Origin of the sequence: Streptomyces clavifer, from assembly GCF_036345975.1 — a bacterium.
Taxonomy (GTDB): domain Bacteria; phylum Actinomycetota; class Actinomycetes; order Streptomycetales; family Streptomycetaceae; genus Streptomyces; species Streptomyces clavifer.
On the sequence record NZ_CP107793.1, the window covers coordinates 6,413,176 to 6,527,471 of the forward strand.

Annotated in this window: 104 protein-coding genes, 1 tRNA gene and 2 pseudogenes (2 of these 107 only partly in view); 59 read left to right on the forward strand and 48 right to left on the reverse strand. The window is 71.3% G+C overall.

Annotation, left to right across the window (positions count from 1 at the left end; genetic code table 11):
• The 4 genes from OG927_RS27845 to OG927_RS27860 all read left to right on the forward strand — a co-directional run.
• On the forward strand, nt 1–269 hold the end of the coding sequence (locus OG927_RS27845) for a S9 family peptidase (RefSeq protein WP_056792229.1). Its footprint begins 1,741 nt before the window's first position; 269 of the gene's 2,010 nt are visible here — the last part of the coding sequence; its start codon lies beyond the left edge, outside the window; the stop codon is at nt 267–269.
• Nucleotides 266–1,219 (forward strand): S66 peptidase family protein, encoded by a 954-nt coding sequence (locus OG927_RS27850; RefSeq protein WP_319102166.1) that lies wholly within the window; start codon nt 266–268, stop codon nt 1,217–1,219. The genes OG927_RS27845 and OG927_RS27850 overlap by 4 nt, the downstream gene beginning before the upstream one ends.
• 138 nt (nt 1,220–1,357) lie before the next feature.
• Nucleotides 1,358–3,133: a CocE/NonD family hydrolase gene (locus tag OG927_RS27855; RefSeq protein WP_330320967.1), complete on the forward strand. Its 1,776-nt coding sequence runs from the start codon at nt 1,358–1,360 to the stop codon at nt 3,131–3,133.
• A 112-nt stretch (nt 3,134–3,245) separates the two neighbouring features.
• A complete protein-coding gene (locus tag OG927_RS27860) occupies nt 3,246–3,479 on the forward strand; it encodes a LapA family protein (RefSeq protein WP_056792232.1) in 234 nt (77 codons plus the stop codon).
• Between the two features lie 166 nt (nt 3,480–3,645).
• On the opposite strand, the gene OG927_RS27865 is transcribed toward OG927_RS27860, so the two are convergent.
• From OG927_RS27865 to OG927_RS27880, 4 genes are all read right to left on the reverse strand, one after another.
• Entirely contained in the window at nt 3,646–3,999 is a 354-nt protein-coding gene (locus tag OG927_RS27865; protein ID WP_330320968.1) for a DUF6204 family protein, read from the reverse strand.
• A 220-nt stretch (nt 4,000–4,219) separates the two neighbouring features.
• The gene (locus tag OG927_RS27870) at nt 4,220–4,573 is read right to left on the reverse strand and encodes a VOC family protein (protein WP_056792234.1); all 354 of its coding nucleotides are present in this window, start codon (nt 4,571–4,573) and stop codon (nt 4,220–4,222) included.
• Nucleotides 4,574–4,634: 61 nt separating this feature from the next.
• On the reverse strand, nt 4,635–5,441 hold the full coding sequence (locus tag OG927_RS27875) for a class I SAM-dependent methyltransferase (protein WP_056792235.1): 807 nt from the start codon (nt 5,439–5,441) through the stop codon (nt 4,635–4,637).
• Nucleotides 5,442–5,553: 112 nt separating this feature from the next.
• Nucleotides 5,554–7,050 (reverse strand): bifunctional phosphatase PAP2/diacylglycerol kinase family protein, encoded by a 1,497-nt coding sequence (locus OG927_RS27880; protein ID WP_056792236.1) that lies wholly within the window; start codon nt 7,048–7,050, stop codon nt 5,554–5,556.
• A 232-nt stretch (nt 7,051–7,282) separates the two neighbouring features.
• On the opposite strand from OG927_RS27880, the gene OG927_RS27885 reads away from it, so the two are divergent.
• From OG927_RS27885 to OG927_RS27900, 4 genes are all read left to right on the forward strand, one after another.
• Nucleotides 7,283–8,056, forward strand: coding sequence for an IclR family transcriptional regulator (locus OG927_RS27885; protein ID WP_056792237.1), 774 nt, complete (start codon nt 7,283–7,285; stop codon nt 8,054–8,056).
• Complete coding sequence (locus OG927_RS27890) at nt 8,053–8,901, forward strand: SMP-30/gluconolactonase/LRE family protein (RefSeq protein ID WP_056792238.1); 849 nt, start codon at nt 8,053–8,055, stop codon at nt 8,899–8,901. The genes OG927_RS27885 and OG927_RS27890 overlap by 4 nt, the downstream gene beginning before the upstream one ends.
• A 153-nt stretch (nt 8,902–9,054) precedes the next feature.
• Nucleotides 9,055–10,281: an aminotransferase class I/II-fold pyridoxal phosphate-dependent enzyme gene (locus OG927_RS27895; protein WP_056792239.1), complete on the forward strand. Its 1,227-nt coding sequence runs from the start codon at nt 9,055–9,057 to the stop codon at nt 10,279–10,281.
• Nucleotides 10,282–10,294: 13 nt separating this feature from the next.
• On the forward strand, nt 10,295–11,308 hold the full coding sequence (locus tag OG927_RS27900; protein WP_056792240.1) for an MBL fold metallo-hydrolase: 1,014 nt from the start codon (nt 10,295–10,297) through the stop codon (nt 11,306–11,308).
• Here the strand turns inward: OG927_RS27900 and OG927_RS27905 are convergent.
• Nucleotides 11,288–11,929, reverse strand: coding sequence for a DedA family protein (locus tag OG927_RS27905; protein ID WP_056792241.1), 642 nt, complete (start codon nt 11,927–11,929; stop codon nt 11,288–11,290). The genes OG927_RS27900 and OG927_RS27905 overlap by 21 nt on opposite strands.
• Complete coding sequence (locus tag OG927_RS27910; RefSeq protein ID WP_079099274.1) at nt 11,926–12,702, reverse strand: MBL fold metallo-hydrolase; 777 nt, start codon at nt 12,700–12,702, stop codon at nt 11,926–11,928. The genes OG927_RS27905 and OG927_RS27910 overlap by 4 nt, the downstream gene beginning before the upstream one ends.
• Nucleotides 12,703–12,890: 188 nt before the next feature.
• Between OG927_RS27910 and OG927_RS27915 the strand changes: the two genes are divergently transcribed.
• Both OG927_RS27915 and OG927_RS27920 read left to right on the forward strand, forming a co-directional pair.
• Nucleotides 12,891–13,307 carry a hypothetical protein gene (locus OG927_RS27915; RefSeq protein ID WP_056792243.1) on the forward strand — a complete coding sequence of 139 codons (417 nt, stop codon included), beginning with the start codon at nt 12,891–12,893 and terminating at the stop codon, nt 13,305–13,307.
• Nucleotides 13,308–13,390: 83 nt separating this feature from the next.
• Nucleotides 13,391–15,577, forward strand: coding sequence for a phage holin family protein (locus OG927_RS27920; RefSeq protein ID WP_056792244.1), 2,187 nt, complete (start codon nt 13,391–13,393; stop codon nt 15,575–15,577).
• Nucleotides 15,578–15,615: 38 nt separating this feature from the next.
• Here OG927_RS27920 and OG927_RS27925 read toward each other — a convergent pair whose 3' ends face one another.
• Nucleotides 15,616–16,668 carry a LacI family DNA-binding transcriptional regulator gene (locus tag OG927_RS27925; protein WP_124280618.1) on the reverse strand — a complete coding sequence of 351 codons (1,053 nt, stop codon included), beginning with the start codon at nt 16,666–16,668 and terminating at the stop codon, nt 15,616–15,618.
• A 318-nt stretch (nt 16,669–16,986) separates the two neighbouring features.
• Here OG927_RS27925 and ligA point away from each other — a divergent pair, with 318 nt between their 5' ends.
• The 5 genes from ligA to OG927_RS27950 all read left to right on the forward strand — a co-directional run bounded on the left by ligA (nt 16,987) and on the right by OG927_RS27950 (nt 24,064).
• Complete coding sequence (ligA, locus tag OG927_RS27930; protein ID WP_206431721.1) at nt 16,987–19,086, forward strand: NAD-dependent DNA ligase LigA; 2,100 nt, start codon at nt 16,987–16,989, stop codon at nt 19,084–19,086.
• A gap of 149 nt (nt 19,087–19,235) precedes the next feature.
• The gene (locus OG927_RS27935; RefSeq protein WP_124280617.1) at nt 19,236–20,075 is read left to right on the forward strand and encodes an acetate and sugar kinases/Hsc70/actin family protein; all 840 of its coding nucleotides are present in this window, start codon (nt 19,236–19,238) and stop codon (nt 20,073–20,075) included.
• Entirely contained in the window at nt 20,072–20,827 is a 756-nt protein-coding gene (locus tag OG927_RS27940; RefSeq protein ID WP_330320969.1) for a hypothetical protein, read from the forward strand. Before OG927_RS27935 ends, OG927_RS27940 begins: the two co-directional genes overlap by 4 nt.
• A 36-nt stretch (nt 20,828–20,863) precedes the next feature.
• Complete coding sequence (gene secD / locus OG927_RS27945) at nt 20,864–23,185, forward strand: protein translocase subunit SecD (protein WP_330320970.1); 2,322 nt, start codon at nt 20,864–20,866, stop codon at nt 23,183–23,185.
• A gap of 135 nt (nt 23,186–23,320) precedes the next feature.
• Nucleotides 23,321–24,064, forward strand: a complete 744-nt coding sequence (locus OG927_RS27950; RefSeq protein ID WP_056792250.1) for a YoaK family protein — start codon at nt 23,321–23,323, stop codon at nt 24,062–24,064.
• On the opposite strand, the gene OG927_RS27955 is transcribed toward OG927_RS27950, so the two are convergent.
• Entirely contained in the window at nt 24,054–24,869 is an 816-nt protein-coding gene (locus OG927_RS27955; RefSeq protein ID WP_330320971.1) for a helix-turn-helix domain-containing protein, read from the reverse strand. The genes OG927_RS27950 and OG927_RS27955 overlap by 11 nt on opposite strands.
• A 58-nt stretch (nt 24,870–24,927) precedes the next feature.
• Between OG927_RS27955 and OG927_RS27960 the strand changes: the two genes are divergently transcribed.
• A complete protein-coding gene (locus OG927_RS27960; protein WP_056792252.1) occupies nt 24,928–25,233 on the forward strand; it encodes a 4a-hydroxytetrahydrobiopterin dehydratase in 306 nt (101 codons plus the stop codon).
• Between the two features lie 160 nt (nt 25,234–25,393).
• On the opposite strand, the gene OG927_RS27965 is transcribed toward OG927_RS27960, so the two are convergent.
• The 4 genes from OG927_RS27965 to OG927_RS27980 all read right to left on the reverse strand — a co-directional run bounded on the left by OG927_RS27965 (nt 25,394) and on the right by OG927_RS27980 (nt 29,948).
• Nucleotides 25,394–25,867 (reverse strand): RICIN domain-containing protein, encoded by a 474-nt coding sequence (locus OG927_RS27965; protein ID WP_209469356.1) that lies wholly within the window; start codon nt 25,865–25,867, stop codon nt 25,394–25,396.
• Nucleotides 25,868–25,899: 32 nt separating this feature from the next.
• Complete coding sequence (locus tag OG927_RS27970; RefSeq protein ID WP_209469355.1) at nt 25,900–26,733, reverse strand: aldo/keto reductase; 834 nt, start codon at nt 26,731–26,733, stop codon at nt 25,900–25,902.
• Between the two features lie 293 nt (nt 26,734–27,026).
• Nucleotides 27,027–28,826 carry an AMP-dependent synthetase/ligase gene (locus OG927_RS27975; protein WP_056792255.1) on the reverse strand — a complete coding sequence of 600 codons (1,800 nt, stop codon included), beginning with the start codon at nt 28,824–28,826 and terminating at the stop codon, nt 27,027–27,029.
• Nucleotides 28,827–29,054: 228 nt separating this feature from the next.
• A complete protein-coding gene (locus tag OG927_RS27980) occupies nt 29,055–29,948 on the reverse strand; it encodes a LysR substrate-binding domain-containing protein (protein WP_124280616.1) in 894 nt (297 codons plus the stop codon).
• Between the two features lie 115 nt (nt 29,949–30,063).
• Here OG927_RS27980 and OG927_RS27985 point away from each other — a divergent pair, with 115 nt between their 5' ends.
• From OG927_RS27985 to OG927_RS28000, 4 genes are all read left to right on the forward strand, one after another.
• Entirely contained in the window at nt 30,064–31,098 is a 1,035-nt protein-coding gene (locus OG927_RS27985; protein WP_209469354.1) for a bile acid:sodium symporter family protein, read from the forward strand.
• A 322-nt stretch (nt 31,099–31,420) separates the two neighbouring features.
• Nucleotides 31,421–31,906 carry an SseB family protein gene (locus OG927_RS27990; RefSeq protein ID WP_199862713.1) on the forward strand — a complete coding sequence of 162 codons (486 nt, stop codon included), beginning with the start codon at nt 31,421–31,423 and terminating at the stop codon, nt 31,904–31,906.
• Nucleotides 31,903–32,550 (forward strand): hypothetical protein, encoded by a 648-nt coding sequence (locus tag OG927_RS27995; protein WP_056792258.1) that lies wholly within the window; start codon nt 31,903–31,905, stop codon nt 32,548–32,550. Before OG927_RS27990 ends, OG927_RS27995 begins: the two co-directional genes overlap by 4 nt.
• A complete protein-coding gene (locus tag OG927_RS28000) occupies nt 32,550–37,271 on the forward strand; it encodes a putative T7SS-secreted protein (RefSeq protein ID WP_330320972.1) in 4,722 nt (1,573 codons plus the stop codon). The genes OG927_RS27995 and OG927_RS28000 overlap by 1 nt, the downstream gene beginning before the upstream one ends.
• A gap of 1,262 nt (nt 37,272–38,533) precedes the next feature.
• On the opposite strand, the gene OG927_RS28005 is transcribed toward OG927_RS28000, so the two are convergent.
• Together OG927_RS28005 and OG927_RS28010 are read right to left on the reverse strand one after the other, a co-directional pair.
• The gene (locus tag OG927_RS28005) at nt 38,534–38,728 is read right to left on the reverse strand and encodes a hypothetical protein (protein WP_241191795.1); all 195 of its coding nucleotides are present in this window, start codon (nt 38,726–38,728) and stop codon (nt 38,534–38,536) included.
• Nucleotides 38,729–38,796: 68 nt separating this feature from the next.
• Nucleotides 38,797–39,105 (reverse strand): hypothetical protein, encoded by a 309-nt coding sequence (locus OG927_RS28010; protein WP_330320973.1) that lies wholly within the window; start codon nt 39,103–39,105, stop codon nt 38,797–38,799.
• Nucleotides 39,106–39,279: 174 nt separating this feature from the next.
• On the opposite strand from OG927_RS28010, the gene OG927_RS28015 reads away from it, so the two are divergent.
• Nucleotides 39,280–40,122 carry a helix-turn-helix domain-containing protein gene (locus OG927_RS28015; RefSeq protein ID WP_330320974.1) on the forward strand — a complete coding sequence of 281 codons (843 nt, stop codon included), beginning with the start codon at nt 39,280–39,282 and terminating at the stop codon, nt 40,120–40,122.
• On the forward strand, nt 40,104–40,313 hold the full coding sequence (locus OG927_RS28020) for a DUF397 domain-containing protein (protein ID WP_330320975.1): 210 nt from the start codon (nt 40,104–40,106) through the stop codon (nt 40,311–40,313). The genes OG927_RS28015 and OG927_RS28020 overlap by 19 nt, the downstream gene beginning before the upstream one ends.
• 84 nt (nt 40,314–40,397) lie before the next feature.
• Here OG927_RS28020 and fdhD read toward each other — a convergent pair whose 3' ends face one another.
• On the reverse strand, nt 40,398–41,246 hold the full coding sequence (gene fdhD / locus OG927_RS28025; RefSeq protein ID WP_330320976.1) for a formate dehydrogenase accessory sulfurtransferase FdhD: 849 nt from the start codon (nt 41,244–41,246) through the stop codon (nt 40,398–40,400).
• A gap of 5 nt (nt 41,247–41,251) precedes the next feature.
• Nucleotides 41,252–41,362: pseudogene (locus OG927_RS28030) on the reverse strand (2Fe-2S iron-sulfur cluster-binding protein); the annotation flags it as partial.
• 367 nt (nt 41,363–41,729) lie between these two features.
• On the opposite strand from OG927_RS28030, the gene OG927_RS28035 reads away from it, so the two are divergent.
• The 17 genes from OG927_RS28035 to OG927_RS28115 all read left to right on the forward strand — a co-directional run bounded on the left by OG927_RS28035 (nt 41,730) and on the right by OG927_RS28115 (nt 63,379).
• Nucleotides 41,730–42,680, forward strand: coding sequence for a beta-ketoacyl-ACP synthase III (locus OG927_RS28035; RefSeq protein ID WP_056792265.1), 951 nt, complete (start codon nt 41,730–41,732; stop codon nt 42,678–42,680).
• Between the two features lie 88 nt (nt 42,681–42,768).
• Nucleotides 42,769–43,446 carry a GntR family transcriptional regulator gene (locus OG927_RS28040; protein WP_124280606.1) on the forward strand — a complete coding sequence of 226 codons (678 nt, stop codon included), beginning with the start codon at nt 42,769–42,771 and terminating at the stop codon, nt 43,444–43,446.
• Nucleotides 43,447–43,658: 212 nt separating this feature from the next.
• Entirely contained in the window at nt 43,659–44,840 is a 1,182-nt protein-coding gene (locus tag OG927_RS28045) for an ROK family transcriptional regulator (RefSeq protein WP_056792267.1), read from the forward strand.
• A gap of 235 nt (nt 44,841–45,075) precedes the next feature.
• On the forward strand, nt 45,076–46,602 hold the full coding sequence (locus tag OG927_RS28050) for a sugar ABC transporter ATP-binding protein (RefSeq protein WP_330320977.1): 1,527 nt from the start codon (nt 45,076–45,078) through the stop codon (nt 46,600–46,602).
• Entirely contained in the window at nt 46,599–47,642 is a 1,044-nt protein-coding gene (locus OG927_RS28055; protein WP_056792269.1) for an ABC transporter permease, read from the forward strand. The genes OG927_RS28050 and OG927_RS28055 overlap by 4 nt, the downstream gene beginning before the upstream one ends.
• 69 nt (nt 47,643–47,711) lie before the next feature.
• Nucleotides 47,712–48,749 (forward strand): substrate-binding domain-containing protein, encoded by a 1,038-nt coding sequence (locus OG927_RS28060; RefSeq protein ID WP_056792270.1) that lies wholly within the window; start codon nt 47,712–47,714, stop codon nt 48,747–48,749.
• Nucleotides 48,750–48,796: 47 nt separating this feature from the next.
• Nucleotides 48,797–50,029, forward strand: coding sequence for a Gfo/Idh/MocA family protein (locus OG927_RS28065; RefSeq protein ID WP_330320978.1), 1,233 nt, complete (start codon nt 48,797–48,799; stop codon nt 50,027–50,029).
• A gap of 12 nt (nt 50,030–50,041) precedes the next feature.
• Entirely contained in the window at nt 50,042–51,046 is a 1,005-nt protein-coding gene (locus OG927_RS28070; RefSeq protein ID WP_056792272.1) for a sugar phosphate isomerase/epimerase family protein, read from the forward strand.
• A 295-nt stretch (nt 51,047–51,341) separates the two neighbouring features.
• Nucleotides 51,342–55,049, forward strand: coding sequence for a ThuA domain-containing protein (locus tag OG927_RS28075; protein WP_330320979.1), 3,708 nt, complete (start codon nt 51,342–51,344; stop codon nt 55,047–55,049).
• Between the two features lie 91 nt (nt 55,050–55,140).
• The gene (locus OG927_RS28080; protein WP_209469347.1) at nt 55,141–56,259 is read left to right on the forward strand and encodes an inositol-3-phosphate synthase; all 1,119 of its coding nucleotides are present in this window, start codon (nt 55,141–55,143) and stop codon (nt 56,257–56,259) included.
• Entirely contained in the window at nt 56,256–57,377 is a 1,122-nt protein-coding gene (locus OG927_RS28085; RefSeq protein WP_330320980.1) for an SCO3242 family prenyltransferase, read from the forward strand. Before OG927_RS28080 ends, OG927_RS28085 begins: the two co-directional genes overlap by 4 nt.
• Nucleotides 57,374–58,243, forward strand: a complete 870-nt coding sequence (locus tag OG927_RS28090; protein WP_330320981.1) for a sugar phosphate isomerase/epimerase family protein — start codon at nt 57,374–57,376, stop codon at nt 58,241–58,243. Before OG927_RS28085 ends, OG927_RS28090 begins: the two co-directional genes overlap by 4 nt.
• Nucleotides 58,237–58,860, forward strand: coding sequence for an EboA domain-containing protein (locus OG927_RS28095; protein ID WP_209469344.1), 624 nt, complete (start codon nt 58,237–58,239; stop codon nt 58,858–58,860). The genes OG927_RS28090 and OG927_RS28095 overlap by 7 nt, the downstream gene beginning before the upstream one ends.
• Nucleotides 58,860–59,708, forward strand: a complete 849-nt coding sequence (locus OG927_RS28100; protein ID WP_330320982.1) for a TatD family hydrolase — start codon at nt 58,860–58,862, stop codon at nt 59,706–59,708. The genes OG927_RS28095 and OG927_RS28100 overlap by 1 nt, the downstream gene beginning before the upstream one ends.
• A 4-nt stretch (nt 59,709–59,712) precedes the next feature.
• Nucleotides 59,713–60,888, forward strand: coding sequence for a metabolite traffic protein EboE (gene eboE / locus OG927_RS28105; RefSeq protein WP_056792279.1), 1,176 nt, complete (start codon nt 59,713–59,715; stop codon nt 60,886–60,888).
• A complete protein-coding gene (locus OG927_RS28110) occupies nt 60,885–62,270 on the forward strand; it encodes a nucleotide pyrophosphatase/phosphodiesterase family protein (RefSeq protein WP_209469341.1) in 1,386 nt (461 codons plus the stop codon). Before eboE ends, OG927_RS28110 begins: the two co-directional genes overlap by 4 nt.
• A 41-nt stretch (nt 62,271–62,311) precedes the next feature.
• Nucleotides 62,312–63,379: a sugar phosphate isomerase/epimerase family protein gene (locus OG927_RS28115; protein WP_124280599.1), complete on the forward strand. Its 1,068-nt coding sequence runs from the start codon at nt 62,312–62,314 to the stop codon at nt 63,377–63,379.
• Nucleotides 63,380–63,538: 159 nt separating this feature from the next.
• On the opposite strand, the gene OG927_RS28120 is transcribed toward OG927_RS28115, so the two are convergent.
• Entirely contained in the window at nt 63,539–64,897 is a 1,359-nt protein-coding gene (locus OG927_RS28120) for a DUF2254 domain-containing protein (protein ID WP_330320983.1), read from the reverse strand.
• Between the two features lie 202 nt (nt 64,898–65,099).
• On the opposite strand from OG927_RS28120, the gene OG927_RS28125 reads away from it, so the two are divergent.
• Nucleotides 65,100–65,187: transfer RNA gene (locus OG927_RS28125), tRNA-Leu, on the forward strand.
• A 113-nt stretch (nt 65,188–65,300) separates the two neighbouring features.
• Here the strand turns inward: OG927_RS28125 and OG927_RS28130 are convergent.
• The 3 genes from OG927_RS28130 to OG927_RS28140 form a co-directional block, all read right to left on the reverse strand.
• Nucleotides 65,301–66,800, reverse strand: a complete 1,500-nt coding sequence (locus OG927_RS28130; RefSeq protein ID WP_330320984.1) for a SulP family inorganic anion transporter — start codon at nt 66,798–66,800, stop codon at nt 65,301–65,303.
• The gene (locus OG927_RS28135; RefSeq protein ID WP_056792283.1) at nt 66,797–67,387 is read right to left on the reverse strand and encodes a carbonic anhydrase; all 591 of its coding nucleotides are present in this window, start codon (nt 67,385–67,387) and stop codon (nt 66,797–66,799) included. Before OG927_RS28135 ends, OG927_RS28130 begins: the two co-directional genes overlap by 4 nt.
• A gap of 150 nt (nt 67,388–67,537) precedes the next feature.
• Entirely contained in the window at nt 67,538–67,957 is a 420-nt protein-coding gene (locus tag OG927_RS28140; protein WP_056792284.1) for a hypothetical protein, read from the reverse strand.
• A gap of 1,016 nt (nt 67,958–68,973) precedes the next feature.
• Here OG927_RS28140 and OG927_RS28145 point away from each other — a divergent pair.
• Genes OG927_RS28145 through rbsD form a run of 5 tightly spaced genes read left to right on the forward strand, consistent with a single transcriptional unit; the run spans nt 68,974 to nt 74,888 of the window.
• A complete protein-coding gene (locus tag OG927_RS28145) occupies nt 68,974–70,011 on the forward strand; it encodes a LacI family DNA-binding transcriptional regulator (RefSeq protein ID WP_330320985.1) in 1,038 nt (345 codons plus the stop codon).
• A complete protein-coding gene (locus OG927_RS28150; protein WP_056792286.1) occupies nt 70,008–71,582 on the forward strand; it encodes a sugar ABC transporter ATP-binding protein in 1,575 nt (524 codons plus the stop codon). Before OG927_RS28145 ends, OG927_RS28150 begins: the two co-directional genes overlap by 4 nt.
• The gene (locus OG927_RS28155) at nt 71,572–73,539 is read left to right on the forward strand and encodes an ABC transporter permease/substrate-binding protein (RefSeq protein WP_330320986.1); all 1,968 of its coding nucleotides are present in this window, start codon (nt 71,572–71,574) and stop codon (nt 73,537–73,539) included. Before OG927_RS28150 ends, OG927_RS28155 begins: the two co-directional genes overlap by 11 nt.
• 30 nt (nt 73,540–73,569) lie before the next feature.
• Nucleotides 73,570–74,502, forward strand: a complete 933-nt coding sequence (locus OG927_RS28160) for a ribokinase (protein WP_124280595.1) — start codon at nt 73,570–73,572, stop codon at nt 74,500–74,502.
• Entirely contained in the window at nt 74,499–74,888 is a 390-nt protein-coding gene (gene rbsD, locus OG927_RS28165) for a D-ribose pyranase (protein WP_056792289.1), read from the forward strand. Before OG927_RS28160 ends, rbsD begins: the two co-directional genes overlap by 4 nt.
• A gap of 73 nt (nt 74,889–74,961) precedes the next feature.
• Here rbsD and OG927_RS28170 read toward each other — a convergent pair whose 3' ends face one another.
• Together OG927_RS28170 and OG927_RS28175 are read right to left on the reverse strand one after the other, a co-directional pair.
• A complete protein-coding gene (locus OG927_RS28170) occupies nt 74,962–75,606 on the reverse strand; it encodes a PASTA domain-containing protein (RefSeq protein WP_274922814.1) in 645 nt (214 codons plus the stop codon).
• A gap of 302 nt (nt 75,607–75,908) precedes the next feature.
• The gene (locus OG927_RS28175; RefSeq protein WP_330320987.1) at nt 75,909–76,235 is read right to left on the reverse strand and encodes a hypothetical protein; all 327 of its coding nucleotides are present in this window, start codon (nt 76,233–76,235) and stop codon (nt 75,909–75,911) included.
• A gap of 252 nt (nt 76,236–76,487) precedes the next feature.
• On the opposite strand from OG927_RS28175, the gene OG927_RS28180 reads away from it, so the two are divergent.
• The 3 genes from OG927_RS28180 (at nt 76,488) to OG927_RS28190 (ending at nt 80,466) form a co-directional block, all read left to right on the forward strand.
• Nucleotides 76,488–77,882, forward strand: a complete 1,395-nt coding sequence (locus OG927_RS28180) for a hypothetical protein (RefSeq protein WP_330320988.1) — start codon at nt 76,488–76,490, stop codon at nt 77,880–77,882.
• Between the two features lie 74 nt (nt 77,883–77,956).
• The gene (locus OG927_RS28185) at nt 77,957–79,231 is read left to right on the forward strand and encodes an AAA family ATPase (protein ID WP_330320989.1); all 1,275 of its coding nucleotides are present in this window, start codon (nt 77,957–77,959) and stop codon (nt 79,229–79,231) included.
• Nucleotides 79,228–80,466, forward strand: a complete 1,239-nt coding sequence (locus OG927_RS28190) for a vWA domain-containing protein (protein WP_330320990.1) — start codon at nt 79,228–79,230, stop codon at nt 80,464–80,466. Before OG927_RS28185 ends, OG927_RS28190 begins: the two co-directional genes overlap by 4 nt.
• Here OG927_RS28190 and OG927_RS28195 read toward each other — a convergent pair.
• The 4 genes from OG927_RS28195 to OG927_RS28210 all read right to left on the reverse strand — a co-directional run bounded on the left by OG927_RS28195 (nt 80,415) and on the right by OG927_RS28210 (nt 83,322).
• Entirely contained in the window at nt 80,415–81,023 is a 609-nt protein-coding gene (locus OG927_RS28195) for a hypothetical protein (protein ID WP_241191683.1), read from the reverse strand. The two genes, OG927_RS28190 and OG927_RS28195, sit on opposite strands and share 52 nt — an antisense overlap.
• Nucleotides 81,020–81,565: a hypothetical protein gene (locus tag OG927_RS28200; RefSeq protein WP_056792293.1), complete on the reverse strand. Its 546-nt coding sequence runs from the start codon at nt 81,563–81,565 to the stop codon at nt 81,020–81,022. The genes OG927_RS28195 and OG927_RS28200 overlap by 4 nt, the downstream gene beginning before the upstream one ends.
• 122 nt (nt 81,566–81,687) lie before the next feature.
• On the reverse strand, nt 81,688–82,686 hold the full coding sequence (locus OG927_RS28205; protein ID WP_056792294.1) for a class I SAM-dependent methyltransferase: 999 nt from the start codon (nt 82,684–82,686) through the stop codon (nt 81,688–81,690).
• Between the two features lie 162 nt (nt 82,687–82,848).
• Complete coding sequence (locus OG927_RS28210; RefSeq protein WP_124280590.1) at nt 82,849–83,322, reverse strand: ATP-binding protein; 474 nt, start codon at nt 83,320–83,322, stop codon at nt 82,849–82,851.
• Between the two features lie 111 nt (nt 83,323–83,433).
• Here OG927_RS28210 and OG927_RS28215 point away from each other — a divergent pair, with 111 nt between their 5' ends.
• Together OG927_RS28215 and OG927_RS28220 are read left to right on the forward strand one after the other, a co-directional pair.
• Nucleotides 83,434–84,297 (forward strand): helix-turn-helix domain-containing protein, encoded by an 864-nt coding sequence (locus tag OG927_RS28215; RefSeq protein WP_330320991.1) that lies wholly within the window; start codon nt 83,434–83,436, stop codon nt 84,295–84,297.
• Nucleotides 84,294–84,491 carry a DUF397 domain-containing protein gene (locus tag OG927_RS28220; RefSeq protein WP_330320992.1) on the forward strand — a complete coding sequence of 66 codons (198 nt, stop codon included), beginning with the start codon at nt 84,294–84,296 and terminating at the stop codon, nt 84,489–84,491. The genes OG927_RS28215 and OG927_RS28220 overlap by 4 nt, the downstream gene beginning before the upstream one ends.
• Nucleotides 84,492–84,569: 78 nt before the next feature.
• On the opposite strand, the gene argG is transcribed toward OG927_RS28220, so the two are convergent.
• The 6 genes from argG to OG927_RS28250 form a co-directional block, all read right to left on the reverse strand.
• Nucleotides 84,570–86,018, reverse strand: coding sequence for an argininosuccinate synthase (gene argG / locus OG927_RS28225; RefSeq protein ID WP_124280588.1), 1,449 nt, complete (start codon nt 86,016–86,018; stop codon nt 84,570–84,572).
• Nucleotides 86,019–86,130: 112 nt separating this feature from the next.
• The gene (locus tag OG927_RS28230) at nt 86,131–86,844 is read right to left on the reverse strand and encodes a LuxR C-terminal-related transcriptional regulator (protein ID WP_124280587.1); all 714 of its coding nucleotides are present in this window, start codon (nt 86,842–86,844) and stop codon (nt 86,131–86,133) included.
• Between the two features lie 81 nt (nt 86,845–86,925).
• Nucleotides 86,926–87,594, reverse strand: coding sequence for a response regulator (locus OG927_RS28235; protein ID WP_124280586.1), 669 nt, complete (start codon nt 87,592–87,594; stop codon nt 86,926–86,928).
• 20 nt (nt 87,595–87,614) lie between these two features.
• Nucleotides 87,615–88,961, reverse strand: a complete 1,347-nt coding sequence (locus tag OG927_RS28240) for a sensor histidine kinase (RefSeq protein WP_124280585.1) — start codon at nt 88,959–88,961, stop codon at nt 87,615–87,617.
• Nucleotides 88,962–88,987: 26 nt separating this feature from the next.
• Nucleotides 88,988–89,827, reverse strand: a complete 840-nt coding sequence (locus tag OG927_RS28245) for an ABC transporter permease (RefSeq protein WP_124280584.1) — start codon at nt 89,825–89,827, stop codon at nt 88,988–88,990.
• The gene (locus tag OG927_RS28250; RefSeq protein ID WP_056792301.1) at nt 89,827–90,756 is read right to left on the reverse strand and encodes an ABC transporter ATP-binding protein; all 930 of its coding nucleotides are present in this window, start codon (nt 90,754–90,756) and stop codon (nt 89,827–89,829) included. Before OG927_RS28250 ends, OG927_RS28245 begins: the two co-directional genes overlap by 1 nt.
• Nucleotides 90,757–91,174: 418 nt before the next feature.
• Here OG927_RS28250 and OG927_RS28255 point away from each other — a divergent pair, with 418 nt between their 5' ends.
• On the forward strand, nt 91,175–91,591 hold the full coding sequence (locus tag OG927_RS28255; protein ID WP_056792302.1) for a VOC family protein: 417 nt from the start codon (nt 91,175–91,177) through the stop codon (nt 91,589–91,591).
• 93 nt (nt 91,592–91,684) lie between these two features.
• On the opposite strand, the gene OG927_RS28260 is transcribed toward OG927_RS28255, so the two are convergent.
• The 9 genes from OG927_RS28260 to OG927_RS28300 all read right to left on the reverse strand — a co-directional run bounded on the left by OG927_RS28260 (nt 91,685) and on the right by OG927_RS28300 (nt 99,235).
• Nucleotides 91,685–92,122 carry a DUF6086 family protein gene (locus tag OG927_RS28260; RefSeq protein WP_330320993.1) on the reverse strand — a complete coding sequence of 146 codons (438 nt, stop codon included), beginning with the start codon at nt 92,120–92,122 and terminating at the stop codon, nt 91,685–91,687.
• A gap of 269 nt (nt 92,123–92,391) precedes the next feature.
• The gene (locus OG927_RS28265; protein ID WP_056792304.1) at nt 92,392–93,009 is read right to left on the reverse strand and encodes a class F sortase; all 618 of its coding nucleotides are present in this window, start codon (nt 93,007–93,009) and stop codon (nt 92,392–92,394) included.
• 111 nt (nt 93,010–93,120) lie between these two features.
• Nucleotides 93,121–93,489: an LPXTG cell wall anchor domain-containing protein gene (locus OG927_RS28270; protein ID WP_124280581.1), complete on the reverse strand. Its 369-nt coding sequence runs from the start codon at nt 93,487–93,489 to the stop codon at nt 93,121–93,123.
• 208 nt (nt 93,490–93,697) lie between these two features.
• On the reverse strand, nt 93,698–95,692 hold the full coding sequence (locus OG927_RS28275) for a sensor histidine kinase (RefSeq protein WP_330320994.1): 1,995 nt from the start codon (nt 95,690–95,692) through the stop codon (nt 93,698–93,700).
• Entirely contained in the window at nt 95,676–96,413 is a 738-nt protein-coding gene (locus OG927_RS28280; protein WP_209469328.1) for a response regulator transcription factor, read from the reverse strand. Before OG927_RS28280 ends, OG927_RS28275 begins: the two co-directional genes overlap by 17 nt.
• Before the next feature lie 40 nt (nt 96,414–96,453).
• The gene (locus OG927_RS28285) at nt 96,454–96,660 is read right to left on the reverse strand and encodes a hypothetical protein (protein WP_319102026.1); all 207 of its coding nucleotides are present in this window, start codon (nt 96,658–96,660) and stop codon (nt 96,454–96,456) included.
• 95 nt (nt 96,661–96,755) lie between these two features.
• Entirely contained in the window at nt 96,756–97,094 is a 339-nt protein-coding gene (locus tag OG927_RS28290) for a YciI family protein (protein ID WP_124280579.1), read from the reverse strand.
• 184 nt (nt 97,095–97,278) lie between these two features.
• Nucleotides 97,279–97,761, reverse strand: a complete 483-nt coding sequence (locus tag OG927_RS28295) for a GtrA family protein (RefSeq protein ID WP_330320995.1) — start codon at nt 97,759–97,761, stop codon at nt 97,279–97,281.
• Between the two features lie 370 nt (nt 97,762–98,131).
• Nucleotides 98,132–99,235, reverse strand: coding sequence for an ATP-grasp domain-containing protein (locus OG927_RS28300; protein WP_056792309.1), 1,104 nt, complete (start codon nt 99,233–99,235; stop codon nt 98,132–98,134).
• A gap of 311 nt (nt 99,236–99,546) precedes the next feature.
• Between OG927_RS28300 and OG927_RS28305 the strand changes: the two genes are divergently transcribed.
• Nucleotides 99,547–100,560, forward strand: a complete 1,014-nt coding sequence (locus tag OG927_RS28305; protein ID WP_241191682.1) for an alpha/beta fold hydrolase — start codon at nt 99,547–99,549, stop codon at nt 100,558–100,560.
• A 161-nt stretch (nt 100,561–100,721) separates the two neighbouring features.
• Here OG927_RS28305 and OG927_RS28310 read toward each other — a convergent pair whose 3' ends face one another.
• A complete protein-coding gene (locus OG927_RS28310; RefSeq protein ID WP_056792310.1) occupies nt 100,722–101,597 on the reverse strand; it encodes a septum formation family protein in 876 nt (291 codons plus the stop codon).
• Nucleotides 101,598–101,758: 161 nt separating this feature from the next.
• Entirely contained in the window at nt 101,759–102,271 is a 513-nt protein-coding gene (locus OG927_RS28315; protein WP_330320996.1) for a hypothetical protein, read from the reverse strand.
• Between the two features lie 305 nt (nt 102,272–102,576).
• Between OG927_RS28315 and OG927_RS28320 the strand changes: the two genes are divergently transcribed.
• A complete protein-coding gene (locus OG927_RS28320; RefSeq protein ID WP_330320997.1) occupies nt 102,577–103,131 on the forward strand; it encodes a DUF6234 family protein in 555 nt (184 codons plus the stop codon).
• An 85-nt stretch (nt 103,132–103,216) separates the two neighbouring features.
• Here OG927_RS28320 and OG927_RS28325 read toward each other — a convergent pair whose 3' ends face one another.
• Together OG927_RS28325 and OG927_RS28330 are read right to left on the reverse strand one after the other, a co-directional pair.
• Complete coding sequence (locus OG927_RS28325; protein WP_330320998.1) at nt 103,217–105,352, reverse strand: UvrD-helicase domain-containing protein; 2,136 nt, start codon at nt 105,350–105,352, stop codon at nt 103,217–103,219.
• Nucleotides 105,353–105,398: 46 nt separating this feature from the next.
• Nucleotides 105,399–106,928: a serine/threonine-protein kinase gene (locus OG927_RS28330; RefSeq protein ID WP_408058132.1), complete on the reverse strand. Its 1,530-nt coding sequence runs from the start codon at nt 106,926–106,928 to the stop codon at nt 105,399–105,401.
• Between the two features lie 261 nt (nt 106,929–107,189).
• On the opposite strand from OG927_RS28330, the pseudogene OG927_RS28335 reads away from it, so the two are divergent.
• A pseudogene (locus OG927_RS28335) lies at nt 107,190–107,713 on the forward strand (hypothetical protein); the annotation flags it as partial.
• An 83-nt stretch (nt 107,714–107,796) separates the two neighbouring features.
• Here the strand turns inward: OG927_RS28335 and OG927_RS28340 are convergent.
• Nucleotides 107,797–108,207 (reverse strand): VOC family protein, encoded by a 411-nt coding sequence (locus tag OG927_RS28340; protein WP_209469323.1) that lies wholly within the window; start codon nt 108,205–108,207, stop codon nt 107,797–107,799.
• Between the two features lie 87 nt (nt 108,208–108,294).
• Nucleotides 108,295–108,687, reverse strand: coding sequence for a helix-turn-helix domain-containing protein (locus tag OG927_RS28345; RefSeq protein WP_199862707.1), 393 nt, complete (start codon nt 108,685–108,687; stop codon nt 108,295–108,297).
• 373 nt (nt 108,688–109,060) lie between these two features.
• On the opposite strand from OG927_RS28345, the gene OG927_RS28350 reads away from it, so the two are divergent.
• From OG927_RS28350 to OG927_RS28360, 3 genes are all read left to right on the forward strand, one after another.
• Nucleotides 109,061–109,420: a hypothetical protein gene (locus tag OG927_RS28350; protein WP_124280571.1), complete on the forward strand. Its 360-nt coding sequence runs from the start codon at nt 109,061–109,063 to the stop codon at nt 109,418–109,420.
• Between the two features lie 129 nt (nt 109,421–109,549).
• Nucleotides 109,550–110,725, forward strand: coding sequence for a radical SAM protein (locus tag OG927_RS28355; RefSeq protein WP_330321000.1), 1,176 nt, complete (start codon nt 109,550–109,552; stop codon nt 110,723–110,725).
• A 5-nt stretch (nt 110,726–110,730) separates the two neighbouring features.
• The gene (locus OG927_RS28360; protein WP_330321001.1) at nt 110,731–111,342 is read left to right on the forward strand and encodes a hypothetical protein; all 612 of its coding nucleotides are present in this window, start codon (nt 110,731–110,733) and stop codon (nt 111,340–111,342) included.
• 586 nt (nt 111,343–111,928) lie between these two features.
• Here OG927_RS28360 and OG927_RS28365 read toward each other — a convergent pair.
• Nucleotides 111,929–112,540, reverse strand: coding sequence for a TetR/AcrR family transcriptional regulator (locus OG927_RS28365; protein ID WP_330321002.1), 612 nt, complete (start codon nt 112,538–112,540; stop codon nt 111,929–111,931).
• 540 nt (nt 112,541–113,080) lie between these two features.
• Between OG927_RS28365 and OG927_RS28370 the strand changes: the two genes are divergently transcribed.
• Nucleotides 113,081–113,956 carry an NmrA family NAD(P)-binding protein gene (locus OG927_RS28370; protein WP_330321003.1) on the forward strand — a complete coding sequence of 292 codons (876 nt, stop codon included), beginning with the start codon at nt 113,081–113,083 and terminating at the stop codon, nt 113,954–113,956.
• Nucleotides 113,957–114,112: 156 nt separating this feature from the next.
• Nucleotides 114,113–114,296, forward strand: the 5' end (the start) of a protein-coding gene (locus tag OG927_RS28375) for a proteophosphoglycan 5 (protein ID WP_330321004.1). 377 nt of this gene lie beyond the right edge of the window; 184 of the gene's 561 nt are visible here — the first part of the coding sequence; its start codon is at nt 114,113–114,115; the stop codon falls past the right edge of the window.

The following is a 114,296-nucleotide window of genomic DNA, read 5'->3' on the forward strand; positions in this document are numbered from 1 at the left end:
CCATCAACCGCACCGACCGGCTCACCGCACCGTTCGTGCTGCTCCAGGGACTCGACGACCCGATCTGCCCGCCGATCCAGTGCGAGCGGTTCCTGGCAGCGATCGAGGGCCGCGGCGTCCCGCACGCCTACCTCGCCTTCGAGGGGGAGAGCCACGGATTCCGCCGCGCGGAGACCGTGATCCGCGCCCTGGAGGCCGAACTCTCCCTCTACGCGCAGACCTTCGGTATCGACCGCGCCGACGTACCGCGCCTGGAGCTGAAGAAGTGACCGGGAGGACCCTCCAGCCGCTCGCCCGGGCGGCGCGGCTGCGCCCCGGCGCCCGGGTCGCGGTGGTCGCACCCAGCGGGCCCGTGCCCGCCGACCGCCTCGAAAGAGGTCTCGACCTGCTGCGCGGGTGGGACCTGGAGCCGGTGGTCGCTCCCCACGTCCTCGACACGCACCCCGGGCTGGACCACCTCGCCGGCACCGACGAGGACCGCGCCCGGGATCTCCAAGAAGCCTGGTGCGACCCCTCCGTGGACGCCGTGCTGTGCGCCCGCGGCGGATACGGCGCACACCGCATGGTCGACCTCCTGGACTGGCCGGCGCTGCGGGCCGCCGGCCCGAAGGTGTTCGTCGGGTACAGCGACATCACCGTGCTGCACGAGGCGTTCGCGCTGAGGGCCGGATTCTCGACCCTGCACGGACCGATGGTCGCCACCGAGGTGTTCCTCAAGGACGCGGCGACCCAGGAGGCGCTGCGCTCCACCCTGTTCGCACCCGAGTCGGTGCGCACGCTCGGCCTGGACACGGCGGCGGCGCTGGTCCCCGGCCGGTCACGGGGGATCACCTACGGCGGCTGCGTGAGCCTGCTCGCCGCCGACGCCGGCACCCCGCACGCCCGGACCTCCGCCCGGGGCGGGCTGCTGGTGATCGAGGACATCACGGAGGACCCGCACCGGCTCGACGGCATCCTCACCCGGCTGCTGCGCATCGGGGCCCTCGACGGCGTCGCGGGGGTGGCGTGCGGTTCCTGGCAGGACTGCGGGCCGTACGAGCGGGTGCGCGCCGTGCTCGCCGACCGGCTCGGCGGCCTCGGCGTACCGGTCGTCGAGGAGCTGGGCTTCGGCCACGGCCCCACGGCTCTGACGATTCCGCTCGGCGTACCCGCTGTGCTGGACGCCCCGGCGGACGGCGGTCGCTGCACCCTCACCGCCGAGGTACCCGCGCTGCTCTGAAGCACGGACGGCGCCCGGGAAGTGAACAACCGTCGGGGAAACTCCGCCGCGTACGTTGACATCATGTGACCTGTGTCACAGCATGGGCCCGGCTCGGTACTTACCACTCGGTAGGGCGCCCTCGGTGCGGAGGTCCATGTGTCGCGTGCTGTCCCCAGGTCCCGCAGTCCCCTCACCTTCCTCGCCGGGGCGGCCCTCATCGCCCCGCTCGCCCTGCTCGGCGCCGGGCCCGTGTCGGCCGCCTCCGAGTTCACGGTGACCCCACTGGAGTTCACCGTGCGGGCGGGTGACCGGTCCTGCACCGTGGACGCCGACCTCTACCGGCCCGCCGGTGTCGACGCCGGGCACCCCGCCCCCGCCGTCCTCGCGACCAACGGGTTCGGCGGCAGCAAGTCCGACGGCTCCACCGACGCCATCGGCAGGGCCTTCGCCGCACGGGGCTACGTGGGCCTCGTCTACTCCGGCCTCGGCTTCGGCAAGTCCGGCTGCCTCATCACGCTCGACGACCCCGCGATCGACGGCAGGGCGGCCTCCGGCCTCGTCGACTTCCTCGCCGGGACACGGGCCGCCGACGACGGCACCCGGGCCGACTTCGTCACGGGGGACGGACCGGGCGACCCGCGCGTCGGCATGATCGGCGGCTCGTACGGCGGAGCCGTCCAGCTGGCCACCGCCTCCGTCGACCACCGGGTCGACGCCCTCGTCCCGCTCATCACCTGGAACGACCTGGCGTACGCGCTCTCGCCCAACACGACAGGGGCGGCCCGGGGCGTCTCCTCCGACACCCCCGGTGTCTTCAAGTGGCAGTGGACCAACGGGTTCTACCTGCTGGGCGAGGGGCAGCCACTGCTGGTCCCCAGCATCGACCCGTCCCGCTTCGGCAGCCCCGCGTGCCTGCACTTCGCCCCGCGGGCCTGCGACACCATCCGTCTCCTGAACTCCGGCCGCTACCCGGCCGACCGCACGGACGCGATGCTCGCCTACGCCCGCAGCGTCTCACCGGCCTCCTACCTCCCCGGGGTCACCGCGCCCACGCTGCTCGTCCAGGGCCAGGCCGACAGCCTCTTCAACCTCAACGAGGCCACCGCGACGTACCGGACGCTCCGGGCGCAGGGCACCACCACGAAGATGATCTGGCAGGCCTGGGGCCACAGCGGCGGCCAGGTACCCGGCGAACTCGACCTCGCCACGGGCAATCTGGAGACCAGTTACGTCGGGCAGCGGATCCTCGCCTGGTTCGACCGCTACCTCCACCAACGGCAGGACACCGACACCGGGCCCGCGTTCGCCTACTACCGGGACTGGACGAGTGGCTACGGCACCGCCCCCGCCGTGCCCGCCCCCTCCCGGACCCTCTACCTCTCCGGGGACGGCACCCTGGTGGACAGCCGTTCGAAGGTCACCCGCGGCAGCCGCCAGTACACCAACGCGCTCCTGCCGACCAGCCACTCCGAAAGCTCCCTGGCCGGACTCATCGGCCTGAAGGACCCGGCACCGTACGACACCAGGGGCACCCACCTGGGCTGGACCAGTGCCCCGCTGACCGCACCGGTGGACGTCGTCGGCGCGCCGAAGGCGACGCTCGAGGTGAAGTCGCCCACCGCGGAACGGGTCCAGAACAGCGGGGACGCGTCGGACCGGCTGGTCCTGTTCGCGAAGGTGTACGACGTGGCCCCCGACGGAACCCAGCACCTGGTGAACCGCCTGGTCGCACCGGTACGCGTGCCCGACGTCACGCGTCCGTTCACCGTGGAGCTGCCGGGCATCGTGCACCGGTACGAGGCCGGGCACCGGCTGCGGTTCGTGATCGCCGCGAGTGACACGGCGTACTTCGGGAACCGGGGCATCAAACCGGTCACGGTCGTCAGCGCCCCGCAGGACACCGGTGTCCTGGAGCTCCCCGTGGTCGGCTGACCGCCACCCGAACGGCCGCGCTCCACTGCCCCCGGGCCAGGGAGGGAGAGATCCTGGGGTCCGGGGACGGCCGTTCCTGGTCCAGGAGCCAGGACCCAGCGGAGAGGGTCACATGAGCCCGAAGGACGTATCCAGCGGCGCCACGGGCGCCTTCAGTCCCGGCCGCATCGCCGTCACCCTGCTGGCGGTCCTCGCGATCGTCTTCATCTGCGTGAACACCGACGAGGTCACCATCCGCGTCATCATCCCGAAGGTCACCATGCCGCTCTGGGCGGCGCTGCTGGGGGTGTTCGTGGCGGGTCTGCTCTGCGGCGGCTACGTGATGCACCGCCGCCGGGCCAGGTAGCCGCCGAGGTCCTCGAGCGCCCGTTGCGACGTGGTCCGGGCACCGCTTCCGGCACAGGAGGGTCCTCGGCCGCCTGCTGCCGCACGGCACGGGCCGCGTACACGCACGGTTCCGGCCGTCGTCGTCGCGGGGGACGCCACGGCCGTACCTCCCGCAGCGGTCGTCGTCACGCGGCCCCGGGCCCCCGCCGTCCCTTGTAGTTGATCTTCATGGTGTCCATGTCCGTCACGGAGCAGCGCAGTTCGCCGTGGCCGAGGCCCCGTGCGGCGAGGGCGGTCTCCGCGCGGTCCTGGGCGATCGCCGCCGCCATCTCGTCGCCGTCCGCCGGGTCCGAGACCACCACGTACCGGAAGCTGAAGTGCTTCAGCACGGTGTCGTAGGTGAGCGTCCCCTCCTCGGTGAACTGCATGGCCGCCAGGCCGTGCTGCTCCACCTCGGCCAGCAGCCGGTCCCTGCCCTCGTCCGTCAGCCCTTCCCAGGTGCCCCGCACGATCACCCGGTACGTGTGCTGCGTGCCCATCGTCCTGCCCGTCCTCTGCTCTGCCGGCGTGGAGAGGGAAGGCTACGACGACGAGGACGGATGGCGCGCGGGAATTTCCGCGGCCCGAGCGCCGTCCGTCCGCACGCCGTCCCGGCGCCGGTCGGCCGATGACGTCGTGACGAGATCACCGGCCGCGCGTCCACGGGCCGCGGGCGTGCACGGGCCGCGGGCGTGCACGGGCCGTCCGCCGGACACGCGGTCAGGCGGAGGCCCTCCGGTCGACGTACTCGAAGACCGAGCCATCGGGGTGGAGGGCGATCAGATTGCGGCCGGCCGGAGTGGGCACCGGGCCGGCGATGACCTTGGCCCCGGCCCGGGTCAGCGCCGCGTTCGCCTCCTCGACGTCCTTGACCGCGATCGTCGCCGACACCTTGCGCAGCACCTCCAGCTCCGACTCGGGGCCGCTCATCAGCAGAAAGCAGCCGATCGCGGCGACCGAGACCCCGCCGCGCTCGAAGCGCAGCGCCGGAGTGCCGGTCAGGCCCTCGTAGAAGGCCACCGAGGCCTCCAGGTCGTCGACGCAGATACGTAGCGTGGTTCCCAGGATCTCCATGCCACGAGGGTAGTTGGCGACCCGGAGGTGTGTGATCGGTTCCGGTCCGCGGACCGGCCGGTCACACCTGGCAGATCAGCTCGCCGTGCGGGACCAGGAACCACGCGTCGGGCTCCTCGCCCCAGGCGCGCCAGGCCTCCGCGATCGCCGTCAGCTGCTCCGGACGCGCGTGTCCGCCGTCCACCGCCAGCTGCGCGTACACCGACGCGGTCGTACGGTCCGCCCACAGGCCGCTCCACCAGGCGCGGTCCTCCCCGGCGAAGCACCAGGCGCCCGCAGTCGGGGTGATGCGGGTGAAGCCGGCCTGCCGGGCCCAGGACAGCAGCCGGCGTCCGGCGTCCGGTTCACCGCCGTTGGCGCGGGCCACGCGCCCGTACAGCTCCTGCCACTCCGTCATCCCCGCCACGTCCGGGTACCAGGCCATCGCCGCGTAGTCGCTGTCGCGTACGGCGACGATGCCGCCCGGTCGGCACACCCGTCGCATCTCGCGCAGCGCCTGGACCGGATCACCCACGTGCTGGAGCACCTGATGCGCGTGGACGACGTCGAAGGAGTCGTCGGCGAAGTCCAGGGCGTGCACATCTGCGGTGGCGAACTCCACGTTGCCCAGGCCGCGTTCGGCTGCGACACCGGCCGCCTGGTCGAGGATCTCCCGGCCGGTGTCGACCGCCGTCACCCGGCCCGGCGCGACCAGTGCGGCGAGGTCCGCCGTGATGGTGCCCGGGCCGCAGCCGACGTCCAGCACCCGCTGTCCGGGGGCGAGCCGGCCGATCAGGTACGCCGCCGAGTTGGCGGCGGTCCGCCACCGGTGCGAGCGCAGCACCGACTCGTGGTGACCATGGGTGTATGTCGCTGTTTCCTTCGGCATGGCCGTACGTCCTCCCCGGACTTCGCACAGCTCGCGGCTTCGCCCGCGGGCGCTGCGGCCACGGTACGCCGCGATGTCGCATCCTGAGATTCACGTCTCACCATGCGGTCGATTAGAACCGCATCGGGCAGTAGACGGTCAGGGCCTCCGGCAGCTTGTCGATCAGCAACTCAGCTCCGGAGTGCGCCACTTCGCCGTCGTACGCGTACGGGGTGCCGGGTGCGAGGCCGGAGATCCGCACCTGGCGGCGGCGGACCGCCGCGTGGACGGGCGACCGGCTCAGCGGTCCGGCCACCGCCGCCGCGAGGAGGCGCAGCCCCGGGGTGCGACCGCCGTGCACGACCCGTACGTCCAGCAGCCCGTCGGCCAGATTGTGCCGGCGGCCGGGCGCGGGCCCTACCCGCCGGAACATTCCGTTGCCGACGAAGAGCAGCCACAACGGCCTCTTGCGTCCCTGCAGTTCGGCAGTCAGCGGGCGCTCGCCGCGCAGCGCCTCGAAGGCCGCGAGCACACCCGCGGGCCAGCCCCCGATCCTGGGCGCCCAGCGCTCCCGGGTGCGCACGAGCTCCGGGTAGACCCCGAGGCTGAACGCGTTGATGAAGTAGCCGTGCGCACCGCCCGGTCCCTGTGGACCGGGTCGGAAGCGGCCCAGGTCGACCCGGACCGCGTCGCCCGAGGCGAGGGCCGTGACCGTGTCGTGCACCGTCTCGATGCCGAGGTCGTAGGCGAAGTGGTTGAGCGTCCCGCCGGGGAAGACGGCGAGCGGAAGGCTGTGGGTCGCCGCCACGGCTGCGGCCATGTTGACCGTGCCGTCGCCCCCGCACACGCCCAGGGCCCTGCCCCGCCGGGCCGCGTTCTCCAGCGCGCCCGACAGGTCGGCGGGCGCGCACTCCAGCACCTCGGCGAGCGGCAGCGCGTCGCGGATCAGGCCGGCCGTCGCGGTCGCGGAGCCGGACCGCCGGTTCACGATGACCACCAGGTCCTGCCCTGCGGGCAGGGCCGGGGCCGAGGCCGGCGGTCTGCCCGGCGCGGGCAGCTGCCCACGGGTGGGTACGACACCCCGCAGTGCGAAGGCGGCCCCTATGCCGAGTGCCGCACCGGCGAGGACATCGCTCGGATAGTGGACACCGGTGTAGACGCGGGACGCGGCCACGGCGACCGCGACCGGGGCCACCACGGCACCCCAGCCCTTGGACTCCAGGGCGACGCCCGTCGCGAACGCCGCGGCGGACGCCGCGTGCCCGGACGGGAAGGACGTGGTGAACGGCTGCCGCTTGAGCTGTCGCATCACCGGGACCATGTCCAGTATCGGCCGCTCCCTGCGGACCGCGCCCTTGCCGACGGTGTTGATGGCGGCCGAGGCGACGGCGAGGGAGGCGATGCCGCGCAGTGCGGCCCGGCGCGACCGGGCACTGGTGCCCAGTGCGGCCATTCCCGCCGCGGCCCCGAACCACAGCAGCCCGTGGTTGGCGCTGCGGCTCAGCCGGGGCAGGACGGGCTCGGCGCCCGGCCAGTGCCTCTCGGCCACGCTCTGGAACGCGGCAAGATCGCGCCGACGGAACCAGCTCCGCCAGCGGTCGGAGGGGGGTGGACCGCTCGATGTGGACATGGGACAGCGACTACCCTGCCGGTGGCCGGTGAACCAGGAGGCGCGCCCATCACACCCGGCCGGACCTCCACGCTCCGCGGGAAATCGGCGGAAGCGGTAAGGAAACGGTCGATTTCCCCCGGGGTCGGCCGCCCCGCCCCCTCCCGGGCGTTGCCCGGACAAGTTCCCTGACGTTAGCCTGCGTTCGTGATTCCGGTCATTGACCGGAGTGTCGAACGATGGGTGGGCGATCATGGGACGACTCGTCCCTGCGGTGACCAGGGCACTGGATGTACTCGAGCTGTTCCTTCAGGGGGAGGGAACGCTCTCCGCACCCGAGGTCACCCGCAAGCTTCAACTGCCACGGACCACCGTCCACGAACTGCTCACCACCCTTGCCGCACGCTCCTACCTGGTCACGGTCCCGGGGCAGCCGGGCCGGTACCGGCTCGGCGTGCGGACGTACCAGCTCGGCAGCCGGTACGCCGAGAAGCTCGATCTGGCGGCCGAGGGCCAGCAGGTGGCCCGCGAGGTCGCCGAGACCTGTGGCGAGACCGTCCACGTCGCGATCCTGGAGGACACCGAGGTCATCTACATCGCCAAGGTGGACTCCACGCACGCGGTCCGCATGGTCTCCGCCGCCGGCCGCAAGCTGCCCGCCCACTGCACCTCCGTCGGCAAGCTGCTCCTCGCGGCCCTGCCGGAGGCGGAGCTCGACGCCCGGCTCGACGGACGCGAACTCGTCGCGATGACCGACAACAGCCTCACCGACGCCACGGAGCTGCGGGAGGCGCTGGCCGTCGTGCGCAAGCGGGGCATCGCGGTCGAGCACCGGGAGTCGAACCCGGACGTGAGCTGCGTGGCCGCGCCGGTCCGGGACCGCTCCGGCCGGGTCGTCGCCGCGCTCTCCATCTCCGTGCCGATGATCCGCTGGAGCGAGGAGCGCGAGGCGGAGCTCGGGCAGCTCGCCGCGGGCGGCGCGGACGCGCTGTCCGGCCGGCTCGGGCACCACCGGAGCCAGGCGTGAGGCCGGGCCCGGAGGTCGCCGTACGGGAGCGGGCCGAGCTGGGGGAGGGGCCGACCTGGGACGCGGCGGCCGGACGGCTGATCTGGGTCGACGTCCTCTCCTCCCGCGTGCACACGTACGACCCGGCCGACGGCCGGCGCACGGTCACGACGACCGAGCAGCACGTCGGCGCCGCGAAGCCGCGCGCGGGCGGCGGACTCGTGGTCAACCTGCGGGACGGCATAGGCCTGTACGACGCCGACGGCACCTTCTCGTGGCTGGCCCGCGAACCCGTGTCCGGCCGGCGGGGCAACGACGCGGCGGTGTCACCGGACGGAGCCCTGTGGGCGGGCACCATGCGGTACGACGAGGCCGAGGGGGGCGGAAACCTCTCCCGGTTCGCACCGGACGGCACGGCGACGGGCGTACTGGACGCGGTGACGGTCAGCAACGGCACCGGGTGGAGTCCGGACGGCCGGCTCATGTACTACATAGACACCCCCACCCTGCGCATCGACGTCTTCGACGTGGACGGTGAACGCGTGCTCGGCCGCAGGCCGTTCGCCGTCGTCGAGCCCGGATCCGGGTGGCCCGACGGGCTGACGGTGGACGCCGACGGCTGTGTGTGGGTCGCCTTCTGGGACGGTGCCGCGGTGCGGCGCTACGCCCCGGACGGCCGGGTGGACCGGATCGTGCACTTGCCGGTCCGGCGGCCCACGGCGTGCGTGTTCGGCGGGGCCGGTCTGCGTGACCTGTACATCTCCACGGCCCGGACGGGCCTGGACGCCCCGCATCCGCTGTCGGGTTCCCTGCTGGTCCTGCCGGACGCGGGGCGAGGGCTGCCGGGGGTGCCGTTCGCCGGGTGACCCGTGGGGCCTCCACCGGGGCGGCGGACGGGCCGGGCGGGCGCGTCCGCCGGCCTTCCGCCCCCGCCACGGGCGGACCCGGTGCAGGGGCGGGCCCCGGGGAACCTCCGTATAAAGGGGCCTGAGGGTGACGCAGGCGGAGGAGGCCCCGGCATGCACTGGAGCGAGCGGAAGCAGCCCCGTGAGGACCACGGTCCGGTGCGGTACGGCCCGCCCGCCCCCGACCCCGGTCTTCCCGCGCTGCCCGAGCTCGCCGACGTACTGGCCGCCGCGGCCGCCCGGACCGTACCCGAGCCGCCCGGTGGCGGAACGATCCTGCGCGAGGCCGCCTGCGCCTACTGGCAGCGCCGGGGCCTGCACGGGGGGCCGCAGGACATCGCCGCGGCCCCGGGCGCCCAGCCCCTCCTGCTCGCACTGATCGCCGCGTACGGCGGCGACGTGCTCATGCCGCGCCCGTGTCCCGCCACCTGGATGCCGCAGGCGCGGCTGCTGGGCCGGCCCGCCTACCACGTGCCGACACCCGCCGAATGCGGCGGGATCCCCGACCCCTACGCGCTGCTGGAGACCGTGCGCAGGGTGCGGGCCGAGGGCGGCCGGCCCCGGCTGCTCCTGATCTCCGTGGTCGACGACCCGACCGCCACCGTCGCCCCGCCGGAGCTGGTCCGCGAGGCCTGTGAGGCGGCGGTCGCCGAGGGGCTGCACATCGTCAGCGACGAGACCTGGCGCGACACGCTGCACCGCCACGACACGGTCCTGCTCAGCCCCGCCGAGATGTGTCCCGACGACGTCACCGTGATCAGCGACCTGGCCGGAGCGCTGACCCCGTCGGCCTGGCCGGTGGCCGTCGCGCGTTTCCCGGCCACCGCCCGGGCCGCCTCCCGGCGAGCCCGGGTGCTCGACATCCTCACCGCGCTCGGTGCCTTCGTCGCGGAACCCGTGGCCCGGGCAGCCGCCCGTGCCCTGCACGAACCGGAGGCCGTCACCGAGCGGATCCGGCAGGCCGCCGGCCTCCAGGCCCAGGTGGCCTCCGCCGCCCACCGTGCCGTACTCACCGCGGGCGCCCTGGCCAGGCCGCCGCAGGCCGGCCGCCATCTCTACGCCGACCTGGGCCCGCTGCGCACCCGGCTGGCCGCCCGGGGCGTCACGGACTCCATGGAGCTCGAGGAGTACCTGACACGGCGTCTCGGCGCACCGGCCCCCGGCGGTCACCGGTTCGGTGACGAACTGGGCGCGCTGCGGGTGCGCCTGAGCACCGGCCCGCTGCTCGGCTCAACCCCGGAGGAGCAGATGGAGTCCCTCACTGCGGTGGAGCCCCTGAAATTGCCCCATGTCGCCCAAGCGCTGAGCATGTTCGCAGCAGCCCTCGATGAACTCCGATGACAGGAGCCTCTCGATGACGGAACAGACCGAGCGCCCGCTCGCCGGCCCCGCGGGCCGTCCCGTCGCCGGGGTGCGCCCTCTCGGCGAGGTCCGGATCTGGCCCCGCAGCTTCGCGGACCGGCTCACCGCGCCCCTCCCGGGTGTCAGGGGCATGACCCGTTTGGCCAGGGAGCGTGCCCTGCGGCCCAATGCCGAGGGCCTGCGGGGCATCCACCGGCTGCCGTACGCCCCCGCGCCGCTACCCGCCGCGGGCGCGGACACCGTGTCCGTCACCTGGGCCGGCCACGCCAGCTGGATCGTCCGCATCGGCGGGCTCACCGTCCTCACGGACCCGGTCTGGTCGCGCCGCATCCTCGGTACCCCGGCCCGGATCACGCCGGTCGGCGTCCGCTGGGAGGAACTGCCGACGATCGACGCGGTCCTCGTCAGCCACAACCACTACGACCACCTGGACGCTCCGACGCTCCGCAGACTACCGAGGGACACCCCGCTGTTCGTCCCCGCCGGGCTCGGCCGCTGGTGCCGGCGCCGCCGGTTCAGCTGCGTCACCGAGCTCGACTGGTGGGAGTCGGCGGAACTGGGCGGTGTCCGGCTCGACTTCGTCCCCTCCCACCACTGGTCCAAGCGCACCCTCCTGGACACCTGCCGGTCCCTGTGGGGCGGCTGGGTGATCGGCGACCGGCAGGGGGCACGGATCTACTTCGCGGGGGACACCGGCTACGGACACTGGTTCAAGGAGATCGGCCGCCGCTACCCCGGGCTCGACCTCGCGATGCTCCCGATCGGGGCGTACGAGCCGCGCTGGTGGCTCTCGGACGTGCACACCGACCCCGAGGAGGCGGTGCAGGCGTACGAGGACCTCGGCGCGCACGCGATGGCGCCGATGCACTGGGCGACGTTCCTGCTCTCCGCCGAACCGGTGCTCGAACCGCTGACCCGGCTCCGTACCGCCTGGCACCAGGCCGGATATCCGCGCGGCGACCTCTGGGACCTGCCGATCGGCGGCTCACGTGTCCTGGGTGGATGAGCCCGCCGCCCCGACGCGCCGGAGCCGCCGCCACAGGGCCGGCGCCCCGCTGATCAGCAGGGTCAGGGCGACCGCGGCGACCACGCCCTGCCAGGGCTCGGGGAAGAGCGAACCACCCAGGATCCCGATCAGCTGGTACGTCGCCGCCCATGCCAGACACGCGGGCACGTCACCGCGCGCGAACCGCCGCAGCGGCATCCGGCCCAGGAGGCAGGCCAGCATCACGGGTATCCGGCCGGCCGGCACCAGCCGGGACAGCACCAGCACCGTCCCGCTCTGCTCGTCCAGTTTCCGCTGCGCCCGCGCGAGCAGCTCCGGAGCGGCCCGGCCGCTGATCGCCCTCAGCCACTTGGAGCCGTTCTTGGACCGCACCCCGCGCTGCCCCAGCCAGTACAGGCACACGTCCCCGAGGAACGCCGCGGCCGCCGCCACGACGAACACCACGAGAAGGGCGAACGGTGACGTCTGATGGAACGCCACCACGGCGGCCGAGCTCACCAACGCCCCCGTCGGCACCACCGGCACCAGTGAACCCAGGGCCACCAGCGCGAACAGCGTCGGATAGCCGATGGCCTGCTGCGCCGGTCCCGCAGGCAGCTGCCGCATCACTTCCTGGATCATCTTCGGGCCTCCGGCCTCACACACTCGCCGTGCCCCAGCACATGCACCGCCACTTCCGGTGCCAGCCGTGCCGCGTGCCGCACGAATTCGTCGCCCGGTGCGTGGAACTCGTGCGGCCGGACCCCGTCCATCCCGATCGGCCAGTACGTGCCGTAGTGCACCGGCACCGCGGCGCGGGGCGCCAGCATAGCCAGGGCCTGCGCCGCGCGTGCCGCGTTCAGATGGTGCAGGCCCAGGCGCGGACCCCAGCCGCCGACCGGCAGCAGGGCCACGTCCACCGGCCCCACCGCGTCGGCCATGCCGTCGAACAGGCCGGTGTCCCCGGCGAAATAGGTGCGTGCCCCGCCCTCCACCACGAACCCCAGCGCGGGGACACGGTGCGGGCCGACCGGCAGCCGACGGCCGTCGTGCAGCGCCGTGACCGCCCGGACCAGTACCCCGCCGACGCGGACCTCGTCGCCCGGAGCCACCTCGGCGACGCGCAGCCCGCGCGCCCGGCGCAGCCTCCGCAGCGCAGGGACGGCGCCCTCCGTGCCCAGCGGCACGATCAGCAGCGTGCCCGGGGCGAGACGGGCCAGGGAGGGCAGATGCAGGTGGTCGGAGTGCAGATGGGAGATCAGGACCGCGTCGGCGACCGCGGCCTCCGGCGGAGGCACCTCGCCCCGGCGGCGCCGCAGATGCGCGAAACGCCGTGCGAACAGCGGATCGGTGAGCACCCGGACACCCGCGTCCTCGATCGTGCAGGTGGCATGACCCCACCACGTGACCTCCACCGCCCTGCCTCCTCGCTCCGTCGGACGGCGCATCCGTGCGCCCGTACCCCGTACGAGCGTAGGCGGTCCGCGCCGCTCCCACGCCGGTGCGCTCCAGTCCGCCGGTCTCCGCACGGGTACGGGCGGCTACACAGGGCTACGGCCGGGGTAGGGTCGGGCGCAGTATCCGAGCGCGGGGGGATCCGTTCATGGGGGACGTCATCGTCGACGTACGGGTGGCGGCCATCGCCAGTCTCACTCCGCTGGAAGAGCTCGACGGTGACCCGTTCCTCGTCGACACCCGCAGCCAGCACGCCATGTGCGCGCGCTGGGCCGCCGAGCAGGGGTACGTCGTCACCCGGCAGCTGCGCGTCTACGGGATGCGTCCCGACCACCGCGCCCTGTGGTCCGACGTCGAGGGCGGGCAGGTCGAGCTGTTCGTGGCGCCCAACGACCGGGTGCTCGCCCGCGCCGTCGTCTCGGTGCCGGACTTCGCCGCGGAGTGCGAGCGGCGCGGCGTCCGGCTGGAGCTCGCCGGCCTGGAGGAGCCCCGGTACACCGCGCGCGGCAAGGCGAGCGTGCACCGCAGGCTCTCCATGCCTACCGCCGGGTACGACGGCTGCTGACCCCCGGCCGGGGCGCGGATCCGCTGTGAAAGGCTGGACGCGGGCCCTTCACGACACCGGGCCCGGACGTGAGGTGGAACGGCGTGGGTGACGGCCGATGGCGGAGAACGGGACGAGCCCTGATCGGCGTGGTCGCGGTGTGGGCGGTCTCCACCCTCACCATGCTCGCGCTCGCCGGGATCCTGCCCGACTTCCAGCTCCAGTCCGACGACGGTGACACCGTCACCAGGACCGCGTTCACCGCGGCCTGGGGGGCGGGGGCCTTCGGTCTGCTCTCGGCGCTGGTGTGGCCCGTCCTCGTGCGGGCGCTGCTCATCGTGCCCGCGCTGGTTCTGGGCGCTCTGGTCTTCTTCCTCAACGGATCGCTGCTGCTGATCGCGCTGCGGCTCATCCCGGACGGACGCGGGACGGCAGACCCGGAGACGGCCGTCGTCGTCGCGGCCGTCATGTCCGCCGTGGCCTCCGCCACCTCCACGGCCCTCGCGGTCCGCGACGACGACGCCTACCGGCGCAGGCTCTCCCGCCTCGCCGACCGGCGCCGCCGCCGCAGCGGCACACCCGGCGGCGCGGACCGGGGGCGGGGCGGTCCGCCCGGCATCGTGTTCGTGCAGCTCGACGGGGTGGGCCACGACGTGCTCAGGCAGGCGGCGGCCGACGGTGTCATGCCGACCGTGGCGGGTCTCCTCGCCGACGAGGCCGGCCACGGCCTCACCCCGTGGAGCACCGACTGGTCCAGCCAGACCGGTGCCAGCCAGCTCGGCATCCTGCACGGCAGCAACTTCGACGTGCCCGCGTTCCGCTGGTACGAGAAGGAGACCGGCACCGTCATGGTCTCCAGCCGCCCGGCCAGCGCACTCGAACTGCAGCGCAGGGCCATCGCCCGCACCCGCGACGGCGGCCTGCTCACCGTCGACGGCGCCAGCCGGGGCAACCTCTTCGGGGGCGGCGCTGACCAGCTCGCCCTCGTCCTGTCGATGGCCGCCAGGCGCGGCAAGGGGCGACGGTCGCGCGCCGGATACTTCGCCTACTTCTCCGACCCGGCCAACGCCGTCCGTACCGCCCTGTCCTTCGTCGCCGAGGTGGGCCGGGAGATCGGCCAGTCCACCCGTGCCCGGATCCGGAAGGAGTCGCCCCGCGTCAAGCGCGGCGGGCTGTACCCCTTCATCCGGGCGTTCGCGACCGTCGTCGAGCGCGATGTGGTGGTCTCCGCCGTCATCGGCGACATGTTCGCCGGGCGCACCGCGGTCTACGCCGACCTCGTGGCGTACGACGAGGTCGCGCACCACTCCGGGCCGCACAGCAGGGACGCGGCGAAGGTCCTGACCCGGCTCGACCGCTCGCTCGGCCTCATCGCGAAGATCGCGGAACAGGCCCCGCGCACCTACCGCATCGTGCTGCTCTCCGACCACGGCCAGAGCCCGGGGGAGACCTTCGCCGGGAAGTACGGACTGACGCTGAAGGACCTCGTCCGGGCGGGCTGCGGGCTGCCGGTGCCCCGGAGCGCACAGCGCACCCGCAGCGCCTCCGAGGCGCGTGACGCCGTGCGCATCGCGCTGCACCGGCCCGTCGACGAGCAGGAGACGGAGCGCTCCGCCCGCCCCTCCGAACCGGTCGTGCTGGCCTCGGGCAATCTCGGCCTGCTGTCCTTTCCGGACATCGAGGGGCGTGCCTCGCGCGAACAGCTCGACAGCCGCCACCCCGCCCTGCTCGGCACGCTGGCCGACCACCCGGGGGTCGGCTTCCTGCTCGTGCGCAGCGAGGAGCACGGTTCGGTGGTGCTGGGGTCCGGCGGGGCCGAGGTCCCGGTGGCGGAGCTGACGGACGGGGAAGGGCCGCTCGCCGTCTTCGGCGAGGGCGCGGCGGAGGCGGTGCGGCGCACCGACACCTTCCCGCACGTCGCCGATGTCATGGTCAACTCGATGTACGACCCGGTCACGGGGCGCGTCCACGCCTTCGAGGAACAGATCGGCTCGCACGGCGGACTCGGCGGCGAACAGTCCCGTCCGTTCCTCCTGTGGCCGCGCACCCTGGCCGACCCGATGGACGCCATGGCGGCGGAGGGCGGGACGCCGGCGCGGATTCCCGTGGGCGCGGAGACCGTCCACCGGATACTGGCGCGCTGGCTGCGGGAACTCTCGGGGCCCCAGGTGCCGCTGCAGCCGGCAGGCTTCACCGGGGCCGCGCGGGTGGACATGCCGTTCCCGGGTACGGATGAAGAGCTTTTGGACGGCAGCGGCGTCGTACCGGGGCCACGTGGCGAGGGCGCCTGAACGCCCGGGCGGGGCGGCGGTCGGCGGTGGGCTCTGCGTCAGGCTGATCCGCGTCGTACCAGGTCCGGCTGGAAGACCACCGAGGGCGCGGGGCCGCCGGGCGTGCCGATCTGCTTCAGGAGGAGCCGGGCCATCTCCGCCGCCATCTCCTCCACCGGCTGACGCACCGTGGTCAGCGGTGGATCACAGGCCACCGCCGCGCTGCTGTCGTCGAAGCCCACCACCGCCACGTCCGACGGCACGTCCCTGCCGGCCCGCAGCAGCACCGGCAGGGCGCCCAGTGCCATCAGGTCGGATGCGATGAACACCGCGTCCAGGTCCGGCCGTTCATCCAGCAGTCGCCGCATCGCCGAAGCTCCTCCCGTATGCGTGAAGTCACCTTCGGCGGTCACCACGTCCCCGATGCCGTGCCGCTCCAGCGCGTCCAGGAATCCGGTCAGGCGCGCCTGCCCCGCGGGCATGTCCTGCGGGCCCGCCACCGTGCCGATGCGCCGCCGCCCCAGCGAGGCCAGGTGGTCCGCCGCCAGCCGCGCCCCGGCCCGCTGGTCCGCCTCCACGTACGTGAGCGGCGTGGGCGTCCTGGGCCGGCCGGCCAGCACGGCGGGCATCCGGGTGTCGTGGAGCAGTCCGGGCAGCGGGTCGTCGGCGTGGGAGGAGATCAGCACCACCCCGTCGACATGGCCCTGGCGCAGATACGACAGCAGCTGATTGCGCGAGGCCTCGTCGTCGGCCAGCATCAGCACCATCTGGATACCGGCCGGGCGCAGCACCTCCAGCAGACCGCTCACCACGCGCCCGAAGTGCGGGTCCGAGAACATCCGGCCGACGAACGGCTCGGACACCGGGCGCCGTTCCCGCTCGGAGACCACCAGGGCGATCGAGTCCGTCCGGCGGGTCACCAGCGAACGCGCCGCACGGTTGGGTACGTACCCGGTGGTCGCCACCGCCTCCTCGACGACCCGCCGCAGGGCGGGGTCCACCGTGGTCGCCCCGTTGATCACCCGGGACACCGTGGCCCGGGACACGCCCGCCACCGCGGCGACGTCCTCCAAGGTGGAGGGGCGTACGGGCGGCGAAACGTCGGCAGTCATGCAGTCTTTATACCGGGTGGTCCGACAGGCGCGCGAAGGGCTCCGGGACGTCAGCCGCCGACCCCCGGGAGGTCCTCCGGACCGGCCGGCCGGCGCTCGCGGACGGTCACGAGGGGCCGGGCCGCTCCTCGGTCTCCGTCCCGCCGCCGGCCTCGGTCTCCGCACGCGAGACCGGCGCGAACCGCCGCGGATGGTCGTGGACCCGTGTCACGAGCAGTCGGTCGAGCGGCGTGCCCTCGGCCGCGCGGGCTCCCTGTGGCCGGTGAGGTGAGTGGGGGTCAGGGGGCGTTGTCAGTGGTGGGCGGCAGGATGGTGGTCATGACCACGAACCCAGCTGTTGTGCTCGTTGACGCCGCCTCGTACGCCGCCGCGGTGGAAGAGGCGGCACAGGCCGCCGCCGCGTACTACGCCACGGGCGAGAGCATGCTCGACGACGATGCGTACGACCGGCTGGCGCGTGGGATCGCCGCGTACGAGGAGGCGCATCCGCAGGACACGCTGGACGCCTCGCCGACGGGGAAGGTCGCGGGCGGGGCGGCCGTGGGCGACGTGCCGCACACGGTGCCGATGCTCTCGCTGGACAACGTGTTCTCCGCCGAGCAGTTCGCCACCTGGACCGCGTCCGTGGAGCGGCGCATCGGCAGACCCGTCGCCGCGTGGAGCGTGGAGCCCAAGCTCGACGGCCTCGCCGTCGCCGCGCGCTACCGGGAGGGCCGCCTCGACCAGTTGATCACCAGGGGCGACGGGACGGCGGGCGAGGACGTCTCGCACGCGATCGGTACGGTGCTCGGTCTGCCCGAGCGCCTGTCCGCCCCCGTCACCCTCGAGGTGCGCGGCGAGATCCTCATGACCGACGAGCAGTTCGAGCAGGCCAACACGGTGCGCACGGAGCACGGCGGCGCCCCCTTCGCCAATCCGCGCAACGGCGCGGCGGGCACCCTCCGTGCCAAGGACCGGCCCTACCGCGTCGAAATGACCTTCTTCGCCTACGCCGCGCTCGCGCTGCCCGATTCCGGCGAGTCGGCCGCCACCCTGGCCGAGCTGCCGCACGGTGAGGTCCTGACCTACGTCGCAGGGCTCGGCGTGCACACTGCGGCGGACACGGCGGTCGCGCCGCGCACCGTCGGCACGGTGGAGGACGTGCTGACCGGGGTGGAGGACATCGCCTCGCTGCGAGCCTCGTTGCCGTTCGGGATCGACGGCATAGTGATCAAGGCGGACCTCGCGGCCGACCAGCGCGACGCGGGTTCCGGGACGCGGGCGCCGCGCTGGGCCATCGCGTACAAGCTGCCGGCCGTGGAGAAGATCACCCGGCTCCTGGGGGTCGAGTGGAATGTCGGCCGGACCGGGATCATCGCGCCCCGCGCCGTGCTGGAGCCCGTCGAGATCGACGGTTCGACCGTCGGCTACGCCACGCTGCACAACCCGGCCGACATCACCCGCCGCGACCTGCGCCTGGGGGACCAGGTGATGGTCTACAAGGCGGGCGACATCATCCCCCGCATCGAGGCACCCGTCGCCCATCTGCGGACCGGCGACGAGAAGCCGATCGAATTCCCCGAGACCTGCCCGCAGTGCGGCTCGGAGATCGACACGAGTGAGCAGCGCTGGCGCTGCACGCGCGGCCGCAACTGCCGCCTGGTCGCCTCCATCTCGTACGCGGCGGGGCGGGACCAGCTCGACATCGAGGGCCTCGGCACCACCCGGGTCGTCCAGCTCGTCGACGCGGGGCTCGTCGCCGACTTCGCCGACCTCTTCACCCTGGACCGGGCGAGGCTGCTCGCCCTGGAGCGGATGGGGGAGACCTCCACGGACAATCTGCTGGCCGCCATCGACACCGCCCGCGCGCGCCCGCTGTCCCGCGTCTTCTGCGCCCTCGGCGTACGCGGCACGGGACGTTCCATGTCCCGGCGGATCGCCCGCCACTTCGCGACGATGGACCGGATCGTCGCCGCGGACGTGGACGCGCTGCAGCAGGTCGACGGCATCGGCAAGGAGAAGGCCGCAGGCGTCGTCACGGAGCTGGTCGAGCTCGCACCTCTGGTCGCGAAGCTGGTGGCGGCCGGGGTCAACATGACGGAGCCGGGTGCCACCCCGCCGCCGGAGCCCGGGACGGCGCAGGAAGACGACGGCGAGGACGGCGGGCCGTCCGCCGATCTGCCGCTCGGCGGTATGACCGTCGTGGTGACGGGCGCCATGACCGGGGCACTGGAGAAGCTCTCTCGCAACCAGATGAACGAGCTGATCGAGCGGGCCGGCGGGAAGTCCTCCTCCAGTGTCTCCAAGCGCACGAGCCTGCTCGTCGCAGGGGAGAAGGCCGGGTCGAAGCGGACCAAGGCCGAGGACCTCGGCGTCAGGATCGCCGCTCCGGCCGAATTCGCCGAGCTGGTCTCGGCCTTTCTGGTGCCGGAGGTGTAAAGCGTCTCTGTCCGGGCGCGGACCTTGGAATTGTCGGGACAGTGGCGTTCCTCATCCCGTTATTGCATAGTGAGGGTTCGGTCATGCCTCGCTATCTGCGGGTCAGTGAGTGGTGAACGGCTGCGGCGGAAGGCCGGGGGTGAGGGGCGATGCGTTCTTTGCGCGACGGACGACGGCACAGCCGGCCGGTCCATCGGACGAGGGGCGGCCGCGCCGGCCAGGCGCAGCACCACGGCGCCACCAGGGGAATGGCCGTAGACCTGGGCAGCTCGGGCACCCGTGCCTGGGTCTCCGGGTACGGGCTCGTCGCCGGATCCGCCTGGGACGACGCCGCCGGCCGTCCCGTGCGGCGGGGACGTATCGTCGACGCGGAATCCTGCGGCAGGATGCTCGGCCACCTCGCCGACAGTGTGCTCGGTGAGGACCGTCACGGCAGCGTGATCGTCCTGAGCCACCCGGTCCTGGCCGGCCCCGAACACCGGGACCTGGCACATGAGCTCCTCGCGGCACTCGGCCCCTCCGGTGCCGTGGTCCTCAGCAGCGCCAGGGCCGCCGCCGCGTACGCAGGCCCCCGCGACGGCGGTCCACTGCTGGTGGTCGACATGGGAGCCGAGCTGACGGAGGTCACCCTCCTCGTCGACGGCGCGGTCGCCGATGCCCGCCAGGCCGAGACGGGCCTCAGCGACCTGGAACCCGAAGCGCTGCCCGCCGAACTCGCCCGGACCGTGCTGGATATGATCACGTCCATGTGGCGGCAGGACAAGCACGGAGCGGTACGCGGCGCACTGCGCAAGGGCCCGGTGCTCACCGGGGGCGGCGCGCTGCACCCCGGCGTCCCGGACCGTCTCGCGCTGTGTCTCGGGACGCCGGTCCGGCCGGCCGACGACCCCTCGACCGCGGTGGTCCGGGGCGCCGGACTGATCCTCGACTCCGTCCTGCGCCGCGCCGGTGCGGGCACGGTGTCCGTCCGCCCGGGCCGGCTGAGGTGAGCCCCCTCCCGGGGGCGCCCCGGGGGAACGCGCCCCCACGGGGGCGGCCGGACGCACCGGCGCATCAACTGCGGCATGCCCTGGCCGCGCTCCTGCTCACCGTCCTGACCCTGGTCGGCGGCTCGTCCGCGGCTGCGGGGGCGGCAGTCCCCCTGCGAGCGCTCACCGACACCGCACCTGTCACCGGCACCGCACCCGGCACCGGCATCACGCCCGGCACCGGCACCGCGCCGGCCACCGGCATCAGACCCGGCACCGCACCGATCACCGGCTCCGCACGTGTCACCGGGAGCGCAGCGGGCCCCCGCACTCCGGTTCCGCTCACACCGACCTCGCACGATGACCGGACCCCGCGTGCCGGGCAGGCCCGTGACCACCGCCCCGTCCGTGCGGCCGGGACGGCCGGCCGGCCGGCCGCAGAGGCCCCCTCCTCCGGCGAGGCCCACTCCACCGCGGCGACCGCCCCGGAACGGCGGGTGGAAGCGGCACCCCTGCCCGGCCCCCGGGCGGGCGCCGACCGCCCGCTCGCCCCGCATCACTTCCCCCCGCCGGGACACGGCGCGCTGCCGCCGAGCCCGCCGGGCCTCCCCCTGCCCCGGGCCCTGGCCCAGGGGGCGGCCGGGACAGCCCTCTTCGTACCCGGCCGGGTCCGTGCGGCACTGCCCGGTGTGCGAGGTCCTCCGAGGGCGACGGCCGGCCAGCCGGCCCCGCACCGGTCCTGCTCCACAGACCCGTCGTCCCGTCCCCTCTGAGAGAAGGGGCGGACGGCGCCCCCTCGGAGGAAACCCATGACTCGCGCCACCACGGTGCGGGCAGTTCTGGCTGCCGCCGTGCTGCTCGTCTCCGTGTTCATCACGCTGACCATGTCACCCAGACTCGGCCTGGACCTTCAGGGCGGCACCCGAATGGTGCTGCAGGCCAAGGACTCGGACACCGCGAAGGCGGACCGGGAGAGCACCGACCGCACCCTGGAGGTGCTCCGCCAGCGCATCGACTCCCTCGGTGTCTCCGAACCGACGCTGACCCGCTCCGGCGAGGACCGGATCATCGTCGAACTGCCCGACGTGCAGGATCCGCGCCAGGCCGCGGACGTCATCGGCAAGACGGCCCAGCTGAGCTTCCACGCGGTCCAGGGCCCGGGGACCGAGGAGAAGACGGAAGAAGAGGGGGACGCCGCGCCACAGGACGGCCCGACGCTCCCCGACGAGCAGGGCGGCCTCCTCGACCTCGGCCCGGTGCAGCTCTCCGGCGCCGGTGTGAAGGACGCCACCGCGAGCTTCGACGCCCAGCAGGGCACGGGGTGGAGCGTCGCGCTCGACTTCCACAAGGACGCGGGCAAGAAGTGGACCGATCTGACCGGGGACGCCGCGTGCAACCCGGCCCAGGACGAACGGCGCCGCGTGGCGATCGTCCTCGACGGGAAGGTCATCTCCTCGCCGCAGGTCGACCCGTCGGTAGGCTGCAAGGTCGGTCTGCCGTCCGGGTCCACCCAGATCACCGGTTCGTTCAGTGCCGACGAGGCACGCGACCTCGCCCTGCTCATCAAGGGCGGTGCGCTCCCCGTACCCGTGGAGATCGTCGAGCAGCGGACCGTCGGCCCGACGCTCGGCGCGGCCGCCATCGACGCCAGCGCCCAGGCCGCCCTCATCGGCGCCGCGGCCACGGCGCTCTTCATCACCTTCATGTACCGCCTCTTCGGCGCGCTCGCCGCGCTCGCCCTCGCCGCCTACGGGGTGATCTCGTACGCCGCACTCGTCGTCCTCGGCGTCACGCTGACCCTGCCGGGGCTCGCCGGATTCGTCCTGGCCATCGGAATGGCGGTCGATGCGAACGTCCTTGTCTTCGAGCGGGCCCGCGAGGAGAGTGCGGAGCATCCGAACCGTTCGCTGATCTCCGCGCTGACCGCCGGATTCCGCAACGCCTGGAGCGCCGTCGCCGACTCCAACGTGACGACCCTCATCGCGGCCGGGCTGCTCTTCTTCCTCGGCTCGGGACCGGTCAAGGGCTTCGGTGTCACCCTCGCCATCGGTGTCATCGCCTCGATGTTCTCCGCGCTCGTCATCGCCCGTGCGCTCACCGAGATCGCGGCGCGCTCCCGGTTCGTCAGCGACTACCGGGGCATCAACGGCATCGCCAGGCCCGGCCGCGTCCGCACCTGGCTGAACGCGCGCGATCCGCAGCTGTTCCGGTCGCCGCGCCGCTGGCTGCTGGTCTCCACCGCGCTCGTCGCCGTCGCGGTGCTCGGCATCTTCGTGCGCGGCGTGAACCTCGGCGTCGAATTCACCGGCGGCCGGCTCGTCGAGTACTCCACCAGCCGCCCCGTCGACGTGGACACCGCCCGCACCACCATCGCCGCCGCGGGGTTCGATGACGCCGAGGTCACCACCGCGGGCGACGGCGACCTCTCCGTACGTACCGGAAAGCTGGACAACGACGGCGAACACGCCCTGCGGTCCGCACTGGCCGAGGAAGGGGGCGAGACCACCAAGGTGCGGGACGAGCTGATCGGTCCCAGCCTCGGGGACGAACTGCGGCGCAACGCGCTGATCGCCCTGGGCGTCGCCGTGTTCGTGCAGCTCGCCTACCTGGCGGTCCGCTTCCGCTGGACGTTCGCCGTGGCCTCGGTCGGAGCGCTCGTGCACGACGTCATCGTCCTGGTCGGCGCGTTCGCCTGGCTCGGCCGTACCGTCGACGGGATCTTCCTCGCCGCGCTGCTCACCGTCATCGGCTACTCCGTCAACGACTCGGTGGTGGTCTTCGACCGGGTGCGGGAACTGTGGGCCAAGCGCCCCCGCACACCGGTCGCCGACGTGGCCAACCGCGCCGTCCTGCAGACCGTGCCACGCACCGTGAACACCGGGATGGGCGCCCTGTTCATCCTGGTCGCCCTCGCCGTGCTGGGTGGTGACTCGCTCGCGGACTTCGCGCTCGCCCTCCTCATCGGCATCTGCGTGGGCACGTACTCCTCGGTGATGACCGCCGTACCGGGGGCGCTCCTCCTGGAGAGGAGCAGCAAGGCCCCGCCGCCGGCCCGCAAGCGTGCGCCGGGACGCAAGGCAGGGTCCCCGCGGGCGCAGCGGGATCCGCACGACAACGGGGCGCGGGTGTAGCGGGCTCCGGTCCGTGCCGCCGGGCGGGGGCAGGCAATCCTGTCCCGCCCGGCGAGTACGGACGTCACGGACGCCCGGCTGCGGCACAATCCGGGCCATGTCCCGACCATGTCCGGCGATCGGAGTGTGCCGCCCATGCCTGTCGTCCTGAGAGAGGCCCGGGCCACCCTCGTGCCCGACATGGCCGGCCCGCACGGGCCGCTGCCGCCGGTGATGCTGGCGCTGACCGTGGTCACCGGGCTGGTCGACGCGTTCAGCTACCTGCTCCTGGGCCACGTCTTCGTCGCCAACATGACCGGCAACGTCATCTTCATGGGCTTCGCCTTCGCCGGGGCGTCGGGTTTCTCCCTGCTCGCCTCGGTCGTCGCCCTCGTCTCCTTCGCGGCCGGGGCACTGCTCGGCGGACGGGCCGTGCACCGGGTCCGCGCCCATCGGGGCAGGCAACTGCAGCACGCGCTGCTCGTCGAGACGGCGTTCGTCACGGCCGCCATGATCGTCGCCTTCGTCTCGGGACAGCCGTACACCGGCGCCGTGCGCTTCACGCTCATCGCGCTGCTGGCCCTCGGACTGGGCGTACAGAACGCCGCCGCCCGCGCGCTCGCCGTACCCGACCTCAAGACCACCGTGCTGACCCTCACCATCACGGGGATCGTCGCCGACAGCCGGCTCGCCAAGGGGCGGGGCAGCCGGATCGGACGCCGGGGCCTCGCCGCCGTCGCCATGCTGGCCGGCGCGTACGCCGGTGCGCTGGCCGTGCTCAACGGGTCTCCGAGACTGCCGCTGGTGCTCGCCGTGGCGGTCCTGGCCGCCGCGAGCACGGCCGCGACCCTGCTGGCCCGCGACGACGCTCCCTGGACCCGCCCGCCCGTCACGGCATGAGCGCGTGCAGCCGGTCGGCGGTGGCGCGGTCGGCCGGCAGGAAGGTCTCGATGGCGAGCTCGGCCACCGTGATGTCCATCGGCGTGTTGAACGTCGCGATGGACGCGATGAAAGACAGCACCTGACCGTCGTGCAGGATCTGCAGCGGCAGCGCGAGCGAGGGAACACCGCCCCCGCCCACCGCCGTCGTGGCCGGGTCCCCCGGAGGCGGTTCGGGTACGGGGTATGCGGCGACCTCCTCGTACAGGGAGCGCAGCTCGGGGGAGCGGACCAGGGCGATCTGGCGCTCCATCTGGGCCAGCAGATCGGCCCGCCACTCCGGCAGGTTCAGGATCCGCGGGGCCAGACCCTCCGGGTGCAGGGTGAGCCGCATGGCGTTCGGCGCAGGGGACAGCAGATGTCCGGACACCCCTTCCAGCAGGAGCTGGATCCCCCGGTTGGCGGCCACCACCGTGTACGTGGCATCGACGACGAGGGCCGGATACGGCTCGTAGCCGGCCAGCAGCCGCTCCATGGCCTCGCGCAGTGCGCCCATCGCGGGGTCGGCGAGGGACGTCTCCGTGAACCGCGGCGCGTAACCGGCGACCACCAGCAGTGCGTTGCGTTCCCGGACCGGGATGTCGAGGTGGTCGGCCAGCCGCAGGATCATCTGCTCGCTCGGACGCGCACGGCCCGTCTCGATGAACGAGATGTGCCGGGCCGAGGAGTCCGCGCGCAGGGCCAGCTCCAGCTGGCTGATGCGCCGTTGTTCCCGCCAGCCGCGCAGTAGTGGACCTACCCCCGTGTCAAGCGCGACAGTTGTCATACCCAGACCGTAACGTCGCCGGCAGTGCTGATCACACCGATCCCGGCAGGAGCGCCGCATGCCCGCTGAACCGCTGTCCGCGCACGACGTCGAGTCCGGGCTGCGTGAGCTGCCCGGCTGGCAGCTGGAGGGGGACCGGATCACTCGTACCTACCGGCTGCCCTCCCACTTCGCCGCCGCGGGGCTGACCGTCCACGTGGCGCAGATCCAGGACGAGCTCAACCACCACTCGGATCTGACGCTCGGCTACAACACCGTGCGTCTCGCCGTGAACAGCCACGACGCGGGCGGCGCGGTCACGCAGAAGGACCTGACGCTCGCCGGACGGGTGGAGGCCGTCGCGGCGGGGCACGGCGCGACGTAGCGGCGCCCCCTCGCGCCGAGCCGCGCGGATCCGCCACGAAGCGCGGGTGGGTGGCGCCCCGGCGCGGACAGTCGTCGCCCGGCAGCGCTGAACCGGCGAGGATGCGCCGGGCGGCGACGAGGCGGCCGCCCGGCCGCCCGACGGATCGCGGGCCCGCCCGTCAGGGATCAGTCACCCGCTCCAGCCGCCACCACTGGGCGGGGGAGTCGGTGTCCTCCCACTGCCACACATTGGCACCGTCCTCGGCCGACCCGTCGGCGACCTCCAGGACGAGTCCGCTGACGAAGCTGACCAGGGTCACCGTGCCCGGTGACTCGGGATGCTGCTCGATCAGCCACTCCTGTGCACCGAAGTTGTTGGCCTTCCACTGCTGGACGTTCGCGCCGTTCTCCGTGGAGGCGCCGGCGACGTCCAGCCGCTTGTCGCTGTTCACGTTGACCAGGTGGTACAGCGCGGCGCCCTCGTGCACGGGTGCGAGTCGCCAGTGCTGGGCGGCGGTGCCGTCGTCCTCGCCCTGCTGGACGTTGGCCCCGCTGCCCCTGGCCCCGCCGTACACCTCCAGCAGCAGTTCGCTGCTCACATTGCGCAGGCGGTACGAACCCGCCTCGACGACGGGCAACATGTCCCCGCTCACGCTCCGGTTCCTCTTCGGCGTGCCCGGGGCGGTCAGGCGCCGGCGCTGAACTCGCGCGGGTCGGCGCCGATGCGCTTGCCCTCGTCGAGCGCGGCGAGCGCGGCCAGGTCGTCGGCGTCGAGCTCGAAGCCGAACACACCGATGTTCTCCACGATCCGCGACGGGGTCACGGACTTCGGGATCGCGACGTGGCCCGTCTGGAGGTGCCAGCGGAGCACCACCTGGGCGGGGGTCCTGCCGTGCTTGTGCGCGATCGCGACGACGGTCGGGACCGTCAGGCCCTTGCCCTGTCCCAGCGGCGACCAGGCCTCCGTGACGATGCCGTGCCGGGCGTGGAAGGCGCGGGACTCCGCCTGCTGGAACTGCGGGTGCAGCTCGATCTGGTTGACCGCGGGGACGACGGAGGTCTCGCCCATCAGGCGCTCCAGGTGCTCCGGGAGGAAGTTCGACACACCGATCGACTTCGCGCGGCCGTCGGCGTGGATCTTCTCCAGGGCCTTGTACGTGTCGACGTAGGCGTCCTTGGCCGGCAGCGGCCAGTGGATCAGGTAGAGGTCGACGTGGTCCAGGCCCAGCAGGTCCAGCGAGGTGTCGAAGGCGCGCAGGGTCGAGTCGTAGCCCTGGTCGGCGTTCCACACCTTGGTGGTGACGAACAGCTCGTCACGCTCCACGCCGGATGCCGCGATGCCCTTTCCGGTGCCCGCCTCGTTGCCGTAGACCGCGGCGGTGTCGATGCTCCGGTACCCGGCCTCGATGGCGGTGGCCACGGCCTTCGAGGCCTCGTCATCCGGGACCTGCCAGACACCGAAGCCGAGCTGCGGCATCTCGAGGCCGTTGTTCAGGGTGAGGGAAGGGACCTGGCTCACGAGCAGTTGATCCTTACGTTGTCGGTCGGTTCTTCCGGAGGAACGATCAACGCAGCCTACGCATTCCCACCTGCGGCGAACCGGTGAACGGAAGAATGAGGCGGAAAGGAGCACGTGCGTGACGCTTCGTCAGGAAGCGTATCCCGGCCGGCTCGGCCGTGGAGGGGTCGCCCTCCGTGGAGCGGACCGCCCGGGGACGGAGGTGCCCGGCTCAGCGGCAAGGGGACGGCTCTGCGTCCAGGAGGCCCGGATCAGCGGTCGAAGGGGCCGGTGGCCCTGCCCGGAGTGCGGGATCAGTGGTAGAGGGCGTCGACCTCGGCGGCGTACGCCGTCTCGATCGCCTTCCGCTTCAGCTTCAGCGACGGCGTCAGCAGACCGTGCTCCTCGCTGAACGGATGCGCCAGGATCCGGAACGTCCGGATGGACTCCGCCTGCGACACCGCCGTGTTCGCGGCCACCACCGCCCGCCGGACCTCCATCTCCAGGTCGGGGTCGCGCACCAGGTCGGCGACGGGCATCGGCGCCCGGCCCTGTATGGCGAGCCAGTGGTCCACCGATTCCTGGTCCACGGTCACCAGCGCGGCGATGTAGGGCCGGTCGTTGCCGACGGCGATGCACTGCGCCACCAGCGGATGCGCGCGCACCCGCTCCTCCAGTCCGGCCGGTGAGACGCTCTTGCCGCCGGACGTCACCAGGATCTCCTTCTTGCGCCCGGTGATGGTCAGATAGCCGTCCTCGTCGAGCGCACCCAGGTCACCGGTGGCCAGCCAGCCGTCGCGCAGCACGGCGTCCGTGGCCCCGGGGTCGCCCAGGTATCCGGAGAACACGTTGGCGCCGTGCACCCACACCTCGCCGTCCCGCGCGATGTGCACGCTGGTTCCGGGGATCGGCAGCCCGACCGTGCCGTAGCGGGTGCGCTCGGGCGGATTGGCCGTCGCGGCGGCGGTCGTCTCGGTGAGTCCGTACCCCTCGTAGACCGTGACGCCCGCGCCCTCGAAGAACAGGCCCAGCCGCCGGGCCATGCCGGAACCGCCCGACATCGCGTGCCGGACCCGGCCGCCCATGGCGTCGCGGACCTTGCGGTAGACGACCTTGTCGAAGAACTGGTGCTGCATCCGCAGCCCAGCGGAGGGCCCGGGCCCCGTGCCGAAGGCCCGCTCCTCCATCGCCTCCGCGTACTTCACCGCGACCTCGACGGACTTGTCGAACGGTCCGAGGCGGCCCTCCACCTCCGCCTTGCGCCGCGCACCGTTGAAGACCTTCTCGAAGATGTACGGCACCGCGAGGATGAAGCTCGGGCGGAACGACACCAGGTCCGGCATCAGCGCCTTCGCGGACAGCTCCGGCTGGTGGCCCAGCTTCACCCGGCCCCGCAGCGCCGCGACCTCCACCATGCGGCCGAAGACGTGGGCGAGCGGCAGGAAGAGCAGCGTCGCGGTCTCGTCGCCGGGCCTGGAGCGGAACACCGGCGCCCAGCGGGCGACCATGGTGTCGGACTCGAACATGAAGTTGGCGTGGGTGATCACGCAGCCCTTGGGGCGCCCCGTCGTGCCGGAGGTGTAGATCAGCGTGGCCACCGAGTCGGGGGTCACGGCACGCCTGTGGCGGTGCACCACCTCGTCGTCGATCTGCGCGCCGGCTTCGACGAGCTCGGTCACCGCGTCGGCGTCCAGCTGCCAGAGGCGCTTCAGGTTCGGCAGCCGGTCGATCACGGAACCGATCGTCATCGCATGGTCCTCGTGCTCGACCATGACGGCCGCGACCTCGGCGTCGTGGAGCATCCACAGGACCTGCTCGGCCGACGACGTCGGGTAGACGGGCACGGACTGCGCGCCCACCGTCCAGAGGGCGAAGTCGAAGAGCGTCCACTCGTACCGGGTGCGTGACATCAGGCCGACCCGGTCGCCGAACCGGACCCCCTGCGCGATGAGCCCCTTGGCCAGGGCGAGCACCTCGTCGCGGAAGGCGGCCGCGGTGACGTCGTGCCACTGGCCGTCCGCGTCCTTGCGGCCGAGGGTGATCCGGTGCGGATCGTCCTCCGCGTAGTCGAAGACGGTGTCGGCGAGGCCGCCGACTTGAGGGGCGGCGGCCATGGGTGGGACAGTGAACTCGCGCAATGACCTGCTCCTTGTGGCGCTCCGCACGGCGCCGCGACGCTACCCCAACCAGTGGAGCGGCGGGAGAGTCCGAAGCCTCCTGAAATCGAGGCATCCGAACAGGCCGGCCACAGAAATCGGGCCAGATGGGCCGGGCTCGGGCGGACTTCTGACCACCGGGTAAGTAGCTCGCGCGGGAATCTCCACCGAATCTGTACGCAGCGCTTACGCGGGCGCCGGGCCCGGAGGCGTATCGGGCCCGCGGTGCAACCGGTCGCCGCCTGCCAGGATCGCCGAGGCCAAGGCGTCGGCCGCCTCCTGCGCGGCTTCCCTGCGCCGCCCGTGCAGCAGGACGAAGTCCACCGCCCCGAGCTCCGGCAGGCCCGCCTTCTCGGGCACGGGCACCAGCTCCGGCGGGACCAGGCCACGGGTGTGCGCCATCACCCCCAGGCCCGCCCGGGCCGCCGCGACGAGTCCGCTCAGGCTGCCACTCGTACACGCGATCCGCCAGGGCCTCCCGTGCTCCTCCAGCACCTCCAGCGCGCGTGCCCGGGTGAGGCCCGGCGGCGGGAAGACGATCAGCGGCAGTGGTCGCCCGGGGGCGATCCGGAGCCGGGGGGCGCCGATCCAGACCAGCGTGTCCCGCCACACCAGCTCGCCGTGGGTGTCCCCGGAGCGGCGTTTGGCGAGCACCAGGTCGAGCCGTCCCGCGGCGAGCTGCTGGTGCAGCGTCCCGGACAGCTCCACGGTCAGCTCCAGCTCGACCTCGGGGTGGTCGCGGCGGAAGGACTCGAGGATCTCCGGCAGCCGGGTCAGGACGAAGTCCTCGGAGACTCCGAAGCGGAGCCGGCCGCGCAGCCGGGTGCCGGTGAAGAAGGCGGTCGCCCGCTCGTTGGCCCGCAGGATCGTGCGGGCGAAGCCGAGCATCGCCTCACCGTCCTCGGTGAGATCGACCCGGTGCGTGTCCCGGCTGAACAGCTGCCGGCCGGCCGCGGCCTCCAGCCGGCGCACGTGCTGGCTGACCGTGGACTGGCGGACACCGAGGCGGCGGGCCGCCTGCGTGAAGCTCAGGGTCTGGGCGACGGCGAGGAAGGTGCGGAGCTGGACGGGGTCGTACATGCGCCGACGTTATCGCGAACCATGATGACAGTGAGAACGGTATGCCTGATTCCCGATCGCGCGGATCGGGCGCAGGATGGGGAGGCCACGACCGCACCGAGAGAGCACGGAACACATGAACCGCCGCACCAGCCGTCTCATCCCGAAGCTGCCGTCCTGGCTGCCGGTCGACCCGTACATCCTGGCGTTGATCGGCACGGTCGTGCTCGCGGCGCTGCTGCCCGCCTCGGGTGCGGCCGCCGATGTCGCGGGAGGGGCGTCGACCGGAGCGGTCGCCCTGCTCTTCTTCCTCTACGGGGCACGGCTCTCGACCCGCGACGCGCTCGACGGGCTGAAGCACTGGCGGCTCCACCTCACCGTCCTGGCCTGCACCTTCATCGCGTTCCCGGTTCTCGGACTCGCGAGCCGGGGCCTCGTGCCGTACGTGCTGACCCCGCAGCTCCAGGAGGGCCTCCTCTTCCTCTGCCTGGTCCCCTCGACGATCCAGTCCTCGATCGCCTTCACCTCGATGGCCCGGGGCAACGTCCCCGCCGCGATCTGCGCGGGCTCCTTCTCCAGCCTCGCCGGCATCCTGCTCACCCCGCTGCTGGCCGCCCTGCTGCTCGGCGGCGGTGCGGCGGGCTTCTCGGCCGACTCCCTGGTGAAGATCGTCCTTCAGCTGCTGGTTCCGTTCCTCGCCGGGCAGCTGCTGCGGCGCTGGATCGGGGGATTCATCACCCGCCACCGCAAGGTGCTCGGCCTGGTCGACCGGGGCTCGATCCTGCTCGTCGTGTACACCGCGTTCAGCGCCGGCATGGTCGCCGGGATATGGCACCAGGTCACCCCGCTCCGGCTCGGCGCCCTGCTCGCCGCGGAGGCGGTCCTGCTCGCGCTGATGCTCGCGCTGAGCTGGTACGGGGCGAAGCGGCTCGGCTTCGGCCGGGAGGACCGGATCGCCATCCAGTTCGCCGGCTCGAAGAAGAGCCTGGCGGCCGGGCTGCCGATGGCGAGTGTCCTGTTCGGCGCACACGCGAGCCTCGCGGTGCTGCCGCTGATGCTGTTCCACCAGATGCAGCTGATGGTCTGCGCGGTGATCGCCAAGCGCCGCTCCCGCGACCCGCTGCCGGAGGACGCCCTTGCCGGGCGTGCTCCGGCGGAGGCGCTGAACTGATGTTTCGGAGAGGGGCGGCCCGATGAGCGGCATCATGAGCCGGCCTTACGCTCTCTCGACGGTCCAGCGGCGGGGCGGACAGCGAACCCTCTTGCGGTAACTCGCCGGCCTTCACCGACCCGCGCCCCCGCGTCCTGCAAGCCGTTACTCAAACGGTCGGAAAGTACGAACGGGTGAGTCGACCCGTCCCGATCCACGAAGCTCGGGAGCCGAACCATGAGCCTTGAGGCGAACTCTGCGCGGGGGTAACCTTCATCGGCTTTTCGGCCAGCAGGACAGAGCGCATTGCACCTGGAAATTTGTACGTGTGATGATCCTGCGCATGAGTACGGGTGGGGATGGGATACCGGAGCAGCAGCAGAGACGCTCACGGCTGGCGGACCTGGCGGGCGCGCCGTCGAGGCTGACGCCTGTAGCCGCACCGGTTGAGACCGAGGGTGATCCGACGGCGGCGGCTCGGCGTGAGTTTGCTGTGTTGTTGGGTGAGTTCCGGCGTACGGCGGTGTTGGTTCCGCTGGATGCCCATGGGGATTTGTGGTCTGCGGAGCAGAACGGTGTGCGCTGGATCTGTGCGTTCTCGGACGAGGAGGCGCTGTCCCGGTTTGCGTGGGCACGTGGGGACGCCGAGCGGGAGTGGGTGTACCAGACGGTGTTGGGTGCGCGGTTGTTGGATGTGATGGTGCCGTTGCTGCCGGGTCCGGCGGGGGTGGCGCTGGATGCGGGGAGTGAGGACGGCGGGATGTTGTTCCCGCCGGTGGCGGGGATTGTGCCGGATGCGGTTGCGGTGGATCTCGGGGGGATGCGGTGAGCGGGGAGAGCGCTGACCTTCAGGCCCCGGCCGCGGCGTTGGCCGCGATCGCGAAGGGGATCGATCTGGCGCACGCCGAGTTGAAGGAGCTCGGGTTCATCGGCCAGGCGTCGACAGGGCGGGGTTTCTCGGACCTTGCTCTTTCGGGGCTGGAGCTGGGGCACGGCGGGCTGACGTCGGAGTTCGAGACGTTCTGTGACCGCTGGGAGTGGGGTGTGCGGGCCCTGACGCAGAAGGGGAACGGGTTCGCGCTCGGGGTCGGGTTGTCGGCGGGTTCCTTCGTGGAGCAGGAGCAGTACATCAAGGACTCGTTCAAGGTCGGTGTGAACTCCCTGAACGGGAATCCGCATCTGTCCGAGGACGAGGTCAAGACGATGAGCTGGGACACGATCAGTAAGCAGACCGCGTACGACAATCCGGACTGGAGCTGGGAGTCGATGACCGAGGCTCATGGCGAGGTGAAGCAGACCTGGCAGGACACCGCTTACGACGCCGAGGACGCCGCGCTCGACTCCATGGAGCGCAACGGAGTGCTCGACCCGGAGGTGCGGGCGGCAGTGGATGAGCGGCTGAAGGATCACCTCGACCCGTCGCAGGAGACGATCGATCAGGCTGAGCAGCCGCGGTGGGGGCAGGGCAACTGATGGTGGACTGGGGGAAGCTCGGCGGGGACCTTTACGACGGGGCCGGTAATCTGGTCGACAAGGGCAAGGAAATCGTCGGCACGGGGATCGACAAGGGCACCGATGCGCTCGGCTCCGGGTTGGAGAAGGTCGGTGCCGACCAGTGGGCGGACGCGGTCGAGGACTGGGGGGACGAGACCGCTTCCTCGCTGGGTGCGGAGGTCGGCGAGCAGCAGCTCGGGCAGACCGAAGAAGCGAACGAGCTGATCCACGGCAGGCCGGAGAAGATCGCCGCTGCGGTCAAGAACCTCCGGGACTTCCAGCGCGCCTTCGATCTCGTCGGCGGCGGGATGAAGAGGCTCGACTCCGCCCACTGGAAGGGTGTGGCCGCCGACACCTTCCGGGAGAAGTTCCAGACCCTGCCCACCGACTGGCTACGGGCGGCGGATGCGTTCGAGGATGCCGCCGCGGCGCTGGAGACGTACGCCGGGACGGTCACGAGCGCGCAGAGCAAGGCCGGTGAGGCGATCGCCCTCTACAAGGAGGGCAAGCAGGACCGCGTGACGGCTGCTGCCGCGTTCAAGGAGAAGGCGGAGGCGTACAACGCCGTCCGCAACACCGACCATCCGCTCCCGCATCCTGGGAAGTTCTCCGATCCGGGCGTGGTCAAGCGCCGGCATGCGCAGGAGATCCTGGAGCGTGCCCGGCGGGCACGCAACGAGGCCGCCGAGGCGGCCAAGGGCGCGGTCACCGCGGCGATGGCGCACGCTCCGAAGGAGCCCACCGGTCTGGACAAGGCGAAGCAGGAGTTCTACGACTACGGGGTCGGCCAGAGCATCGAGCTGGCCCACGTCGGTGGCGGTGTCATCAAGGGCACCGCGGGGCTGCTGAATTTCGTCCGCTCGGTGTACCCGCTGGACCCGTACAACCTGACGCACCCGGCCGAGTACTACAAGGGCGTCAACACCACGCTCGCGGGCCTCGTCTCCACCGCCGCCAACCCCGACCGGGCACTCAAGAACGCCTGGGGGGCCGCCAAGGGAGACCCCTCCGAATTCATCGGGCGGCTGCTCCCCGAACTGGTCGGCACCAAGGGCGGCGGCGTCCTCAAGGGTCTGGCTCGCCACGGGCTGAAGGACGGGGCGGAGAGCGCCGCCCGCAAGGGCGTCGACGATCCGGCGAAGTCCTCGAAGCCCGACAAGGGGGTGGAGAAGGACCCCACGGACCCGGTCGATCTGGCAACCGGAACGATGTATCTGCCGCAGACGGACATCGCACTGCCGGGGACACTCCCGTTGGTCTTCCGCCGCCGGGTCGCTTCCGACTACCGTGCGGGGCGGTGGTTCGGGCCCTCCTGGTCCTCCACGGCCGACCAGCGGCTGGAGATCGACTCCCAGGGCATCGTCCTCGTGTGTGAGGACGGTCTGCTGCTGTCCTATCCGCACCCCGCGCCGGGTGTGCCGGTCACGCCGAGCCATGGCCCGCGCTGGCCCCTCGATGTGGATACTGCCGGGGACTACACGATCACCGATCCGGACAACGGCCGAATACGGCACTTCAGCCCGCGCACTGGGGACCTCGCGCTTCTGGTGCAGATCGACGACCGCAACGGCAACTGGATCCAGTTCGAGTACGACGAGACCGGAGCACCAGCCGGGATCGTCCACGGTGGCGGCTATCACCTGAAGCTCACCACAAGCGAGGGCAGGATCACCGCACTCCACCTCGCAGGAGCAGCCCCGGACGGTTCGGACCAGGAGATCCTCCGCTACCGCTACACCGACGGTCACCTCACCGAAGTCATCAACTCCTCAGGGCTCCCGCTCCGGTTCGCCTACGACGACCGTGGCCGGGTCACCTCCTGGACCGACACCAACGACAGCCGGTACGACTATGCCTACGACGGCCGGGACCGGTGCATTGCCGAAGGCGGCGCGGCAGGCCACATGGCGCTGCGCCTGGATTACGACGGCATTGATCCCGAGAGCGGGATGCGCGTCACGACCGTCACCAGCAGCAGTGGAGCCGTCCACCGCTACGTCATCAACGACAGCCACCAGGTGGCCGCAGAGATCGACCCGTTGGGGGCGACCACCCGCTTCGAACGCGACCGCTACAACCGCCTGCTGTCCCGCACGGACCCACTCGGCCGGACCAACCGCTTCGCGTACGACGAGTCAGGGCAGGTGACCTCCGCGGTCCGCCCGGACGGCCGGGAACTGTCGGTGGAATACAACGATTTCCGGCTGCCGGTCCGCGTCACCAATCCGGATCGGACCGTGGTCCGTCAGGAGTACGACGAACGTGGCAACCGCCTTGCCGTCACCGACCCCTCCGGCGCGGTGACACGCACCATCTACAACGAGGCCGGCCACGCGACCTCCGTGACGGACGCACTGGGCGACACGACCCACATCCGCAGCGACCAGGCCGGTCTGCCGCTCAGGGTGACCGACCCGCTCGGCGCCACCACCCAGGTCGCCCGGGACGCGTTCGGGCGCCCGGTCACCCTCACCGACCCGCTCGGCGCGGTCACCTGCCTCGAATGGACGGTCGAGGGCAAACTGTCCCGGCGCACCGACGCGGACGGCACGACACAGTCCTGGACGTACGACGGCGAGGGAAACTGCCTCACCCATACCGATGCCCTGGGCGCTGTCTCCCGATTCGAGTACACCCACTTCGACCTCATGACCGCCCGCACCGGCCCGGACGGCGTGCGCTACGAATTCGCCCACGACCACGAACTCCGCCTCACCCAGGTCCTCAACCCCCAGGGACTGACCTGGAACTACAGCTACGACGCAGCCGGACACCTCATATCCGAGACCGACTTCGACAACCGCACCCTGGCCTACGACCGCGACATGGCAGGGCGCCTCACGGCACGCACCGACGCCCTCGGCCAGACCACCCGCTACGAGCGGGACGAACTGGACCGGATCGTCTCCAAGGACGCCGCAGGAGCCGTCACCACCTTCGCCTACGACCTCTCCGACCAGCTCGCCGAGGCCGTCAACGCGGATGCCACCCTCACCTACCTACGCGACCGCTACGGGCGCCTCGTCTCCGAGACCGTCAACGGCCGGACGATGACGTACGAGTACGACCGGCTCGGACGCCGCACCGGCCGCACGACCCCCAGCGGTGCGGTCAGCACCTGGACGTATGACGCGGCAGGACGGCGCACCTCACTCACCACTTCGGGTCGCGTCCTCACCTTCGAACACGACGCGGCAGGCCAGGAGACCGCCCGCCACATCGGCGACAGCGTCAGCCTGACCTCACAGTTCGACACCATGGGCCGCCTCAGCACCCAGCAGGTCACCGGAGCAGGCCGCAGCATCCAACGCCGCGACTACACCTACCGCGCCGACGGGCACCTGACCGGGCTTGCCGACCAACTATCCGGCACCAAAACCTTCGAGCTCGATGCAGTCGGCCGCATCACCACCGTCCAGGCAGCGGGCTGGACGGAACGCTACGCCTACGACCATGCAGGCAACCAGACCGAAGCCTCCTGGCCGACAGTGCATCCTGGCCAGGACGCGACAGGTTCTCGTATATATTCCGGCACCAAAATCGCTCGCGCAGGAAATGTCCACTACGAACACGATGCACTCGGTCGCATCACCGTCCGCCGTAAGACTCGTATCTCGCGCAAACCTCAGACGTGGCGCTTCGAGTGGGATGCCGAGAACCGCATGTGCTCGGCGACCTCACCCGACCGCGTTACATGGCGGTACAGGTACGACGCTCTGGGCCGTCGGACAGCCAAACAGCGTATGAGTGAGGACGGGCACGGCGTCCTGGAGCAGACCACCTTCACTTGGGATGGTGCCACCCTCTGCGAACAAATCACCAGGACTGATTCGCTGTCCAACTCGGTTGCATTGACGTGGTCCCATGATGGCTTGCATCCAATGAGCCAAGAGGAACGTGTTCTTGCACCGGGCTCGTCACAGAAAGTTATTGACGAGCGTTTTTTTGCGATTGTTGCCGATCTGGTCGGCGGCCCGAGTGAGCTGATAGATGAAGCAGGGGTCCAGGCTTGGCGCGCGCGCAGCAGTCTTTGGGGCGTGACTTCCTGGCCAGTTGATAGCTCCGCTTACACGCCACTCCGTTTCCCTGGACAATATTTCGATCCAGAGACCGCTCTCCATTATAATTTCCACCGCTATTATGATCCGGAAACGGCTCGATATCTAACACCCGACCCGCTTGGGCTCGCACCGGCACCCAATCCAGTGGCTTACGTTTCGAATCCTCATGCATGGATCGACCCTTATGGTCTTTTCGGTTGCCCCGAGGAGGAGCATCTCTTCCGTGGCACCACTCGCGGATACGATGCCAGCGATGGGACTCAAGCCTCGGGTTACACTCCTACGTCGACAGATCCTGGCGTTGCTACCCTATTTGCCAGGCATTCAGATCAATTCGGCGAAGGAATCGTTCAGCTCTTCCCGCGCGGCGCCCTGGAGGGGATACCGCTTGAACGAGGTGTCATTCGAGCCGAAGCGGAGATCGCTGTGGGCCTGCCCGCATCGCAGCTTGCCAAGCTCGCCAGTGTCGAGCTCCCCTCGGGGGCGGCGTCAAGTATTCTCGCAGAAATGGGAATACACATCCCCAAGGTGCGAAGCATCGGCGGCATAACTGATGCTCTGGAATGGGATGTGCCGAAGCTTTCACCAGACCAGATATCACAATTCGTCGCGGAGGCGTACAAGTATGGCCGAACCTAGTAGGCTGCAAATTTATGAGGTTGAGCGTTCCAGTGACCAGGGAGGTGTGTGTACTGCAAGATGTATCAGCGGCATCGCCCGTGTCGGTCAGACGTTGGGGCCAGATGGCGCTGAAGAGGTTTCCGCCGACTCACTCATCACTCTCAAGGCAATCGAGCGGTACGGAAGCAGCGTCGACTTTTTCGACCCTCCCGGCACGGCCAGGGTCTTTCTTGCTGGGGAATCGGTAAAGGCACTGAGTCGAGGTTCGATCATCTCGGAGGTTTACTGATTCTAGATCTCGTCGGAGAGGGAGAGTGAAGCAGGGGTCATGGTCCCCGCTGGAACATGGTAAATCATCAGGAGGTCGACGTGATCATCACGGCCGTGGCCTCGGTCGGTTCACAAGTCGACGTGGCCGAATCCGGTGCTACTGGATTCATTGACCAGGTGAAGCACCCGTCGTGGCGCTCCGCTGATACTCGTCCACCACAGGTCGGCGATCGCCTTCACGTCGTTGTCTTGGACGACTCGAGGACACCTCTACGCCTCAGTGCACTCCAGCAAGATATCGATATCGCAAGGACGTTGCGTAAGCGAGGGCATCGCGACAATGAGCGATAAGAATTTCGCCTGGAATGGCCTCTGTTTCTCTGGGGTCAGGGCCTGGACCGGAGGTCCTGTCTGAGACCTGGCAGGCGATCCGGGCCAGGGCGGGAGGCGGAGAACGCCGAGGTTCTCTTCGGCGACCAGGTCGGCATCTGCTCGTAGCAGGTCACCGGCTGTACCTGGGGTGAGCAGGGGCGGACGCCGGTCGCCCGCTGAAACCGGGAACCTGTTCTCCGCCAACGTGATGTCCGTGATCAGGACCAAGGGCCGGATGCACTTCATGGCCTTCACCGTGTCGTTCGATGCGAAGGCCATGTGGCACCTCCTCGTCGGGCACCTCGGCCACAAGGTTCACCTGATCGTCCAGCGGTACCCGGGCCGCTGCTGGAAGGGCCGTCGGGGCCTGGCTCGCCGGCTAACAGGGCGAGACCGAGCTGCATTTCTTGCCGTCATAATCACCCGGGCTGAACCCGGATGAGCCGGTCGCCGCCGACCTCAAACGCTGTCGCATGCCCGCCAGGCCGAACATACTGCTGAAACCAGCAGGTTCTTCCACCGCCCACAGCGCCGGCTCCGCATCGTCACCGGCTACCTCAAAGCTCCGCACGCCGACGTGTCCTCGACGAGTGGACCCAATGAGTTCTGACCAATGGCTGCGGTGCTTCGCTGTGCCGTCACCGGGCGCCGCCCTGCGGGGCACCCCGTATGTCGCTGAGCCCGAGGTCGGTACGGCTGCGGGCGTTGGCCTCGGCGACGCGGGCGCTCAGCAGCTCGGCCGGGCCGAGCGGCCGTAGGCGGGACGGGTCCGCGTCCCACTCGCGGCCACCGCCGAGCGGGCGGAGTTGGAGGTAGGGACCCTCGTGGCCCATCACCAGGCCCACCCGGCCGCTGTCGCCGTCGTGCACGGCCGCCCCGACGGAGAGGGCGCCGGTATCCGTCACCCGGCCGCTCCCTTCCTGATCACCGCGGCGAGGGCGTGCGCCACGGGAGCGGAGCAGACGCCGAGGTGGACGAGGGCGTAACGGGTCGGCCGTGCGCTGTCGTCGCCGTCCGTGTCCGGCCACGGGGTACGCACATCCATCGTGGGCAGCTGGACACCGGCGCCGCTGAGCGCGGCGGCGAGGTCGTCGCGTGCGGCCACGGCCTCCTGGGCCTTGGCCGTTGCCGTGTGTCCTGTTCTGGAGGCGGGGGTGTTGGCCTGGGGCGTCCTGTGGGGGAGGGGCGGCTTCTGCGGCGGCGGCGTCATGGTGTCTTCCTTCGGTTGTGCTTTCGCGGATTCCTCTGCCCGCCCCCGCACCCGTGGATACGGTGCGTGAGGGGCTCGTTACGAGAGTGGCCTGGTCAGAGGTGCGACACACCGAGGGCGGGGTGTGCTTCCCCGGCGGGTGAGCCACGTTCCACACGTTCCACGGAGGACACGATGCCGACGAGGCGGGCGGTTTCGGGCCGCAGCAGGGAACCACGTGCACGGTTCGCGGAGGAGCTGCGGCACCTGCGCACCGAGCGCGGCGACAGTCTGCGGCAGCTCGGCGAACGGCTGGGCTGGGACTGGTCGTTGTTCGGGAAGATGGAGAAGGGCGAGACGGTCGGCGGGCCGGAGGTCGTGCAGGCGCTGGACCAGTACTACGGGACACCGGGGCTGCTGCTGGCGCTGTGGGAACTGGCGATCAGCGACCAGACGCAGTTCAAGGAGCGGTACCGGCGGTACATGGCGCTGGAGGCGGAGGCGACGAGCCTGTGGCACTTCGCGGTGAGCGTGCTGCCGGGGTTGTTGCAGACCCCGGGGTACGCGCGGGAGTTGCTTGCGTCCGGCGGGTTCAGTGGAGCCCGGCTGACGCAGCAGGTCGAGGCACGGATGGGACGGCGGAGCCTGCTGGAGGGAGAAGAGGCGCCTGCGTTCCGGACGATCCTGTCGGAGGCAGCAGTCCGGACGGCCTTGCGGAGTCAGGAGGAGTGGCGAGAACAACTCGCGTATCTGTCCGAGATGGCGGAGCGGCCGAATCTGACGCTTCAAGTGCTCCCGCAAAAAGCCGGGTTGCATGGGTTGTCGAGTACCGACGTCTGGTTTCTCAGGCTGCCGGACAGCCGTACTGTGGCGTACACGGAGCACGGGTACGGAGGGGAACTCCACGAGGAGAGTGCTGCGGTGGAGCGCATGCAACGTGCGTACGATGCAACGCGTGACCTGGCGCTATCCCCAGCTGAGTCGCAAAAATTCATCCTGCGCGTGTTGGAGGAGATGCCGTGCGATCCATCGACCTGAGCGCCGCGACCTGGCGCAGGAGCAGCCACAGCAACCAGGACGGTGGTGCGTGCGTCGAGGTCGCCGACGGCTTCGCAGCGGTCGTCCCCGTACGTGACAGCAAGAACCCGCACGGCCCCGCGCTCACATTCGCGGCGGACGGCTGGTCGTCGTTCGTGTCCGCCGTGAAGGGCGGCTCCGTGGGCGACTGAGCCGTCACGCAGGAGAGGGCCCGGTCGGCGCAGGGGGCGCTCCCCGCCGGCCGGACCCCTGACCCGTGCAGCGGGCGGGCCGCCTCAGCCCTGGCCCACCGCGGCCTCCAGGAGGATGCGGTGGTCACCCGCGTACACGTTCATGGACGACCCCCGCAGGAAACCGACGAGGGTCAGTCCGCTCTCGGCCGCGAGGTCCACGGCCAGCGACGACGGTGCCGAGACCGCCGCGAGCATCGGGATCCCGGCCATCACCGCCTTCTGCACCAGCTCGAAGGAGGCGCGGCCCGACACCAGCAGGATCGACTGCGAGAGCGGCAGCCGATCGTCCGTCAGTGCCCGCCCGACGAGCTTGTCGACCGCGTTGTGCCGGCCGACGTCCTCCCGGATGTCCATCAGCTCGCCCTCCGGCGAGAACAGGGCGGCGGCGTGCAGACCCCCGGTCCGGTCGAAGACCCGCTGCGCCTCGCGCAGCCGGTCGGGGAGGGCGGAGAGCAGTGCGGGCTCCACCCGGACCGGGGGAGTGTCGGCGACCGGGTGACGGGTCGTGGTGCGTACGGCGTTCAGGCTCGCCTTGCCGCAGAGCCCGCAGGACGACGTGGTGTACACATTGCGTTCCAGCGTGATGTCGGGGACCTCGACGCCGGGCGCGAGCCGCACGTCCACCACGTTGTACGTGTTCACGCCGTCCGCCGTCGCCCCGGCGCAGTACGCGATCGACTGCACCTCGGAGCCCTCGCCGATCACACCCTCGCTCACCAGGAAGCCGGCGGCCAACGCGAAGTCGTCCCCCGGGGTGCGCATCGTGATGGCGAGCGGCTTGCCGTTCAGCCGGATCTCCAGGGGCTCCTCGGCGACGAGGGTGTCGGGCCGCGTGGTGACGGCCCCGTCCCGGATGCGGATGGTGCGGCGACGCTCGGTGACCCGTCCCATAGCCCTCAATCCCGATTCTGTACGTGTTGGAAGCCGAAACGGCCCTTGATACAGAGGTTGCCATGGGCCACCGGGTTGTCGTGCGGCGAGGTGACCTCGACGGTCTCGTTGTCCTGGGCGGCGTCCGCACCGAAGCGGCCGGCTCCGCGCCGTACTCATTGATCCACCCGGCTGCCTGCCCGGGTGTCGTCGACAGGGGCTCCCTGTTCGCTGGGAGTACCGAGCGTGGGTGTCAAGACAGGATATTGTCTACAGTATGCTTTGAGGGATTGAGCCCCGTGGCGGGATGGGGTGTGCCATGCGGCACCTCCGTCGTGGCCCGCGGCGGAGGTGAGGGTGCGGGTGGGGGCGGGAGTTCCCAGGAAGCGCTTCAAGACGCTCCAAGCTCAGGCCCATATTCCTGTGGGGTTACGTGCCCCTGTACCGATCGGTAGCAACCAAGACTGGGTGGTTCCTGCCATCAGTAGCGAGGGGAACCCGTACATGACCGGCTCACGTGTCGTGGCGCTCGGCCACTATCAGCCTGCCAAGGTGCTCACCAACCAGGACCTGGCGGCCATGGTCGACACCAGCGACGAGTGGATCACCAGCCGTGTGGGCATCAAGACCCGGCATGTGGGCGGGCCCGACGAGCCGGTGGACGAGCTGGCCGCGCACGCGGCCGCGAAGGCGCTGGCCACGGCCGGACTCCAGGCGGCGGACATCGACCTGGTCCTCGTCGCCACCTCCACGGCGATCGACCGCTCGCCGAGCATGTCGGCCCGGGTCGCGGCCCGCCTCGGCATGGGTTCGCCCGCCGTGATGGACATCAACGTGGTCTGCTCCGGTTTCACCCACGCGCTCGCCACCGCGGACCACGCGATCCGGGCGGGTGCCGCCACCCGCGCGCTGGTCATCGGCGCCGACAAGATGGGCGACATCGTCGACTGGACCGACCGCACCACCTGCGTCCTGATGGGGGACGGCGCGGGGGCGGCCGTCGTCGTCGCCGACCCGGGTACCGGTGACCGCCCCGGGATCGGCCCGGTCCTGTGGGGTTCGGTGCCCGAGATGGGCAACGCCGTGCGCATCGAGGGCACGCCGCCGCGCTTCGCGCAGGAGGGCCAGTCCGTCTACCGCTGGGCGACCACGCAGCTGCCGCCCATCGCGCGCAAGGTCTGTGAGCGGGCGGGCATCACGCCCGAGGACCTCGCCGCAGTCGTGCTGCACCAGGCCAATCTGCGGATCATCGAACCGGTCGCCAGGAAGATCGGTGCGGTCAACGCGGTCATCGCGCGCGATGTGGTGGATTCGGGCAACACCTCGGCGGCGTCGATCCCGATGGCCCTGTCCAAGCTGGTGGAACGGGGTGAGGTCGAGAGCGGTGCGCCGGCCCTGCTCTTCGGCTTCGGCGGAAACCTCTCCTACGCGGGCCAGGTGATCCGCTGCCCGTGAGCGCGCACCCGATCGTTCCCCGGTGGGGCATTGTGCTCGGTAGACTGTAGACGATAGGCAATTGCCCGGCGCCCGGAGGGGGACCGCGATGTTGTCCGCAGGACTGCCGCAAGGGACGGTGCCGAAGCTCGAACGGCCGGGCCCGCTGCGCGAGCGCGTCTACGACGCGCTCCTGGAGCTGATCACCACGCGGGCGCTCGGCCCCGGGCAGCATCTGGTCGAGAGCGAGCTGGCCGGGCACCTCGGCGTGTCGCGCCAGCCCGTGCGGGAGGCGCTCCAGCGGCTGAACACCGAGGGCTGGGTCGATCTGCGCCCCGCGCAGGGCGCGTTCGTCCACGAGCCGACCGAGGAGGAGGCGGACCAGCTGCTCTCGGTCCGTACGCTCCTGGAGGCCGAGGCCGCCCGGCTCGCCGCGGCCAACTCCGGCCGGGCGGGCATCGAGGCCCTCCAGGAGCTCTGCTCCCAGGGGGAGCGGGCCGTCGCCGCGGACGACGTGGACCTCGCCGTCGCCACGAACACGGCCTTCCACGCGAAGGTCATGGAGCTGGCCGGCAACCTCGTCCTCGCCGAGCTGGCCGCGCAGGTCGACCGCCGGGTCCGCTGGTACTACACGCCGGTGGCCCGCCGGCGCGGCACCCAGTCCTGGATCGAGCACCGCGCGCTGATCGAGGCGATCTCGGCGCGGGACGAACTGCGGGCGACCGAGGTCATGCGGGCGCACACGGAGCACACGCGTACGACGTACCACCAGCGCGAAAAGGGCTGACCGCGCGAGCGGGGAAGAGGCCGGGACGGCTGCGTCCCGGCCTCTTCGGCATGCGCGCCGCGGGGCTTTCACTCCCCGCCTTTGTCCTGAGTGTGGAGAAAGTTGGCACGGATTCCTGCGCAACTTCTTCCCACTCCGGTAAACCGCTGCTACGTTCCCCCTCGAAAGCCCGACGGACTGGCCGATGTGGCGGGGAGGGACGCGTGAGACGGATGACGGCACGACCCGCGAACACGCATCAGGCGCGGCTACTGCGGCTGTTGCGTGACGGAGGGCCCAACTCCCGCGCGCAGCTGGGGGACCAGGTCGACCTCTCGCGCTCCAAGCTCGCCGTCGAGGTGGACCGTCTGCTGGAGACCGGACTCGTCGTGGCCGACGGGCTCGCCGCCTCCCGCGGCGGACGCCGCTCGCACAACATCCGGCTCGCTCCCGCACTGCGCTTCCTCGGCGTCGACATCGGCGCCACCTCCATAGACGTGGCCGTCACCAACGCCGAACTGGAGGTCCTCGGACACCTCAACCACCCCATGGACGTACGCGAGGGGCCCGTCGCCGTCTTCGAGCAGGTGCTGGCGATGGCCGCCAAGCTCCGGGCCTCCGGCCTCGCCGAGGGGTTCGACGGCGCCGGTATCGGCGTACCCGGCCCCGTCCGCTTCCCGGAGGGCGTACCGGTCGCACCGCCGATCATGCCCGGCTGGGACGGCTTCCCGGTCCGCGAGGCGCTCAGTCAGGAACTGGGCTGCCCCGTCATGGTCGACAACGACGTGAACCTGATGGCCATGGGGGAGCAGCACGCGGGCGTCGCCCGCTCCGTGGGCGACTTCCTCTGCGTCAAGATCGGTACGGGTATCGGCTGCGGCATCGTCGTCGGCGGCGAGGTCTACCGCGGTACGACCGGCAGCGCGGGCGACATCGGCCACATCCAGGTGGAACCCGACGGACGCTCCTGCGCCTGCGGCAACCGGGGCTGCCTGGAAGCCCACTTCAGCGGTGCCGCACTCGCCCGAGACGCCGAGGACGCCGCCCGCGCGGGCCGGTCCCCGGAGCTGGCGGCCCGGCTGGAGGCGGCCGGGACACTCACCGCCGTCGACGTGGCCGCCGCCGCGGCGGCCGGCGACCCGACCGCGCTGGACCTGATCCGCGAAGGCGGCAACCGGGTCGGCCAGGTCATCGCGGGACTCGTCAGCTTCTTCAACCCGGGCCTCGTCGTCATCGGCGGCGGGGTGACCGGACTCGGCCACAACCTGCTGGCCAGCGTCCGCACCCAGGTCTACCGGCAGTCCCTGCCGCTGGCCACGGGCAACCTCCCCATCGTCCTCGGTGAGCTGGGGCCGACCGCCGGAGTGATCGGCGCGGCCAGGCTCATCAGCGACCACCTGTTCTCGCCGGCCTGACGTCCGGGCCGGCGCGCCGCGCGGCACACGCCGCGCGGCCGTCTCCGCAAGCAGCCTGATCCGCGCTCCGCAGCAACACCCGCAAGCAGCCCGATCCGAGCTCCGCCCCCGCACCCGCCAGCAGTTCCGTCAGCAGTACGGCACCGCCGGAACTGCGCCCTGCCCGCTCACCGGCCTTCCCCGACCTCTCGGCACCGCCGAGCAGGGGAGACCTCGTTCGCCGAGGGGATTCGTCATGGCACCAGAACCGCCCCTGCTCACCATGTCCGGCATCACCAAATCGTTCCCCGGAGTACGCGCCCTCGACGGCGTGGACCTCGAGGTGCAGGCCGGCGAAGTCCACTGCCTCCTCGGCCAGAACGGCGCGGGAAAGTCCACCCTCATCAAGGTGCTGGCCGGCGCCCACCAGCCCGACGACGGCGCCATCACCTGGCGCGGCGAGCCGGTCAGGCTCTCCACGCCGATCACCGCGATGCGCCTGGGCATCGCGACCATCTACCAGGAACTCGACCTGGTCGAGGGCCTGTCGGTCGCCGAGAACGTCTTCCTCGGCCACGAACCCACCAGCGCGGGCTTCGTCGTCCGCACCCGGGAGGCCAGGGACGCCGCCGCCGCACTCCTGAAGCGCCTCGGACACCCGGAGATCGACCCGGCCCGTGCGGTCGGCGACCTCTCCGCCGCCCACCAGCAGATCGTCTCCATGGCGAGGGCGCTCTCGCACGACGTCCGGCTCATCGTGATGGACGAGCCGTCCGCCGCCCTGGACCCCGACGAGGTCGACAACCTCTTCCGCATCGTCGACGGCCTCACCGCCGACGGCGTCGCCGTCGTCTACATCTCGCACCGCCTGGAGGAGATCCGCCGCATCGGCGACCGGGTCACCGTGCTCAAGGACGGCCGGGCCGTCGCCGTCGGCCTCCCCGCCACGTCCACCCCCACGCGCGACATCGTTGCCATGATGACCGGCCGCAACGTCGAGTACGTCTTCCCCCAGCGGCCCGCGCCCAGTGCCGCACGCGCCGCGGCGGAGCCCGTACTCACCGTCGAAGGGCTGTACCGCAAGGGCGAGTTCGAACCGGTCGACCTGGAACTGCGGCCCGGCGAGATCGTCGGACTGGCCGGACTCGTCGGCTCCGGCCGCTCCGAGATCCTGGAGACCGTCTACGGCGCCCGCAAGCCGACCGCGGGCCGGGTCACCGTCGCCGGCCGGCCGCTGAAGCCCGGCAGCGTCCGGGCCGCCGTCGCCGCCGGGATCGGCCTCGCCCCCGAGGAACGCAAGGCACAGGCCCTCCTGCTGACCGAATCCGTCACCCGCAACGTCTCGGTCTCCTCCCTCTCCCGCTTCGCCCGCGCCGGGTGGATCGACCGGGGAGCCGAGCGCACCGCGGCCAGGACCGCCACCCGCGAACTCTCACTGCGCCCCGACAACCCGGACGCGGCGGTCCGCAGCCTCTCCGGCGGTAACCAGCAGAAGGCGGTCCTGGCCCGCTGGCTGCTCCGCGGCTGCAAGGTCCTGCTGCTCGACGAACCCACCCGCGGCGTCGACGTCGGCGCCCGCGCCGAGCTCTACGCCGTGATCCGCCGGCTGGCCGACGAAGGCCTCGCCGTTCTGCTCGTCTCCAGCGAAGTGCCCGAAGTGCTGGGCCTCGCCGACCGGGTGCTGGTGCTCCGGGAAGGCCGCGTCGTGCACACGGCCCCCGCCCAGGAGCTCGACGAGCACCGCGTACTCGACCTCGTCATGGAAGGGAGCCCGACGTCATGACACAGCCCGCACCGTCGGCGCAGCACCACGGGCCGGAGAAGGGGCCCGCGACGCCCGCCGCGCCGTCCTCGCCCCCCGGCGGTCTGCGCGCACTCGGCCTGCGCGCCGATGTCCGCAACCTGTCCCTGCTCGGCGTACTCGCCGTGCTGGTGGCCGTCGGCGGCCTCACCGAACCCGACGCGTTCCTGGACACCGGCAACCTCCAGCTGATCCTGACGCAGTCCTCCGTCATCGGGGTCGTCACCGTCGGCATGACCCTGGTCATCATCGGCGGCGGCATCGACCTGTCGGTCGGCGCGATGGTGGCCCTCGCCTCCGTCTGGGCGACGACGCTCGCCACCCAGGACTTCGGCTTCGCGGGCATCCTGTTCACCGCCGTGATCGTCGGACTCGCCGCCGGGCTCGTCAACGGGGTCCTCATCGCCTACGGGCGCATGGTCCCCTTCATCGCGACGCTCGCCATGCTCGCCTCGGCCCGCGGGCTCGCCCTGCAGATCACCGACGGCAAGACGCAGATCGTCACCGTCCAGTCCGTCCTCGACCTGGGCCTGCCCGACGCGTACGTCCTGGGCATACCGCCCCTGGTCCTGGTCTTCGCCGCGGTCACCGTCGTCGGCTGGCTGATCCTCAACCGCACCACGTTCGGTCGCCGTACGGTCGCCATCGGCGGCAACGCGGAGGCGGCCCGGCTCGCCGGCATCGACGTACGCCGCCAGCGGCTCTACCTCTACCTGCTCTCCGGCCTGTGCTGCGGCATCGCCGCCTTCATGCTGATCATCCTGTCCGGCTCCGGACAGAACACCAACGGCAACCTGTACGAACTCGACGCCATCGCCGCCGCGATCATCGGCGGCACCCTCCTCAGCGGAGGCCGCGGCACCATCGTCGGCTCCGTGCTCGGGGTCCTCGTCTTCACCACGATCACCAACATCTTCGCACTCAACAACCTGCAGAGCGACGTCCAGCAGATCGCCAAGGGCGCGATCATCGTCGCCGCCGTCCTGGTCCAGCGCCGCACGCTCCGCAACGGCGAGACCTGACCCCTCCGCGTCACCGATCAGCCACCCGTAGTTCCGTAGCCGATTCACCGGATGAAGGGTTTGACAGCCATGCCAGAAACCAGCCGCAGAGGACTGCTCTTCGGCACCGCGGCCGTCTCCGCGGGAGCCTTCCTCACCGCCTGTACGAGCAACGAGCCCAAGGAGAAGGCGACCGCACAGAACAACCAGCCGGCCGCCGACGACAAGCCCGGAAAGGCCGTCACCATCGGCTTCGCCGGACCGCAGGCCGACCACGGCTGGCTCAACGCGATCAACGTGAACGCCAAGTCGCGGGCGGAGAAGTACTCCGAGGTGACCCTGGAGATCACCGAGGGCTCCAACGACACCGCGGCCCAGATCGGCCAGGTCAAGACCCTCATCAACAAGAAGGTCGACGTCCTCGTCATCCTCCCCGCCGACGGCAAGGCACTCACCCAGGTCGGCCTGGAAGCGATGAAGGCCGGCATCCCGGTCGTCAACCTGGACCGCGTCTTCGCCTCCCCGCAGGCCTACCGCTGCTGGGTCGGCGGCGACAACTACGGCATGGGCCTCAACGCCGGGCACTACATCGGCGAGCAGCTCAAGGACAAGGCGAACGCCAAGGTCGTCGAGCTCGCGGGCATCGACAACCTGGAGCTCACCAAGCAGCGCAGCCAGGGCTTCGCCGACGCGCTGAAGAACTACTCCAACATCAAGCTGGTGGCCCGTCAGGCCGCCGACTTCACGGTCGAGTCCGGGCAGGCCAAGATGGCCCAGCTCCTCCAGGCCCAGAAGCAGTTCGACGCCCTGTGGAACCACGACGACGACCAGGGCGTGGGTGCCCTGCGCGCCATCCAGCAGGCGGGCCGCGACGAGTTCATCATGGTCGGCGGAGCCGGGGCCAAGTCCGCGATGGACGCCATCAAGGCCGACAACAGCGTCCTGAAGGCCACCGTGCTCTACCCGCCGACGATGGCCGCGTCGGCCATCGACCTGGCGCGCGCCCTCGGCCAGGGGAAGGGCGTCCCGGGCCTCTCCGAGCTGGAGATCCCGACCTCGCTGACCCTCTACTCGGCCGTGGTCACCAAGGAGAACATCGACCAGTACCTGCCGACGGGCTTCAGCTGATCCCGCACCACCGCCGACACCGAACCACCGACGAGGAGGAAGCCCGCATGGCCCGTAGGGAAGAGACGGAGCAGGAGACCGAGGCCCCGCCGCCGGCACAGCAGCCGCCGGCGACGCTCGGGGTCGGCATGGTCGGGTACGCGTTCATGGGCGCCGCCCACTCCCAGGGGTGGCGCACGGCCGGACATGTCTTCGACCTGCCGATGAGACCCGCTCTCGCCGCCATCTGCGGACGCGACCGTGCGGCCGTCGAGACCGCCGCCGCCCGTCACGGCTGGGCGGCGGCGGAGACCGACTGGCGTGCCCTGATCGCCCGGGACGACGTGCAGCTGGTGGACATCTGCACCCCCGGCGACAGCCATGCGGAGATCGCGATCGCCGCACTGGAGGCCGGCAAGCACGTGCTGTGCGAGAAGCCGCTCGCCAACTCGGTCGCCGAGGCGGAGGCCATGGCGGACGCCGCCGAGCGGGCCGCGGCCCGCGGTCAGGTGGCGATCGTGGGCTTCAACTACCGCAAGGTGCCCGCCATCACGTACGCCCGCACACTGATCGCGGACGGCCGGCTGGGCCGGCTGCGGCACGTGCGGGCCACCTACCTCCAGGACTGGCTGGTCGACCCCGAGTCTCCGCTGACCTGGCGGCTCGAGCGCGAGCACGCCGGATCCGGTGCGCTGGGAGACCTCGGGGCGCACATCGTCGACCTCGCCCAGTACCTGGCCGGGGAACTGGTCGTCGGGGTGTCGGCGGTGACCGAGACGTTCGTCCGTGAACGGCCCGTCCTCACCGGGGCGCCGGCCGGCCTGTCGGGCGCCGCGGACGGGACGGCCCGGGGGGCGGTCACCGTCGACGACGCCGCCCTGTTCACCGGGCGGCTCGCCTCCGGCGCGCTGGCCTCCTTCGAGGCGACCCGGATGGCGGCCGGCCGCAAGAACGCCCTGCGCCTGGAGATCAACGGGGAGCTGGGGTCGATCGCCTTCGACCTGGAACGGCTCAACGAGCTGTCCTTCCACGACCACACCGAACCCGCGACCTCGGCCGGCTTCCGCCGGATCCTGGTCACGGAGCCCGAGCACCCCTACCTGGAGGCGTGGTGGCCGCCGGGCCACGCGCTGGGCTACGAGCACACGTTCGTCCACCAGGCCCGTGACGTGGTGCGCACCATCGCCGGAGGGACCGCGCCCGTTCCGTCGTTCGCCGACGGACTCCAGGTGCAGCGGGTGCTCGCCGCCGTCGAGGAGAGCGCCGCGAAGAACTCCGTCCACACCCCGGTCCCCTTCTAGGAGGTCCCGCGCATGCCCCGTCCGTTCACACTCTTCACCGGCCAGTGGGCCGACCTCCCGCTGGAGGAGGTCTGCCGGCACGCCCGGGACTTCGGTTACGACGGTCTCGAACTCGCCTGTTGGGGAGACCACTTCGAGGTCGACAAGGCCCTGGCGGATCCCGGCTACCTCGACGGGCGGCGGCAGCTGCTCGACAAGTACGGCCTCAAGTGCTGGGCGATCTCCAACCACCTGGTGGGCCAGGCGGTCTGCGACAACCCGATCGACGAACGCCACCAGGGCATCCTCCCCGGCCGGATCTGGGGCGACGGGGAGCCGGAAGGCGTACGCAGGCGTGCCGCGGAGGAGATCAAGAACACCGCGCGGGCGGCGGCCGCGTTCGGTGTGGACACCGTGATCGGCTTCACCGGGTCCTCGATCTGGCACCTGGTCGCCATGTTCCCGCCGGTCCCGCCGCACATGATCGAGCGCGGTTACGAGGACTTCGCGGACCGGTGGAACCCGATCCTGGACGTCTTCGACGCGGAGGGCGTGCGCTTCGCCCACGAGGTGCACCCGAGTGAGATCGCGTACGACTACTGGACCACGCACCGCGCCCTGGAGGCCGTCGGCCACCGGCCCGCGTTCGGGCTGAACTTCGACCCCAGCCACTTCGTGTGGCAGGACCTCGACCCGGTCGGATTCCTCTACGACTTCCGGGACCGGATCTACCACGTGGACTGCAAGGAGGCCCGGAAGCGCCTCGACGGCCGCAACGGCCGGCTCGGCTCCCACCTGCCGTGGGGCGACCCGCGGCGCGGCTGGGACTTCGTCTCGGCCGGGCACGGCGACGTGCCCTGGGAGGACGTGTTCCGGATGCTGCGGTCCATCGGGTACGAGGGGCCGGTCTCGGTGGAGTGGGAGGACGCGGGCATGGACCGGCTGACGGGAGCGCCGGAGGCGCTCACCTCGCTGAAGCGCTTCGACTTCGACCCGCCGAGCGCGTCGTTCGACGCGGCGTTCGGGGGAGGCGACTGAGGGTCCGGAGCTCCGCCCCCGGGACCCCTGCCCCTCGCCCGACCGGAGGGGCTCGACGTGCCGCGGGGCGGTTCGGCATGCCCGGAACCGGCTTTGTCCTGACCCGGGCAGAAGTTCGACCCAGCTCCTGCGCAAGGGCTTTCCGTACCGGACGAACACAGCTACCGTCCCCTACGTGTACACGACATGACTCGCGTCACCAGGGCCCCACAGCCCAGGTGACGGGCGCGGCAGTCCCCGCGCGGAAAGGCAGAACGCACCCGCCCGAACAACCGGCCCCATCCGGAGGACGCACGTGCACCGAAGCAGCAGACGGCTCCGCGCCCGAAAATCACTCGCCCTCTTCACCGGCGGACTGCTCGCCGCCGCCACCCTCACCCTCGGCTCCTCGCCCGCCACCGCCCACGACACGCCGGCGCACCCGCCCGCGCAGGACGCCGCCGAGGACTTCCAGCAGGTCACGCTCGCCAAGGGCGCCGCCGAGACCGGCGAACCCATGTCGCTGGCAGTGCTCCCCGACCGCAGCGTGCTCCACACCTCGCGCAACGGCGAGCTGCGGATCACCGACAGCGCGGGCAACACCCGCGTCTCCGGCACCCTCCCCGTCTACTCGCACGACGAGGAAGGGCTGCAGGGCGTCGGGATCGACCCCGACTTCGCCGAGAACCGGGCGATCTACCTCTACTACGCACCTCCGCTGGACACCCCGGCCGGTGATGCCCCGGAGACCGGCACCGCCGCCGACTTCGCGAAGTTCGACGGGGTGAACCGCCTCTCCCGCTTCGTGCTGAAGGCGGACGGCACCCTCGACAACGCCAGCGAGAAGAAGGTCCTCGACATCCCCGCCACCCGCGGGATCTGCTGCCACGTGGGCGGCGACATCGACTTCGACGCGCAGGGCAACCTGTACCTGTCGACGGGCGACGACTCCAACCCGTTCGCCTCCGACGGATTCACGCCGATCGACGAACGGCCGGACCGCAACCCGGCGTTCGACGCCCGCCGCACCTCCGGCAACACCAACGACCTCCGCGGCAAGATCCTCCGCATCAAGGTCGCCGACGACGGCTCGTACACCGTCCCGGAGGGCAACCTCTTCGCCCCGGGCACGGACAGGACGCGCCCCGAGGTCTACGCGATGGGCTTCCGCAACCCGTTCCGCTTCAGCGTCGACAAGGCCACCGGCAACCTCTACGTCGGTGACTACGGCCCCGACGCGGGTGCCGCCGACCCGAAGCGCGGACCGGCCGGACAGGTCGAGTTCGCCCGGGTGACGGAGCCCGGAAACTTCGGCTGGCCCTTCTGCACCGGTGACAACGACGCCTTCACCGACTACGACTTCGCGACGAAGACCTCCGGCGCCCCCTTCGACTGCGCCGCCCCGAAGAACGAGTCGCCGCACAACACCGGCCTGGTGGACCTGCCCCCGGCGCAGGCCGCCTGGATCCCGTACGACGGCGCGTCCGTGCCCGAGTTCGGCACCGGCTCCGAGTCCCCGATGGGCGGGCCCGTCTACCAGTACGACGCCGACCTCGACTCGCCGGTCAAATTCCCCGAGGAGTACGACGGGGACTTCTTCGCCGGTGAGTTCGGCCGGCAGTGGATCAAGCGCATCGAGCAGGACGGCGACGGCGCCGTCCAGTCCGTCAACGACATCCCGTGGTCCGGGACCCAGGTGATGGACATGGCCTTCGGGCCCGACGGGGCCCTCTACGTCCTGGACTACGGCCTCGCCTGGTTCGGCGGCGACGAGAACTCCGCGCTGTACCGCATCGAGAACGCCACGGGCGGACGCTCACCCATCGCCGAGGCCTCGTCCGACAAGACCTCCGGCGTCGCCCCGCTCAAGGTGAAGTTCTCCTCGGCCGGCACCACCGACGGGGACGGCGACGCCCTGACGTACGCCTGGGACTTCGGCGACGGCGGCAGGTCGACCGCCGCGAACCCCTCGTACACGTACAAGAAGAACGGCACGTACGTCGCCACCGTGACCGCGAAGGACCCGACGGGCCGCACAGGTTCGGCGAGCGTGCACGTGACGGTCGGGAACACCGCACCCACCGTCGTGCTGCAGGCCCCGAGCGACGGGCAGCAGTTCGAATTCGGGGACGAGGTGCCCTTCAAGGTCACCGTCACCGACCCCGAGGACGGCACCATCGACTGCACCCAGGTCGAGGTCAAGTTCACCCTGGGCCACGACAGCCACGGTCACGACATCACGACCGAGCACGGCTGCGAAGGCACCATCAAGACCGCGATGGAGGGCGGGCACGACCCGAACGCCAACATCTACGGCGGCATCTCCGCCACGTACACCGACGGCGGGGGCGGCGGCCAGGCCAAGCTGACCGGCCGCGACCAGGCACAGCTCCAGCCGCGCCACCGGCAGGCGGAGCACTACAGCGACTCCTCCGGCGTCACCACACCGAGCAAGACCAGTGCCCACGGCGGCCGGACCGTCGGTGACATCCACAACGACGACTGGATCTCCTTCACCCCGTACATCCTCGGCGGCACCACCAAGCTCACCGCCCGGACGTCCTCCGCGGGCGCGGGAGGCTTCCTGGAGGTGCGGACCGGGTCCGCCACCGGCAAGATCCTCGGCTCAGCGCCCGTACCGGTGACCGGCAGCTGGGACACGTTCCAGGACATCGACGTACCCCTGCGCGGAGCGCCGAAGAAGGCCACGGAGCTCTTCCTGGTCTTCAAGGGCGGCGACGGGGCGCTCTACGACGTCGACGACTTCGAGCTGTCCGACAGCCCGGTGGACCGGACCGCCAAGCGGGTCCTCGTCTTCTCCAAGACCGGCGGCTTCCGCCACGACTCGATCCCGACGGGCATCACCGCGCTGAAGGAACTGGGCAAGGACACCAACATCACCGTCGACTCCACCGAGACGGCCGCCCAGTTCACCACCAGCAACCTGGCCCGCTACGACGCCGTCGTCTTCCTCTCGACGACCGGTGACGTCCTCAACGGCGACCAGCAGAAGGCGTTCGAGAACTACGTGGCCACCGGAGGCGGCTACATGGGCGTCCACGCGGCCGCCGACACCGAGTACGAGTGGGAGTTCTACGGCGGACTCGTCGGCGCGTACTTCGACTCGCACCCGCAGATCCAGCCCGCGACCGTCCGCGTCGAGAACCACGACCACCCGGCGACCGCGCACCTGGACGAGGCCTGGGACCGTACCGACGAGTGGTACAACTACCGCACCAACCCGCGGGACAAGGCCCAGGTCCTGGCCACGCTGGACGAGACCAGCTACACCGGCGGCACCATGAAGGGCGATCACCCCATCGCCTGGTGCCAGACCTACCAGGGCGGGCGCTCCTTCTACACCGGCCTCGGCCACACCAAGGAGTCCTACGCCGAACCCGCCCTGCGCCAGCACCTGCTGGGCGGTCTGCGCTACGCGTCCGGGCAGGTCAAGGCCAACTGCAAGCCGGACACCGGCTACCGGTCGATCTTCAACGGGAAGACGCTCGACGGCTGGAAGCAGGCCGGCCCCGGAAAGTTCGCCGTCGCCGACGGTGAGCTGCGCTCCGAGGGCGGCATGGGCCTGCTGACCTACCAGGCCAAGGAGCTGAAGTCGTACTCGCTGAAGCTCGACTGGAAGATGGCGGGCGACGACAACTCCGGCATCTTCGTCGGCTACCCCGAGTCCGACGACCCCTGGTCGGCGGTCAACAAGGGCTACGAGATCCAGATCGACGCCACGGACGCGGCGGACCGCACCACCGGGGCCGTCTACACGTTCAAGTCGGCCAACATCAAGGCCCGCGACCAGGTCCTCAGGCCGCCCGGCCAGTGGAACAGCTACGAGATCAAGGTCCAGGGTGAACGGCTCCAGATCTTCCTCAACGGAGTGAAGATCAACGACTTCACCAACACCGACCCCGTCCGCAGCCTGAAGGACGGCTACATCGGCCTGCAGAACCACGGGGCCGACGACCAGGTGTCCTTCCGCAACATCCAGCTGAAGGAGCTGCCCTCCACATAGGGCGGCCACCTCTGCCGACGGTGGGCGGGGAAGCGCACCTTCCCCGCCCACCGTCCACCACCCCCTCTTCGTCCCCCCAGGGAGGCAGCCCGTGACCGCACATGCCGTTCGTACCGGAGTCTGGTTCATCGGAGCACGCGGCTCCGTCGCCACCACCGCCACCGCGGGGTGCGCCGCCATCGCGGCGGGCCTCCACCCGGCGACCGGCATGGTCACCGAGACACCGCCCTTCGCCGACAGCGGGCTACCGCCCCTGACCTCCCTCGTCTTCGGCGGCCACGACACCCTCGACTGCCCACTGCCCAAGCGTGCCGAGGCCCTGGCGGCCGGCGGAGTGCTCCCGCACGGGCTGCCCTCGGCCGTCCGGGCCGAACTCACCGCCGCCGACACCGAGATACGCCCGGGCGGCCCCCACCCCGGCGACACCCGCACCGACGAGGAGCTCGTCGCCGCGTTCGCCGCCGACCTCACCGACTTCGCCCGGCGCCACGACCTCGCCCGTACCGTCGTCATCAACGTCGCCTCGACCGAGCCCGCCCCCGCCGAGGACGACACCCGGCTGCCGGCCAGCTCCCTCTACGCGGCCGCCGCCCTCCGGGCCGGCTGCCCGTACGCCAACTTCACCCCCTCCACGGGCCTGCGCAGCCCGCGGCTCCAGGACGCCGTCGACACCTGCGGACTTCCCCACGCCGGACGCGACGGCAAGACGGGCCAGACGCTGCTCCGCTCCGTGCTCGCCCCCATGTTCGTCCAGCGCGCCCTGCCGGTACGGGCGTGGTCGGGCACGAACCTGCTGGGCGGGGGGGACGGAGCGGCGCTGGCCGACCCGGCCGCGGCCGCGGCCAAGAACGCGGGCAAGGAACGCGTACTCGCCGACACCCTCGGGGCCGCTCCGGAGGGAGAGGTCCACATCGACGACGTCCCGGCCATGGGGGACTGGAAGACCGCGTGGGACCACATCGCCTTCGACGGTTTCCTCGGTTCCCGCATGATCCTCCAGACGATCTGGCAGGGCTGCGACTCGGCACTGGCCGCCCCGCTGGTCCTGGACCTGGCGCGGCTGCTGGCGCGGGCCCACGAAGCCGGCCTCACGGGCCCGCGCCCCGAGCTCGGCTTCTACTTCAAGGACCCGGACGGAGGCCCGGCCGCACTGTCCGAGCAGTACGCCGAGCTGCTGGCCTTCGCCGGACAGCTCCGGGCCGCCCGGTGAGGCCGCCGCGGCTGCTCGCCGCCGTCGCGGGGGCACCGGCGCTGCTCGGTGCCCGTGCCGCCGCGCCCCCCAGCCGCCTGTCCGGTGCGGGCGGGACTGCGCCCGCACCGGACAGGCCCCGCACCCGGCACACGCTCCGCGCCTGGGCGGAGCTGCTGCGGGTGTCGGCGCTGTTCACCGTCCCCGGAGACGCACTGGCCGGGGCCGCCGCGATCGGCCGCCGCCCCGACCGCGGCACCGCCCTCGCGGTCGGCGCCTCCCTGTGCCTGTACGAGGCGGGGATGGCACTCAACGACTGGGCGGACCGCGAAGAGGACGCCGTCGACCGCCCCCACCGCCCGATCCCCTCCGGGCGGATCGCACCGGGCGAGGCACTGGCCGCGGCGGGCGCCCTCACCGCGGCCGGCCTGGCCCTGGCCGCCCGCGCCGGACGACCCGCGCTGGCGGTGGCATCGTCCCTCGCGGCCACGGTCTGGGCGTACGACCTGCACCTGAAGCACACGAAGGCGGGACCGGCGGCCATGGCGGCGGCCCGCACCCTGGACCTGCTGCTCGGCGCGACGGCGACCGCCGGGCAGGGGTACGCGCGCGGGCGCGACGGCACGCCCTCCATCCGGCAGCCCGCGGGATCCGCCCTCCGGGCACCCGACAGCGGAAACCCGGCCTCCACTTCCGGTTCCGCTTCCCCCCGCGCCGCGCTCCCCGCAGCGCTGCTGCTCGGCGCGCACACCTACGCCGTCACCTCCGTCTCCCGCCACGAGGCGCAGGGCGGTTCGACCGCGGCACCGCTCGCCGCTCTCGCCGCGACGACGGCGCTCGGCGCCGCCGTCGCGCACGAGCGACCGGGGGCGGCCCGCCGCGACCGCGGCACACCCGACCGGCTGCTCCTCACCGCCTTCGCCGGCGCCTACCTCCGCACCGCGGGGCCGCCCCTCCTCCACGCGGCCCTCAACCCGTCCCCGCCCCTCACCCAGCGCGCCGTCGGCGGGGGCATCCGCGCCATGATCCCGCTGCAGGCCGCGCTGGCCGCCCGGGCGGGGTCGTCCCTCGGCGGACTCGCCGTCATGGGGCTCGTCCCGCTCGCCCGCTCGCTCGCTCGGAAGGTGAGCCCCACATGACCCTGCGCCTCGGCTACGGCACCAACGGCCTGACCGACCTCCGCCTCGACGACGCCCTCGGGCTCCTCGCCGACCTGGGATACGACGGCGTCGGGCTGACCCTCGACCACATGCACCTCGACCCGCTCGCCCCCGACCTCGCCGCCCGCACCCGCCACGTGGCGCGCAGGCTCGACGGGCTGGGCCTCGGCGTCACCGTGGAGACCGGCGCCCGCTACGTCCTCGACCCGCGCCGCAAACACGGTCCCTCGCTCCTCGACCCGGACCCCGACGCCCGCGCGGCCCGCACCGCACTGCTCGTCCGCGCCGTCGGAATCGCCTCCGAGCTGGGTGCCCACGCCGTGCACTGCTTCAGCGGCGTCACCCCGCCCGGCACCACCACGGACACGGCCTGGCAGCGGCTGGCCGACGCTCTCGCCCCCGTACTGGACGCCGCCGCCCGCGCCGGGGTGCCCCTCGCGATCGAGCCCGAACCCGGCCACCTCCTCGCCAAGCTCGCCGACTTCCACCGTCTGCGCACGCTCCTCGGCGACCCGGAACCCCTCGGGCTCACCCTCGACATCGGGCACTGCCAGTGCCTGGAACCCGCCCCGCCCGCCGACTGCGTCAAGGACGCGGCGCCCTGGCTGCGGCACGTCCAGATCGAGGACATGCGACGCGGTGTGCACGAGCACCTGCCGTTCGGGGACGGCGAGATCGACTTCCCGCCCGTGCTCGAAGCCCTCGCCGCCACCGGATACACCGGACTCACCGTCGTCGAACTGCCCCGCCACTCCCACGCGGGCCCGGAACTGGCCCGCACGTCCATCGACTTCCTGCACGAAGCCGTCCGACGGACGGGGAAGGGAGCAGCCGCACCGTGCTGACCAGCCGCAAGGAACTCGACGACCGGCTCCGCGGAGCCGCCAGGGCCTGGCTCGACGAGGCGCTCGCCGAGGCCGCGCACGCCGCCGGCCACCCCGACTCCGACACCGGGAGCCCACCCTGGGAGCTGCGCTTCGCCTCCGCCGGCCGGCAGTGCGGGCTGGAGCACGCCGACTCGGTACGCGCACTCCTGCTGCTCGAAGCCAGGGCGGGGCTGCCTGCCGTGACCCGGCTCTACGAGCAGGGGACCGCCGCCGAACGGCGGGCCGTCCTGCTCACCCTGGACCGGCTGGACCTCGGCGCGACCGCTCTCCCGCTCGTCGAGGACGCCCTGCGCACCAACGACACCCGGCTGGTCTCCGCCGCCGTCGGACCGTACGCCGCGGCCCACCTCGACGCGCACGGGTGGCGGCACGCCGTGCTCAAGTGCCTGTTCACCGAGGTTCCCGTCGAGGCGGTCGCGGACCTCGGCCGCCGTGCCCGGGGTGACGCCGAACTCGCGCGCATGCTCGGTGACTTCGCGGCCGAGCGCACCGCGGCCGGCCGCGAGGTCCCCGCGGATCTGCGGACCGTCCTCGACCTGACGGCCCCCGCCCCCACGTCCAGGGAGGAATCCTGATGCGCATCTTCGACCCCCACATCCACATGACCTCCCGCACCACGGACGACTACCAGGCGATGTACGACGCGGGCGTCCGCGCCCTCGTCGAACCCTCCTTCTGGCTCGGGCAGCCGCGTACCTCGCCCGCCGCCTTCTTCGACTACTTCGACGCGCTCCTCGGCTGGGAGCCCTTCCGCGCCTCCCAGTACGGCATCGCCCACCACTGCACGATCGCCCTCAACCCCAAGGAGGCGAACGACCCCCGCTGCACGCCCGTCCTCGACGCGCTGCCCCGCTACCTCGTCAAGGACTCCGTCGTCGCCGTCGGAGAGATCGGCTACGACTCCATGACGCCGGCCGAGGACACCGCCCTCGCCGCCCAGCTCCAGCTCGCGGTGGAACACGGCCTGCCCGCGCTCGTCCACACCCCGCACCGCGACAAGCTCGCCGGCCTGCACCGCACCATCGACGTCGTCCGCGAGTCGGACCTGCGCCCCGAGTACGTCCTGCTCGACCACCTCAACGAGACGACCGTCAAGGACGCGCTGGACAGCGGCTGCTGGGCCGGCTTCTCCATCTACCCGGACACCAAGATGGACGAGGACCGCATGGTCACGATCCTCCGCACCTTCGGCACCGACCGGATCCTCGTCAACTCGGCCGCCGACTGGGGCAGGAGCGACCCGCTGAAGACCCGCAAGGTCGCCGACGCCATGCTGGAGGCCGGGTTCGACGAGGACGACGTCGACAAGGTGCTCTGGCGCAACCCCGTCGCCTTCTACGGGCAGAGCGGACGGCTCCAGCTCGACACCCCCGCCCCCGACGCCCTCCACGAGGGCAACTCCATCCTCCGCGGCGGGGAGTGACCCGATGCGCTTCCGCCACCCCGACGGATCCACCGTCCACCTCGCCTACTGCACCAACGTGCACCCGGCCGAGAACCTCGAAGGAGTCCGCGCCCAACTGCGCGACCACTGCGAGCCCGTACGCAAACGCCTCGGCAGGGACCGCATCGGCATCGGACTCTGGCTCGCCAGGGACGCCGCCCGCGCCCTGATCAACGACCCCGCCGCGCTGCGCTCCCTGCGCTCCGAGCTGGAGCACCGCGGCCTCGAAGTGGTCACCCTGAACGGTTTCCCGTACGAGGGATTCGGCGCCCAGGAGGTCAAGTACCGCGTCTACACCCCGGACTGGACCGACCCCGAGCGCCTCGCACACACCACCGATCTGGCCCGGCTCCTCGCGGCCCTGATGCCGGACGACGTCACCGAAGGCAGCATCTCCACCCTGCCGATCGCCTGGCGCACCCCGTACGCCGGCGACCCCACCGCGGCCGCCACCGCACGGAAGGCCCTGGTCACCCTCGCCCAGCGGCTCGACGCCCTCGCCGAACTGACCGGGAAGTCCATCAGGATCGGCCTCGAACCCGAACCGGGATGCACCGTGGAGACCACCGCGGACGCCATCGCACCCCTCACCGGAGTGGGCCACGACCGCATCGGCATCTGCATCGACACCTGCCACCTCGCCACCTCCTTCGAGGACCCGGACACCGCACTCGACGCCCTGCACACGGCCGGCGTCCCCGTCGCCAAGGCCCAGCTCTCCGCAGCGCTGCACGCGGAGCACCCCCACCTGCCGGAAGTGCGGGCCGCACTGGGCGCCTTCGCCGAGCCCCGCTTCCTGCACCAGACCCGCACCCTCACCGCGGCGGGCCTGCGCGGGACCGACGACCTCGACGAGGCCGTCTACGGCGGGGCGCTCCCCGACAGCGCCCCGTGGCGCTCCCACTTCCACGTACCCCTGCACGCGCCCCCCGCGCCCCCGCTCACCTCCACGCTGCCCGTACTCCGGTCCGTGCTGACCCGGCTCGTCGGCGGACCGGAGCCCCGCACCCGGCACCTGGAGGTCGAGACGTACACCTGGCAGGCGCTCCCGGCCGAGCTCCGTCCCCGCACCCGCTCCCAGCTCGCCGACGGCATCGCCGCCGAACTCACCCTCGCCCGGGACCTCCTGACGGACCTCGGGCTGAAGGAGCTCCCATGACGACCGGCACACCCACCCCGCTCCTCGTCCTCGACGTGGTCGGCCTCACCCCCCAGCTGCTGGAGCACATGCCCCATCTCCGGGCCATGGCGGGGGCCGGCGCACAGGCCCCCCTGACCACCGTCCTGCCCGCCGTCACCTGCGCCGCCCAGTCCACCTTCCTCACCGGCACCACCCCCTCCGAGCACGGCATCGTCGCCAACGGCTGGTACTTCCGCGAGCTCGGCGACGTGCTCCTGTGGCGCCAGCACAACGGACTCGTCGAGGGCGACAAGCTGTGGGACGCCGCCCGCCGCGCCCACCCCGGCTACACCGTCGCCAACATCTGCTGGTGGTACGCCATGGGCGCCGACACCGACTGGACCGTCACCCCCCGCCCCGTGTACTACGCCGACGGCCGCAAGGAACCCGACTGCTACACCCGGCCCCCCGCCCTGCACGACGAGCTGACCGACAAGCTCGGCACCTTCCCGCTCTTCCACTTCTGGGGCCCCGGCGCCGACCTCGTCTCCTCGCAGTGGATCATCGACGCGACCCGGCACATCCTCGCCACCCGCACCCCCGACCTGGCCCTGTGCTACCTCCCGCACCTCGACTACGACCTCCAGCGCTACGGCCCCGACGACCCCCGCTCCCACCGGGCCGCCACCGAGCTCGACCGGGCCGTGGCACCGCTCCTGGACGACGCCCGCGCCGAGGGCCGCACCGTCGTCGCCCTCTCCGAGTACGGCATCACCCGCGTCGACCGGCCCGTCGACATCAACCGCGCCCTGCGCCGCGCCGGGCTGCTGGAGGTGCACACCCAGGACGGCATGGAGTACCTCGACCCGATGGCCTCCCGGGCCTTCGCCGTCGCCGACCACCAGCTCGCCCACGTCTACGTACGCCGCCCCGAGGACCTGGAGGCGACCCGGGAGGCCCTCGCGGACCTGCCCGGCATCGAGCAGCTCCTCGACGACGAGGGCAAGAAGGCCCACCACCTGGACCACCCCCGCTCCGGGGAGCTGGTGGCCGTCGCGGAGAAGGACGCCTGGTTCACGTACTACTACTGGCTCGACGACACACGCGCACCCGACTTCGCCCAGCTCGTCGAGATCCACCGCAAGCCCGGCTACGACCCCGTCGAGCTCTTCATGGACCCCCAGGACCCCTACGTCCGGGTCCGGGCCGCCTCCGCGGTGGCCCGCAAGAAGCTCGGGATGCGCTACCGCATGGCGGTCGTCCCCCTGGACCCCTCACCCATTCGCGGCAGCCACGGCCGCCTCCCCGAGAGCGACGACGAAGGTCCGCTCATCCTCTGCTCCGCCCCCCACGCGTTCACCGGCCGCGTCCAGGCCACCGAAGTGAAGTCCCTGCTCCTCCAGCTCGCGGGACTGCACTGACCGTCCGCCCGCCCGCACACCCACACAGGAGGCACCTGATCATGAGCCGCACCCCGAAGGACTCCGAACTCGCGAGCAGACTCAGCCGCCGCAACGTCCTGGGCGTCGCCGCCGGAGCCACGGCGGCCACCCTCATCGGCGCCGCGACCGCCCAGGCCGCGGGCAATCCGGGCCAGGGCCACGGGCATGGGCACGGCCACGGCCACGGCAAGGGCCGTGCCGTCCTGCCCCCCGGCCGCCTCGGCATCCAGCTCTACAGCCTCCGCGACAAGGTCTCCACCCTCGGATTCGCCCCCGTCTTCGCCGAACTGGAGAAGTACGGCTACGACGAGATCGAGTTCGCCGGATACACCCAGGGCTCGGCCGGAGCCATCACCCTGGCCCAGCTCAAGAAGCTGGCCAAGGACCACGGCCTGAACCCCATCGGCAGCCACGTCGGCTACTACGACGACAACAACCCCGGCGCCTACACCTTCGCCCAGAACCTCACCAAGGTGCTGGACGAGGCCCAGGCCCTCGGCCTCAAGCACATAGGCACCGCCTCCGGACCGTTCCGCTACGGCTCCACCGTGGACGGCTGGAAGCGTGCCGCCGAGGACTTCAACACCTACGGTGCCGCGGCCCGCAAGCGCGGCATGAAGTTCTACCAGCACAACCACGCGGAGGAGTTCTCCTTCGCCACGGACAAGCCGGGCGTGCGCCTCTACGACGTCCTGCTCGCCGAGACCGACCCGGACCTCGTCTACCTGGAGATGGACATCTACTGGGCGTTCGCCGCCCAGTTCCGCTTCGGGAAGAAGGCCGACGGCACCCCCGCCCCCTTCAACCCCGTCGACTACGTCCTCAAGCAGCCCGACCGCTACCCCCTGTTCCACGTCAAGGACGGCATCAGGGACGACACGGCCCGTGACGGCTACCGCATGTCGGACGTCGGTGACGGCGACATCGACTACAAGACGTTCCTGAGCCGCGTCACCGAGCGCACCCACCGCGGCCGCAGCTACCACCACTGGCAGACCGAGCACGACAACCCGGCCGAGTCCTTCGCCTTCGCCCGCAAGTCCAGCGAGCACCTGCACTCGCTGCGGTCGGGCCGCTGCGGCGACTGATGTCCGTCCGCAGCGCGATACGGGGTCCCGGGCCTCCTCCGGGTCCCCGTATCGCTGTTCACGTCCGTGCCGTCAGTCCGCCTGCCCGCCCACCGCGACCGGGCGGGCCGGATTGCCGCCCCCGGGCCGGCCGGCTGGTGCAGGAACCGGCCGGAGGCGTCAGTTGATCCCCTGACGGTCCGGGTGCAGCGCGAACGCCCGCCCGGCCGCCTCGGGCACCGTGCGCTCTACCGCCTCCACCAGGAGCGCACGGTGCCTGATCAGTGGCTTCCTCCGTTCGTCGGCCGCGAGCAGCAGCAGATCGTCGAGTCCGGCCAGCAACCGGCGGGTCACCTGGGGGTGGCCGACCGCGCACCCCCGGATCTCCTCGAAGCCCAGATCCACCAGATCCGTCCACCCGGGCACCTCCTGCACGAGCCGCGGCGCACCCCGCCGGTCCCGGTGGTGCATCGGTCCGAGCGGCAGGTGCACGGCGACGGAGAGGAACTGCACGATCCGGTCGAGACACTGCACCGCGGTGGTCGGATCGTTCACGGACGACGACAAAGCCCGCAGCGCGATGTCCGACAACTGCCGCAGCCCGAACGCCGGATCCTGCCGCAGGCCGCGCTCGACCCCGACATCGACGGTGTACCTCAGCGCGTACGGCGCGGGTACGCCTCCGCCGTGCACAGCCAGCACCGCTGTCCCCGGCAGCAGGAAGTCCCCGATCCGCGGGATCAGCCGCAGCACGACCCCCTGCCGGCGCGCGGCGCGCACCAACCGCGCCACGTTCACGCTGCGCAGCACCCCCGCGCGCCCCCGGTGGGTGACCCGCGCCGTCTCCGCGGCGAGCGGCGCACGGCCGGAGGGCTCCTCACCGGGCTGCTGCCCGAGCGCGCGGAAGGACTCCCGGGCGATGTGGTCGAGGACGGGCCCGACCTGCATCAGCCGCAGGGTGGAGGAGACGTAGGCGATGAACAGCAGCAGGCTCAGGCCGACCATGCCGAGCGTCAGCACGCTCTGCAGGAGCGGCACGGAGGTCACCCGGCGCGGATCCGGCTCGGCCCCGCCCTCGTACGAGGACAGCACCAGCAACGAGAACGCGAACGTCGCCAGGAACACCGTCAGCGTCAGCTTGCTGATCCGGCTCCGTACGAAGATCCGCACCACGCGGGGGGTGAGTTGCCCGCTCGCCATCTGCACCGCCACCAGCGAGATGCTGAAGACGACACCGATGAACGTCATCATCGCCGAGCTGACCGTCGTGACGATCGTCCGGGCGTCCACGACGATCGCGATCAGGTCCCCCAGCTCCGCGTACGCCTGTTCCGCCTGCAGATGGGCGACGATCCTCGTGTCGATCTCGGCGATGGCCCACCACAGCACGAAGGCGCACAGCAGCCCCACGGTCGGCGCGAACCAGAACGTGTCACGCAACCCCTCGCGCAGGGGGGCCAGGGCGTGGGGCGGCCGGAGGGCTCGGTCACTCGTGCCGCTGGTCCCGCTCGTGCCGTCAGTGCCGCCGCTGCCGCTCATGCCCGCGAAGGTAGCCTCCGGCCACGGAGCGCGCACGGCACGCCACGGAACGTGCGTGCGGCGGGTCCCGGCAGGGGCGATGGTCCGCCCGGATGCGTCCGCACCGCACTGACCACCGGAAACGCAGGTGAGAGCCACCCCAAACCCCTGGTATTGTTTTCTTTGTCGCCACGGGGAACACCCCGTGAACGGCAGACACCTTGTCCGGGTGGCGGAATGGCAGACGCGCTAGCTTGAGGTGCTAGTGCCCTTTATCGGGCGTGGGGGTTCAAGTCCCCCCTCGGACACCAGCAGGAACCCCACTCCGGTGGGGTTCTTTTGCGTTTCAGGGGTGGTCGGCGGGGGCCGAGGACTTGAGGAGCCCCGACCACGGGCCGGGGCTCGTGGTCGGGGCTCCCCGGCGTCAGCCGGAGGTGGAGCTCGCGGGCGCCGGTTCGGTCAGCTGTACGGGTTCGGTGCCGGGGGAGCTGTGCCGTGAGGCCCAGTTCTCCAGTGCCGTGCGGCACGCGTGGTCCCGGTGGTGCAGCCCGGAGAGGTCCAGCTCGATGGGCCGGTCCTGGGGCAGGGCCTCCAGGCTGTCGAGTATTTTCGGCAGTTGCAGGAACGTGGCGTTGCCGGACAGCCGGGCGCGGACGGGACCCACGCCCGTGTCGACGACGTCCAGCTTGACGTGCGAGGCGTCCCAGGCCGTCTTGGCCACCGACAGGGCCAGCCCGATCAGTACACCCTCGAACATGTTCACGGTGACGATCGCGATGGCCGTGACCATCAGGATCAGGGCCTCACCGCGGTGCCGGTGCCACAGCGTCGCGAGGGTGTGCAGCGGGATCAGCTTCCAGCCCGCGTGGATGAGGATCCCGGCCAGGGCCGGCAGCGGGACGAGCCCGAGGACCGAAGGCAGCAGTGCCGCGAAGAGCAGCAACCACACCCCGTGCAGGACCCGGGAGGCCTTCGTCCTCGCCCCTGCCCGGACATTGGCGGAGCTCCGCACGATGACCGCGGTCATCGGCAGTGCCCCGAGCAGCCCGCACGCGGCGTTGCCCGCACCCTGGGCCATCAGCTCCTTGTCGTACTCGGTGCGCGGTCCGTCGTGGAGCCGGTCGACCGCGGCCGCGCTGAACAGGCTCTCTGCGGAGGCGATCAGGGTGAAGGCGAGGACGGTCCCGATCACGCTCAGGCTCGCGAGCCTGCCGAGGCTGTCGAGCCCGGGGAACTGGATGGCACCGAGCAGGCCCTGCACCTCGACCGTGGCGACCGGCAGGCTGAACACCGAGGTCGCGAGCGTGGCCAGCACGACGGCGGCGAGCGCGCCCGGCACGGCACGCACTCGGGCCGGTGTGCGCTTCCACAGCACCACCACGGCGATCGTCGCGGCGCCGACCGCGAGTGACACGAGGGCGGCGCTGTCGGTGACGGCCCCGGCCAGGGCTCCGGGGAGCCCGGCCACCTTGCCCGCGCCGGAGACCGGCGCCTTCAGGCCCGCCGCGGTGTAGAGCTGTCCGGCGATGAGTACGAGCCCGATGCCGGCGAGCATGCCCTCGACGACCGACACGGAGATCGCCCGGAACCAGCGCCCCAGCTTCAGGGCGCCCATGGCGAGCTGAAGCAGCCCGGCGGTCAGCACGATCACTCCGAGCGTGGCCAGGCCGAAGGCCTGGACGGCCTCGAAGACCAGCACGGTCAGACCGGCGGCCGGACCGGAGACCTGCAGACTGCTCCCGCGCATCATGCCGGTGAGGAGGCCGCCGACGATGCCCGTGACCAGCCCCAGTTCCGCCGGGACGCCGGAGGCCACGGCGACCCCCACGCACAGCGGAAGGGCGACGAGGAACACGACGATCGAGGCGGCGAGGTCCTGCCGCAGATGAGGAAGGGCGACTTTGCCGCCCAGGCCCGCCCTCACAGCGCCCGGAACGTGTCGGAGTGCACGTCGTGGGCCTGCACGGCTCCCGTGTGCACCTCGTAGAACCACCCGTGCAGGTGCACGAGGCCCGCTGTCAGACGGGCCTCGACGCACGGATAGGAGCGCAGGCGCAGCAGCTGTGCCAGCACGTGGTTCTTGACGGCCTCGGCGACGGTGGGGTCCTGAGCCTCCCCTTCGGGCCGGGCGGCGGCGTGGGCGAACCAGTCGCGCACGGCCGGGACGGCGGTCAGGTCGTCATCACGCACCAGCGCGGTGACGGCGCCGCAGTGGGAGTGGCCGCAGACGACGATGTCCGTCACTCCGAGCACCTCCACCGCGTATTCGATGGTGGCGGCCTCGCCCGTGGGCCGGGCGCCGGCATAAGGGGGGACGATGTTGCCCGCGGTGCGCAGCTCGAAGAGCTCACCGGGGCGGGCGCCGGTGATGAGGGCGGGGACGACCCGGGAGTCCGAGCAGGTGATGAACAGGACCTGCGGGGCCTGGCCGTGGGCCAGCCGGGCGAACTCCTCAGGGCGCGCGGTCGACTGCTCGCGGAAGGATCGGGCGTGATCGATGAGGGGTTGCATGCGTGTGGTTCCTCCTGGCGCGCCGTCGGCGGCGCGTCGGTGTACGAGCGGGAGCGGAGGCGTTGCGGGCACGACGGCATGGCCCCACGTCGACGCACCCGGAGGTGCGAAGCGTGCGGGCGGGGCCGGTGGTGCGCGCCGAGGATCGGCTCAGCAGCGGAACACCTGAAGTGCGGCAGGAGTGGGAGGGGCCGACGGTCTCGATCTGCTGTGCGCGCCGCTCAGCGCGACGGGCGCCGACAACGGGCGCCGGCCCGCGGCGTCGTCCGCCACGATGCACCGGACGAGCGTCTCGGTCGCGGAGCCGGCCGCGGCACGGTGGTGGCGGTCGCGGTTGCGGAGGAGGCCGCTGGCCTCTCCGTCGTGGACCGTGCCGCTGCACGGCGCGTAGACCCGTACGGCGTGGTGGAGGACGGCAGCGGGGGGAGGTGAGTCCGCGCGCCGGTCCGGCGCCTCGAGCGCCTCGGCGCTGTGCGCGGACGGGAAGAGCGTGGCGGGGACGGGAGATTCCAGAGCCAGCAGCAGGGCGGTCAGGATCGTGAGCACGAACCGGGCCGTCGCATCTCGCACCTCGCCCTCCTTTCCGTACTTCGTCTGCGCCCTTATCGAAGCTAACAGGCGAAAAGGCCCGCCGAGTTAACCTCGTGTGAAGAGTCTGAAAGTCACACTGGAATGGGAGAAATTGGCGTGCTGAAGACCATGGGGCGGAAGTACGTCCATTGACGTGCTTTTCCGGCCCGCTCGTGCCGAGTGCTGCGGAGTCCGTCCGGTCCCGTCGTCCATTCCCGTACGGCCAGGTCATCCCTGCTGCTCACCCTCGTACCCATTCGTCCTGATGGTCACTCCGTGTTCGAATAAATAGGGTCTGTGATTCGTACGCCGGCGCAGTACCGGGAAGTGGGAATCGTGGCGGGAATTCCCGGGCGCCCGGGTGAAGTCCGCGCCGGGTGCGGTGAGTCGCAAGGCAGTTCGCCGCCGATGCGGATATTCGGGGTGGGTATCAGGACAGAGATATTCAGACACGTGTCTCTTCGCTTGCGGGGGTCGGTGGGGAGTCTCCCCGGAATGCACCCCTGAACGAGCCCCGGCGCGCACCCCCTCGCTACGGCGCACCGGCAGCAACGGCGGGGGTCGCGGACATGCCCGGGCACCAGGCGGTGACCCTTCTGACGGCACCCGGTCGGGCGGTGACCTCCCGACCGGGTGCCGCGGACCCGTGTGTCAGGTCTCGCCGGGCCGCGGACCCGTGTGTCACGTGCCGCTGGGCTGCGGACCCGCCTGCCGTGTGCGGTCTGCCGTGGGTCCGCCTGCCGTCCGCAGTCGGGCTGCGGGCCCGCCTGTCAGGTGGTGCCCAGCGGTGGCCCCGCCCCCGGGTGGCACCGAACTGTGGCCCCGCCCACGGATGACGACGGCCGGTGGCCCGCAGGAGAACGCCCGCGTCGGCCACCGCGTCACGATCCGGTCTCGGAGCATGGGGAGGGCCTTGCTTTCAGCCATGTAATCGTTTCCAATCATCCGTGTAATCGATTCCACGGCGCAGTCCGCTGGATCGAGGCTCACGGAAACCACAAGGAGGTGGTCCGGAAATGGCGAGCATCAAGGATGTCGCGGCCCAGGCAGGAGTCTCTGTCGCCACGGTCTCCCGCGTCCTCAACAGCCATCCCTCCGTCAGCCCGGACGCGCGCAGCCGCGTCCTCGCGGCCGTCGACGCCCTCGGCTACCGGCCCAACGCCGTGGCCCGCTCGCTGCGCACCGACCAGACCCGCACCCTCGGCCTGGTCATCAGCGACGTACTCAACCCGTACTTCACCGCGCTCGCCCGCTCCGTCGAGGAGGAGGCCCGCGCACTCGGCTACAGCGTGATCATCGGCAACGCCGACGAGCGGCCCGAGCAGCAGGACCACCACGTCCGCACCCTGCTGGACCGCAGGATCGACGGCCTCCTGGTCTCACCCGCCGACGGTGAATCCCCGCTGCTGCACGAGGTGGCGCGCACCGGCACCCCGATGGTCTTCGTGGACCGCTGGATGCCGGGCGTGGACGTACCCGTCGTACGCGCCGACGGCCACCGGGCGATCCAGGACCTGGTCGCCCACCTGCACGCCCTCGGCCACCGCAGGCTCGCCATCATCGCGGGCCCCGCCGCCACCACCACGGGCGACGAGCGGGTCGAGGCCTTCCGCGAAGCGATGCGCACCCACGGACTCGCCCTGCCCGACGCCTACATCGGCCAGGGCGACTTCCAGGCGGACAGCGGACGGCGTGTCACCGAGCACTTCCTGTCGCTCCCCGAACCGCCCGAGATCGTGTTCGCCGCCGACAACCTGATGGCGCTCGGCGCGCTGGACGCCATCCGGGCACACGGCCTGCGCGTCCCCGAGGACATCGGCATCGCGGCCTTCGACGACATCCCGTGGTTCGTCCACACCGGACCGCCGATCACCGCGATCGCCCAGCCGACCGGCGACCTCGGCCGAGCCGCCGTGCGCGCGCTGGTCGACGTCATCGAGGGCCGCCCCCCGCAGTCCGTCACCCTGCCCGCCCGTCTGGTCGTCCGCAGCTCCTGCGGCGAGCCGGCCGGCGGACCCCCATCGAACCGTTCGGACCGGAGGAGCGGCTTGTGAGCGAGTCAGTCGAGTTGCTGCGCATCGAAGGCGTACGCAAGACCTTCCCCGGCGTGGTCGCCCTGGACAGCGTCGACTTCGACCTGCGCAGCGGTGAAGTGCACGTCCTGCTCGGCGAGAACGGGGCCGGCAAGAGCACCCTCATCAAGATGCTCTCCGGTGCCTACCGCCCGGACAGCGGCCGGATCTTCGCCCACGGGCAGGAGGTCCGCATCCACGGCGCCCAGGACGCCGAGAAGCTCGGGATCGCCACGATCTACCAGGAGTTCAACCTGGTACCCGATCTCACCGTCGCCGAGAACATCTTCCTCGGACGCCAGCCGCGCCGCCTCGGCATGATCGACCGACGGCGCATGGAAGCCGACGCCGAGGTGCTCCTGCGCCGTGTCGGCCTGCACGTCTCACCCCGGGTCAAGGTGCGTGAACTGGGCATCGCCCGACTGCAGATGGTCGAGATCGCCAAGGCGCTCAGCCTGGAGGCACGCGTCCTGATCATGGACGAGCCGACCGCCGTCCTCACCTCCGGGGAGGTCGACAAGCTCTTCCGGATCGTGCGGCAGCTGCGCGAGGACGGCGTCGGCATCGTCTTCATCACCCACCACCTCGACGAGATCGCCGCGCTCGGCGACCGCGTCACCGTCCTGCGCGACGGCCGCAGCATCGACCAGGTGCCCGCGTCCACTCCCGAGGCGGAGCTCGTCCAGCTGATGGTGGGCCGCAGCATCGACCAGCAGTATCCCCGCGAACGCCCTGAGACGGGCGAGGCGTTGCTCTCCGTGCGCGGACTCACCCGCGACGGGGTGTTCCACGACATCAGCTTCGAGGTGCGGGCCGGTGAGGTCGTCGGTCTCGCCGGCCTCGTCGGCGCGGGCCGCACCGAGGTCGCCCGGGCCGTCTTCGGCGCGGACCCCTACGACGCCGGGACCGTCGACGTGCTCGGCGAGCGGCTCGCCAAGCACGACGTGACCGCCGCCATGGGCGCCGGCATCGGCCTCGTCCCCGAGGACCGCAAGGGACAGGGGCTGGTCCTGGACGCGTCCGTGCAGGAGAACCTCGGCCTCGTCACCCTGCGTTCCGCGACCCGCTCCGGCCTCGTGGACCTCAAGGGGCAGCGCACGGCCGCCGCGAGGATCGCCGGACAGCTGGGCGTACGCATGGCCGGCCTCGGCCAGCACGTCCGTACGCTCTCCGGCGGCAACCAGCAGAAGGTCGTCATCGGCAAGTGGCTGCTCGCGGACACCCGCGTGCTGATCCTCGACGAGCCGACCCGAGGGATCGACGTCGGCGCCAAGGTCGAGATCTACCAGCTCATCAACGAGCTGACGGCCTCCGGCCACGCGGTCCTGATGATCTCCAGCGACCTGCCCGAGGTCCTCGGCATGAGCGACCGGGTGATCGTCATGGCCCAGGGGCGCGTCGCCGGTGAACTACCCGCCCACGAAGCCACCCAGGACGCCGTGATGGCCCTCGCCGTCAGCGCCGCCGTCACACCCACACCCACCCCCACCCCCACCTCCGCGACGGACGCGGGGAACGCAGTGAACGAAGAGGAGGGCCCCCGTGGCCACTGACACGCTTCCGAGCAAGACGGGCGCGGGCGGCACCGCGAAGAACACGGTCCGCCGCCTCCTGCTCGACAACGGCGCCCTCAGCGCACTGGTCGTCCTGCTGGTGGCGATGTCGCTGCTCTCCGGTGACTTCCTCACCACACAGAACCTGCTGAACGTGGGTGTGCAGGCCGCCGTCACCGCAATCCTCGCGTTCGGCGTCACCTTCGTCATCGTGTCCGCGGGCATCGACCTCTCCGTCGGCTCGGTCGCCGCGCTCTCCGCGACGGTCATCGCCTGGGCGGCGACGTCCGAGGGGGTCCCCGTCTGGCTGGCCGTCGTCCTCGGCCTCGCCACCGGCCTCGCCTGCGGATTCATCAACGGTGCCCTCGTCGCGTACGGGAAGCTGCCCTCGTTCATCGCGACGCTGGCCATGCTCTCCGTCGCCCGCGGACTGTCCCTGGTGATCTCCCAGGGCCAGCCGATCCCCTTCCCCGACTCCGTCTCCGTGCTCGGCGACAACCTCGGCGGCTGGCTCCCCGTCCCGGTCCTCGTGATGATCGCGATGGGTCTGCTCACCGCGCTCGTCCTGACCCGCACCTACATCGGCCGCTCCATGTACGCCATCGGCGGCAACGAGGAAGCGGCGCGGCTCTCCGGCCTGCGCGTCAAGAAGCAGAAGCTGGTCATCTACGCCCTGGCCGGCCTCTTCGCCGCCGTCGCGGGCATCGTCCTCGCCTCCCGCCTCGTCTCCGCCCAGCCGCAGGCGGCACAGGGATACGAACTCGACGCGATCGCGGCGGTCGTCATCGGCGGCGCCAGCCTCGCGGGCGGCGTCGGCAAGGCGTCCGGCACCCTGATCGGCGCGCTCATCCTCGCCGTGCTGCGCAACGGCCTGAACCTCCTGTCCGTGTCCGCGTTCTGGCAGCAGGTCGTCATCGGCGTCGTCATCGCCCTCGCGGTGCTGCTGGACACCCTGCGCCGCAAGGCCGGATCGGGTGCCGCCTCCGCCTCCGGTTCCTCCGCCGCACCGGGAGCTCCCGGATCCGGCCGCAAGGGAGCGATGAAGGCCGGTCTCGCGCTGGTCTGCGTGGCCGCGGTCATCGCCGCCGTCACGTTCTTCAACTCCGGTTCCTCCGGCGGCACCACCAAGGTGGGCATGTCGCTCTCCACCCTCAACAACCCCTTCTTCGTCCAGATGAAGGAAGGCGCGCAGGCCGAGGCGAAGAAGGCAGGGATCGACCTCACCGTCACCGACGCCCAGAACGACGCCGCGCAGCAGGCCAACCAACTGCAGAACTTCACCAGTTCCGGGGTGAACTCCATCATCGTCAACCCGGTGGACTCCGACGCCGTCGGGCCCGGGGTCAGCAGCGCCAACAAGGCCGACATCCCGGTGGTCGCAGCGGACCGCGGTGTCAACGGGGCGAAGACCGCGACGCTCGTCGCCTCCGACAACGTGGCGGGCGGCAAGCTCGCCGCCGAGGCGCTCGCCGACAAGCTCGGCGGCAAGGGCAGCATCGTCGTCCTCCAGGGCACTGCCGGCACCTCCGCCAGCCGTGAGCGCGGCGCCGGCTTCGCCGAAGGCATCAAGGCCTACCCGGGCATCAAGGTCGTCGCCACCCAGCCGGCGGACTTCGACCGGACCAAGGGGCTGGACGTCATGACCAACCTGCTGCAGTCCAACCCCGGCATCACCGGTGTCTTCGCCGAGAACGACGAAATGGCGCTCGGCGCCACGAAGGCACTCGGCAGCAAGGCCGGAACGTCGGTCTCGGTCGTCGGCTTCGACGGCACGCCGGACGGCCTGAAGGCGGTCGAGGCGGGCACCCTGTACGCGTCCGTCGCCCAGCAGCCGAAGGAACTGGGCAGGATCGCCGTACAGAACGCGGTCAGGGCCGCCGACGACGAGAAGATCGACGGCATGGTGAAGGTGCCGGTCAAGGTCGTCACCCAGAAGAACGTCGCCGACTTCTCCTGACCCGCAGGCCCAAGGAAGGCAGCACCACACATGTACGAGAACGAGGACCCCGCCCCCGCCCGGTACGACCTCCTGGTCGTCGGCTCGGCCAACGCCGACCTGGTCATCGGCGTCGACCGGCGCCCCGCACCGGGAGAGACGGTGCTCGGCACCGACCTCGTCGTCCACCCGGGCGGCAAGGGGGCCAACCAGGCAGTCGCCGCCGGACGCCTCGGCGCCCGTACGGCCCTGCTGGCCCGGGTCGGTGACGACGCCCACGGCCGTCTGCTGCTGGAGTCGCAGCGGGCGGCGGGCGTCGACACCGGCGGGGTCCTCGTCGGCGGGGCGCCCACCGGAGTCGCCCTGATCACGGTGGACCCCTCGGGCGACAACAGCATCGTCGTCTCCCCGGGGGCCAACGGCCGGCTCACACCGGCCGACATCAGGGCGGCGGCACCCCTGTTCGACGCCGCCCGCGTCGTCTCCGTCCAGCTGGAGATCCCTCTGGACACGGTGGCGGAGACGGCCCGCGTCCTCGCCCCCGGCACCCGGCTCGTGCTCAACCCGTCGCCGCCCGCGCCCCTGCCCGAGGACGTCCTGACGGCCTGCGATCCGCTGGTGCTCAACGAGCACGAGGCCCGCTACCTCCTGGGGGAGACGGCGGGCAGCGCCCCGGAGGACTGGGCCCGCGCCCTCCTCACCCACGGTCCGCGCTCGGTCGTGGTCACCCTCGGCGGGGAGGGCGCCCTGGTCGCCGACAGCCGCGGCGACGGCGCCCCCGTGCGCGTACCGAGCCCCAAGGTCGACGCGGTCGACACGACGGGCGCGGGCGACGCGTTCACCGCCGCCCTGGCATGGCGCCTCGGACTCGGGGACGAGCTGGCCGAGGCCGCCGCGTTCGCCGTCCGGGTGGGCGCGGCGGCCGTCACCCGACAGGGCGCCCAGGCGTCCTTCCCCACCGCTGAAGAGGTCGTCGCGCTGTGAAGAAGTCTGGCATCCTCAACCGTCATCTCGCTGGTGCGCTGGCCGAGTTGGGACACGGCGACGGCGTCCTGATCTGCGACGTCGGCATGCCCGTCCCGCCCGGCCCCCGCGTCGTCGACCTGGCCTTCCGGGCCGGCGTCCCGGCCTTCGCCGAGGTGCTCGACGGACTGCTCGACGAGCTGGTGGTGGAGGCCGCGACAGCGGCCGAGGAAATACGCGACGGCAACCCGGAGACCGCCCGCCTCCTGGCCGCCCGCCTCCCGGCACTCACCCACGTCCCGCACGCCGAGCTCAAGGCGCTGTCGGCCGGGGCACGGCTGGTGGTGCGGACGGGAGAGGCACGCCCGTACGCCAACGTACTGCTGCGGTGCGGGGTCTTCTTCTGACCCCGGGGCGGGCGCCCGGTCCGGCCGTTGCCCACTGACCGGCCCGGTTCGGCCGGATGTTCTGTTCACTTGCCTACGGACAGTTCTCCTCGTACTTCACCGCGGTGAAGTCGACGGGCTGCCCGTTGAGGGCGGTCCCGGGGGCGGGTGACTGGGTGCACACCTGCCAGTTGCTTTCCAGCAGGACCATGCGGTCCTGTGCCGCGTCCGTCGTTGTGACCGAAGTACCCGAATCCAAGGCGCCACGGGCTGCCTTGACGGACTTTCCGACCAGGTTCGGCATGGTGTCGCCTGCCGCTTCGGGCGCCTTGGCATCGCCGGCCGGGCAGGTCTCATCGAGCTTCACCGCACCGAAGTCCAGCTTCGTGTCGACCGGCACCGTCGTGCCGGCCTTGATGCTCTGGGAGCACACCTTCCAGTTCCGGTCGAGGGCCTGCAGGCGGTCCCGGCCGGCGCTGTCGTGTGAGGTCAGCAAGTAGAAGCCTTCAGCCTGCGCCTTGTCCTGAGCGGACTGCAGGCCCATGCCGACGAAGTCGAGGACCGCCCTGGACTCGGCTGGCTTGTCCTCCTCCTGGGACGGTGTCGCGTCAGGGGTGGCAGCAGAGGACTCGGAAGCTGCTGGTGCTGCGGGCTTCGGATTCGTGGCGGCCGGGTCACAGCCGACCAAAGCCACGGCGGTCAGACAGACGAGTGCGGTGGTGAGAGCGCGGATATTCAAGATGTCCCCCAAGAGCGGTTCGCGAAGGCATGACCGTAGCGGTGCGGTATGTGCCCGGGGAGCAGGATGTTCCGGTAGTGACGGAGTTGTGACCAACCGTGGTGGATCAATGTGCGAGGACTACGGCGGGGCGGGGTGTCACTTGTCCGGCGTGCGTGACCTGAAGGCGGCGCCGGCCGGACGAGAAGCCCTGGACAGGCTCGATGTGCCGGATCGAGGCGTGTCCGGCGAACGTACGGAGCGGCGGCACCCACGGGCGTCCATCCTGTGGGCCGACGTCAATGGTGACCATCCCCGGGTCCTCAAGGCGTGACGTAGTCGCCCCAGCCGAACGTCGCGACGTAGGCCCGTCGGACCGCGTTCCCGCCGCGCGCGCCCCGGAGGTGGACCACCGCCAGGGCGAGGGTGAACCAGGTGGCGCAGGCTCCGGTGGCGAGCAGTACCCAGCGGGAACCGGAGAAGCCGGCGGCCACGAGCAACGCGCCAATGGTCAGGGCCAGTCCGAGGTGTGCGCCGCCCACATCGGCTGCGAGCAGGTGCCGTACGGGCTTCCGGTCCTTGCGGAGGTCTCGTGTGCGGCGGTCGCGCGACGTCTCGCCGTCCGGGCCCGGCCGGTCGGAGTGTGGCATGAGGATCCCCCTCCGTCCCCCACATTCTGAACGACGGAAGCGTCCGTGAGGCGGTCAATTGCGTGAACCGTCCGGTGCGGAGACCTGCCGGACGGGACCGTCCAGCATCCTCCCGGCAACCGCTGCCGTCGCGCCCTGCGACGTACCGCCCTGAAATGCCTGGCAGTTCGGGGAGGCGCCCGTTAGGCTGCCCGCGATGATGACTCACTCCGTTCTCAGATTGGGGGACCCGTCCGCGCAAGGTGAGTGCTGATGCTCACTCAGACCGCGAATAGGGATTCCCACCCGTCCTTCTGGCTGCGCGTGCGCGAGTTCGCCGTGCCGCCCTCCATGATCGAGACTGCGACCGTCCGCCGCGGAGCCGGCGACTGGGCAGGGGCGTGCGCCGCTGCAGGCGTCGACGTCGATCTCGACCTACGGTCCGTGGCGCGTGTCCACGGGCAGGAATGCGCGGCCCTGATCCGGGCCGATCTGCGCCATCTCGCACCCGACCTGCTGCGCTGGCACATGCCGAGGATCGCTCCGCACGGTCTGCTGCGTCCGGGCCTGACCATCGCCCTGGCCCGGTACGACGCCGGGGTGCGCGACGGGGCGCGTGCGTTGCACCTCGTGGTCCGGACTCCGCCTGCCTGGGCGGACGCCGGCCAGCGGTTCAGCCTCGGACTGTGGGACGGGTCCCACTCCGAGGCGGGCGCCCGCCGCCATCCGCACCCCCACCCCAACCGCCGGTTCCGCCTCGACCTGCACCGTCACCTCTGGGACGCCCGCAGGGCTGGCGAACTGCGGGTCCGCGCAGGGGCCGTGCCGCAGCCCGCCGGTCCTCCTGAGGTGGACCCGCGGGTGCGGGAAGGGGTGCCGCCGGGGCGGCACTGTGCCGTCGACCGGTGGGCCGCCGAAACGGGGGTGCTGCTGCGCTCCGAAGGGCTGACGAGCGGTTCCTTCACCGTACGGTTCGGGTCCCGGCAGCGGCTCCACCTGGACCTGGCGGCCGACGGGGACGCCCCGTCCTCCGTGCGCCTCGCGGAGCAGCCTCCCGGAAGCGGCGCCCCGCCGCCACCGGTCCTGCCGGACGCGGCGACCTGGGCCCTTCCCGACCTGGAACTCCTGCGCACCGGCTCGATCGAGCCCGGACGGCTCCACCCGCTGGTCGTCGCGGCACTGGTCCCGGATCACACACCCGCCGGAGTGCCCCGGACTCCGCACGGGACGGGACAGCCGCGTCTCGTTGAGTGCCGGGGGGCCCGGCACCGGATCGGCCTGGTCGACGGAGTCCTGGTCCCACTGGACCACGGCCCGGACGAGATCCGCCGGGAGGAACTCCTCGTCGCGCTGACCGGGACTCCGCTGCCCTGCCTGCGGGCCATCGACGAGGCGCACCGCCATCCGGACTGCCTCGCCGGGGTCCGCGAACGCCTGGACCACGGCGACACCGCCGGTGCGCTGGCCGTCGTCGAGGGCCTGCTCGGTCCCGGCGCGGTGCTGCGCAGCGGCGCCCTGCGGGACGAGCTGGAGGCGGCCGCGCAGCGGCGGATCGCGTACGGGCTGTTCAGGGCGGATCTGAGCGGCCCCGGACCCGTCCGCTACCGCCCGGACCACCCCCTCATCCGTGACCGCCACGCCCGCCCCCGCCACCTGACCTTCCGCTGACGTGACGGGGGCCCCGGTCCCCGCCGCATCCTCGGCACCTCCTTGTCCCGCCACGACCCACAAGGTGATCACCCATGTCCACATGCACCCGGCCCGCCACGACCGCCATCGCCTCCGGCCGTCCCCACCTCTCCCAACTCGACGTCGCCGACGGCCTGACGGCCCTGCTGCGCGACACCACCACCGAGCCGCGCCCCGACACCCAGCTGGAGGCACTGACGCTAGCCGTGGCCGCCGACCTGCCCGTACTCCTGTGGGGCGAGCCGGGCATCGGCAAGACCGCGGCCCTCACCCAGCTCGCCGTGTCCCTGGACCTCCCGCTGACCACGGTCATCGCCAGCGTGCACGAGCCGTCCGACTTCTCGGGGCTGCCCGTCATCGGGGACGACCCCGCGGAGAACGGTGTCCCGATGGCCCCGCCGGACTGGGCCGTACGCCTCGTCCGGGCCGGCCGGGGGCTGCTGTTCCTGGACGAGCTGTCCACCGCGCCGCCCGCCGTGCAGGCCGCCCTGCTCCGCCTCGTCCTCGAACGGCGGATCGGCACCCTGCAACTACCGCCCGGGGTCCGCATCGTGGCCGCAGCCAACCCGCGGTCCTCGGCCGCCGACGGGTGGGAACTCAGCCCGCCGCTGGCCAACCGGTTCGTCCACCTGAAGTGGACCCACGACCACGAGGTCGTCGTGCGTGGCCTCGGCGGTACGTGGCCCCGCGCCACCCTGCCGCAGCTCGACCCCGGGAAGCTGCCCGAGGCCGTGGACTTCGCCCGCCGCGCCGTGTGCGGACTCCTCGCCGCCCGGCCGAAGCTCGTGCACCAGATGCCCACCGGCGAGACGCGCCGCGGCGGCCCCTGGGCCTCGCCCCGGAGCTGGGACATGACCCTGAGCCTGATCGCCTTCGCGACCGCCGCCGGCTCCTCCCGGGAGGTGCTGTCCCTCCTGGTCAGGGGCACGGTGGGGGACGGGCCGGGGCTGGAACTGCTGGCGAGCCTGGACCGGTTGGACCTCCCGGACCCCGAGACGCTGCTCGCCGACCCGGCGGGCGCGGTCCTCCCCGAGCGCGGGGACCTGCGCCAGGCCGTCCTCGACGGTGTGGTGGCGGCGGTCCGCAACCGCCCCGAGAAGTCCCGTTGGGACGCGGCCTGGGCCCTCCTCGTGCGGGCGCTGGACACCGGCGCACCGGACCTCGTCGTCGTCCCGGCGACCACACTCGCCTCCCTGCGCCGGGAGGACTGGGACGTTCCGGAATCGATCGAACGGCTGGCCGGAGCGGTGTCCCTGTCCCGGCGCGCGGACCGGGCGGCGGACCGGGCGGCGGTCCGCACCGCGGCCGGCGCGAAGGCGCGCCGATGACAGCGGGCGACCCCGGGGCGCTGGACCTGGACAAGCTCTTCGCCGCCCGGCTGCACGCCGCCCGGGTCCGCCCCTACCTGGCGACGGCGCTCTTCGCCCTGCACGTGGTGGAGTCGCGGCGGGTACCGACGATGGCCGTCGACCGGCACTGGCGGTGCTACGTCTCGCCCGCGTTCGTGGCACGGACCTCGGAGGAGGAACTGGCCGGGGTGTGGGTGCACGAGGTGTCCCACCTGCTGCGCGACCACCACGGGCGCAGCGACCGGCTCGTTCGCGAGCGCGGGCTGACCGGCGCGGGTGAGCGGCTGCGGATGAACATCGCCGCCGACTGCGAGATCAACGACGACGTGTTCGGCGACGGACTGGTCGGGCCCGAGGACGCCGTCGCCCCGAGCCTCCTGGGGCTGCCCGGAGGACTGCTCATGGAGGAGTACCTCAGCCGCTTCCGGCTCGGCCCGCACACGCAGGACCTCGCCTGGCTGGACTGCGGCAGCGGCGCCGACGGGCTGGAACGCGGGTGGGACCTGGGACCTGACGGTGCGTACGGGCTCAGTGCGCAGGAGCGCGACGCGGTGCGCTTCCGGGTGGCGCAGGGCATCACCGGGCGTCCCGGGAACGCTCCGGAGGGCTGGCAGCGGTGGGCGGACGAGGCGTTCCACCCGCCCCAGGCGTGGCGGGAACTGCTGGGCGCGGCGGTCCGCTCGGCGGCCACCGGCGGAGGAGCGGGCGAGGACTACACCTACGGCCGCCCGTCCCGGCGTTCCGCCTCCCTGCCGGGCATCGTCCTGCCCAGCCTCCGGCGCATGCCGCCCCGGGTGTCGGTGGTCATCGACACCTCCGGTTCCGTGAGCGACGCCGAACTGGGCAGCGCACTCCTCGAAGTGACAGCCATCTCCCGGGCCGTGGGCGGTCGGCGGGACCTGGTCAGCGTCCTGTCCTGCGACGCCTCGGCCGGGGTCGTGCATCCGCTGTGCCGTGCGGAGGGGATCCCGCTGGTCGGCGGCGGGGGCACGGATCTGCGCACGGGCTTCGCCAAGGCGCTCCGGACGCAGCCCCGGCCGGACGTGATCGTGGTGCTGACCGACGGACAGACGCCCTGGCCGAGCACGCAGCCCTCCTGCCGGACGGTGGTGGGCCTGTTCCCCCGGCACGGGTCGGGCTCCTGGGACGAGGACGATCCCGACTACGTCCCGGACTCGCCGCCCGCGTGGGCCCGCGTAGTCGAGATCGGGTAGCGCACGCGCTCCAGCACCGCGGAGGGGAGCCGGAAGTGCTCGGTCACGATGCGCACCGTGAGGGCGCCGTCCGCGTTGAAGCCGGGGTCGGTGTCGTACGGCGTGTCCCGGCCGACGATTCCGGCGTCCAGCAGTTCACGCACGAGCAGGTCGGCGGTGCCTCCGGCCCGCCGTGACTCGCGGCGGGCGCCGAAGTTGAAGTACGTCTGCTCGAACCCGCCGTGGCTGTAGGCGAACTGGAAGGGGTGCTCCGGGCAGTGCGGGACCATGTAGTTCTGCCCGTGCGGGCACGAGCAGGCAGGTGTGGACGCGAGGAACACCGTCTCCACGCGGTCCGGGCCGCTCGCCCGGTCCGCGTGACGGAAGCCGGTGATGTCGCGCGCCAGGTCCAGGACGGACACCCCTCCCGGGTCGGCGTCGTGCGTCACCCAGACCCAGCCCGACGACTCACCCGCGGCCACCGCGGGGCGCCCCGCCTCGGCGAAGACGGCGGACACGGTGGACAGGGTCATGCCCTTGCAGAACGTGACGAACGCGTTCTGAGTCGGCCTGCTCACTTCGATGCCACCTCTGCGGTCAGTGGGGGCGAGGGCAGGGCGAAGTAGTCGGCGATGACCTTCACCAGCCGCTCGTGGTCGTCGTAGAAATGGTCGAAACAGTCATGACCGAACTCGTCCGCCAGCCCGCACTCCGTGTCGGGGCCGATGATTCCGGCTGCCAGGAGCTCGGGAGACAGATGGTCAGGATTCGCGCCCACCCGGGTGCGGACGTCCTCGAAGCTGAACCAGAGGACGAGGTGCCCGTCGCGGTGGTACGCGAACGCGGGCGGGAAGCCCTTGGGGCTGCACGGCTGGGTCACGAACACGACGATCTCCGTGCCGTCCGGGCACAGGGCGTTGTAGTCGACGTCGTCGAAGTCCTCGATCTCCCCGTTGAGCATCTCGTGCACCGCCCACGCCCACCCGTCGGCCTCCCCGGACGCGAGGGGCTCCCGCTGCCGGTCGCGCAGGCCCTGGGTGAGCGTGCCGGCGGACGTGCCTCGGGCGAAGACGACGTTCACCTCGTGGTGGGGGAAGGCTCCCCGTATCCAACTGATCATGCGAGCACCCTAGATGCGTGCTCTGACAGCCCGAGTCCCCGCGTTCGCCGCCTCACTTCAGGGTGAGCCGGTGAGCCGGGGCGCGGACATGCAGGACACGGGCGTGGCGCACACGCCCCCGCTCAGTTGGCCCGGGACCGCCCCGTCAACTTCCTGATCAGCCTGGAGAGGCCGGTGGGCGCGTTGCCGGGAGGGGCGGCCTCGTCGAGCGCCTTCCTCAGCTGGGCGAAGTGGTCCTTGCGGGTGCGGTCCAGGTACGGGTCCGAGGTCAGCGGCTCGGCGATCTTCCAGGCGCGGCGGGGGTCGCCGTCGTAGTGGGCGACGTAGGCCTTGGCGAGTTCGATCACGGCCTTGAACGGGATCCCGTCGGTGTGGTCCCGGTCGACGACGTCCTGGACGGCCGACATCAGCTCCAGCTTCCGGTCGGTGCTGAAGGAGTCCTCGGCGATGGCCCGCAGCACGTGCCGGGGGATGGGCCTGACCACCTCGAAGGCCAGGGTGGAGCGGATGGGCGGTCCGGGGAACTCGATGTACGGCAGCAGCAGGCCGGTGCTGTAGTGCAGCCAGGGCAGCCGGGGGCTGGCGAAGTCCTGGTGGAGCACCACGGATCCCGGCTCCAGGCGCGGCAGGAATCGCTCGGCCACGCAGCGGAAGACCCGCGCCGTCTTCGCGATGTCGACGTGCAGGAATTCGATGGGGCTGTGGTCCTCCGGATCGGAGGTCTGCCAGATGTCACCGGGGTGCAGTTCGATGAAGTCGATGAACGGCGTCAGCTTGGCCTTGAAATCGTCGAGGAAGGAGTTGCTGTCCTCCGGTGCCACCCCGGCCGAGAAGAATTTCTCCGAGGCGAAGGTCCCCTTGCCGACCCGGAAGAAGTCGTAGGCGTGCAGCCTGTCGAGCTGCCTGTCGAAGTCGGGATTCTCCGACAGGCCGAGTGCGAACGCGTACGTCGACCCGCCGCCGCCCGAACCGAGCTCTATCGCCTTGCCCGCCCCGGTCAGCCGGTGGCGGCCCAGCAGGTACAGGAAGCGCAGTTCCCAAGCGCTCACCTGGGAGTAGGGGATCGTGTCCGGGAGTTCGACGTCGTCGAGCCGGAGGTAGAGCTTGCTGAGGGGCGTCACGGGTACCTCGCGGAATCGTCGGGTGGACGGGTCGAGATTAACGTCGTGCGGCGGAGATCCGTCCGTGAAAACCGGCGGTGAATTCGAGGATTTCCCCGGCTGCCACATTCCGTCCGGACGGTGTTGGGCGGACGTTCCCTTTGCGGATCCGCGCTTCTTCGGCTATACGGACACGACTTCCAGAACGGCCCAGACGGTCTTTCCCGGGCCGTCGGCACACGGGTACCAGCCCCAGCGGTCGGCGAGGGCGGCGACGAGGACCAGGCCGCGACCGCCCTCGCTCTCCTGGTCGGCCGACGCCGTATCGGCTGCGGCCGGGAGCCGTTCGCCCCGGGTGTCGGTGACCTCGACGCGGATCGCCGATCCCTCGGCCGAGAGGCGGAGCCGGAAGTCACGGCCGGACACGTGGCCGTGGCGCACGGCGTTGGCGCAGAGCTCGGCGACGGTCAGCGTCACCGCGTCGTGCGCGTCACCGCCGTACGGGACGCCCCAGGCGTCGAGGCGCTCCCCGGCCAGACGGCGGGCGAGGCGGGCGCCGCGCGGGGTGGAGCTGAAGCACATCGTGAAGTGGTGCCACGGAAAGCGGGGCCGGGTCGTGCGGACGGGGCGTACGGGGAGGGGCTTCCTGCTGGTCATGGCTCCACGTTGCCCTCCGGTGGCGTAGCGTGACCAGCGGTGACGCGCGGTCGCGGTCCGGCTGTACGCGGTGTGCGTCCGGCTTGTACGCGCAGGGGACAGGCGGTGGCGATGACGCAGGACGAGACGGTCGCGGTGGGGACGGATGCGCCGTCCGGGGCGAGACCGGACGGCGAGCAGGGCAACGGGGTCGCGGTCGCGTTCGGACGGCAGTTGAAGCTGCTCCGGGTGCGGGCGGGGCTGGACCGGGCGGAGTTCGGGCAGCGGATGGGATACGCGGCCCAGTCCGTCGCCTCGTTCGAGCAGGGGAGGCGGATCCCGCAGCCCGCGTTCGTGGACAAGGCGGACCGGCTGCTGGAGGCCGGGGGGCTGCTGGTGGCGTTGAAGGAGGAGCTGGCACGGTCGCAGTACCCGGCGTTCTTCCGGGATGCTGCGCGCTTGGAGACCGAGGCGCTGGAGCTGTACCTGTATGCGGTGAGCGCGGTTCCTGGGCTCCTGCAGACCGAGGCGTACACCCGTGCCCTGCTTGCTATGCGGCGCCCTCTACTCGATGAAGACACGATCGAACAACGCGTGTTGGCGCGCGTCGCTCGACAGGAGGTGCTCAAGCGATGGCCTGCTCCCTTGATCAGTTTCGTGATCGAGGAGGCTGTGATGAGACGGCCTTTCGGCGGATTCGGTGTGCTGCGGGGCGTGTTCGAGCAGATGCTGCTCGTGGGGCGTCAGCGCAGCGTCGAAATTCAAATCATGCCGACGGTCCGTGAAGACAACGCCGGACTCGATGGGCCGTTCACCCTGATCACGTGCCGGAGCGGCGAACAACTTGCGTACTTGGAGGTACAGGGGCGCAGCATCCTGTTGACCGATCGTGACGAGGTGCGCTCACTGTCGGCACGCTATGGGATCATCCGTTCGCAGGCTCTGACTCCGCAGGAGTCTCTGGGATTTATCGAGAAGTTGCTGGGAGAGCTATGAACACCATCGATGCTCCTGCCACGCAGGAGCCGGTTTGGTTCAAGAGCAGCTACAGCGGGGCTGAAGGCGGCGAGTGCGTCGAGGTCGCCGCCGCCGCCCTCGTGCACATTCGGGACTCGAAGCAGTTCGACGGCCCCGTGATGACCGTGACCCCCGCGGCATGGGCCGGATTCGTAGGGCTCGTCACCAGCTGACCCCGTACGCGAAAGGGTCCCGCCGCGCGGCCGTACCGGCAGCGTGACGGGACCCTCCCGCGTGGCGGACGGGCCGGACTAGTCGGTGCCGAACTCCATCGCGGCGCGGTCCAGCATCTCGTCGTCGTCCGCGGACTTGCCGCGGGAGGCGATGACCTCGGCGCCGCCCTCCGGCATCGCGCCGATCAGGCCCGTGGGCTCGGTCGGGGCAGTGCCGAGGAGGGCCGCGTGGGCGTTGCCTACGATGCCGAGACCGGCGTACTGCTCCAGCTTGGCGCGGGAGTCCGCGATGTCGAGGTTGCGCATGGTGAGCTGGCCGATCCGGTCGACCGGGCCGAACGCCGAGTTGTCGGTGCGCTCCATGGACAGCTTGTCCGGGTGGTAGCTGAACGCCGGGCCGGAGGTGTTCATGACCGAGTAGTCCTCGCCGCGCCGCAGCCGCAGGGTCACCTCGCCGGTGACCGCCGCGCCCACCCAGCGCTGCAGCGACTCGCGGACCATGAGCGCCTGCGGGTCGAGCCAGCGGCCCTCGTACATGAGGCGGCCGAGGCGCCGGCCCTCGTTGTGGTACTGCGCGACCGTGTCCTCGTTGTGGATCGCGTTGACCAGGCGCTCGTACACGGCGTGCAGCAGTGCCATGCCCGGGGCCTCGTAGATGCCGCGGCTCTTGGCCTCGATGATCCGGTTCTCGATCTGGTCGGACATGCCCATGCCGTGGCGGCCGCCGATGGCGTTCGCCTCCATCACCAGGTCGACCGGGGAGGCGAACTCCTTGCCGTTGATCGTCACCGGGCGGCCCTGCTCGAAACCGACGGTGACGTCCTCGGCGGCGATCTCGACCGACGGGTCCCAGAACCGGACGCCCATGATCGGGTCGACGGTCTCGACGCCGGTGTCGAGGTGCTCCAGGGTCTTGGCCTCGTGGGTGGCGCCCCAGATGTTGGCGTCGGTGGAGTAGGCCTTCTCGGTGCTGTCCCGGTAGGGGAGGTCGTGGGCCAGCAGCCACTCCGACATCTCCTTGCGGCCGCCGAGCTCGGTGACGAAGTCGGCGTCGAGCCACGGCTTGTAGATCCGCAGGTGCGGGTTGGCGAGCAGGCCGTAGCGGTAGAACCGCTCGATGTCATTGCCCTTGAACGTGGAGCCGTCGCCCCAGATCTGCACGTCGTCCTCGAGCATCGCCCGGACCAGCAGGGTGCCGGTCACGGCACGCCCGAGCGGCGTCGTGTTGAAGTACGCGCGCCCGCCCGAGCGGATGTGGAACGCACCGCAGGTGAGCGCGGCCAGGCCCTCCTCGACCAGTGCCGCACGGCAGTCGACCAGGCGTGCGATCTCGGCACCGTAGGCCGTCGCACGGCCGGGCACCGACGCGATGTCGGGCTCGTCGTACTGGCCGATGTCGGCGGTGTAGGTGCACGGGACTGCGCCCTTGTCGCGCATCCACGCGACCGCGACGGAGGTGTCGAGTCCGCCGGAGAAGGCGATGCCGACGCGCTCGCCGGTGGGCAGGGAGGTGAGAACCTTAGACATAGGAAGAGTATGCGTCATTTCGCATGATCATGCAATGTGGGGTCGGTGCTCCTGCGGGCGGTGGTTCACCGCACGTCCGCGTACCGCGTGTCGCCGATGCGGAGGAAACCGCCTACCCGCACGCGGCCGCCCGCAGGAGGCCGGATTCGTAGGCGAAGGTCACCGCCTGCACCCGCGTGCGGGCCCCGATCTTGTGCATGACCCGGCCGACATGCGTCTTGACGGTGCTCGGGGCGATGCTCAGCCAATCGGCGATCTCGGCGTTGCTGTGGCCCGACGCGACGGCGACGAGCACGTCGCGTTCCCGACGGGTCAGGCCGTGGAGCCGGGTGAGCTGATCGTCGAGGCGGACGGCGGACAGCCGACGGACCGCCTCGATGATCGCGCGGGGCGCGTCCGGGGAGAGGACGGCCCTACCGGCGCTCACGTCCCGGATGGCCGCCACGAGCTCCTCCGGGGTCGCCCCGTCCGTCAGCAGCCCGACCGCCCCGGCGCGCAGGGCCCCGAGCGCGTACTCCCGGTCGCCGGCGGGGGCCAGCGCGAGTACGCCAGGAGGGCGTGCGTCCTGCGGCGCCGTCAGGTGGGGTGACGCGAGAACCCGGGGGAGCGGGGGGCGTGCGATGCGGCGGATGGCTTCGAGGCCGGCGCCGCCGGTGAACCGGCCGCCCACCAGGACGACATCGGGCCCCAGCGCGGTGCTCATGCCGATCGCTTCCGCTCCGGTCGCCGCCTGCCCGACTACGGTCAGGCCGGGTTCGGCGGTCAGCCTGCCACGCAGGCCGTCGTGCAGCAGGAAATGGTTGTCGAGGACGAGTACGCGCACCATGCCTGATCTGTTCGTAGGGGGGCTCGGCGGCACGCGGAGGCGGCACGCCGCAGTGGATACGGGCGACCGCGCCGGCGGTGCCTAGGGTTTCGCCCGGACGAGGCCGGCGTCGTACGCGACGATCACCGCCTGCACCCGGTCGCGTGCGCCTATCTTGGAGAGGACCCGTCCGACGTGCTTCTTCACCGTGGACTCGGAGAGCACGAAGTGCCCGGCGATCTCCGCGTTCGTCCATCCCTGACCGACGGCGACGAGCACCTCGCGTTCCCGGTCGCTCAGTTTCGCCACGCGCGGGTCCTCGGCGGCGGACGTGTCCGTGGGGGCGAGGACCTGGTGGGCGTAGGCGTCGAGGAGGCGGCGCGTCAGGCGGGGGGCGACGACGGCGTCGCCGGTCGCCACCGCCTGGATGCCCGCGATGATCTCCTCGGGGCGCGCGTCCTTGAGGAGGAAACCGCTGGCGCCCGCCCGCAGCCCGTCGTGGGCGTATTCGTCGAGGTCGAAGGTGGTGACGATCAGGACGCGGGTACGGCCTCCCGCGGCGACGATCCGGCGGGTGGCCTCCAGACCGTCCATGCCCGGCATACGGATGTCCATGAGGGCGACGTCGGGGTGGAGTTCGGCCGCCAGGCGGACAGCCTCGGCCCCGTGCGAGGCCTCGCCGACGGGCGTCATGCCCGGTGTCCCCTCCAGGAGCATGCGGAAACCGAGGCGCTGCATGGGCTGGTCGTCAACGATCAGCACGGTCGTCATGACGGGGACTCTCCTGTGTCTCACGGGGCCCGGGTGGACGGCACGTCGAGCTCGACGTCGACGATCCAGCCGGGTCCGTCCTCGCGCGGGCCCGCCTTGACCGTGCCGCCGTACAGGCCGGCGCGCTGCCGGATGCCGACCATGCCGTGTCCCGGGCCGTCGGGCCGCGCCGGCGCCTCCGCGGGCACCGGGGCTCCGGGCGCGGTCCCGGAATCGGCGATGCGGATCCGCACCGTGCGGGCGTCCGCCGTCACGGTGACGTGGGTGGCGGAACCCGCCCCCGCGTGCTTCAGGGTGTTGGTGAGGGCCTCCTGGACGATGCGGTACACGGTGAGCTGCACACCGCCGCCCAGCGTGGCGAGGTCGCCCGCCGTCCGGTACGTCACCGGGAGACCGGCGGCACGGATCCGCGTCAGCAGCGCTTCCACGTCGCCGATGCCCGGCTGAGGACTCAGGGGCCTGCCGCCCCCGTGATCCTGCTGCCCCTCCCGCAGGACACCCAGCACGCTGCGCAGCTCGCTCATGGCCTGCCGGCCGGTGTCGCCGAGCATGCGCAGGGCCTCCGCCGACCGCTCGTCGTTGTGGGCGGCCAGGGTCGCGGCACCGTCGGCGAGCGTGACCATGACCGAGAGGTTGTGGCCGACGATGTCGTGCATCTCCCTGGCGACGCGCGAACGTTCGGCGGCGGCGGTCAGCTGCACCCGTTGGTCCCGTTCGACCGCCAGGCGCCGGTCGCGGTCCCTGAGCGCCGTCAGGTACATCCGTTGCGCCCGGAGGGCGAGGCCCACGGCGGTGGGCGCGATGACGGTCCCCATCAGGAAGAAGAGGCCGGGCACCCAGCGGTCGACGGGTACCAGGACGCAGAGCGTCAGGACGACCTGGAACACCGCCCCGGCGACGGCCCACCCGAGCAGGCGGAGCGAGCCGCGCAGCGCCAGCGTGTACAGGGCGGCGCTGACGGCGGCCGGCAGCGACAGACCCAGAGCGCCCTGGACGACGGAGACCGCGATGATCGCGAAACAGACGGAGGCCGGGGCGCGGCGACGCCACCACAGGGGTACGACCTGCGCGGCGAACAGCCCGTACAGCGCGGCGGCCGGCAACGGCGCTCGGGTGTCGGTCTCCCCGAAGGGAGAGGTGGCGCCGCCCGCGAGCAGGTCCGGCAGGCTGACGCAGACCACGAGCAGCACCACGGAGGTGTCGAGCAGCAGGGGCCGCCGTCGGTCGAGCCGGCGCAGCCGGCGCAGACGGCTCAGCAGCACGTGCAGGATCGGGTTCTGCCCCCAGACCGCCTCGAGTCCGGGGAACTGCGGAGACGCCGATCCCCGGGCTCGGTCCGCGGCCGTCGCCGCGCGGTGCGGGCTCATGGTCCTCATTCTCGTCGTTCCGCCGCTCAGACGTCGGTCTTCTTCAGCCGGACGGCCGCTCCCGCACCGGCGAGAGCGACCCAGCCGGCGAAGACCGCGAGTCCTGCCGCGGGCGACAGCGAGCCGGAGGCCTCCTGCAGGGCGAAGATCGACGAGCCGGCGTTGCTCGGGAGGTACGGGCTGATCGAGTCGTGCAGGGATCCGGGCAGCAGGGAGCCCAGGCCCGGCAGGATGAACAGGATGCCGACCAGGGAGGCGATGCCCGCCGCCGTGGAGCGGACCAGCGAGCCGAGAGCGACACCGAGCACGGCGACGAGGCCGAGGTAGACAGCCGCGCCGACCAGGCTGCGGGGAACCCCGTCGTCTCCCAGGGACAGCGCGATCGTCTCGCCGTCCAGTTCGACGGTCCCGGTCAGGAACGCGGCCAGTACACCGGCCATGGCGACGATCGCGGCGAGGGGGCCGATCACGGTCGCCTTCGCCCACAGGACCGGCAGCCGCCCGGGCACCGCCGCGAACGTGGAGCGGACCATGCCGGTGCCGTACTCGCCCGCGGACATCAGCACGCCCAGCACCCCCACACCCAGTGCCGCGAAGGTCGAGCCGGCGAGGGCGAGGCTGACCGCGTCGCCGGGACCGCCGGCACCGGCTCCCGGCGGGCCGTTCAGCGCGGCCCCGCCGTCGGAGCTGTAGGTGAACGAGGCGACCGATCCGAAGACGAGCAGTGCGGCGACGGAGGCCACCAGCGTGATCCAGCTGGAGCGCAGCGACCAGAACTTGACCCACTCCGAGCGCAGCACGCCCCGTCCGGTCACCTTCCGTCCCGTGGTTCCGACAGCGGGTCCCGCGGTGAGTGTGGTGGACATCAGGCTGCCTTTCGTCCGGCGCCGACGGGGGCGCTCTGGTATTCCACGGCGTCGTGGGTGAGATCCATGAAGGCCGCCTCCAGGGATACGGCCTGCGGTGCCAACTCGTAGACCGGCACCCCGTGCCGGGCCGCGACGGTCCCGATCTCCCGGGCCTCACGGCCGGTCACGGTCAGCTCCTCGTCGGACGGGGAACTGATGGTGACTCCGGGCGCCGCCAGCAGCGTCCGCAGACGGGTGGCCTGATCGGTGACGACCTTGACGCCACCGCCCCCGGCCTGCCGGGTGAAGTTGCTCAGCGACGTGTCGGCGAGCAGCCGTCCGCGGCCGATGATCACGAGGTGGTCGGCGATCAGCGCCATCTCGCTCATCAGGTGCGAGGAGAGCATCACCGCCCGTCCCTCGTCGGCCAGGGAACGCAGCAGGTTGCGCACCCACAGCACTCCCTCCGGGTCGAGTCCGTTGACCGGCTCGTCGAGCATGACGATCTCGGGGTCGCCGAGCAGCGCCGCGGCGATGCCCAGCCGCTGCCCCATACCGAGGGAGAACGCGCCCACCCGCTTGCCCGCCACCTTCGTCAGCCCGGCCACCTCGATGACCTCGTCGACCCTGCTGCGGGCGATGCCGTGGGTGTGGGCCAGTGCCATGAGGTGGCTGTGGGCGCTGCGCCCCGGATGCACCGACTTGGCGTCCAGCAGGACGCCGATCTCGTGCAGCGGGGCGGGGTGCCGGGCGTAAGGGCGTCCGTTGACCGTCACGGAGCCGCTGGTCGGAGCGTCCAGGCCGACGATCATGCGCATGGTCGTGGACTTGCCCGCACCGTTGGGACCGAGGAACCCGGTCACCTCGCCCGGCCGCACCACGAAGCTCAGCCGGTCGACGACCTTCCTGTCCCCGTACCGCTTGGTCAGCTCGTGTGCCTCGATCATGGATGTGGCCCTCTCGTGTCCCGGGTGTCCCGTCGGTGGCCGCAGTCACGCCGCGACCTCTGCCTGCGACGCTACGAGCCGGGAGCCCCTGTTCCGTGGGACCACAGGTGACACTTCGGGAGGCGCGGTGGTACCGCGGTACCACCGCGGGGTGTCCACGCCCCTACGGTGCGGTGCCCGGTCCGGACAGGTCGTCCACGCACGCGAAGATTCCCGTCGCCCGGGAAACACGGTCCGCCGCACGCTACGATCGGTGTGTGACTGCCGGGTCGGCCTTGAGCCATGCACGAGAGCGGCGCCCGGCTGCGGCGTGACCGCACGGCGGGCCCGAGGCCCGCCCCATCTCCGAGTCGTACCGTCGGGCGCCCTGTGCGGCGCCGTATCCCAACGGAACCCAAGACCCGGAGAGTTGCCACCCATGCAGAACGAACACACCCTGGACCAGGGTGTCACCACCGTCCAGCTGAACCACACCGCCGTGTACGCCTCGGACCGCTCCCTGTCGGCCGAGTTCCTGGCCGCGGTCCTGGGCCTGGAGGTGGGCGCACCGTTCGGCCCCTTCCTGCCCGTCGACCTCGGTAACGGGGTGACGCTCGACTACTACGAGAAGCGCGACGAGCCGGTCCAGGCGCAGCACTACGCGTTCCTCGTGCCCGACGCGCGGTTCGACGCCATGATCGGCCGGCTCGAGACGCTCGGCGTGACCTACTACGCGGACCCCCGCCACACCGAGCCCGGACGGGTCAACGACCTGTTCGGCGGTCGCGGGGCGTACTTCGACGACCCGGACGGCCACAACATGGAGATCATGACGCGGCCCTACACCCGTCCGTAGGAGGGCCGTAGCCGCCGAAGGTGAGCCGCGGAGGCCGGGAGGGGCCACCGCGGCTCACCTTCGGCGCTCATGAGGCGGACAGGGCGGGGTGGCTCATTCGGCCATCGAGCGGACCATCTCGCGTGACTCCCGGCGCAGGGCGGTCGCCCAGTCCTCCTGCGCCGCGGGGCTGTGCCCGTCGGCATGGCCGTGGCCGTTCCGGCAGGCACAACCCCGCGGCGCGAAGTCGGCGGAATCCCAGTCCACTTCGCTGCCGGCCAGCTCAGCGAGGGCCAGTGCCGTGGCAACGAAGCCGTCCGAAAGGCGCCGCATGACGCGGTGCCGCGTTCTGTGGTGCCACCGCAACAGGGCGTGGACGAACGCCGCGTAGACGTCGGGGTCGACCTGGTACTCGTCCGCCTGCTCGGGACCGATGCCGGACGGCAGGTCCAGCTCGGCCTCGTACACGGCGACGTGGCGCAGGAACAGCTGGGAGGCCCCGTTCGACGGGTTCCACAGCGTGCGATCGCCCATTTTGTAGTACTGACTCATACGGTGCCCCACTGTCGGCTGAGGGGGTCAGCGTATGGTCCGTCAGGCGAGCTCGTGCAGCCAGGTCGAGGCGGCTGCGTCGGCTGAAAATACTCGGTGGACCGGCCTGGACGGACCGTGCGACAGAACGTGGTCGAGGTCCTCGTGGGCGAGCATCGACGTGCCACGGGCAGACGCCGGACGCCGGGAGTACGCCGGACAGTTGGCACGGTGTCGCAGGTGTGGTGCGCGCGCCGTGCCGCTGCCCGGCGCACCGGACGGACCACCGGTCAGCGGAGCTTCGCGTACACGATGAGGTTGTCCACGGGGTGCCCGTCCGCGTCGAACGAACCGTCGCACGTGACGAGCCGGAGCACCCGCTCGCCCGTCGCGCCGTAGACCTTCTGCGTGGGGAAGGAGTTCTTGTTCACCGTCTCGGTGCCCGTGACGGTGAAGTGCGTCTTCCTGCCGCTCCCGTCGAGCACGGTCACGGCGGCCCCCTTGGCGATCTTCTTCAGGTCGTGGAAGACGGCCTTGCCGAACCGCGTGTCGTTGTGACCGATGAGCACGGCGGCCCCCGGCTCACCCGGGACGGCCCCGCCCGCGTACCAGCCCGCCGTCATGCCCTTCTCCGCGGGCGGCACCTCCACGGTGCCGTCCGCGTTGAGTCCCAGCCGCATCAACTCGCTGGTCACCCCGATCGAGGGGATGGTGACCTGGGCGGGCGCCGGAGCCTTCGGGCGTTCCGCGGGTTCCGTGGCTCCGTCGGCGGACGAGTCCGACACCCGGGCGGTGGCCGGGGGTTCCGCCGCCCCGGACGACGAACAGCCGGTGAGCGGGACCAGGAACAGGGTGGAGGCGGCCGACGCGATGACGGTCCGCCGGAATGCGTGTGCGGTGCGGGACATGGTGGCTCCGGGCGTAGGGGCTGTGGGGACGAGGCTCTGGGGCGTACGTGGTTCCGGGTGTACGGAAAGTGGCGCCGCCCCGACGTGCGGAGCGGCGCCACATGGGGCAGGTCAGCCGTTGCGGTGCGCCGAACGACGACGCAGCACGAAGGTGCCGGCGCCGGCCAGCAGGACGGCGCCCGCCGCGGAGCCGTACAGCGCGGTGGCGCCGCCCGTCTCCCCGGCCGCGCGCTCACCGGCCGCGACGCCGCCCCGCGGCAGCTGGCCGGTGGGGACCGACGCGGTCGGCGCCGCAGACGGCGCCCGGTCGGCCTCTTCGGGCGCCTGCTCCGCCTCGTCCACCGGCCTGGGCGTGGTGGTGCTCTCGGCGGTGGGCGTCGGCTTGCGGTCGTCCGCGAGGGCGGCCGTGGACGGGACGAGGAACGCGCCGGCCGCGACGGCGGTCAGGACTGCGGCGCGCAGGGTCGAACGAGAGGACATTGAGTGACTCCGATTCCGGCCCGGCGTTGGTGGGGCCCGCCTGCGGATGCGCGGTGGGCGCCGGGCATGACGACAGAATGGAGTGGAGATATGAGGAAGCTGTCAGGACGCTGTGTCCATCGCATCAGGGCCCGGAGCCCGCCCCGCTCCCCGAGCCGACCGCACCTACCGCACCGGGCCCGGCGCGGTTGGTGTGCTTCCCGTGCCGTCAGGACCGGACCCCGTGGTGGACCGGCCCCGTGCCGTCAGGGACGTCCGGCGGCAGGCGCAGGGTGAAGACCGACCCCCTGCCCACCGTGCTGACCACGCCGACGGTCCCGCCGTGCGCCTCGGTGAGCTTGCGGACGATCGCCAGGCCCAGACCGCTGCCACCGGTACGGCGGTTGCGGGACTTCTCGGCACGCCAGAAGCGGTCGAAGACGTACGGCAGGTCCTCCTCCGGGATGCCGCTACCGCTGTCGGCGACCTCCACCGCCACCTCCTCCCCGGACTCGGTGACGTACGCACGCAACGTCACCCGCCCACCCGCCGGAGTGTGGCGTACGGCGTTCGAGACCAGGTTGCCCACCGCCTGCCGCAGCCGTACCGGATCGGCCGTCAGCATGGGTACGGCGGCCCCGGTGGCAGCCACCGCGAGGCCCACCCCCGCCATGTCCGCCTGCGCCTGGTGGGCCGCCGCGACATGGGCGAGCAGGTCCTCGATCCGCACCGGCTCGGGATGCAGACGCAGCGCACCCGCGTCCGCCGCCGACAGGTCCTGGAGGTCGTCGATGATGTGCTGCAGCTGCACCGCCTCCTCCAACAGCGAGGAGATGAACACGGCGTCGGGATCGGCGATCCCGTCCTGGGCGCCCTCCAACCAGCCACGGATGTTGCTCAACGGGGTGCGCAACTCGTGGGCGACGTCGCTGACCATCACCTTGCGCTGCTCCTCCAGCCGCGCGCGGTGGGCGGACATGTCGTTGAAGGCGGCGGCCAGACGGCCGATCTCGTTGTCCGCGGTGACCACGACGGGGGCTGATTCCTCGCCGTCCCGCATGCGCTGTGCGGCTCCCGTGAGTGCGTGCAGCGGTCGCACGAGCCTGACTCCGGCGAGCACCGAGGCGCCCACGGTGAGCGCGAGGACGAGCGCCGCGACGCCCGTGATCCTGGCCGTGTTCGCGGGCGACAGATCGAAACCGGGGACGGCGCCGCCGTCCGGATCGCTGATGAACAACAGTGCGGGCGAGGCCACGTAGGAGCTGAGCTGCTCCTGGCGGGCGATGCCGACGCACGAGGCGATGGCCCGGTCGTTCTCACCGGTCGCACCGGCGTCCACGGTGGGCGCGGGGGACGGGGTCGGCCGTACCTCCTGGGGGACGGCGGTCGGCCGGGGCGCCGGTGTCGAGACCGCGGCCTCCGCAGACTCCCTGCCCCCACCCCACGAGAGGTCCAGATCGAGCTGTACGGGGTCCCGCTCCTGGCGGTCCAGGCACGCGTCGACCAGTTCGTTGAGCGCACGGAGCGCCTTCCTCTCGGTCGGGGTGGGGGTGCCCAGCTCGTCCGTGACGCACCGGGTGCCCTGCACCCGGTCGGGGTCGTTGCCCACGACCTGGATACGGGGCCGCCCGCTCGGCGACTCCACCACGTCCGAGGCGATCCCCTCCTGGTCGAGGCAGGCCGTCGCATCCTCGGCGATGCCCATGAGCGAGGCGTGCTCGGTCTGCGGCAGGCGGAACGGGCCGACGGCGCGGGGGTCGATGCGGTCGGTGCCCGACTGCGTCCCCACGCCGGTCGTCACGGGCCCCGTCCCGGACGACTGGGCGGCGTCCACGGACATGGGGTCCACGACCGCCGACGCCTGGGACGGCAGAGCCGGCGGGGGAGGGGACACCCCCGCGGAGTCGGCGAGGATCTCCCGGCCCTGCGTCGTCAGGGTGATCCGCCGGCCCGAATCGGCGGCCAGCTCCTCCAGGGTCGCCGCCACGCCGTCCCAGGTCGGGTGCTCCGCCGCGTAACCGAGCAGCGTGTCGTGGATACGGCTGTCGGCGGAGAGGTTCTGGCCCTGCTCCTGCTCGATCGCGCCGGAGGTGGTCTGCACCGCCAGCCAGGCGGTCGCGGCGACCGAACACGCCGCGACGAGCGCCGATACGGCCAGCAGGCGCCCCAGGAGACTCTTGCGGAGCGGCAGCCGGTAACCGCCGTCCTCATCGTGCCGACGCACGCGCGGCACCCTTCGCCGGATCCGTCAGCTTGTAGCCGACACCGAAGACGGTGAGCAACCGGACCGGCCGACGGGGCGCCCGCTCGATCTTCTTCCGCAGGTTCATGATGTGCACGTCGACGGTGCGGCTGCTGATGTACCGGTCGAACCCGTGCAGTTCCTCCAGCAGTTGCTCCCGCGCGAAGACGCGGTCCGGTTCCGCGGCCATCGCGGCGAGAAGCCGGAACTCACCCGGTGTGCACTCCACCCGCACACCCTCCACCGCCACCTCGTGGCGTACGGGATCGACGGCGAGGGCGCCCACCCGCAGCACATGCCCGTCGGCAGGATCCGGATCCGCGTCCCGCCCGCTGCGCCGCGTGCGCCGCAGGAGCGTGCGTACCCGTGCCATCAGCTCACGCGGGCTGTACGGCTTGGTCATGTAGTCGTCCGCACCCAGGTCGAGCCCGAGCAGCAGATCGTCCTCGGTGGACCGGGCGGTGAGCATGAGCACCGCCAACTCGCGTGCCTCGGAGCGCAGTACGCGTATGACGTCCAGCCCGTCGGCCCGCGGCATCATCACGTCGAGGACGAGCAGGTCCGGCGTGCCCTGCCGGACCTGCTCCAGTGCGGCGAGGCCGTCCCCCACCACCGTGACGGCGTGCCCTTCGCGTTCGAGGTAGCGGCGTACCAGTTCCGCCTGCTTCGGGTCGTCTTCCGCGACTATCACATGTGCGCACACGCGGATGATCGTAGAGGAGCCCGGAATGCGGCTTTCCGGGTCACGCGAGCAGGTCGACGGCCTCCCGGAAGTCGGCCAGTGCCTCGCCGTACCGCCTGCCGGCGACGAAGAGCGCCGAGCGGTCGGTCAGGGCGCGGGCGAGCGCGGGCCCTCCCGCCCTGTCGTCCACGGTGGCCAGCCGGCGGGTGAGGGCGGGCGAGAGCGCCGGGACGCCCCTTGTGGGACGGGTCGGACCACGTCGCCCCACCGCGTCACCACGGGCCTGCGGCGTGCCGAACCCGCAGCTCACGAACCACGTGGGGAGCAGGTCCCCGCCGCTGCCGCCGCTGCCGCCGTCGTCGGTCAGACGGCCGGGTCGGTCATGATTTCCCGCACCTCTTGCGCACAGCGACACGCTGCGGCGATCTTGGCGGCCCACTCCAGCGCGTCCTCGCGTGAGGGCACATCGACGATCGAGAACCCGCCGAGGACCGCCTTGGTCTCCGGGTACGGGCCACCGGTGACGCTCCCGTCGGTGGCCACGACGCTCGCCCGCTGGCTGGCCAATCCACCACCGAAGACCCACACGCCGGCGTCCTGAGCCTCCCGCACCACCTCGTGTGCGGCCGCGTCCACCTGGGGCAACTCCTGGTCGGGAATGATCATCGAGCCGTCATCGAACGAGATCAGGTACCGCGGCATCCATGGCTCCCTTGTCGAGTGACCGAATTCAGCCGCTTCTCACCCTATGGCGAACGTCGCCGAAACCGCCGCTCGTCCGGCCTGTCGGCGCTGCACCGGGCCCGGGTACGAACCGCATGCGGGGCAGGCGCGCATCCTGACGGGCGCCTTTCGTCCGGGGTCGTTCCTGGAGTGGCCCGGCCACTCATGCCGCAATGGCCACGGACGACTTGCCGAACGAGGCCCCTGCCTCGGCGGGTACGACGACCGGCCCGGTGAAGACCGCGAACCGCAGCAGCGCGAACCGGCCCACCCCGGCCACCGCCGACGCCGACAGGTACACCGTCTGCTCGGCCATCAGGGAAGGTGAGGTCTCCACGGCGTGCAGCAGGAGCAGAGCACCGGTGGTGAACGCGTAACTCACTGCCACGGTCATCCCGGACTGCAGGTGGATCCGCCACCCCCTGCGGTCGCTCCGGAAGGAGATCCGGCTGTGCAACTCCGTCGCGATCACGGTGGAGACCACGGTGACCAGCGCGTTGGCGACGACCAGCGGTATCCGCTCGCTGAGCAGTACGAGCACGCCCCCGGAGACGAGACCGACGCCCCCACCACACACGACGAAGCGCACGAAGGCCCCGATGAGTGGGTGGGCGGTGCGCGGCGGCCGGTGCGTCGGGGCGGTCACGGGATTCCTCCGGGAGGTGTGCGGAACAGTGTGTCGATTCCATCCCACAACCTAGGGATTCCGCGTCACCCGAACGATCCGGTAAGGCCCCGACTTGAGTGGGGGACAACCCTCAGGGGCACCTGGGGGTTGGCTCCACCCGCAGTGTCCGTGGAGCCCCTCGAGACGCCCTTGCCCGCAGGTGGTCGGACCGCTCGGGCTTCACTCGGACTCGATGAGGCCGATGGGGCGGCACGGGCGGCACTCGACCTTTCGCGCTGCCGTCCGGGCGGCACCGCCGGTGCCGGGTGCGCGGCGGAGGAAGGCTCGTGCGATCCGCTGGACGAGGGCGACGCGGGCGCACCCGGCCCACGGCCATGCCGCGCATGTCTCAGAGCACGGCGGCGACCCCTGCGGAGGCAGGGCGGGCGGCGGTGGACGGCGGGTCCTCGGAGCGCTGCCCCGGCACCACCACCGGCCGCAGGGCGCGTGGCCCGGCTATCACCGAATAGTCCGCGCCCAGGAAGTCCGGGGTCAGATCACCGGGGTCGTCGCCGAGTGCCAGGCGCACCGCGGCCCACGGGGCGTTGATGCCGCACTGGGAGAGCTGGTGCAGGCCGCCGGCCGGCCGGGTGTTGACGTCCATCAGGACCGGCTGCCCCTCGTACATCCGGAACTGGATGTTGGTCAGCCAGTGCAACCCGAACGTCCGGGCCATCAGCCGGGCGGGGTCGGTCACCGAAGGCCGCAGCGTGAATCCGCGACGCCGCCCGTTCTTCGTACGGCCCACCGCCATCCGGACCGCGCCGTCGGGACCGGTGAGGCAGTCGACGGACACCTCGGGTTCGTCCAGGCGCGGCATCACGAGCCAGTCGACCGAGCCCTCGCCGCTGCGCAACGCCTCGATGACCAGACCCAGCGGCACGTAAGGGCTGGGGAAGCCGCCCAGGTGCAGCAGGGAGAACGGGGCCCGGGTGATGATGCGGAACCCGACCCCGCCCGCACCGGCCGCCGGCTTGAAGCAGGCCGTGCCCCCCGCGGCCTCGATCGCGTCGACGGCCTCGACCAGCTCGTCCTCGGTACGCACCCGCCACCACGGCGGCACGGGCACCCCGACGGCCGAAACCGTCTCGTACGCGGTCGCCTTGTCCTGGAAGAGGGCACAGGCCTCGGCGGGTGGAGCGAGGAGCGTGGTGCCTATCGCGGCGAACTCCTCGCGGTGCGCGGCGATCGCCGCCTGGTGCAGCACGGGAACGAACACATCGATGCCGCGCCGGGTGCACTGGTCCAGGGCGAATTCGGCGTATGCGGCCGGGGTCAGACCCTCCGGCTCCGGCGACGCGGTGTCGGCGGCGGCGAGCACGGGGGAGTCGGGGTCCCCGTGTGTGGCATGGACCGCGACCTGCCGACCGTCCGGATTATGTCGGAGCTGATCGATGAAGAAGACGTTCTCCGCGTACGTGCGGTTGAGCCAGATACGTACGGGAGAGACCATTCAGGCCGCCTTCCGGGGTTCGCGGGCAGGGCAGCGCGGTGCCGTACCCGGTCAGGGAGAGGGATGACGCACGAAACCGCGGCAGACAGCCGGCGGGTGTGCTGGGGTGATCATAGGGCGCGCAGGACCCCGCACGGCTACGCGCGTGTTACGGAATGCCTGGGAGGGGCCTCCCGCTGCCCCCGGAGCCCATCCGTACACCGCCTGAAACCCCAGGGAAATCCCCCGTACGCCGGAGCTTCCTACGCTCGCCGGGAATCGTCGCAGCGACAACCAACCGGAACGACGGACCGTGAGCAGGAGGCGATCTCGTGACCGGCGCACCACGGCACGGAGGCGGGCAGGCGGCCGAGCTTCGGCACCGGGTGATCCACGGATACCGCCGTGCTTACCGCATGGCGGGAGAAGGCCCCGCGATCCTGCTCATCCACGGCATCGGCGACTCCTCCGCGACCTGGGCGGACCTCATCCCCCGCCTCGCCCGCCACCACACGGTGATCGCCCCTGACCTCCTCGGGCACGGCGCCTCGGACAAGCCGCGGGCCGACTACTCCGTGCCCGCCTACGCCAACGGCATCCGGGACCTGATGGGAGTCCTGGGCATCGAACGCGCCACCCTCGTCGGCCATTCGCTCGGCGGTGGCGTGGCCATGCAGTTCGCGTACCAGTACCCCGAGCGCACCGACCGGCTGATCCTGGTGAGCGCGGGCGGCGTGGGCCGCGAGGTGAACCCCGTCCTGCGCGCCGTGTCGCTGCCGGGCGCCGACCTGATGCTGTCCACCCTGCGCCTGCCCGGGATGCGCCGCCAGGTCGGCCTCTTCACCCGGCTGATCAAGGCGCTCGACACGGATCTGGGACAGGACGCGGGCGAACTGGTGGACCTCGTGGACGCTCTCCCCGACGCCACCTCCCGCAGCGCGTTCATCAGCACCCTGCGGGCCGTGGTCGACTGGCGGGGCCAGGTGGTCACCATGCTGGACCGCTGCTACCTGACCCAGGGCATGCCCACGCTGCTCCTCTGGGGCTCACGCGACAGTGTGGTGCCCGTGCACCACGCGTACGGCGCTCACGCGGCCATGCCCGGCAGCCGCCTGGAGATCTTCCAGGGTGCGGGGCATTTCCCGTACCACACCGACCCCGCCCGATTCCTGGACCTCGTCGAGGACTTCATGCGGACCACGGCTCCGGCAGCCTGGAGTCAGGAACGCTGGCGCGCCCTCCTGCGCACGGGCCGCCCGGGCAGTCCGGAGGGCGCACCGGACCCGGCGTACGACCGTGCGGTGGACCGGGACCTGCGCGAGGTGAGCGAGCGGAGTGCCACGTGAGGTACGGCGTGAGGCGCGACGGTGGGAGTCGGACGCTGCCCGGGGCGGGAGGGTTCGAGCGCAGAGGACGCCACACTGCATCCGTGACGTGATGCGCGGGGGCGGGCCCCGGTGCGGGTGGTGACGGCGCACCGGGGGCTCCGGCCTCGCGGCGGAGGAGGTCAGCCCGCCCAGACCTCGGCCTCGTCGGCCGGGACGGTCGTGGCGAGCTTCAGCTCCTTGCGTGCGGCGATCGACTTGTTGGGGTCGATGCCGGTGAAGGCCCCGTCGTAGGCGAGGTAGAAGGTGTCGGAGTCACCTGCCGACGCCGCCTTCTTCCACTCGCCGGCGGCCTTCTCCAACTGTGCGCGGAGCTTGCCGGTCTCGGGCTGCTCGATGTTCCGCAGCGCCTGGACATGGGTGTCGAGCGCGGCTGCCACAGCCTTGGCCTGCGCCTTGTACCCGGGGAGGTCGTCCTCGACCTCTCCCTCGGGCTGGTTCTCCCAGAGGGCGTCGTAGACCGCGGTCGAGCCCTTGAGGTACGCCAGCTGGTCGGCGTCCAGGGGGGCGTTCTTCAGCGACCCGGTCAGCTTGCCCGACTCCTTGGTGTAGGCGCAGCTCACGGACCGGTCGCCCGTCGCCCAGCTCTCCTTGGTGGGGTGGTAGTAGAAGACCTCGGCCCCCGTGGGCAGCGCCCAGGTGTCCGGGGCGAACTTCTGCGCCTCGGCCGGGCATCGTTCGTCGGCGATCACCGCGACCGCGTCGGTACCGGGGAAGGACTTCTCGTCGTCTATCGTGAACTCGCCGACGACCTGGCCCTCGTGAGGCTCCTTGCACGGCACGACCTCTATCGCGAATTCCTCGCTCGCGGCAGCCTTGCTGTTCGGGTTGTAGCAGTCGCCGGTGGAGAGAGAGAAGACCGAGCGCTGGCGGGCGACCTTCTTCGCGCCGTCCTTGGCGCTGTCGACGACATCGGCGCAACCAGCCGCACCGATCGCGAGAAGGGCTACGACGACGGATATACCGCGCAGGGAACGGGACGTGGCACCCAGAGACATGACGTGTGCATCCTCAAACGGAAAATTTACGTATAGGTGTGCGCATCGTATGGCATATCTGTGACCACGCTGTGCGTGCGAGCCGGTGCACGGTCGATGCGGAGGCTTCGCCCCCGGGGGGATGGCGTTACCTCCGGTGGCGCACTCACGCACGCCCGGACTCACGCACGCCCGGACTCCAGGTGGTACGTCGTGTCGACCCAGAAGCCGTTCGTGGACCTGCCCTTGATCTCCAGTACGTACTGGCCGGGGGCCAGCGGCTCGATCCTGCCCCAGACTCCCCACGCATAGCGTTGGGTCTGCCCCGTCCTGAACGGCGCGGAGAACTCCTGCAACGGCAGGGGCACGCCGTTGAGTGACGCCGTGGCCTCGGCCACCGGCAGGGAACGGGGGACCCTCGAATACGCCCGGTCGTGCTGCATGTTCAGCACCGGGAAGAACACCGGCCGGTCCGAGGGGATCGCGCAGCGCCGCACCACTTGTCCCCCGTAGGTACCGGCCAGGAACCAGAGGTCGTCCGGCTGTCCCCACGCGGCGTGCTCGCCCGTCGTGTCCTTGACCGGACACTGTTCCTCGGGAGCGGACAGCGCCCACTGCCACCACCGGCCCGCGAGTGCCCCCCGCTCTTCGACGCTCGGTCTCCACGTGCCGCCGACCGGTCCCGCACCACTCATGACGCCCCTCCCACCTGTGGCCCCTGGTCCGGGGCCTGTTGCGAACAAGCGGACCTTACTCGGGGGCGGTGCAGGGTTCGGAGGTGGCCTCCGTGTTCGTTTCGCTGTGGCCCACGGCCCGTTCCACCGCCTGAGAGGAGACTTCGGGGACCCGTTCCGGCGGACCCGAGGATGGAGGTCGCAGGCCGGCCCCCTGGCCGGCAGCCCGACCGCATCCCGTGATCGCCGGACACCGCCCCGCAACGAGTGGGTTTCGGCTCGGGGACGGTGGTGTGGAGTGCGCCGTTCCGTACGAAAGTACGGTCATGACCACGGAGCCCGCTTCCCGTACCCCACGCCTACCAGGGGTTGTGCACGAGCGGGCGCGGGACACCGCGACCGAGGGCGGGGGGTTCGAGGGCGGGTGTCTCACCGTGATCGCCGTCCTGATCGAGATCGCCTTCGCCGCCTTTGTGGCCCTGTTGTTGGGGATGCGCGGCTGGGCTGGATCGACGAGCCGGTCCGGCAGCACCCCCGGGGACACCGGGCCGCCCCCGATGGACTGGGTACCGGTCCTCTGGCTCGGCGGGTTCACGCTCGGCGTGTCTCTGGTCGCCGTGTTCTTCCTGCGGTCGGGGCACCCGTTCGCAGGGGCGTTTCAACTGTTTATCGGCGCCGCCCTGCTGGCAGCCACCGTCGCCGCGGGGCTGGACGAGCACGAGCGGGCCCATCCGGCGCCGCTGCCGGCCTGCCCGACGCAGGCCGGAGTGCCGTGCGCCCCAAGGGATCCGGACTCCCGGCCCCCGAACGATCAGGGGGCCACCGGGCATCAGTGCCGCAGCGGGGGCGACAGCGACGAATGCGCGGACAGCGGGCGCTGAGGACCGGCCCGTCCGGAGCGGCCGACGAGCGGCGGACGGCGAGTCGTCCTCCGAACAGCGGGACGACCCGGAGGGCGCGGGCGCCTCACACACCCGCCTCCACCAGGAACGTGCTCGGCTCGCCCCACCAGGACACGTACAGTCCGTCCCTGGCCCGGGTGCAGGCGACGAACAGCAGGCAGCGTTCCGCGAGTAGGTCCGCGTCATGCTGGAGCCGGTCGATGTCGGCAGCGGTGACCGCCTTCGGATACGGCAGGGCACCATCGGCCACACCGATCACGGCAACACACCGGAACTCCAGCCCCTTGAACGCGTGCATGGTGCCGATCTGCACTGCATCCGGGTCGGCCGGTGCGTCCCCGCGCAACCGCGCCGCGTGGATTCCCGCGGCCTTCAGCCGGGCCGTCGCCTTGTCGCAGTTCTTGTTGAACCGGGCGCTGACCCCGATCTCGCTCGGGGCCACCCCGCTGTCCAGCCATCCCCTCACCCGCCCGACGAGCGCTTCGAGCTCGGCGTCCTCCGAATCCCCGCCGAACGTCTCCGGACCGGTCCCGTGCAGGGCCGATCGATAGCCGAGCAGCGTGTCGTGGCGGGCGTCGTCCGCCAGCTGTTCGAAGGGACGGCCGACAAGGAGGGCGGTGGACCAGCTCAGGATCTCGTGTGTCGAGCGGTAGTTCTTGCGCATCTTGGTCGACCGGCCACTGACTCTGACTCCCACCGACTTCAAGGACACCTTCGTGTCGTAGATGCGCTGGTGCGGATCCCCTGCGATGAACAGGTCGTCGGGCCGTGCCGGCGCCGCCGCACGCAGGAGCCGCCACTGTGCGGGGTGCAGGTCCTGGGCCTCGTCGACGACCACGTGACGGTACCGGGGGCCGGCTGACTCCAGGAGATCGGCCGCCTCCGCGCACGTCCCGAGGTAGGTGCGCAGGCCATCGGCGGTGAGCCTGCCGGTGAACTCCTCGAACGTACGCCACACAAGGGCGCGAGCGGATCCCGGCAGAGCGCTGCCGCGTCCCCGTCGCTCACAGTCCCTGTACTCCTCCGGAGTCCGCAGATTCTGGGCCAGGACGACATGCTTGTGCTCCTGGGCGAGGAACTGTGCGGTGCCGCTGAATCCGGTGGCAGCAGCAGCCCGCTCCCAGCGCGCCTCCTCCTCGCCACCGCGCAACGGCCGCCGTGACGTCGACACCACACGGCCGGCGAACGCGTCGACCGTCATGATGTCGACGCGGTCGCGGAGCACCTCGTCCTCGACCAGGGCCGCGAGCCCCGTACGCAGTGCCGCGACGAGCACGTTCGTGTACGTCGTCAGCAGGACCCGGTCCCCGTCACGCAGATGTCCGAGCAGATGCCGCACACGGTGCAGCGCGACGACCGTCTTTCCGGTGCCCGGGCCGCCCGTCACCTGCGCGGGGCCCGAGTAGGACGGCCGGTAGGCCACCTTGTGCTGCGAAGGGTGCAGGAAGACCCGCCAGGCAGCGAACGGCTTGTCGAGGATGTCGCGCAGCTCCTCGGACCCGGTGACCAGCGCGATGCGGGCCCGGGTGCGCTGAATGGCCGTCGCGAAGTCCCGGGTGTCCACCGGCGGATCACCGGCGGACACGGTGGACATGGCCACCGACACCACATCCCGCCAGACGTCCTCCACGCTGAAGCCTGCCGCGAGATACTCCAGGACCTCGCGTTGGTCCTGCGGGAAGTACGGTGCGAACACCTCCAGCTGTTCGGCGTCTGAGAGTGTGCGAGCCTGCCGCAGCGTCGTTTCGTCGATACCGAGTGCCTTCATGTCCCCGTCGGACACCCCGGCGAACAGCCGTTGATCGGGTGCCGGGGCGATGCGTTCGTACGCGGGGGTCAGCTCGTCGAGCATCGCGATGTCCCGGATCTCGACGGCCCGGGTGACCGTGTTGATGCTCGCCCTCTGCTTGACGGCCCACGCGATCGCCTTGTCGTGAGGCATGACGCGCAGCAGAACGTATGTGTCACCGCTGTCCGGCGCGAGGACGACACCCCGCGTCCCCTGATCGATGCGGATGGTCCTGATGTGCGGATCACGGGCGCGCTTCAGGGTCTCCAGCTTCAGCCCCTGGTCCTTGAACAACTGGTCCAGCGTGAGGCGTTCGAACTTCTCCCAGGCGTCGAACACACCCTGTTTCACGCTGCCCTGCAGCTTGCTGAGCTGTGCGCAGAAGTCGATGTCGAACGCGAGGTGGGGCATGGGCGGACTCTCCGGGTGAGCGGCGGGCGGCGGGGGTGGTAGTGGATCAGGCGGCCGGGCCGTCGAGATCGAGCTCGATCAGTGCCAGTGCCTCGGCGACCTCTTCGGACATGTCGTCCAGGGGGCCGTAGACCAGGCACAGGTCGTCGTGAAGGGGGGCGAGGACCAACTGCGCCTCAGGCACCTGTCCCTGGGCCAGCAGCAGCATGCCGATGTCCCGGCGCAGCTCGACCGCCTCATCGCTCACGTCCCCGTCCACCGTCCGGGCGACGTCCAGAACACCCCGCAGCGCGGCCAGGGCGTCGGTGACCTGGCCGAGCTCCCCACGGCACCGGGCCGCCTGCGCGCGGCACGCACGGGCCTGCGCACTGCTGGGGCCGCCGGTACGCGCGTAAGCGTCGGCCAGGTCATCGAATTCGGGCAACGCCGCCCGGTAGTCCCCGCCGAGCAGCCGGATCGCGGCACGCTGCGTCCGTAGCTCGAGGACCTTCCTGTTCTCCGTACCGAGGGCACGCGCTGCCGGTTCGATGATCTCGCTCAGCACCACGGCGGCCTGGGCGAACCGCTCCTCGTCCAGCAGCGCGTCGGAGTGGGCGTACGCCTCCGCGATCTCCTCGCGCAGTAGTTCCGACACGGCCACGGGAGCCGGGAGGGCGGCGTGGGGATCGACCGTCGTGGGTACGGGCCGTCCCGCACCCACGCGAGCGCGCGGCGCGTACGGCTGCCGGAAGATCCCGGTCGGATCCGGCACCCCCTGCGGCCACGACTCCCCGGGCGCGGGTCGCCCGCCGGGCGTCGGCAGGAAGGGGCGCAGTCGCTCGTACACCTCCTGTACGTCGACGGGCCGAGCCTCGGGTGATTTGAGCAACAGGTGCAGGACGAGCTCCTCCAGGGCGGCCGGCACGTCCGGTCGCAACAGGCGCAACGGGGTCGGCGCGGCGTTCACGTGCTGGTACATCACCAGGTACTCGCTGTCGGCGTTGAACAGGTTTCGCCCACTGAACAGTTCATGCAACACGCAGCCGAGCGCGTACAGATCGGTCTGCGGACTGGTCCGCCCGCCGCGAACCTGCTCCGGTGCCATGTACTGGTACGTGCCGATGGGGCTGCCGGTCGCGGTCAGCTTGGTGACGTCCGTGCGCAGGATCGCCGCGATCCCGAAGTCGAGGACCTTAACCGTCCCGTCCCGTGCGACCAGGATGTTGCTCGGCTTCAGGTCGCGGTGGATCACCGGCACCTCGTGTGCGTACGACAGTACGGTGGCCACCTGCGCCGCTACGGCGACGGCCCAGCTCACCGGCAGCGGGTGGTCGGGGCGGATGTACGCGGACAGCGGCAGCCCGTCGACCAGCTCCATGACGAGGAACAGCCGCTCGTAGGCGTCATCGAGCACCGCGGCGAACACCTGTGGCACGCCCGGGTGTTGGATGCGCGCGGTGATTCGGGCCTCCCGCTTGAACCGCTTGGCGAACTCCTCGGCCAGCTGCGGTGAGCCGGCGACGGCCTGCCGCCGGACCACCTTCACGGCGACGGGCCGGTCCAGGACGGCGTCGTAGCCGCGCCACACATCCCCCATACCGCCGCTGTTGAGCTCCTCCACGAGCTCGTACCGTCCGGCGATCGGCTGCTCTGGCACCTTGCCCCCGTGTGTGCGTGCGCGTGCTGACCGGTGCGCGCGGCCGACGCCCGCACGGCGCCGATCGGTCAAGTCTCTCTGTTGCGACCATGTCCGGTCCAGCGGTGCCGGGACTGTGGGTGCGCCGCCGAACGTTTCCGGTCAGGAGGGCGGACACAGGCAGTCGGCCATACCCGGCACCCAGCCACTCAGCAGCGACGCTTGGCGGTGGGGGTGAGCGCTCATGCCGACCACAAGCGCCAGCAGGCCATCGAGCACATCACGGAACTGCTGGAACAGCTGCACGATTGGCCAAGTCGTTTCCCGGCATCGGCGACGGCGGCGGCATCTTCCGCACCCACCTCGAACTCGCGGCCCTGGCGGTTGCGCTGAAGCAGCGGGTCATCGTCCTGCAGGCCGTCGAGCATGCCCAGAGCGACCCGGGCAACGTGTTCGAGAACTTCGCTCGCACACTCAAGGGCGATCAGCGTCGTCTTGATGCACTGGAGTCGGGCATCGCCGGTGTCCTGGTACGCCTGTCGGCGCTGGAGCTGGCGCGCCCGCAAGGCTTGCTGCCCGTCTTCACGACCGGTGAAGTCGACCGCCTGATGCGCGCGGCACACCGGATCCGCAGGCTGGGCGACGGTGTCGCTGTCAACGGCCGCGCGGCAGACGTGGCGATCGAGATCGTCCGTGACAAGGACGGCTCGGTGGTCGTGTTCCCGGCACTGCCCGCGCAGTCGTAGGGGACCCGCCCGGGACGGGGACGGGGGCGACCGGTGCGCAGTGGCGGACAGCCACTGCGCACCGGGCGCCCCGCCCTCGGTTCTCAGCCCTTCAGCTGGGTGAAGCGGAGGTGGTTGCCGAACGGGTCGCGCAGGCCGCAGTCGATCCCGTAGGGGCGCTCCGTCGGCTCGTCGGTGAACTCCACGCCCCGGGCCAGCAGTGTCTCGTACGTCTTCCGGCAGTCGTCCGTGGTGAGGATGAGCGCGCTGCCCAGTGCGCCCTTGGTCAGCAGCCCGCGGACCTGCTCGGCCGTCTCCTCGGACATCGCCGGAGGGCCGGGCTTCTCCAGCAGGACCTCGCGGTCCGGATGTCCGGGGACGCTGACCGTGAGCCAGCGCATGAAGCCCATGTCGACATCGGCATTGACCTCCAGGCCCAGCTTGCCGACGTAGAAGTCGAGGGCCTGGTCCTGGTCGAGGACGTAGATCTGTGAGTGCGTGATCGCGTTGAACATGAGGACCACGCTAATCGGCTGGCGCGGCGAAAACTTATCCGAATCTGCGCAGTCGCGGCGGCTCGTGCGGAGGGCCCGCGGAGGCGCTCAGCCGGTCGGCCGCGTCCACGCTTTCGTGAAGCACGTGGGTACATTCACGGCCGCCGTCTCCTTGCGGTACGTCCTGGGCGACCGGCCGACGATGTCGCGGAACGTACGGCTGAAGGTACCGGTGCTGCCGAACCCGACCTCGTAGCAGATGTCCGTGACACTGCGATCGGTCTCCCGCAGCAGGAACATCGCCCGCTCGACCCGGCGGCGCTGCAAGTACCGGTGCGGGGTCTCGCCGAAGGTGGCGCGGAAGGTGCGGGCGAAGTGGGCCGGCGAGACGTGGGCGATCCGGGCCAGGGCCGGTACGTCCAGTGGCTGCGCGTACGCACGGTCCATCGCGTCCCGTGCGCGGAGCATACGTCGGTTGGTCTCTTCCACGGTGCGGCTCACAGCGCCATCCCACCACAGGACGGCCGGTCCGGCGCCGAACGGTCGGCAGCGGAGAGAGCTTTGAATGGATCAAGACTCAAATGCATCGGTGCATAAGAGTGGTGCTAATGGGAGGGCGCGCTTCCTATTGACCGGCCAGGGGTGTGGCGTTTCAATACCGGCAGCGTCAGGTGTACGGGGCGGCCCGCTGTTTCTCCGCGGATCTCCTGTTCAACCGGTCGGGTTTCTTCCGGCCTGGGCGCTTCGGTTGTTCGGCCATGAGGTACGTGTACCGCCGTGATACGGAGTCGTGCTCGCACCCTGTACCTGAAGCCCCGTGGTCCGACCCTGACTCCTCGTATCCGAAGGGCGCGTTCCCGGAGAAGGAGGAGTTATGAGATCTGACGATTCCAAGCGCTATCTCGCCTATCTGGCGACCATTGCCGCCGGGCTGAGCATGCCCGTGTTCGCGGGAGGGGTGGCCCAGGCCGCCACCGAGCCCGCGCAGACGGTCACCGTCTCCGACTCGGCGCGTGCCGCGCTCGCCGCCCAGGCGGCGGAGGCGGACCAGGAGGCGCGGTCCGCCGACGGCTTGTTCGGGCAGTTCAACGAGATCTACAACAGGGTCTACAACGAGGTGATCAATCCCTACCTCCAGCGGGTCCAGCCGTATCTCCAGGGCATCACGCCGACACCGTCCGAGCGGACGGCCGCCGTCGCGCCACTGAGCCGGATCCTCGACGACCTGTCCTGACGCCACCCGCGGGTGCCCCGCGCCTGCTCCCCACCGGCTCCGAACCGGATGCGGACCGCACATTCCGGCCGCATCCGGTGATCCGCAGTCCCGAGATCCCGAGATCCCGAAGCGCGAGGAGGCCCACGAGTGGCACGGGAAACGTCCAGGCAGGTCCAGTTCGTCATCAAGATATCCAAGTTCTGCAATCTGAGGTGCACCTATTGCTACGAATTCGCCGAGCTCGGACAGCGTGAGCGGATGAGCCGGGAACAACTGCGCTCCATGTACGTGCACATGCGTGACTTCTATGTGAGGAAGGACCAGGAGGACGGGGTGCGTACGCACCTCCACATCGTCTGGCACGGTGGCGAACCGCTGATGATCGAGCCGGACTACTACTGGCGCAGCCTGGAAGACCAGCGTGAGATCTTCGGAGATTCGCTGAAGGTGAGCAATTTCGTCCAGACCAATCTCACCGTCCTCGACGACGAGCGGATCCGGCTTCTCCGGGACGGCTTCGACCATGTCGGCGTATCCGTGGACCTCTTCAGCGGACTGCGGGTCAACATCGCCGGCAGGGACCAGCAGAAGAACGTCGTCGCCAACATGGAGCGGCTGCGGTCCGAAGGTGTTTCCTTCGGCTGCATCACTGTGCTGACCAGGAAGAACCTGGGGCGCGTGAAGGACACCTTCTCGTTCTACGAGAAGGCGGGAATCGGTTTCAGGGTTCTCCCGCTCTTCGACGGAGCCTACGAGAACCAGCACGAGGCGTACGACATCACCGTCCCGGAGATCGTCTCCGCACTCAACGAGATGGTCGACCTCTGGCTGGAGAGCGACACCCCCGTGCAGGTCTCCCCACTGGACAGCCACTTCCAGATCGTGCTGCGCCACCTCAACCCCGAGGCGCCGCGTATCTACTTCAACCAGCGCGAATGGATCTCGGTGCTGGTCGTGAACACCCCCGGGGACGTCTACGCCTACGGCGACCCGTACGAGGACCCCGCGGCCTCACTGGGCAACATCTTCACCACCCCGCTCGAGGAATTGCTCTCGGGGCCACGTTTCGATGCCTCGGCCACCGCCGCCGAGACCCGGATGGCCGCGAACTGCCTGAACTGCAAGTATTTCGGAGCCTGTTCGGGTGCCCCCATCGCGAGCAACCGGGACAACGTACACACGGTCGTCGAGGGAATCGCCGTCTGCGACGTCGAGCGGAGCGTGCTGGAGCACATCGAGGACCGGTTGCGGAGCAGTGATGTCCTGGACCACGACGGGCGGGTCAGAGCGGCGGCGGGGCCCCTCGTCGATCCCGTCTCCTGACCCCGGTGGACGCCGACACGGGGAACACCCCCCGTCGGCCCCAGGAGGGCTTCGACGTGACGGTCACCTCGGCGGACGGCCCCCGCTCGCGTGTGCCCGACCCCCCGTTCCACGATGCCGCACCGCTGCTCGCGGTGACTCTGGAGGCCATGCCGGGCGGTGACGGGCAGGCGCGCCTGCCGTTCCTGTACGTCGATCTGGACCGCCGGCCGGGGGCCGCAGCCGTCGTCCGGGGCGACCGCAGGCCGGGGACGGCTCTGGACAAGACCCTGACTCTCTTCGTCCACAGCTCCGGCAACGGCTACGTCGGCATCACTGTCACGGAAAAGGACGCATCGGCCCCCGTCGGCCCCGGACCGGGTCCCGGCTTCTCACCCCGCGTCCTACGGGTGGCCGTCGATCCGGTCCGGCACGCGGCAGGGCTCGCGGTCGCTGTCCGCGCTGGACGACTGGTGATGGCACATCACTGGACCTCCGCGGCGGGCGACCGCCGTCGGTCTCTGCTGCCGGTCGCGGTGGACCGCGGGATGCTCCAACGCATCGTCCGGGCGGCGCTCACCCACCCGCGCCGAGTCCGCGTCGGCCTCGGGGACGGCCCAGGGCAGCCCGGGACCTGACCGCCGCAGGGGGAGTGGTCCTGAGGGGGTGATCAGCGGGCCGTGCTCGTCCACGCGGAACGTCAGTTCGTGCGGGTGTTGTCGCGCACCACCTGGCGACGGACCGGCTGTGAGTCTGTGCCGTCGGACCATGCGCCGGCACGGTCACCGAGTCGCGCGGGCTCCGCCAGGAGCGGAGCGGTGCGAACCGTGGTCGAACACCGCGTGCGGGGGCGCGGTGGTCAGGGCAGTCGGGTCAGGTCGCGGAGTCGGCTGACCAGCGCGTGCACATCGCGTTCGGCCGGCGGAGCTGCGGGTGCTGCCGTAGGGGCGTCCGCGGTGGCGGTGCGGCAGGGGCGGCAGAGGCCGTCGGGGAGTGCTTCGGGCGCGCCGGGACGGCCGCATCCGGTGCACTCCGCCAGCAGGCGCCGCCCCGTCGCGACGGGGCGTACGGGCGTGAGGCTGCGGGTGCGCGGAGGGCGGAGCTACGGTGCTCGGTAGCCACGAGATCGTCCGTTCGATCTAGGGGTGAGACCACGGTTAAGTCGATTCCCGCCTGCTGCGGGGTCATCATCCGCCCCCGCACTCCAGGACGCAGGCCTGACAGTCAGCTGCTCTCGCCGTTCTTGCCGCTCCCGCTGGCGGAGGGCAGGACCCGCGACACGTAGGCGGCCAGTTCCGACCTCATCCGCTCCGCCGTCATGTGCTCCTGCCCCGCGAGGTGCTCGACGAGGTCCGCACGGGTCGCGGCCAGGAGTGCGTGAGCGATGAACTCGCCGTCCGCCACCGAGGGGATCTGCTCCAGCGTCTCCTGGAGGGTGCGGTGCCACCACGTGTAGTGCGCCGCCTGGTACGGGCTACCGCTGCCCACCTCCTCCAGGGCCAGGGCGAGATGGCGGTTGTCGAGCTTGAAGCCGAGCGCCGCGTCGAGCAGCCCCTCGACGCGGTCGTGAGGCTGCGTCGACGGGCCGAGCGGGGGTGGGCCAGACTCCACGGCGTCGCGCAAGGGCTGGATCCGGGCCTCGTACAGGGCCCGGATGAGGCCCGTCCGGTCGCCGAAGCGGCGGAACAGCGTGCCCTTGCCGACTCCGGCCGCTGCGGCGACATCGTCCATGGACACGCTGCGGGGGCTCGGGCTGCGCGCGAAGAGGCCGTCGGCTGCGGCCAGGACGGCCTGGCGATTGCGCAGGGCATCGGCACGCTCTTTGCGCTGGACCATGGCCTCTCCTTGCTAAGCGGACCGATGGTCCGTATGGTTCGAGTGGTTAAGCGGACTCGTAGTCCACATCTTAGGGGTGGCCGACCGATGAGTGCAGCCAGGTGCCCGGAGCGCCTGTTCCGCCACGGCTCACGCCTCCTGCTGGGCGAGGGCATCGGCGGCTGGGTCGCCCTGTGTGACGGCGATGCGTTGTTCGCGTCTCCGTTCGATCCGCAAGGGCTTTCCCTGGGAGCTGCACGGCTGGGGGTTGTCGCGGCCTGTGCGCGCGGCTATCCGGACTCCGTCGGCCTGCAGGGGATCCTGCGGCCGGAGGTTCACGCGCCGACCGGTCCGGCCACCATCGTGGCCGAGGGGTGCGGCGTGGCCGACTGGTCGCCCCGGGGGGTCCGTACGGGATGCCGTACGTCGCCACCGTCACCGTCAAAGCCTGCCGCGCCACCCTCCGGCCGGACTGTGGGAATCCCTGGCGCCCCCTGGATGCCACGAAATCCTTGCCCGCCCCGTGAACGCGAGCGTGGAGCAGAGAAAGCGGAGAAGACCGTGACCAACCATCCATCCGTCCTGGTGACCGGCGCGACCGGCACTACGGGCAGCCGTGTAGTCGGCCGACTCGTCGCGCTCGGCCACGACATCACCTCAGCCGCACGTCGGCCCGCAGACGCGGCGGGTGCGCGGGGCATCAGGTTCGACTGGCACGATGCCAGGACCTTCAGTGCCGCACTGGGTGGGGTCGACCGCGCCTACCTCGTACCGCCCGTCGGTGATCCGGGTCCCGTCGCCGTCATGCGGCCCTTCCTGGAACAGGCCCGCGCGGCCGGCGTGCGACGCGTCGTACTGCTCAGCTCCTCGGCCGTCCCCGTGGGTGGCCCCGGAGTCGGACAGGTGCACGCGTTGCTGGCCGACGGGTTGTTCGAAGAATGGGCGGTGCTGCGGCCCTCCTGGTTCATGCAGAACTTCACGGGTCGGCATGTGCACGCCGAGAGCGTCCGGGAGGAAGGGGTCGTGTCGAGTGTGACCGGGGACGGGAAGGTCGGCTTCGTCGACGCCGACGACATCGCTGCGGTCGCGGTGCGCGCCCTCACCGACCCGGCGGCGCCCAACACGGATCTGGTGATCACCGGGCCAGAAGCGCTGAGCTACCAGGATGTTGCCGCCGTGATGGCCCGGATCTCGGGGAGGCCCGTGGAGCACAGGCGGCTCACGTATGAACAGATGCGTGACCGTCTGACCGTCGCAGGCGTCCCCGGCGAGTTCGCCGCGATGCTGGCCGGCTTGGACCGGTCCATCGCCGAGGGCGCCGAGAACCGCGTCACCGGAACCGTCGAGCGGGTGACGGGCCGCCCGCCCCGCACCTTCCGCGCACACGTGGAGCGCGCCTTCGCAGAGTGCGGTCGAGGTGCGGCGCCGAAGGCGTAGCCCCGAGGCGAGGGGAGAGGCGGGCCGACGGTGCCGCCCAGAGCAGCGAGGCGGAGCCGGCCCCGTCGGATGCACCCGGTCGTTGTGCGGGGAGGGGCAGTCATACCGCCCCATATCGGACCTGTTCCTGTCCTTGGTCTCGCAACGACCGGGCGCTTGTCCCGCGGCCCTGCGCGTGGTGACGACTGCCGGGCCGAAGGGTCCCTGTGGCACTACGACGACGGGGACGGCAACTGGGCCGACCTGCATCACCGGGGCGACGGGCGCGCGGTGCTGCTCGGGCACAGTAACGAGGATTCGGAGACCTTCTACGCGGAAGGGTCCGACTTCTTCGAGGAGC

Bases quoted from the DNA above. Each gene is read 5' to 3' on its own strand.
- OG927_RS27925 (WP_124280618.1), bottom strand. From the start codon at position 16,668: ATGACTGCCGACGTTTCGCCGCCCGTACGCCCCTCCACCTTGGAGGAC.
- eboE (WP_056792279.1), top strand. From the start codon at position 59,713: ATGCGCTTCCGCCACCCCGACGGATCCACCGTCCACCTCGCCTACTGC.
- OG927_RS27880 (WP_056792236.1), bottom strand. From the start codon at position 7,050: ATGTCCACATCGAGCGGTCCACCCCCCTCCGACCGCTGGCGGAGCTGG.
- OG927_RS27885 (WP_056792237.1), top strand. From the start codon at position 7,283: ATGGGACGACTCGTCCCTGCGGTGACCAGGGCACTGGATGTACTCGAG.
- OG927_RS28220 (WP_330320992.1), top strand. From the start codon at position 84,294: ATGAACACCATCGATGCTCCTGCCACGCAGGAGCCGGTTTGGTTCAAG.
- secD (WP_330320970.1), top strand. From the start codon at position 20,864: ATGACTCGCGCCACCACGGTGCGGGCAGTTCTGGCTGCCGCCGTGCTG.
- OG927_RS28145 (WP_330320985.1), top strand. From the start codon at position 68,974: ATGGCGAGCATCAAGGATGTCGCGGCCCAGGCAGGAGTCTCTGTCGCC.
- OG927_RS28050 (WP_330320977.1), top strand. From the start codon at position 45,076: ATGGCACCAGAACCGCCCCTGCTCACCATGTCCGGCATCACCAAATCG.
- OG927_RS28005 (WP_241191795.1), bottom strand. From the start codon at position 38,728: ATGGGCCACGAGGGTCCCTACCTCCAACTCCGCCCGCTCGGCGGTGGC.
- OG927_RS28100 (WP_330320982.1), top strand. From the start codon at position 58,860: ATGCGCATCTTCGACCCCCACATCCACATGACCTCCCGCACCACGGAC.
- OG927_RS27980 (WP_124280616.1), bottom strand. From the start codon at position 29,948: ATGTACGACCCCGTCCAGCTCCGCACCTTCCTCGCCGTCGCCCAGACC.
- OG927_RS27895 (WP_056792239.1), top strand. From the start codon at position 9,055: ATGCACTGGAGCGAGCGGAAGCAGCCCCGTGAGGACCACGGTCCGGTG.
- OG927_RS28090 (WP_330320981.1), top strand. From the start codon at position 57,374: ATGACCCTGCGCCTCGGCTACGGCACCAACGGCCTGACCGACCTCCGC.
- OG927_RS28330 (WP_408058132.1), bottom strand. From the start codon at position 106,928: ATGGGGGATGTGTGGCGCGGCTACGACGCCGTCCTGGACCGGCCCGTC.
- OG927_RS28245 (WP_124280584.1), bottom strand. From the start codon at position 89,827: ATGTCCACCACACTCACCGCGGGACCCGCTGTCGGAACCACGGGACGG.
- OG927_RS28230 (WP_124280587.1), bottom strand. From the start codon at position 86,844: ATGGTGCGCGTACTCGTCCTCGACAACCATTTCCTGCTGCACGACGGC.
- OG927_RS27975 (WP_056792255.1), bottom strand. From the start codon at position 28,826: ATGGCCGCCGCCCCTCAAGTCGGCGGCCTCGCCGACACCGTCTTCGAC.
- argG (WP_124280588.1), bottom strand. From the start codon at position 86,018: ATGTCTAAGGTTCTCACCTCCCTGCCCACCGGCGAGCGCGTCGGCATC.
- OG927_RS28310 (WP_056792310.1), bottom strand. From the start codon at position 101,597: ATGTCTCTGGGTGCCACGTCCCGTTCCCTGCGCGGTATATCCGTCGTC.
- OG927_RS28120 (WP_330320983.1), bottom strand. From the start codon at position 64,897: ATGAGCGGCAGCGGCGGCACTGACGGCACGAGCGGGACCAGCGGCACG.
- OG927_RS28185 (WP_330320989.1), top strand. From the start codon at position 77,957: ATGTCCACATGCACCCGGCCCGCCACGACCGCCATCGCCTCCGGCCGT.
- OG927_RS28180 (WP_330320988.1), top strand. From the start codon at position 76,488: ATGCTCACTCAGACCGCGAATAGGGATTCCCACCCGTCCTTCTGGCTG.
- OG927_RS28350 (WP_124280571.1), top strand. From the start codon at position 109,061: ATGAGATCTGACGATTCCAAGCGCTATCTCGCCTATCTGGCGACCATT.
- OG927_RS28240 (WP_124280585.1), bottom strand. From the start codon at position 88,961: ATGAGCCCGCACCGCGCGGCGACGGCCGCGGACCGAGCCCGGGGATCG.
- OG927_RS27865 (WP_330320968.1), bottom strand. From the start codon at position 3,999: ATGGGCACGCAGCACACGTACCGGGTGATCGTGCGGGGCACCTGGGAA.
- OG927_RS28300 (WP_056792309.1), bottom strand. From the start codon at position 99,235: ATGGTCTCTCCCGTACGTATCTGGCTCAACCGCACGTACGCGGAGAAC.
- OG927_RS28315 (WP_330320996.1), bottom strand. From the start codon at position 102,271: ATGAGTGGTGCGGGACCGGTCGGCGGCACGTGGAGACCGAGCGTCGAA.
- OG927_RS27955 (WP_330320971.1), bottom strand. From the start codon at position 24,869: ATGACAACTGTCGCGCTTGACACGGGGGTAGGTCCACTACTGCGCGGC.
- OG927_RS28290 (WP_124280579.1), bottom strand. From the start codon at position 97,094: ATGCCGCGGTACCTGATCTCGTTCGATGACGGCTCGATGATCATTCCC.
- OG927_RS28235 (WP_124280586.1), bottom strand. From the start codon at position 87,594: ATGACGACCGTGCTGATCGTTGACGACCAGCCCATGCAGCGCCTCGGT.
- OG927_RS28175 (WP_330320987.1), bottom strand. From the start codon at position 76,235: ATGCCACACTCCGACCGGCCGGGCCCGGACGGCGAGACGTCGCGCGAC.
- OG927_RS28365 (WP_330321002.1), bottom strand. From the start codon at position 112,540: ATGGTCCAGCGCAAAGAGCGTGCCGATGCCCTGCGCAATCGCCAGGCC.
- OG927_RS27905 (WP_056792241.1), bottom strand. From the start codon at position 11,929: ATGATCCAGGAAGTGATGCGGCAGCTGCCTGCGGGACCGGCGCAGCAG.
- ligA (WP_206431721.1), top strand. From the start codon at position 16,987: ATGACCACGAACCCAGCTGTTGTGCTCGTTGACGCCGCCTCGTACGCC.
- OG927_RS28320 (WP_330320997.1), top strand. From the start codon at position 102,577: ATGACCACGGAGCCCGCTTCCCGTACCCCACGCCTACCAGGGGTTGTG.
- OG927_RS27960 (WP_056792252.1), top strand. From the start codon at position 24,928: ATGCCCGCTGAACCGCTGTCCGCGCACGACGTCGAGTCCGGGCTGCGT.
- OG927_RS27900 (WP_056792240.1), top strand. From the start codon at position 10,295: ATGACGGAACAGACCGAGCGCCCGCTCGCCGGCCCCGCGGGCCGTCCC.
- OG927_RS27870 (WP_056792234.1), bottom strand. From the start codon at position 4,573: ATGGAGATCCTGGGAACCACGCTACGTATCTGCGTCGACGACCTGGAG.
- OG927_RS28045 (WP_056792267.1), top strand. From the start codon at position 43,659: ATGACGGCACGACCCGCGAACACGCATCAGGCGCGGCTACTGCGGCTG.
- OG927_RS28210 (WP_124280590.1), bottom strand. From the start codon at position 83,322: ATGACCAGCAGGAAGCCCCTCCCCGTACGCCCCGTCCGCACGACCCGG.
- OG927_RS28265 (WP_056792304.1), bottom strand. From the start codon at position 93,009: ATGTCCCGCACCGCACACGCATTCCGGCGGACCGTCATCGCGTCGGCC.
- OG927_RS28200 (WP_056792293.1), bottom strand. From the start codon at position 81,565: ATGATCAGTTGGATACGGGGAGCCTTCCCCCACCACGAGGTGAACGTC.
- OG927_RS28040 (WP_124280606.1), top strand. From the start codon at position 42,769: ATGTTGTCCGCAGGACTGCCGCAAGGGACGGTGCCGAAGCTCGAACGG.
- fdhD (WP_330320976.1), bottom strand. From the start codon at position 41,246: ATGGGACGGGTCACCGAGCGTCGCCGCACCATCCGCATCCGGGACGGG.
- OG927_RS28070 (WP_056792272.1), top strand. From the start codon at position 50,042: ATGCCCCGTCCGTTCACACTCTTCACCGGCCAGTGGGCCGACCTCCCG.
- OG927_RS28325 (WP_330320998.1), bottom strand. From the start codon at position 105,352: ATGCCCCACCTCGCGTTCGACATCGACTTCTGCGCACAGCTCAGCAAG.
- OG927_RS28190 (WP_330320990.1), top strand. From the start codon at position 79,228: ATGACAGCGGGCGACCCCGGGGCGCTGGACCTGGACAAGCTCTTCGCC.
- OG927_RS28000 (WP_330320972.1), top strand. From the start codon at position 32,550: ATGGTGGACTGGGGGAAGCTCGGCGGGGACCTTTACGACGGGGCCGGT.
- OG927_RS28160 (WP_124280595.1), top strand. From the start codon at position 73,570: ATGTACGAGAACGAGGACCCCGCCCCCGCCCGGTACGACCTCCTGGTC.
- OG927_RS28060 (WP_056792270.1), top strand. From the start codon at position 47,712: ATGCCAGAAACCAGCCGCAGAGGACTGCTCTTCGGCACCGCGGCCGTC.
- OG927_RS28255 (WP_056792302.1), top strand. From the start codon at position 91,175: ATGCAGAACGAACACACCCTGGACCAGGGTGTCACCACCGTCCAGCTG.
- OG927_RS28135 (WP_056792283.1), bottom strand. From the start codon at position 67,387: ATGCAACCCCTCATCGATCACGCCCGATCCTTCCGCGAGCAGTCGACC.
- OG927_RS28340 (WP_209469323.1), bottom strand. From the start codon at position 108,207: ATGTTCAACGCGATCACGCACTCACAGATCTACGTCCTCGACCAGGAC.
- OG927_RS28010 (WP_330320973.1), bottom strand. From the start codon at position 39,105: ATGACGCCGCCGCCGCAGAAGCCGCCCCTCCCCCACAGGACGCCCCAG.
- OG927_RS27950 (WP_056792250.1), top strand. From the start codon at position 23,321: ATGCCTGTCGTCCTGAGAGAGGCCCGGGCCACCCTCGTGCCCGACATG.
- OG927_RS27915 (WP_056792243.1), top strand. From the start codon at position 12,891: ATGGGGGACGTCATCGTCGACGTACGGGTGGCGGCCATCGCCAGTCTC.
- OG927_RS28250 (WP_056792301.1), bottom strand. From the start codon at position 90,756: ATGATCGAGGCACACGAGCTGACCAAGCGGTACGGGGACAGGAAGGTC.
- OG927_RS28065 (WP_330320978.1), top strand. From the start codon at position 48,797: ATGGCCCGTAGGGAAGAGACGGAGCAGGAGACCGAGGCCCCGCCGCCG.
- OG927_RS28035 (WP_056792265.1), top strand. From the start codon at position 41,730: ATGACCGGCTCACGTGTCGTGGCGCTCGGCCACTATCAGCCTGCCAAG.
- OG927_RS27875 (WP_056792235.1), bottom strand. From the start codon at position 5,441: ATGCCGAAGGAAACAGCGACATACACCCATGGTCACCACGAGTCGGTG.
- OG927_RS28110 (WP_209469341.1), top strand. From the start codon at position 60,885: ATGACGACCGGCACACCCACCCCGCTCCTCGTCCTCGACGTGGTCGGC.
- OG927_RS28055 (WP_056792269.1), top strand. From the start codon at position 46,599: ATGACACAGCCCGCACCGTCGGCGCAGCACCACGGGCCGGAGAAGGGG.
- OG927_RS28015 (WP_330320974.1), top strand. From the start codon at position 39,280: ATGCCGACGAGGCGGGCGGTTTCGGGCCGCAGCAGGGAACCACGTGCA.
- OG927_RS28260 (WP_330320993.1), bottom strand. From the start codon at position 92,122: ATGAGTCAGTACTACAAAATGGGCGATCGCACGCTGTGGAACCCGTCG.
- OG927_RS28215 (WP_330320991.1), top strand. From the start codon at position 83,434: ATGACGCAGGACGAGACGGTCGCGGTGGGGACGGATGCGCCGTCCGGG.
- OG927_RS27935 (WP_124280617.1), top strand. From the start codon at position 19,236: ATGCGTTCTTTGCGCGACGGACGACGGCACAGCCGGCCGGTCCATCGG.
- OG927_RS27990 (WP_199862713.1), top strand. From the start codon at position 31,421: ATGAGTACGGGTGGGGATGGGATACCGGAGCAGCAGCAGAGACGCTCA.
- OG927_RS27860 (WP_056792232.1), top strand. From the start codon at position 3,246: ATGAGCCCGAAGGACGTATCCAGCGGCGCCACGGGCGCCTTCAGTCCC.
- OG927_RS28115 (WP_124280599.1), top strand. From the start codon at position 62,312: ATGAGCCGCACCCCGAAGGACTCCGAACTCGCGAGCAGACTCAGCCGC.
- OG927_RS27985 (WP_209469354.1), top strand. From the start codon at position 30,064: ATGAACCGCCGCACCAGCCGTCTCATCCCGAAGCTGCCGTCCTGGCTG.
- OG927_RS28270 (WP_124280581.1), bottom strand. From the start codon at position 93,489: ATGTCCTCTCGTTCGACCCTGCGCGCCGCAGTCCTGACCGCCGTCGCG.